The 115,343-nt window shown below is 43.9% G+C and carries 90 protein-coding genes and 1 riboswitch (1 of these 91 only partly in view); of the genes, 46 read left to right on the top strand and 44 right to left on the bottom strand.

All coding sequences use genetic code 11. The features are described 5' to 3' along the window. Positions 1 to 5: 5 nt before the first annotated feature. From FE810_RS02240 to FE810_RS02250, 3 genes are all read left to right on the top strand, one after another. Positions 6 to 521 (top strand): (2Fe-2S)-binding protein, encoded by a 516-nt coding sequence (locus FE810_RS02240; RefSeq protein WP_138318407.1) that lies wholly within the window; start codon positions 6 to 8, stop codon positions 519 to 521. Further along, positions 518 to 2,809, top strand: coding sequence for a xanthine dehydrogenase family protein molybdopterin-binding subunit (locus FE810_RS02245; protein WP_138318408.1), 2,292 nt, complete (start codon positions 518 to 520; stop codon positions 2,807 to 2,809). The genes FE810_RS02240 and FE810_RS02245 overlap by 4 nt, the downstream gene beginning before the upstream one ends. A gap of 64 nt (positions 2,810 to 2,873) precedes the next feature. After that, positions 2,874 to 4,031: a glycosyltransferase family 4 protein gene (locus FE810_RS02250; RefSeq protein ID WP_138318409.1), complete on the top strand. Its 1,158-nt coding sequence runs from the start codon at positions 2,874 to 2,876 to the stop codon at positions 4,029 to 4,031. 23 nt (positions 4,032 to 4,054) lie between these two features. On the opposite strand, the gene FE810_RS02255 is transcribed toward FE810_RS02250, so the two are convergent. Continuing rightward, a complete protein-coding gene (locus FE810_RS02255; RefSeq protein ID WP_138318410.1) occupies positions 4,055 to 4,564 on the bottom strand; it encodes a GNAT family N-acetyltransferase in 510 nt (169 codons plus the stop codon). Positions 4,565 to 4,615: 51 nt separating this feature from the next. Continuing rightward, positions 4,616 to 5,893: a BamA/TamA family outer membrane protein gene (locus FE810_RS02260; protein ID WP_138318411.1), complete on the bottom strand. Its 1,278-nt coding sequence runs from the start codon at positions 5,891 to 5,893 to the stop codon at positions 4,616 to 4,618. Between the two features lie 171 nt (positions 5,894 to 6,064). Here FE810_RS02260 and FE810_RS02265 point away from each other — a divergent pair, with 171 nt between their 5' ends. Further along, positions 6,065 to 7,036, top strand: a complete 972-nt coding sequence (locus FE810_RS02265; RefSeq protein WP_138318412.1) for an aldose epimerase family protein — start codon at positions 6,065 to 6,067, stop codon at positions 7,034 to 7,036. A 93-nt stretch (positions 7,037 to 7,129) separates the two neighbouring features. On the opposite strand, the gene FE810_RS02270 is transcribed toward FE810_RS02265, so the two are convergent. Next, positions 7,130 to 10,408, bottom strand: coding sequence for an efflux RND transporter permease subunit (locus tag FE810_RS02270; protein ID WP_138318413.1), 3,279 nt, complete (start codon positions 10,406 to 10,408; stop codon positions 7,130 to 7,132). A 1-nt stretch (position 10,409) separates the two neighbouring features. Then, positions 10,410 to 11,522 carry an efflux RND transporter periplasmic adaptor subunit gene (locus FE810_RS02275; protein WP_171022212.1) on the bottom strand — a complete coding sequence of 371 codons (1,113 nt, stop codon included), beginning with the start codon at positions 11,520 to 11,522 and terminating at the stop codon, positions 10,410 to 10,412. A 323-nt stretch (positions 11,523 to 11,845) separates the two neighbouring features. Between FE810_RS02275 and hutI the strand changes: the two genes are divergently transcribed. Further along, positions 11,846 to 13,114, top strand: a complete 1,269-nt coding sequence (hutI, locus tag FE810_RS02280; RefSeq protein WP_138318415.1) for an imidazolonepropionase — start codon at positions 11,846 to 11,848, stop codon at positions 13,112 to 13,114. 2 nt (positions 13,115 to 13,116) lie between these two features. Here the strand turns inward: hutI and FE810_RS02285 are convergent, their stop codons facing one another. Beyond that, complete coding sequence (locus FE810_RS02285) at positions 13,117 to 13,512, bottom strand: VOC family protein (protein WP_138318416.1); 396 nt, start codon at positions 13,510 to 13,512, stop codon at positions 13,117 to 13,119. 128 nt (positions 13,513 to 13,640) lie between these two features. Here FE810_RS02285 and FE810_RS02290 point away from each other — a divergent pair, with 128 nt between their 5' ends. Together FE810_RS02290 and FE810_RS02295 are read left to right on the top strand one after the other, a co-directional pair. Further along, complete coding sequence (locus FE810_RS02290) at positions 13,641 to 13,901, top strand: DUF3081 family protein (RefSeq protein ID WP_171022214.1); 261 nt, start codon at positions 13,641 to 13,643, stop codon at positions 13,899 to 13,901. A 512-nt stretch (positions 13,902 to 14,413) separates the two neighbouring features. Further along, positions 14,414 to 15,334, top strand: a complete 921-nt coding sequence (locus FE810_RS02295; protein WP_246036862.1) for an SMP-30/gluconolactonase/LRE family protein — start codon at positions 14,414 to 14,416, stop codon at positions 15,332 to 15,334. 25 nt (positions 15,335 to 15,359) lie between these two features. Here the strand turns inward: FE810_RS02295 and FE810_RS02300 are convergent, their stop codons facing one another. Next, entirely contained in the window at positions 15,360 to 16,886 is a 1,527-nt protein-coding gene (locus FE810_RS02300) for a tryptophan halogenase family protein (RefSeq protein WP_138318418.1), read from the bottom strand. 659 nt (positions 16,887 to 17,545) lie between these two features. Between FE810_RS02300 and FE810_RS02305 the strand changes: the two genes are divergently transcribed. The 3 genes from FE810_RS02305 (at position 17,546) to FE810_RS02315 (ending at position 23,756) form a co-directional block, all read left to right on the top strand. After that, positions 17,546 to 20,572: a TonB-dependent receptor gene (locus FE810_RS02305; RefSeq protein ID WP_246036864.1), complete on the top strand. Its 3,027-nt coding sequence runs from the start codon at positions 17,546 to 17,548 to the stop codon at positions 20,570 to 20,572. A gap of 132 nt (positions 20,573 to 20,704) precedes the next feature. Further along, positions 20,705 to 22,216, top strand: coding sequence for a tryptophan halogenase family protein (locus tag FE810_RS02310; protein WP_138318419.1), 1,512 nt, complete (start codon positions 20,705 to 20,707; stop codon positions 22,214 to 22,216). A 16-nt stretch (positions 22,217 to 22,232) separates the two neighbouring features. Further along, on the top strand, positions 22,233 to 23,756 hold the full coding sequence (locus FE810_RS02315; RefSeq protein WP_138318420.1) for a tryptophan halogenase family protein: 1,524 nt from the start codon (positions 22,233 to 22,235) through the stop codon (positions 23,754 to 23,756). 78 nt (positions 23,757 to 23,834) lie between these two features. Here FE810_RS02315 and FE810_RS02320 read toward each other — a convergent pair whose 3' ends face one another. Then, positions 23,835 to 26,510: a beta-N-acetylhexosaminidase gene (locus FE810_RS02320; RefSeq protein ID WP_171022215.1), complete on the bottom strand. Its 2,676-nt coding sequence runs from the start codon at positions 26,508 to 26,510 to the stop codon at positions 23,835 to 23,837. Between the two features lie 724 nt (positions 26,511 to 27,234). Here FE810_RS02320 and FE810_RS02325 point away from each other — a divergent pair. Continuing rightward, positions 27,235 to 27,954 (top strand): helix-turn-helix transcriptional regulator, encoded by a 720-nt coding sequence (locus FE810_RS02325; protein WP_138318422.1) that lies wholly within the window; start codon positions 27,235 to 27,237, stop codon positions 27,952 to 27,954. Here FE810_RS02325 and FE810_RS02330 read toward each other — a convergent pair. The 3 genes from FE810_RS02330 to FE810_RS02340 form a co-directional block, all read right to left on the bottom strand. Continuing rightward, entirely contained in the window at positions 27,947 to 29,680 is a 1,734-nt protein-coding gene (locus FE810_RS02330; RefSeq protein WP_138318423.1) for a sugar phosphorylase, read from the bottom strand. The two genes, FE810_RS02325 and FE810_RS02330, sit on opposite strands and share 8 nt — an antisense overlap. Before the next feature lie 82 nt (positions 29,681 to 29,762). Continuing rightward, positions 29,763 to 31,007, bottom strand: coding sequence for a glycosyltransferase family protein (locus FE810_RS02335; RefSeq protein ID WP_138318424.1), 1,245 nt, complete (start codon positions 31,005 to 31,007; stop codon positions 29,763 to 29,765). Between the two features lie 30 nt (positions 31,008 to 31,037). Beyond that, the gene (locus FE810_RS02340; RefSeq protein ID WP_171022217.1) at positions 31,038 to 31,868 is read right to left on the bottom strand and encodes an HAD-IIB family hydrolase; all 831 of its coding nucleotides are present in this window, start codon (positions 31,866 to 31,868) and stop codon (positions 31,038 to 31,040) included. Positions 31,869 to 31,965: 97 nt separating this feature from the next. Here FE810_RS02340 and FE810_RS17035 point away from each other — a divergent pair, with 97 nt between their 5' ends. The 4 genes from FE810_RS17035 to FE810_RS02355 all read left to right on the top strand — a co-directional run bounded on the left by FE810_RS17035 (position 31,966) and on the right by FE810_RS02355 (position 35,939). Then, positions 31,966 to 32,226, top strand: a complete 261-nt coding sequence (locus FE810_RS17035) for a hypothetical protein (protein ID WP_171022219.1) — start codon at positions 31,966 to 31,968, stop codon at positions 32,224 to 32,226. A 105-nt stretch (positions 32,227 to 32,331) separates the two neighbouring features. Beyond that, the gene (locus FE810_RS02345; protein ID WP_138318426.1) at positions 32,332 to 34,515 is read left to right on the top strand and encodes an OsmC domain/YcaO domain-containing protein; all 2,184 of its coding nucleotides are present in this window, start codon (positions 32,332 to 32,334) and stop codon (positions 34,513 to 34,515) included. Positions 34,516 to 34,712: 197 nt separating this feature from the next. After that, entirely contained in the window at positions 34,713 to 35,240 is a 528-nt protein-coding gene (locus FE810_RS02350) for a tellurite resistance TerB family protein (RefSeq protein ID WP_138318427.1), read from the top strand. A gap of 42 nt (positions 35,241 to 35,282) precedes the next feature. Continuing rightward, positions 35,283 to 35,939: a Bax inhibitor-1 family protein gene (locus FE810_RS02355; protein ID WP_138318428.1), complete on the top strand. Its 657-nt coding sequence runs from the start codon at positions 35,283 to 35,285 to the stop codon at positions 35,937 to 35,939. A gap of 122 nt (positions 35,940 to 36,061) precedes the next feature. On the opposite strand, the gene FE810_RS02360 is transcribed toward FE810_RS02355, so the two are convergent. The 8 genes from FE810_RS02360 to folE2 form a co-directional block, all read right to left on the bottom strand. After that, positions 36,062 to 37,762, bottom strand: coding sequence for a phytoene desaturase family protein (locus tag FE810_RS02360; protein WP_138318429.1), 1,701 nt, complete (start codon positions 37,760 to 37,762; stop codon positions 36,062 to 36,064). A 229-nt stretch (positions 37,763 to 37,991) separates the two neighbouring features. Beyond that, positions 37,992 to 39,434, bottom strand: coding sequence for a glutamate synthase small subunit GltD family protein (locus FE810_RS02365; protein WP_138318430.1), 1,443 nt, complete (start codon positions 39,432 to 39,434; stop codon positions 37,992 to 37,994). Between the two features lie 8 nt (positions 39,435 to 39,442). Next, positions 39,443 to 43,900 (bottom strand): glutamate synthase large subunit, encoded by a 4,458-nt coding sequence (gene gltB / locus FE810_RS02370; RefSeq protein WP_138318431.1) that lies wholly within the window; start codon positions 43,898 to 43,900, stop codon positions 39,443 to 39,445. Between the two features lie 517 nt (positions 43,901 to 44,417). After that, positions 44,418 to 44,774, bottom strand: coding sequence for an Imm8 family immunity protein (locus tag FE810_RS02375; protein WP_138318432.1), 357 nt, complete (start codon positions 44,772 to 44,774; stop codon positions 44,418 to 44,420). A 124-nt stretch (positions 44,775 to 44,898) separates the two neighbouring features. Next, positions 44,899 to 45,321 carry a hypothetical protein gene (locus tag FE810_RS02380; RefSeq protein WP_138318433.1) on the bottom strand — a complete coding sequence of 141 codons (423 nt, stop codon included), beginning with the start codon at positions 45,319 to 45,321 and terminating at the stop codon, positions 44,899 to 44,901. Positions 45,322 to 45,377: 56 nt separating this feature from the next. Continuing rightward, positions 45,378 to 45,692 carry a hypothetical protein gene (locus tag FE810_RS02385; protein ID WP_138318434.1) on the bottom strand — a complete coding sequence of 105 codons (315 nt, stop codon included), beginning with the start codon at positions 45,690 to 45,692 and terminating at the stop codon, positions 45,378 to 45,380. Between the two features lie 217 nt (positions 45,693 to 45,909). Beyond that, complete coding sequence (locus FE810_RS02390) at positions 45,910 to 47,220, bottom strand: hypothetical protein (RefSeq protein WP_138318435.1); 1,311 nt, start codon at positions 47,218 to 47,220, stop codon at positions 45,910 to 45,912. A gap of 406 nt (positions 47,221 to 47,626) precedes the next feature. Further along, the gene (gene folE2, locus FE810_RS02395) at positions 47,627 to 48,556 is read right to left on the bottom strand and encodes a GTP cyclohydrolase FolE2 (protein ID WP_138318436.1); all 930 of its coding nucleotides are present in this window, start codon (positions 48,554 to 48,556) and stop codon (positions 47,627 to 47,629) included. Positions 48,557 to 48,846: 290 nt separating this feature from the next. Between folE2 and FE810_RS02400 the strand changes: the two genes are divergently transcribed. After that, the gene (locus FE810_RS02400; protein ID WP_138318437.1) at positions 48,847 to 49,194 is read left to right on the top strand and encodes an Hpt domain-containing protein; all 348 of its coding nucleotides are present in this window, start codon (positions 48,847 to 48,849) and stop codon (positions 49,192 to 49,194) included. 62 nt (positions 49,195 to 49,256) lie between these two features. On the opposite strand, the gene arcA is transcribed toward FE810_RS02400, so the two are convergent. Together arcA and FE810_RS02410 are read right to left on the bottom strand one after the other, a co-directional pair. Then, positions 49,257 to 49,976 carry a two-component system response regulator ArcA gene (gene arcA / locus FE810_RS02405; protein WP_138318682.1) on the bottom strand — a complete coding sequence of 240 codons (720 nt, stop codon included), beginning with the start codon at positions 49,974 to 49,976 and terminating at the stop codon, positions 49,257 to 49,259. Between the two features lie 418 nt (positions 49,977 to 50,394). Continuing rightward, positions 50,395 to 51,432 (bottom strand): methyltransferase, encoded by a 1,038-nt coding sequence (locus FE810_RS02410; RefSeq protein WP_138318438.1) that lies wholly within the window; start codon positions 51,430 to 51,432, stop codon positions 50,395 to 50,397. A 292-nt stretch (positions 51,433 to 51,724) separates the two neighbouring features. After that, positions 51,725 to 51,920: riboswitch (Lysine riboswitch) on the top strand. Positions 51,921 to 52,067: 147 nt separating this feature from the next. Between FE810_RS02410 and dapA the strand changes: the two genes are divergently transcribed. Together dapA and FE810_RS02420 are read left to right on the top strand one after the other, a co-directional pair. Continuing rightward, positions 52,068 to 52,985 carry a 4-hydroxy-tetrahydrodipicolinate synthase gene (gene dapA, locus FE810_RS02415; protein ID WP_138318439.1) on the top strand — a complete coding sequence of 306 codons (918 nt, stop codon included), beginning with the start codon at positions 52,068 to 52,070 and terminating at the stop codon, positions 52,983 to 52,985. A gap of 20 nt (positions 52,986 to 53,005) precedes the next feature. After that, on the top strand, positions 53,006 to 54,157 hold the full coding sequence (locus FE810_RS02420) for a succinylglutamate desuccinylase/aspartoacylase family protein (RefSeq protein WP_370738913.1): 1,152 nt from the start codon (positions 53,006 to 53,008) through the stop codon (positions 54,155 to 54,157). Between the two features lie 149 nt (positions 54,158 to 54,306). Here FE810_RS02420 and FE810_RS02425 read toward each other — a convergent pair whose 3' ends face one another. Then, on the bottom strand, positions 54,307 to 54,915 hold the full coding sequence (locus tag FE810_RS02425) for a hypothetical protein (protein WP_138318440.1): 609 nt from the start codon (positions 54,913 to 54,915) through the stop codon (positions 54,307 to 54,309). An 83-nt stretch (positions 54,916 to 54,998) separates the two neighbouring features. Continuing rightward, entirely contained in the window at positions 54,999 to 55,865 is an 867-nt protein-coding gene (locus FE810_RS02430; protein ID WP_138318441.1) for a crotonase/enoyl-CoA hydratase family protein, read from the bottom strand. Between the two features lie 216 nt (positions 55,866 to 56,081). On the opposite strand from FE810_RS02430, the gene FE810_RS02435 reads away from it, so the two are divergent. Both FE810_RS02435 and FE810_RS02440 read left to right on the top strand, forming a co-directional pair. Further along, entirely contained in the window at positions 56,082 to 56,396 is a 315-nt protein-coding gene (locus FE810_RS02435; protein ID WP_138318442.1) for a hypothetical protein, read from the top strand. Positions 56,397 to 56,536: 140 nt separating this feature from the next. Beyond that, positions 56,537 to 59,032: a TonB-dependent receptor gene (locus FE810_RS02440; protein ID WP_138318443.1), complete on the top strand. Its 2,496-nt coding sequence runs from the start codon at positions 56,537 to 56,539 to the stop codon at positions 59,030 to 59,032. Between the two features lie 89 nt (positions 59,033 to 59,121). On the opposite strand, the gene FE810_RS02445 is transcribed toward FE810_RS02440, so the two are convergent. Further along, the gene (locus FE810_RS02445; protein WP_138318444.1) at positions 59,122 to 59,523 is read right to left on the bottom strand and encodes a hypothetical protein; all 402 of its coding nucleotides are present in this window, start codon (positions 59,521 to 59,523) and stop codon (positions 59,122 to 59,124) included. A gap of 15 nt (positions 59,524 to 59,538) precedes the next feature. On the opposite strand from FE810_RS02445, the gene FE810_RS02450 reads away from it, so the two are divergent. Beyond that, positions 59,539 to 59,793, top strand: a complete 255-nt coding sequence (locus tag FE810_RS02450; RefSeq protein ID WP_138318445.1) for a hypothetical protein — start codon at positions 59,539 to 59,541, stop codon at positions 59,791 to 59,793. Positions 59,794 to 59,807: 14 nt separating this feature from the next. Here the strand turns inward: FE810_RS02450 and FE810_RS02455 are convergent, their stop codons facing one another. Both FE810_RS02455 and FE810_RS02460 read right to left on the bottom strand, forming a co-directional pair. Beyond that, the gene (locus FE810_RS02455) at positions 59,808 to 60,653 is read right to left on the bottom strand and encodes a CvfB family protein (RefSeq protein ID WP_138318446.1); all 846 of its coding nucleotides are present in this window, start codon (positions 60,651 to 60,653) and stop codon (positions 59,808 to 59,810) included. A 180-nt stretch (positions 60,654 to 60,833) separates the two neighbouring features. Continuing rightward, positions 60,834 to 61,280, bottom strand: a complete 447-nt coding sequence (locus FE810_RS02460; RefSeq protein ID WP_171022221.1) for a tellurite resistance TerB family protein — start codon at positions 61,278 to 61,280, stop codon at positions 60,834 to 60,836. Positions 61,281 to 61,665: 385 nt separating this feature from the next. On the opposite strand from FE810_RS02460, the gene FE810_RS02465 reads away from it, so the two are divergent. Continuing rightward, complete coding sequence (locus FE810_RS02465) at positions 61,666 to 62,856, top strand: efflux RND transporter periplasmic adaptor subunit (RefSeq protein WP_306416826.1); 1,191 nt, start codon at positions 61,666 to 61,668, stop codon at positions 62,854 to 62,856. After that, positions 62,856 to 66,056 (top strand): efflux RND transporter permease subunit, encoded by a 3,201-nt coding sequence (locus FE810_RS02470; protein WP_138318449.1) that lies wholly within the window; start codon positions 62,856 to 62,858, stop codon positions 66,054 to 66,056. The genes FE810_RS02465 and FE810_RS02470 overlap by 1 nt, the downstream gene beginning before the upstream one ends. Positions 66,057 to 66,141: 85 nt before the next feature. On the opposite strand, the gene FE810_RS02475 is transcribed toward FE810_RS02470, so the two are convergent. Beyond that, positions 66,142 to 66,981, bottom strand: a complete 840-nt coding sequence (locus FE810_RS02475) for an isopenicillin N synthase family dioxygenase (RefSeq protein ID WP_138318450.1) — start codon at positions 66,979 to 66,981, stop codon at positions 66,142 to 66,144. A gap of 226 nt (positions 66,982 to 67,207) precedes the next feature. On the opposite strand from FE810_RS02475, the gene FE810_RS02480 reads away from it, so the two are divergent. From FE810_RS02480 to FE810_RS02490, 3 genes are all read left to right on the top strand, one after another. After that, on the top strand, positions 67,208 to 67,534 hold the full coding sequence (locus FE810_RS02480) for a hypothetical protein (protein ID WP_138318451.1): 327 nt from the start codon (positions 67,208 to 67,210) through the stop codon (positions 67,532 to 67,534). A gap of 58 nt (positions 67,535 to 67,592) precedes the next feature. Beyond that, positions 67,593 to 68,108: a TlpA disulfide reductase family protein gene (locus FE810_RS02485; RefSeq protein ID WP_138318452.1), complete on the top strand. Its 516-nt coding sequence runs from the start codon at positions 67,593 to 67,595 to the stop codon at positions 68,106 to 68,108. Positions 68,109 to 68,341: 233 nt separating this feature from the next. Further along, on the top strand, positions 68,342 to 69,463 hold the full coding sequence (locus tag FE810_RS02490) for a porin (RefSeq protein ID WP_138318453.1): 1,122 nt from the start codon (positions 68,342 to 68,344) through the stop codon (positions 69,461 to 69,463). Positions 69,464 to 69,962: 499 nt separating this feature from the next. Here FE810_RS02490 and putA read toward each other — a convergent pair whose 3' ends face one another. Further along, positions 69,963 to 73,766, bottom strand: coding sequence for a bifunctional proline dehydrogenase/L-glutamate gamma-semialdehyde dehydrogenase PutA (gene putA / locus FE810_RS02495; RefSeq protein WP_138318454.1), 3,804 nt, complete (start codon positions 73,764 to 73,766; stop codon positions 69,963 to 69,965). A 149-nt stretch (positions 73,767 to 73,915) separates the two neighbouring features. Between putA and FE810_RS02500 the strand changes: the two genes are divergently transcribed. Together FE810_RS02500 and FE810_RS02505 are read left to right on the top strand one after the other, a co-directional pair. Then, the gene (locus tag FE810_RS02500) at positions 73,916 to 74,389 is read left to right on the top strand and encodes an Lrp/AsnC ligand binding domain-containing protein (RefSeq protein ID WP_138318455.1); all 474 of its coding nucleotides are present in this window, start codon (positions 73,916 to 73,918) and stop codon (positions 74,387 to 74,389) included. Positions 74,390 to 74,501: 112 nt separating this feature from the next. Next, the gene (locus FE810_RS02505; RefSeq protein ID WP_138318456.1) at positions 74,502 to 75,542 is read left to right on the top strand and encodes an energy transducer TonB; all 1,041 of its coding nucleotides are present in this window, start codon (positions 74,502 to 74,504) and stop codon (positions 75,540 to 75,542) included. A gap of 12 nt (positions 75,543 to 75,554) precedes the next feature. Here FE810_RS02505 and FE810_RS02510 read toward each other — a convergent pair whose 3' ends face one another. Beyond that, complete coding sequence (locus tag FE810_RS02510; RefSeq protein WP_138318457.1) at positions 75,555 to 76,070, bottom strand: O-acetyl-ADP-ribose deacetylase; 516 nt, start codon at positions 76,068 to 76,070, stop codon at positions 75,555 to 75,557. 208 nt (positions 76,071 to 76,278) lie between these two features. On the opposite strand from FE810_RS02510, the gene FE810_RS02515 reads away from it, so the two are divergent. Continuing rightward, complete coding sequence (locus FE810_RS02515) at positions 76,279 to 76,545, top strand: Lpp/OprI family alanine-zipper lipoprotein (protein ID WP_138318458.1); 267 nt, start codon at positions 76,279 to 76,281, stop codon at positions 76,543 to 76,545. 94 nt (positions 76,546 to 76,639) lie between these two features. Here FE810_RS02515 and FE810_RS02520 read toward each other — a convergent pair whose 3' ends face one another. Continuing rightward, a complete protein-coding gene (locus FE810_RS02520) occupies positions 76,640 to 77,596 on the bottom strand; it encodes a L,D-transpeptidase family protein (protein ID WP_138318459.1) in 957 nt (318 codons plus the stop codon). Between the two features lie 140 nt (positions 77,597 to 77,736). Between FE810_RS02520 and FE810_RS02525 the strand changes: the two genes are divergently transcribed. The 6 genes from FE810_RS02525 (at position 77,737) to FE810_RS02545 (ending at position 83,356) form a co-directional block, all read left to right on the top strand. Beyond that, complete coding sequence (locus tag FE810_RS02525) at positions 77,737 to 78,504, top strand: class II aldolase/adducin family protein (protein ID WP_138318460.1); 768 nt, start codon at positions 77,737 to 77,739, stop codon at positions 78,502 to 78,504. Between the two features lie 29 nt (positions 78,505 to 78,533). Then, positions 78,534 to 79,709 carry a mandelate racemase/muconate lactonizing enzyme family protein gene (locus FE810_RS02530; protein ID WP_138318461.1) on the top strand — a complete coding sequence of 392 codons (1,176 nt, stop codon included), beginning with the start codon at positions 78,534 to 78,536 and terminating at the stop codon, positions 79,707 to 79,709. Between the two features lie 10 nt (positions 79,710 to 79,719). Then, complete coding sequence (locus FE810_RS17040; RefSeq protein WP_171022223.1) at positions 79,720 to 79,860, top strand: hypothetical protein; 141 nt, start codon at positions 79,720 to 79,722, stop codon at positions 79,858 to 79,860. A 222-nt stretch (positions 79,861 to 80,082) separates the two neighbouring features. Continuing rightward, positions 80,083 to 82,188 carry a hypothetical protein gene (locus tag FE810_RS02535; protein WP_138318462.1) on the top strand — a complete coding sequence of 702 codons (2,106 nt, stop codon included), beginning with the start codon at positions 80,083 to 80,085 and terminating at the stop codon, positions 82,186 to 82,188. A 262-nt stretch (positions 82,189 to 82,450) separates the two neighbouring features. Next, positions 82,451 to 82,852, top strand: a complete 402-nt coding sequence (locus tag FE810_RS02540; protein WP_138318463.1) for a hypothetical protein — start codon at positions 82,451 to 82,453, stop codon at positions 82,850 to 82,852. A gap of 90 nt (positions 82,853 to 82,942) precedes the next feature. After that, a complete protein-coding gene (locus FE810_RS02545) occupies positions 82,943 to 83,356 on the top strand; it encodes a hypothetical protein (protein WP_138318464.1) in 414 nt (137 codons plus the stop codon). Positions 83,357 to 84,043: 687 nt separating this feature from the next. Here the strand turns inward: FE810_RS02545 and FE810_RS02550 are convergent. The 5 genes from FE810_RS02550 to FE810_RS02570 all read right to left on the bottom strand — a co-directional run bounded on the left by FE810_RS02550 (position 84,044) and on the right by FE810_RS02570 (position 89,711). Continuing rightward, a complete protein-coding gene (locus FE810_RS02550; protein WP_138318465.1) occupies positions 84,044 to 84,919 on the bottom strand; it encodes an amidohydrolase family protein in 876 nt (291 codons plus the stop codon). Positions 84,920 to 84,934: 15 nt separating this feature from the next. Further along, a complete protein-coding gene (locus FE810_RS02555; protein WP_138318466.1) occupies positions 84,935 to 85,696 on the bottom strand; it encodes an SDR family NAD(P)-dependent oxidoreductase in 762 nt (253 codons plus the stop codon). Then, positions 85,689 to 86,519: an NRDE family protein gene (locus FE810_RS02560; protein WP_138318467.1), complete on the bottom strand. Its 831-nt coding sequence runs from the start codon at positions 86,517 to 86,519 to the stop codon at positions 85,689 to 85,691. Before FE810_RS02560 ends, FE810_RS02555 begins: the two co-directional genes overlap by 8 nt. Before the next feature lie 15 nt (positions 86,520 to 86,534). Continuing rightward, the gene (locus FE810_RS02565; protein WP_138318468.1) at positions 86,535 to 87,758 is read right to left on the bottom strand and encodes a threonine/serine exporter family protein; all 1,224 of its coding nucleotides are present in this window, start codon (positions 87,756 to 87,758) and stop codon (positions 86,535 to 86,537) included. Positions 87,759 to 87,896: 138 nt separating this feature from the next. Continuing rightward, on the bottom strand, positions 87,897 to 89,711 hold the full coding sequence (locus tag FE810_RS02570; RefSeq protein WP_138318469.1) for a DUF885 domain-containing protein: 1,815 nt from the start codon (positions 89,709 to 89,711) through the stop codon (positions 87,897 to 87,899). Between the two features lie 171 nt (positions 89,712 to 89,882). On the opposite strand from FE810_RS02570, the gene FE810_RS02575 reads away from it, so the two are divergent. Continuing rightward, positions 89,883 to 90,305, top strand: a complete 423-nt coding sequence (locus tag FE810_RS02575) for a DUF3010 family protein (RefSeq protein ID WP_138318470.1) — start codon at positions 89,883 to 89,885, stop codon at positions 90,303 to 90,305. 99 nt (positions 90,306 to 90,404) lie between these two features. Here FE810_RS02575 and FE810_RS02580 read toward each other — a convergent pair whose 3' ends face one another. The 3 genes from FE810_RS02580 to FE810_RS02590 form a co-directional block, all read right to left on the bottom strand. Further along, positions 90,405 to 92,234, bottom strand: coding sequence for a DUF885 domain-containing protein (locus tag FE810_RS02580; RefSeq protein WP_138318684.1), 1,830 nt, complete (start codon positions 92,232 to 92,234; stop codon positions 90,405 to 90,407). Positions 92,235 to 92,395: 161 nt separating this feature from the next. Beyond that, positions 92,396 to 93,286: a prenyltransferase gene (locus FE810_RS02585; RefSeq protein ID WP_171022225.1), complete on the bottom strand. Its 891-nt coding sequence runs from the start codon at positions 93,284 to 93,286 to the stop codon at positions 92,396 to 92,398. 376 nt (positions 93,287 to 93,662) lie between these two features. After that, on the bottom strand, positions 93,663 to 95,852 hold the full coding sequence (locus tag FE810_RS02590) for a TonB-dependent hemoglobin/transferrin/lactoferrin family receptor (RefSeq protein WP_138318472.1): 2,190 nt from the start codon (positions 95,850 to 95,852) through the stop codon (positions 93,663 to 93,665). Positions 95,853 to 96,037: 185 nt separating this feature from the next. Here FE810_RS02590 and FE810_RS02595 point away from each other — a divergent pair, with 185 nt between their 5' ends. From FE810_RS02595 to cobN, 3 genes are read left to right on the top strand one after another with little or no spacing between them, the layout of a single operon-like run. Further along, positions 96,038 to 96,568, top strand: a complete 531-nt coding sequence (locus FE810_RS02595; RefSeq protein ID WP_138318473.1) for a MotA/TolQ/ExbB proton channel family protein — start codon at positions 96,038 to 96,040, stop codon at positions 96,566 to 96,568. An 11-nt stretch (positions 96,569 to 96,579) separates the two neighbouring features. Next, complete coding sequence (locus FE810_RS02600; protein WP_138318474.1) at positions 96,580 to 96,933, top strand: DUF2149 domain-containing protein; 354 nt, start codon at positions 96,580 to 96,582, stop codon at positions 96,931 to 96,933. Continuing rightward, positions 96,933 to 100,946 carry a cobaltochelatase subunit CobN gene (gene cobN / locus FE810_RS02605; protein WP_138318475.1) on the top strand — a complete coding sequence of 1,338 codons (4,014 nt, stop codon included), beginning with the start codon at positions 96,933 to 96,935 and terminating at the stop codon, positions 100,944 to 100,946. Before FE810_RS02600 ends, cobN begins: the two co-directional genes overlap by 1 nt. A 249-nt stretch (positions 100,947 to 101,195) precedes the next feature. On the opposite strand, the gene FE810_RS02610 is transcribed toward cobN, so the two are convergent. Continuing rightward, positions 101,196 to 102,023 carry a DUF2797 domain-containing protein gene (locus tag FE810_RS02610; protein ID WP_138318476.1) on the bottom strand — a complete coding sequence of 276 codons (828 nt, stop codon included), beginning with the start codon at positions 102,021 to 102,023 and terminating at the stop codon, positions 101,196 to 101,198. Continuing rightward, on the bottom strand, positions 102,023 to 102,445 hold the full coding sequence (arfB, locus tag FE810_RS02615) for an alternative ribosome rescue aminoacyl-tRNA hydrolase ArfB (protein WP_138318685.1): 423 nt from the start codon (positions 102,443 to 102,445) through the stop codon (positions 102,023 to 102,025). Before arfB ends, FE810_RS02610 begins: the two co-directional genes overlap by 1 nt. A 198-nt stretch (positions 102,446 to 102,643) precedes the next feature. Here arfB and FE810_RS02620 point away from each other — a divergent pair, with 198 nt between their 5' ends. Further along, positions 102,644 to 102,922, top strand: coding sequence for a GIY-YIG nuclease family protein (locus tag FE810_RS02620; RefSeq protein WP_138318477.1), 279 nt, complete (start codon positions 102,644 to 102,646; stop codon positions 102,920 to 102,922). Positions 102,923 to 103,318: 396 nt separating this feature from the next. After that, positions 103,319 to 104,050 (top strand): DUF3581 family protein, encoded by a 732-nt coding sequence (locus tag FE810_RS02625; protein WP_138318478.1) that lies wholly within the window; start codon positions 103,319 to 103,321, stop codon positions 104,048 to 104,050. A gap of 172 nt (positions 104,051 to 104,222) precedes the next feature. On the opposite strand, the gene FE810_RS02630 is transcribed toward FE810_RS02625, so the two are convergent. Both FE810_RS02630 and FE810_RS02635 read right to left on the bottom strand, forming a co-directional pair. Then, positions 104,223 to 104,477 (bottom strand): PGPGW domain-containing protein, encoded by a 255-nt coding sequence (locus FE810_RS02630; RefSeq protein ID WP_246036867.1) that lies wholly within the window; start codon positions 104,475 to 104,477, stop codon positions 104,223 to 104,225. Between the two features lie 158 nt (positions 104,478 to 104,635). Continuing rightward, the gene (locus FE810_RS02635) at positions 104,636 to 104,968 is read right to left on the bottom strand and encodes a hypothetical protein (protein ID WP_138318479.1); all 333 of its coding nucleotides are present in this window, start codon (positions 104,966 to 104,968) and stop codon (positions 104,636 to 104,638) included. Positions 104,969 to 105,076: 108 nt separating this feature from the next. Between FE810_RS02635 and FE810_RS02640 the strand changes: the two genes are divergently transcribed. Continuing rightward, entirely contained in the window at positions 105,077 to 105,688 is a 612-nt protein-coding gene (locus FE810_RS02640) for a LysE family translocator (RefSeq protein WP_138318480.1), read from the top strand. A gap of 38 nt (positions 105,689 to 105,726) precedes the next feature. Continuing rightward, on the top strand, positions 105,727 to 106,269 hold the full coding sequence (locus FE810_RS02645) for a manganese efflux pump MntP (protein ID WP_138318481.1): 543 nt from the start codon (positions 105,727 to 105,729) through the stop codon (positions 106,267 to 106,269). Positions 106,270 to 106,272: 3 nt separating this feature from the next. Here the strand turns inward: FE810_RS02645 and FE810_RS02650 are convergent, their stop codons facing one another. After that, positions 106,273 to 107,190, bottom strand: a complete 918-nt coding sequence (locus FE810_RS02650) for a class I SAM-dependent methyltransferase (RefSeq protein WP_138318482.1) — start codon at positions 107,188 to 107,190, stop codon at positions 106,273 to 106,275. A gap of 276 nt (positions 107,191 to 107,466) precedes the next feature. On the opposite strand from FE810_RS02650, the gene FE810_RS02655 reads away from it, so the two are divergent. The 3 genes from FE810_RS02655 to FE810_RS02660 all read left to right on the top strand — a co-directional run bounded on the left by FE810_RS02655 (position 107,467) and on the right by FE810_RS02660 (position 111,111). Next, positions 107,467 to 108,180 carry a hypothetical protein gene (locus FE810_RS02655; RefSeq protein ID WP_138318483.1) on the top strand — a complete coding sequence of 238 codons (714 nt, stop codon included), beginning with the start codon at positions 107,467 to 107,469 and terminating at the stop codon, positions 108,178 to 108,180. 113 nt (positions 108,181 to 108,293) lie between these two features. Continuing rightward, entirely contained in the window at positions 108,294 to 108,428 is a 135-nt protein-coding gene (locus tag FE810_RS17250; protein WP_281278313.1) for a hypothetical protein, read from the top strand. 247 nt (positions 108,429 to 108,675) lie between these two features. Then, on the top strand, positions 108,676 to 111,111 hold the full coding sequence (locus tag FE810_RS02660) for a penicillin acylase family protein (RefSeq protein ID WP_138318484.1): 2,436 nt from the start codon (positions 108,676 to 108,678) through the stop codon (positions 111,109 to 111,111). 507 nt (positions 111,112 to 111,618) lie between these two features. Here FE810_RS02660 and FE810_RS02665 read toward each other — a convergent pair. Both FE810_RS02665 and FE810_RS02670 read right to left on the bottom strand, forming a co-directional pair. Then, on the bottom strand, positions 111,619 to 113,040 hold the full coding sequence (locus FE810_RS02665; protein WP_138318485.1) for a sodium-dependent transporter: 1,422 nt from the start codon (positions 113,038 to 113,040) through the stop codon (positions 111,619 to 111,621). Positions 113,041 to 113,233: 193 nt separating this feature from the next. Continuing rightward, a protein-coding gene (locus tag FE810_RS02670) for a S8 family serine peptidase (protein ID WP_138318486.1) crosses the window boundary here: on the bottom strand, positions 113,234 to 115,343 show its 3' portion. It continues 2,897 nt past the right edge of the window; the window shows 2,110 of its 5,007 coding nt (coding positions 2,898-5,007); the start codon falls outside the window, past its right edge — the gene reads right to left on this strand; the stop codon is at positions 113,234 to 113,236.

The raw sequence follows: 115,343 nt of genomic DNA on the forward strand, positions 1-115,343 counted from the left end.
GGGCCATGATTAAGTTTACGATTAACGATAAAGCAGTCAGTAGTAATGCCGCAGAAGACACCCCTTTGTTATGGGTGATTCGCGATGAATTGAAATTAAAAGGTACGAAATTTGGCTGCGGTATTGCGCAATGTGGGGCATGTACCGTGCATCTCAATGGTGCTGCCGTGCGCTCCTGTTCAATTCCGTTGTCTGCCGCTGAAGGTGGCAACCTGACCACCATAGAAGGATTAAATGGTGAGCACCCCTTGCAACAAGCGTGGCTCGAAGCTCAGGTTCCTCAGTGCGGTTATTGTCAGTCGGGACAAATCATGCAGGCTGCCAGTTTGCTAAAAGAGAACCCAACACCGACAGAACAGGAAGTTATTGATGTAATGAAAGGGAATTTATGTCGCTGTATGTCGTATACCCGAATCACCAAAGCCATAATGTCAGTTTCACAAAAAAATGCCGTGCAGATGTTTGATCCTGCCGAAGAAAATTCAGCACCCAGTGCTGTGGCTCAAGGGAGAGAATCATGAAATCCATTAAAGATGCCAAACAAGGTGCTGATAATTACTCCCGCCGCCGTTTTCTAATCGGCAGTGTGGGCGGTTCTTTGTTAATGGCCTTTGCGCCGCTTTCCTTCGCCAGCGTTACCACCCGAGAATTAGCCGATGGTATCAATGGTGCCGCTTTTTCGCCTACAGTATGGTTTGAAATAGCCAGCAATGGACAAATCAATGTCAATATTCCCCGAGCGGAAATGGGCCAACATGTTGGCACGGCACTGGCGCGTATTATTGCCGATGAACTGGGTGCGGACTGGAATGATGTCAGGATCACCCATGTCGACACCGATCCGAAATGGGGATACATGGTAACCGGAGGTTCTTGGTCTGTGCATCAGTCATTCGCACCATTTTCACAGGCAGGCGCTGCAGGGCGGATGACCTTAATTGAAGCCGGCGCGAAAATATTGCGCTCTGAGCCGGGGGAGTGTCGAGCGGAAAAGTCTCAGATTGTATGCGGCAGTAAAGCCATTTCTTTCGCCGATATTGTCAGTCAATCTAAGCTGGATAAAACCTTTACCGCTGAGGAGTTGGCAGCCTTGCCGATAAAGCCAGCGAAACAACGTAAGCTGATTGGAAAATCGGCGCGGGCTTTGGATATTCCTGCGAAAATCGATGGTAGTGCTACTTATGGTCTGGATGTGGAGTTTGACGATATGGTCTACGCCCGCCCGGTTATGCCACCGACAGCGTTTGGTTCGAAAGTCAAAAGTGTCGATGACAGCGAGGCGAAGAAAATCGAAGGCTATTTAGGCTTCGAAATATTAAAAGACCCGAGTAATTTAATTCAGGGCTGGGTTGTGGTGCTGGCGAAAAATTATGTCAGTGCCATCAAAGCCGGTGATGCGCTAAAAGTCGATGTGAGCCCAGGTGAAAGTGCCGATGTGAGTGAAGCTGACATTCTTGCGCAAGGCCAGAAGTTAGTAAAAGAATTGGATCAAGGCGCCTGGTTTGTTAATGAAGGCGACGTGACTAAGGCTAAAACCAAAAGTCAGACAACCCTTGAAAGTGTTTATCAAACCCATACCGTTATGCACTTTCCATTGGAGCCATTGAATGCCACGGTTTATCAGGAAGAGGGGGTTTGGCATGTCCATGGTGGTAATCAATGGCAATCGCTAACCTTACCGGCAATCGCGAAAGCCTTAGAGGTAGAAGAAGACAAAGTCATTATTCATCAATACTATCTCGGCGGTGGTTTTGGCCGACGCCTATTTGGGGATTACATGATCCCAGCAGCGCTTACCGCCAAACAAAGTGGTAAAAGGGTTAAGTTTATTTTTACCCGGGAAGATGACAGCAAGTTTGATCAGCCGCGCTCAGCATCTGTATCAAAATTACAATCTTATTTTGACAAGGATAATAACTTTTTGGGGATGACCCATGGATTTTGCGCAGGTTGGCCCACCATGGCAATGGCCCCGGACTTTATGCCTGAGGGAGCCAATAAAACCGGCAAGCTAGATCCATTCTCTGCTGCCGGCGCCGATCATTGGTACACCATGGCGAATCACAGAGCGTTAGCCGTGAATAATGATTTAGCACAAAAAACCTTTAAACCCGGCTGGTTACGATCTGTTGGTCAGGGTTGGATCGTGTGGGGGTTAGAGTCCTTTATTGATGAAACCGCCAAGCAAGCAGGGATGAATCCCATCGATTTTCGTCTGTCACTACTTAATGGAGAAGGTAAACAGGCAGGCACATGCCCTAACAGTACCGGGGGGGCGAAACGATTGCACCATGTACTTAGCCGATTAAAAGACAAAATAGCTGATACCGATAAGCTTGGCGCAGATGAGGGTATGGGGGTTGCCGTCTGTTCAGGGCAGGAGCGCAATATGCCCGCATGGCTTGCGGTTGCAGCTCATGTCAAAGTTGATAGAGCATCCGGCCAGGTTGAGGTTAAAAAACTCACATTAGTGATGGACTCTGGCACGGTAGTGCACCCCGATGGCGCCCTTGCTCAATTAGAAGGCGGCGCTTTATGGGGGCTGAGTATGGCGTTATATGAGGGAACAGAATTCAAAAATGGTCAGGTAAAAGATTTAAACCTAGATACCTACACTCCGCTACGCCTGAATCAGGTTCCGGAACTGGATATTGAGTTTATTGAAAGTTCAGAAGTGCCAGTGGGACTCGGTGAACCCGGCGTTATCGGCATCGCTCCAGCGATTGGCAATGCGATCTATCAGGCAGTGGGTGTGCGAGTGAAAAATTTACCGATACGTCCAGAAGACCTATTGGGAGAATTATCCTAACCGCATGTTTTTGCGTTAATTTATTTTTATTCTATAGTCAGGTATTGATGAAAAGGGATTTTCTATGCGCCAAAATAAAGTTGTTGTATCACTCTACAATACGCCCAGTGGCCGGTTTAGTTGGTGGGACTTGATTTCCGTTGGTTTGACAAAGGTACTCGCAAAACAGCAAATCGATCACATTCATTTCTATAGTACATACACTGAAAATTCTGTTTATCGCCAAAAAGAGAGAAATATTGCAACAGCCTCGGATCTCAATTGCCGTCAGTGGTTGACGCAAAATATCGAACCAATCATTCAACAATATGACAAGGTAATAATTCACACGCATTGTTATTATCCACCAACAAAACTGCACATTCTCCTCAACAAATATTCGCATGTACGCTGGTGCTGTACTGAACATCGGATTGGCTCTTCATCGACTTCTTTTTTCAAGCGCAGCATCAAGGGAATGTTAAGAACCTTCAATTATTTACCCAAACATATTATTGCCGTATCAAAAGCTGGCTTTGTACGTAACAACAAACTGTTTGGCAAAAACAACCAACATTTGGTGATTAATGGCATTGATTTAAAACGATTTACGCCACAAATGATGCCAACACTTGAGACGGTAAAAACCGGAATATATGTTGGTAGAATTGACAGTAAAAAGGGCGTTTGGATGCTACTGGACGCGGTTTCGTTATTGGTTCATAAGGTTGGTCGTCAAGACTTTCGCCTTAAGATTGTCGGTGGGAACAATTGTGAAGTCGCATTACTTAAAGATTACATCAAAGTTAAGAGCATCGAATCGTACATCGAGGTTCTAGGTTATCAACCTCGGCCTGAGATCGAGGTGAAAAGATCCCACTTTGTTGTGATCCCGACTCTGATTGAAGAGGCCTTGTCTTTGGCTGCGATTGAAGCGCGTCGTATTGGTCGAGCCGTTGTTTATTCCGAGAAAGGTGGATTGCCAGAGACTATGGTGCCCTTTAAAACCGGGATTAAAATAAAGGAGTTAACCGCGGCGGGAATTTGTGATTCACTTGTGATGATGCTCGATAGCCCATTAAGCTCGCAAGGTATCTCTAAAGGGCTGAGCCATGACTTGGCACAATTTAGCGATCAGCGGATGTTTAACGAGTATCAGGAATTACTTGGGCAGATTTTCGAGACAATCCCATTCGGGGTTGAAGTCGAAGAAGGGGAACGAGAGGGCACGGCGAGTTTTTAAAAATCGATTTTTTGTTATGGCTGTTAGATACGTTTCATCATTAACACATCTCGCTGTTTGTCGCTGCCAAGCCAAAATGTCGTACTGCCGCATTGTTGAAAGCCAAAATCCAGATAAAATCGAATGGCTCTCGGATTGTGTTCCCATACCCCGAGCCAGACACCATCACAAGTTAACGTTCTTGCGATTTTGTGCATTTCATTAAATAAACGTTTACCAACCCCCGTACCTAAGAATGCCTTAGCAACGTATATTCTATCGAGATGTAAGGGGTTACCCAGTGGGCAGTGAGCAAAGGTACTTCCAGGTCGCAGTTGCATAAAACCTGCCAATGAGTCGTTTTTAACCGCCAGTAACGTCATGATATCGGGGTTGGCAATTTCCATCGTTTGTTGGTTTTTGCCGTAATTTTTCGCGCAGTACGTATCCATATCTTTGGCGGTATTAAACTCTGAAAAGGTGTCGCGAAACGATTGCTCCATAAGTTTGGATAAAGCCCATGCATCGGCAGGGGTGGCATTTCTAATTTGCATTGTCAGGTGAAAGTCAGGGTATTTACAACAGTTTAACGGTTGCTGCGATTTTCAGAAAGGCTGATTAATGATCAGGCGTAATTGTCCATCTTCGCTGGACTTAGCATAATCTATGCGAGCGATAACCCCCTCAATGTTCATCCGAATACCACCACCAAAACTAAACTTCATATCTTCATGCAATTCACTTAAGTTAAATTCATCGGATATTTGTCCTGCATCGACAAACAGCACCCATTGCCACCAGGGTAAGCGATAATTTTCAATGATAGGTAACTGGGGAAGTGGATGCCAGGCCGGAATCGCTCGAAACTCCAGACTATAACTCATGGCCGCACGACCATAAAAGCGATTGGTGTCATAACCTCTCAGGCTATCCCAACCACCAAGCGTAACACCATCAAAATTTGGCGGGCGTCGATATTCACCATTGCGCTTGTGATTCCAGCTTGGCGTATCGGCAATTAATGCATTAAATGCGATCGTTTGCTGCTGGAAAAATTTACTTTTACCGAGAGAGAGAAATTGACTATATTCACCTTCGATTTGGCTATATCCAGCGCGCCTGGAATCGCCAAAATCCTCAATGTACCGAGTCCGTACCTGAAATCCTTGCGATGGCATAGTTGTGGAGTTGCGATTATCGTAATTTATCTCTAATTCGATGCCGGCACTGATATCGGTTACCTGGGCATCGGTTGCTCGTTGGTCGTCGTATTTTAAATAGCGCCGAAATGGCATAAATGTCAGGGTGGTAAAACCGCTTTGCCCGGGAAGCCAATCTTCAATATCATGCAGCTCTTCTGGAGATGAAGGTTGGCGTAACGTTGCGACCGAGCCTTTTTTACCGGCGCCAATGGGAAGTACGTAATCGAATGTGATCCGAGAAAAGCCCTGACGAGCACTAAGAAGTTGCCGCTCTGGTTGATTGAAACTGGGGTCATCAATGTCATTCACGAATCGATAAAACCCCTGGGTGTAGTGAGCGCGCATGATATCCGCACTGATCATCCACTGCGTTGATGAAAACGGCTGATAGTTATAAGCACCACCATAGATGGCCCAGGAATCATTCTTACTGTAAAAGCCGCCAGAAAATAAGGTCGCCTGAGGTTGCCAGGCATGTTTTACGACGCCCGCAGCACCAACGGTGGTTTGCAGCATTTCCGTATGAAAGGCAAAGGGAAGTCCCTTGAACTCGGGTTTATCCAAAGGCTTTTCGGATGCGTCTTCGGTAATCGTCGGCTCAATAAATTTCTTGCCCTGGCATGGCATGCTCAGCAATATGGCGAGAAAGAAGACTCTTTTAAGCAATGTCGTGAATGACAATTTATCGTCCTAAAGTCGTAACAACAATTTTATGGTAATGACTAAACTATAGGGCAAATGCTTTAGTTCATTATGCAACTATCGATAATTATTGAATATTTACCAAATCGATAAAACGTTATATCCTCCACAACTCTTTGACAAAATCTGATAATTCATGGGAGTGAATCAATGAGCGACATTTTAAAAGCAATCAGGTTAACCAATGGTAATGGTATGGAAGTTACCTTGCTTAATTACGGCGCTCGTATTGCATCGATTCAATTTAACGGCCAGGAAATGCTGGTGACCTATGACGATATCAATGGCTTTTTAGACGATGATTTATACCTTGGAGCGACGTGTGGGCGAGTCTGCAATCGCATCAGTGACGGGCGCTTCTGTGTTGATGGCAAATCTTATCAGTTGGCACAGAATAATGGCGGCAATTGCCTGCATGGTGGCATCGACAATTTTTCCTACCGATATTGGACCGTAGAAGAAGATAGTGTCACCGAGCAGAGCGTTACCATGACATTGCACTCTGCAGATGGTGATCAAGGTTTTCCGGGGGATCTTAGGGTGACGGTGACGTATCGATTAACCGGTGATAATCAGTTGCATATTGATTTTAACGGGCAAAGCGACCAAGCAACACCGATTAACCTGACCAACCATGCCTATTTCAATCTTGGGGCCACAAGTGGTCAATCTTTGCAATTGCAACTGATGTCCAGCATGCGTTTAAATCGCAACGATAAAGAAATGCCCGATGGCAGTTTTCATAATATATCGGGCACCGATTATAACTTCCGTGAATTGACCTTAGTGGGGCAACGACAACAGCAAACCCAGGATCCAGAATTGCTGGCGATGGGAGGCTTTGATCATTGTTTTATTCTCGATAATTCGCCATTTAATGAAGCCAAAGCACGGTTGGTTGCAAAGCAGCAAGGCATAGAAATGCGCCTGTATACAGACCAGAGTGCCATTCAATTTTATACCGGAAAATATCTCGATGGACAGTTTCAGTCGTATGAGGGACTCTGTTTGGAAGCACAAAACTACACCGATGCAGTAAATCAACCGCATTTCCCAAACAGCATCCTACGCCCCGGCCAAACCTACCAACACACGACGGTATACGAGTTTAGGACGCTTTAATCGCGCGAGCTGTGGTAATTACCAATATGCACCGGCGAATCGACTATAAACTTGGAATCGGCTCAGAAACAGCATTTCGCCCCACATAGATGATTATGGGGTAATTTGGTGCGATTGGCGTTTGTTGTGCCAGTTCTGTTGAACATGAAATACTAATGACAGCAGTGCAGGCAGTACCAGAAGCGTGACCAGGCTTGAAAAAAGCAAGCCAAACAATACGATAACCCCCAGCCCGCGATAAAGCTCAGTACCTTCGCCTGGAATAAATACCAGAGGAGACAGACCAAAAATTGTTGTCACGGTCGACATCATCACCGGACGCAAGCGCACTTTCAAAGCCTCTAAGATGGCCTCTTTTATGGTCAGCGAATGTTGTTTGATATTGGCGATGGATCGCTCAACAATTAAAATTGGGTTATTCACCACGGTTCCGATTAAGACCAAAAACCCTAACATGGTGATGACATCAAAAGGTTGATGATAGGCGCTTAAGCCAAAGGTCGGCAGCAGTGCCCCTAAGCCATTAAACAATCCCAGACCAATAATACCACCACTGATCCCAATCGGTACGGTTGTCATGATCAGTAACGGATATCCCCAATTGGAAAATACCGCCACCATCAACAGATAGGCAATAACGATGGCGAGTAAAAAATTGCCGGTCATGGCTTCTCGGGTTTTTGCCAATTCGCTGGCCGCACCGCTAATGGTATGCGTAATATTCTCCTGCGCCAGAGTCTCAGACATCGGTGCTAATAATTCATTTTCAACAACGTTGAGTGCTTGTTCTAAAGCCATATTGCGTGGTGGAATAATTTGTAATGTTACCGTGCGCATGCCGTCTACCCGACTGATGGTGGCGGTATCTACGGTTTCTCGAAGACTAATTAATGCCGATAACGGAACTTGCTGGCCATTTGGGCCATAAAACATTAAGTGCTCCAGTTCTTTTGGGCTATTAACCGTACCTTTTTTGGCAAATAACAGCATATCGATTTTTTCATCGTCGATATAAAACTCATCCACAAAAGCGCCGTCAGAATAGGCCCAGATGCTATACCCCAAATCCGTCTGGGAAATACCAAGCTCGGCGGCACGTTGCCAATCGGGAACGACTTCCACCATCGGCTGGGACATGCTCAGGGTAGGAGGGGAAGGATCCGCGTTGAGTTGTGCACCAACGATTAAGGTTTCAGCGCTGGCCATTAATTGCAAGGCTCGGTTATATAGAATTACAAGATTTCGCCCTTTTAATTCCACATTCAAACTTCGTGTTCCCCCTTGGTTACCACTAAAAATTGAGCCTCGGGTGGCAAATGAACGCATTCCGGGAATGGCGTCAAACCGTTCACTGACCGCTTCAATTAATTGCGGGGTATCGTGGCGACTAATGGGTTCTGTAACAAAGCGCATACTGCCCGGCGACATTGTGGCGATATGCATCGCAAGTGGCGGGACCGGGGTTTTAAATGCGTTACTGCTTTCAAGGTTAGCCTCTTGATTTTCGTCTGTCATAGCTCCTGGCTTAACCAAAGCCTGACGTTGTTCATCGTTGAGCCAGGCAACCTTAGAGCGATCTACTTTTTCGGTAAAGTCACCGTCTAATTGTCGCCACAGCTCTTTCATGGTTTCCATGTTGTAGCCGGGCGGTGCCAACAATCGGGCAAACACTTTTGCCTCTTCCCCTTCCGGAAGGTATTCCGCATCGGGGACGAGTGTAAACAGCGTAAATAGAGTGATGAACAGGGTCAAAAGCACGGCACTCACTTGTCGACTGGTACGCTCGAGTATCCACTGACCAAAGCTAAGGATACGATTGGCCATCGCTTCACCCCAGTGAGTGGTGATATGCAATGCTTTATCTAGCTTACCTTTATGTTCTGCGATTTCCCGGACATTCAAAATACGTTGGCTGGCAACTGGGATTAACGTAATCGCCACCAGCATCGACATCAAAATCGATGCAGAGATGGCAATGGCAATATCGGAGTACAGTTGTCCTGCTTCCTGTTTTAAAAACACAATCGGGAGGAATACCATCACAGTGGTCAGGGTTGAGGCCAATATCGCTGGCCAAACTTCTCGAATGCCATCAACCGCTGCATCCATTCGCGATTTACCCATGGCCACGTGCCGGGTAATGTTTTCCAGTGCCACGATGGCATTATCCAGCGTCATGCCAATAGCAAAGGCTACGCCGGCAAGGGATACTACATTGATACTGCGACCGGAAAAAGACAGCCCTAAAAATGCCGCAAGAATACATATCGGAATACCCAATGCGCCAATTAAGGTCGCACTCAGTGAACGTAAAAATAACAACAGAACCAAGGTGGCTAGCACAGTGCCAATTAACAGGTTTTGGATGACGGTTTTAGCGGAATTTTCGACATATCGCACATCTTCGGAATTTAGCGACATGACCAGGCCTTGATCGGCAAGTAAGGTTTTATTTAACTGCGCAACCTGATCAAGTACTCGTTGTTTCAAAGAGATAACATTGGCATCTACCTGACGAGAAATGGATATGCCCATGGTTTGCTGACCAATGGTGGTTCGGAATGTACGCATTTCTTCATGGCTCATTTGTGCCAGACCAATATCTTTTAAGCGTACATAGTGACCGTTCTGCTCACTGATGATTAGATTGTTGAGATCGTCTAAATCGGTAAACTTTCCCAGAGTCCGGATCAGGTAGCGACGCTTACCAAAATCCATATCTCCGCCGGAAACATCGCGATTTCGGGTGCGAATGGCATTGCGCACATCGGCTACCGTTAAACCCCGGGCCGAGAGCTCGGCGGGCGTTAAACGGATATGAATTTGTTTTTGCGCGCCACCGGATACATTGGCTCTGGCGATCCCAGGGATCCGCTCTAATCGGGTTTTGACATTGTCTTCAATCCAATCTTGTTGGTGGGTGATATTGCGCTCGTCTTTACCGCGAAACTGTATCGAAAAATACATAAAGGAGTTACCGGAAAATGAGCTGGCGATGACCGCCGGTTCGTCGACATTTTCTGGGTAAGAGGGTACCTGCGATAACGCATTATTGACGAGGATCAGTGCTTCATTGATAGCCATGCCAAAAGGAAACTCCAGTTCCACGCTGGCTCTGCCAAAAGACGCTGCGCTGACCATCCGCTCCAGGCCATTAATGTTTTTTAAATATTCCTCTTGTTCAAGTAGGATTTCGGTTTCAATATCTTGTGGTGTGGCGCCAGGCCAGCGGGTTTCTACTGTAATAATGCGCGGGTCAAGATCTGGGATCATTTGAATGGGAACACGAAACGCCGCTGCGAGGCCAAAAAGGCAAATAATGAGAATGGCGACCAGTAAAACGATTGGCTTTTTAAGGACAGTATCGATCATGTTATTGATCCTGGTCTTTACTTGATTGCCTCACCTGAGGAATGACCGTATCGCCATCACGCAGCGATTCATTTCCATAAATCACAATTTGATCACCGGCTTTTAGCTGCGGACTGTTCACCGATATGCCTTGTCCTTGTTGAACACCGGTGACGACAGCGACGGATTGCGCGGCATGGCTTTGGCCGTTTTTCACAATTTTATAGACTAAGATTCGACCGTCAGGTTTGCGTACCAGGGCATCTTTAGGCAGAAACAATGTATGCTCACCCTGATTGGAGTCAATAAGAAATCGGCTTCTTACATTCATACCTGGTAACCACTGCCCAGATGCGTTTTCCAGACGCAGTCGCACTAAAAAGCTGCGCAACGCCTGATCCGCTTGTGGCACAATTCTATCGATTCCGGTGGTCATTGGCGCAAGGGAATGATTATTGCTATCGACGAGTACTTGGGTTTGTTTATTGATAGTTGCGTAATAACGACTAGGTACCTGGATTTGCACATAGATTGGGTCAAGTTGGGTTAAAGTGAACACCTGCGTGTCGGAACCGACAGCTTCACCAACCTCGGTAAGTTTGGCGGTAATTATGCCATTAAAAGGCGCTTTTAATGTATGTCGGGAAAGCGTTTCTTCAGCTAGGTTTAACTGGGCTTCAATTTGTTTCAGCTGCGAACCGCTGGCTTGTTGCTCAGCGATGCGGGTTAAATATTCGGAGTTTGAAATATTGTGATCTTTTCTTAATTGTTCTCCTTCGGTAGCGAGTCGGTTTGCTTCATTGAGCCGAACGTTGGCTTCATTTTGTAGCGCCTTTATCTGCCGCACATTGGTTTGCGCCACGATTGAATCCAGGGTCAACAGCGGCTGGCCTTTTTTTACTTGATCACCAATATCGACATGCATTTTCTCAACGTAACCGGAAACTTTCACCGATAATCGCGATTCTTTGAAAGGCACAAGGTTACCAAATATTGGTACTTGGGCCTGGAAGGACTTTTCTTCAACTTCCGCCACTAATACTTTCTTTCCCTGCTCTTCAGCTTGGATGTAAGTACAGGTCAGTATCAAGGACGTCAATATAATAAGTGTTTTTGGTGCTTTGAAAGTTAGCATGCTGTTGGTTTTATTAAACTTTGTTAATCCTATAGGTAACGATAACCCAAAAATCCTGACGAAACCAAAACTCTTGATGAAATCAAAAAACTCCATTAAATGATGGTAGAGTTTTAAAATCGCGCAACTGAAATTCACAACTAATTCAAACGAGAAGCGTGATTCCAAACCACACGGGGCTTTGTAATTTTGGTTCTGCATCTCAAAAACATCATGTCGCGCCATTTTTAACAGCAGATCACAATTTTTTACGACCTCAGGTATAATTAGCGGCAATTGTTTATTCGGCTCCACGTAGAGCGTTACCCATTGGAAATGTATTTATGTCCGCATCCACTAATTCTCTTTCTTCGCATTCTCCCCAATCTTGGCAGTCCGTTTTTATCAACGCCAATATCGCCACCATGAATGATGGGGCTAAATCTTACGGTGCGATGGAAAATGCTGCTCTTGCCGTCAGTGATGGTAAAATCGCCTGGATTGGTGCAATGCAAGATCTCGTTGAGTTAAATCTGGCTGATTTTCCCAAGCTCTCGGTAATTGATGTCTCTGGGCAATGGTTGCTACCAGGTTTGGTGGATTGTCATACGCATATTGTTTATGGCGGTCATCGAGCCAATGAATTTGAATTGCGTTTACAAGGTGCGAGCTATGAAGAAGTGGCGAAAGCCGGCGGTGGTATTGTGTCAACCGTAAAGGCAACCCGAGCCGCTAGTGAGGAGCAACTATTTAACTCTGCATTACCGCGACTTAACGCGCTGCAATCGGAAGGCGTAACGACCATTGAAATAAAATCCGGTTATGGATTGGACACCGAAACTGAACTCAAAATGTTAACCGTTGCCAAACGCCTTGGTGAGCAACCCGGTATAGAGGTTCGTAAAACGTTTTTAGGGGCCCATGCGCTACCCGTGGAATACGCCGATAACGCCGATGGTTATATCGATTTGGTGTGTAATGAGATGCTACCTGCCGTTGCCGCTGATAATCTGGCCGATGCCGTTGATGTATTCTGTGAAGGTATCGGATTTGATATTAAACAGACTGAACGGGTATTTCAGGCCGCAAAACAGCACAAAATCGCCATTAAAGTTCACGCTGAACAGTTATCGGATCTCGGTGGTACAGCGTTAGCGGCAAAATATCAGGCATTGTCGAGTGATCATCTTGAATACTTGTCAGAAGAGAGTATTAAAGCGATGCAACAAGCGGATATGGCGGCGGTATTATTGCCCGGTGCTTTCTATTTCTTACGAGAAACCAAGTTACCGCCAATCGACAGGTTGCGAGAACATGGTGTGGCCATCGCGCTGGCAACCGATGCGAATCCTGGTTCTTCCCCGATCCACTCGATTCAACTGATGCTGAATATGGCTTGTACGTTATTCCGGTTAACACCGACAGAAGCGATAGCCGGCGTAACCTGCCATGGTGCCAAAGCATTGGGGCTTGCAGATAACGTGGGTTCGTTAGAAGTTGGCAAGCAGGCAGACATTGCCGTGTTTAATGTCGAGCAGGTTGCCCAGCTTTGTTATCAGTATGGTGTCAATCCATTGGCCTCGGTATACAAAGCCGGTGTGAAAATCGTTTAATGTTACTGCGCTGTCGGTTCCAGCAAGTCCCATAAATTTCCATATAAATCAGAAAAAATTGCCACCGTGCCATACACCTCGTGGCGCGGTGCTTCGTTAAACGCAACTCCCGCAGCCTGCATTTCCTGATAGTCTCGGTTGAAATTATCGGTCTGTAAGATCATTAGCACACCATCCCCGGCTTGTTTCCCCACCGCTTGTTGCTGGGCTGGGGTCTCTGCGAAGGTTAATGCCAGCGCGAACTCTTTAGCACCCTTGGGTTGTAATTGTACCCAACGTTTACCATCGCCTAAGTCAAAGTCACTAATTAACGTAAACCCCAGTCGGTTGGTAAAAAAAACGATGGTCTCGTCATAATCATGAACCAGATAAGACAGGTTGCGGATAGTTTGTGTCATTGATGTTCCTAAATTTTGGCTATCGCGGGGATGGTTTTCATAAAGCTTAACCGATAGAGCAATCCTTTACCTTGGTAATCACGTATGTTTATCGATAGGATGGTTGAAACTGACAGTGGAGAATGGCTGTGCAAGAAGCGATTGATATTAAACAGGCCCTTCGGGTATGCAATAAAATTATGAGTCATGGGCAGCGATTGGAGCGAGGCCACAAACTTGGCGATTTAACCGTGGAAAGTGACTACGATGGATACACGTTAACCTTGTCGGATCATGCGGTAACATTGCAGATTTTCTTTCACAATAAACACCAGCTTGATTGTAAGCGCGTAATCGAATTGGATGCGTTTTTGCAGAAAGTGGAAAAACTCGATAAAAAATCCCTTTAGCGAAAAACCATTGCACTTGAGAACTTACCGGTCAAGGTATAAGACCACAACAGGTATTCAGGGCATGATGTCTAGGTATGATTGTCTTCAGAATGATTTATCAAGCCTTACTTTAATCGCGTTGTAGTCAGAATAGAAAAATAGTTAAGTTCATTTCCACCTTTAAGAAACATGATAAAGTCTCGGTGATATATGCGGTATTCATTTCGCTGGAGGCTATTGGTTGCCGGTAGCATCGTTACTTTGACGATACTTTGCGTCTCAATATAATGTTTATTGATCGCCGCATCAGATTAGCTACGGATTCGGTCGATTTTAAAATATAGTTGTTTTGTTTCGCAAACTTTCCGCTAATATGAGTTCGAAAGCCTGGTTTAACATCAGGGTTTGATTCAACAATCTTAGCGCTTAAACCTGCTTTGATGAGTATATCGTTTGGTTTACTTGTCTTTTCATCTGAATGGTGGGCATTTTAGGTGGCAGGTTAATATGGATTCACGTAGGAGTGATTTATGGCAATAAATTCTGCGCGCAAGGCAGCAAATATCAGAAATATGTTCTCAATTAAGGTTGTTTGTTTAGCTTTAGTCTCTTTTACGGCTGTCTCTTTTGAAGTGGTTGTAACCGAATCGACAGATTGGACCGAGGCGGGTGAATTTACCACGGGTATAGAAGGTCCAGCCGTTAACAAGGCCGGTGAACTATTTGCGGTAAACTATCAATCTCAAGGTACCATTGGTCGAGTAACTGGTAAGAATGAAATTGAAAAATACCTCGACTTACCTGACGGGTCTGTTGGCAATGGCATACGTTTTGACCAAGCGGGAAACATGTACATCGCAGACTATGTTAACCACAATATTCTCAAAGTAGCCCAAGGTTCCAAAGAGATTGACGTCTACGCACACTCATCGGAAATGAATCAACCCAATGACATTGCCATCATGGAAAATGGTATATTATTTGCCAGCGATCCGAACTGGGCTGAGAATACCGGAAACCTATGGCGTATCGATCTAAACGGAGATGTCGTATTGCTTGAGTCTGGCATGGGGACAACCAATGGTATTGAAGTGAGTCCCGATAACGAACGGCTTTATGTTAATGAAAGCATACAAAGAAAAATTTGGGTTTACGATTTATCGCCTGAAGGAGAGATAAGCAACAAAAGGTTATTCGTATCGTTTGATGACTTTGGCCTTGATGGTATGCGCACAGACAATAAAGGAAATCTATACATTGCTCGCTATGGCGCTGGGTTCGTTTTAGCTTTCGATCCTTCAGGAAAGTTGATTCACAAAATTCAACTAAAAGGTGATTTTCCTACAAATGTCGCTTTTGGTGGGAAAGACGGTAAACAGGTATTTGTTACCATGCAAAAGCGTGGCTCTATTGAAACGTTCCAAAATAATATTCCGGGCAGAAATTATTGATTTTTTAAATTGAGATGTCTTGTCTTTAAGGCATCTCAGATTTGCAATGTTTATCGATGAAGGATTGATGCGACAGTACCTGTAATGCTGCATTGTCCAAAGAGTCTTTCATTTTTTGTAAATTCGTTGTGATCATATCCAATGCCGGTAAATTGGCTCTTGGATCGTAGCGCTTGGGCACGATACCAAATGCGTCATACATAGTTAACCAGCTTGCCGGCTCAAACGACTCATTCTCGTGACTGATGATATGCCCTCGACTCTTAAAAAGGTCGATTTTATGAGACAGGGTCTCAGGGATTTCCATCGATTGACAGTCTCGCCAAAATTCAGAATCCGTTCTTTTGGACAGCTTATAGTGAAGAATCAAAAAGTCGCGAACATGCTCGACTTCGCTATTATGTAAACGGTTAACTTCAGCGATATCAGCCGGATCGAATGACATATCAGGAAAGAACGTCAGTAACTTGGCGATGGCGCTTTGGATAAGGGAGATACTGGTAGATTCAAGTGGCTCTAAAAAGCCACTCGATAACCCGATGGCTATACAGTTCTTATTCCATATTTGCTTTCTGCGTCCTGGATGAAAGCTAAAGTGCCGTGGTCGGTTGATTGTTTCACCTTCAATACTGGTTAGCAGTCTAGACTCGGCACTACTGTCACTTTCATATTTACTGCTATAGATATAGCCGTTTCCGACTCGGTGTTGTAAAGGTATACGCCATTGCCAACCATTCTCATGAGCAATAGAACGTGTAAATGGTGTAGGTTCGTCGGTTGAGCGGGTTTGAATTGCTACGGCCCGGTCGCAGAATAACCATTGTTGCCAGCTCTCGTAACCTGTTTGCAACGCTTCTTCTATCAATAATCCTTTAAAGCCCGAACAATCGACAAATAAGTCACCAGCAATGGTTTCGCCATTCTCTAATTCGAGCGATTCAATAAAACCATCAGAAGTTCTTAAGTTAACCTTTGATACTTTGGCATCGATATGTTGAACACCTAATTTTAGCGAGAACGTTTTTAAGTAGTTCGCATATAAACCTGCGTCAAAATGATAGGCATAAGAATAATTGGCGATTGGGGTTGAAGGATTTGGATGAGGCTGAGCAAATTTGCCATGCTTTGCTAAGACATTGGCAAAACAATAATTCTGTAGTTTAAGATTAAAACCTTCCGTATTTGCCCGATTGATATAGTGATGAAAATCAACATTATCAATTTTCATCCCATAATCAGCAAAAGGATGGAAAAACTCAGATCCTGGTGTGCTCCAGTTCTCAAATTGAATCCCCAGCTTGAATGAAGCCTGAGTAGACTTGATAAAATCAATCTCATTAATCCCTAATCGATTATTGAAATCGATAATATTCGGGATTGTTGCCTCGCCGACACCCACGGTACCGATTTCAGACGATTCAATAACCAAGATTTTTGCTGAACGACCTTGGAAGTATTTCGCCAGGCTTGCAGCTGTCATCCAGCCGGCGGTACCGCCGCCAACGATTACAACCTGTTTAACTTCCTGTGAAGAGCTTTTAATTTGAGACATTTAGTTGTTATTTTATGTGCTTTTAGCACAGGATAAGCGGATAAAAACGAATGTCAATTCAAAACCATTAGCACCGAAAATAAACGTTAGTTCTATACCTTATTTTTTTGTCTGGTCGTATTAAATTGATTTAAAAGTCATGTTGACAGAACGTTAATTAGGCAATAGCATGGACGTTCAAGGTTGTGAATTGCTATTGTTGAAAGCGCCCGTTTAGTCTTGTCAGCGACTGATTGGTGAGAGAGGTACAACTAGCTTGTGAGCATCTGAGTAATGGTTGAGCTGAGTGAATGCATAATTTCAATCAAGTCATAATCATACGGATAACGATGATAAAGTTTTAACCTGAAGCGAAAAAGGCTTATATATGGCCTCTAGCGAGACGTGTTTTGCAGAGATTTTTCAAGACGGTTTCTTGATTCATGTTGACAATGGATTGAACAAGGTTAGTCATGTTTTTCTGTAGATGTGATTTATCACTCAATTAACTAAACAGTGTGGAAGTAATCCGAGTTTTAAATCGGTTGTTAAAGAACACTATTTTTTAGGGGGGGAGTACTATGATTTTCCTTATTTTAGTACTCAAATTGACAGCGCTGTCAATTTTCAGCGTGTTTATTGAACGTAACTCATCGATATGGAGATGAGGGAGACATAAAATGAAACATAATAATATGAATAAATGTTCATTAGCAGTAAAGTTAGCACTGGTTGCAAGTTTAGGCGGGGGATATTCCACCGTTGCGCTCGCACAGGACGCTAATGTTACTGATGAGAGCGAAATAGAAGTTATTGAAGTAAGCGGTATTCGCGGTAGTACTAAAGCAAGTATTAACCAGAAGCGTTTTGCAGACTCCCAGGTTGACGGCATCGCAGCTGAAGACATTGGTAAGCTACCAGATGTTACCATTACCGATTCATTACAACGTATCACTGGTGTTCAGATCGAACGTGTCGCTGGTGAAGGTGGTGTGATTCAAATTCGCGGTCTTCCTCAGGTTGATACCACACTAAATGGTGAAAGTTTTCTAAGTGCGACCACCATTGATACCTCAGGTGCCGATTTAGGTGACTTACCAGCACAATTATTCTCAGGTGTTGATGTATACAAATCAGCAACCGCAAGCAATACCGCTCAAGGTATTGCAGGTTCCATCGATTTGAAAACCCGTCGTCCGTTTGATCTGGACGAAGGCTTTACCTTTGCTGGCGGCGCGGAAGTTACTTACGGCTCTATCAGTGAAGAAGCCGATCCTACGATTCACGGCTTAGTGAACTACAATTCCGGAAATTACGGTTTTTTACTTCAGGCAGTAGCGACTGATGTTACCCTGGCAACTGACTATAACGGTTATAACGATACGTCGGAAAATGGTGGTCTAGGTTGGACCAACAATAACCATACATGGGGCGGTACGCCTTTGGATGGTTCCGAAGATTATCATGTTATCCCGCACGGTTTTACGGCGTTTAATAAAACTGAAGAACGCGAGCGTAATGCTTTGCATTTAAGCTTCCAGGCAGAATTAGGTGAAGGTTTCACATTAACTGCGGAACACATGTATACCGAGCAAGAGCGTTTCAATGCCCGTCGTGGTTTTAACCACAACAGTCGCTGGCAGACGTTTGCGGGTTACGCCTATGCAGACGGTTTTACTGGTGATGAGTTTACCGATGGTGCTGGCAATAACTGGGTTGGTGTAGATGGTTATCAAGCGCTTCCATATCGTTTACAGTCTTTTACTCAGGTAAACGTGAATGAAGAAGTATCCAACAACTTTAACCTTGAGCTTGATTACGATAACGGCGGTGCATTAACCGGTGGTATTCGTTTTACATCTGCACATGCAACAGCCTCAATGCGTCATGCATACGGTGAAGGCGATATCTTAAGCATTGATGAAGGTACGCTAGTCACTGGTCCTGGTGGCTTCTTGCCGGCACAGTATTGTAACAATGGTGAAGAAATCGTTGGTGATAACGGTGGATGTTACGGTCAGTACTCTCAGGGTATCCAGGATTCCGAATTTTTAATTGGTTGGGACGCATCTGGTGAGCACCCTCACTTTAGCGGTTTTGATCAAATGGTTGATGGCGGTAAAGGCGTAAGATCTGTTGGCGATTACATGGCAGATCTGGATTCTTATCATATTGGTGCTTTTTCTTCGGAAGGTAACACCGATGACAAAGGTAAGATACAGACGTTTAGTACTGCCTGGAACTACGCCTTTGACGATGGCATTTTAACCAGTGTTGATTTTGGTGTACGTTACAGCAAGCGCACCGTGGATCATGATCAGTTTACTTACACGTCAGAATTTGGCGACGGTTGTGATATTGCTCAATGGAAAGCGGTTGACCAAACGTATATCGGTGCTGCAGAAGGTGACCCTTGTTATCAAGTATCTGGTACCGGTGAAAATATCGGCGGTGTTTGGACGCCATATACCTTGTTACCACCAACGCGTTTAGATCAACACACCACAGTGTCTTATCAAACTGACTTTGGTGGCGTAACGGGTATTCCGGGTGTTTGGTCTATCGACCCATCTAACTTCCGTGATCCGCGTCAATGGCATTTAGATACCTTTGGTAATGTTCAGCGTACCGAAAATGGTGGCCGTACTTATGATGTAGGTTTAGATGAGCTTAGCTACTATCTACAAGCGAACTTCGAGTGGGAAGCATTGTCCGGTAACGTTGGCGTAAAAGTGATTGAAACTGACTTGTACGTTAAACAAAACCTGGTAGGCCCTAACTTACCTCATTCTGGCTTAGGCCCGGATATCGGCGATAGCGTTACGGAAAGAGATTATTCTGACGTATTACCATCTGTGAATTTAGCGTACGGTGTTACTGACGACATTATTGTTCGTGCCGCGTATTCTGAAAACATGCAGCCACTTAACCTTGCCCAGTGGGGTGACGGTAAGTCGGTAGGTTTAGTATTCGATGATGAATGTAACTGTATGCGTGTGGTTAACGGTACATTAAACGGTAACCCTGAGCTTGATCCATGGCGTTCAACTAACTGGTCATTATCCGGTGAGTGGTACATTGGCGAAGCGTCAATGGCGTTCCTTTCAACCTATAAAATTGAAATTGAAAGCTTTACACAAGCCGATACTATTATGGTTGATGAGCCAGATTCTGATGGTGTAAGACGTGGTCCTTGGCCTTTCACTGCTAATGTTCAAGGTGAAGGTGGCGATGTTTCCGGTTATGAAGTTGGTGCTCGCTTAGCGTTAAGTGACTTCTTAGGTGATAGCGGCTTCTTCTCGTCGTTCGGTTTTGATGCAAACTACACGTATAGTGATAGTTCTCAACAGGCCAAAGATGTATTTGGTAAAGATTTACCATTCGTTGGTATGTCAAAAGATACTTACAACCTTGTCGGTTGGTATGAAAACGATAGCTTTTCAGCGCGTATTGCCTGGAACTCTCGTAGTCCTCGTTTGATTACTCCAGGTAACGCTGGAACGGGCGGTCAGTCATTGTATCAGGATGACTACTCACAGGTAGATGTAAGCGTTAACTATGACTTTAACGAAAACATCAGCGTTTACGTGAATGGCTCGAACATTACCGAAGAATACCAACAAACTTACGTAGAATTCCCAGGCCAGAAAGCCTTCCAGAATGTTTACGAAGCGCGTTGGAGCGTAGGTACTCGCGTTCAGTTTTAATCAAACCTAGTGTTTTGAAATGTAAAACCGTTACCTGATTTTTAGGTAGCGGTTTTTTTACCGTAACTTTTTCATTCACATTTTGAACGTAAGAAGTTAGGGTAAAAATATAGTTTCAGATTGCGGTATGTTATGGTTTCTATAACAAAAAAAATAAACTCAATTCTTATTGTTGGTGGCGGTACTTCTGGCTGGATGACGGCGGCGGCACTTAGTCATCATTTTCAAAAATCTAATGTTTCCATTACCTTGGTTGAATCCAGCCAACTTGGCACCATAGGAGTAGGCGAAGCCACGATCCCGACATTGCGCCGTTTTTATCAAAAACTAGGCCTGACGGATTTGGATGTATTAAAGGCGACCAGTGCTACCTGTAAACTCGGTATTGAGTTTAAAGACTGGTACAAGCCAGGTTCCTCGTTTATCCATCCATTTGGCTTGTTCGGACAAGGCACTCAACAGGTTGATTTTCATCATTATTGGCTGCGCGCTAAACAACATGGTGATAGCTCCGAATTAGCCGACTATTCTCTGGGTGTTAGTCTAGCCCAGCAAAATAAATTTAAGCTTCCCGCTCAAAAACCGAAAAGTCAGTTGGAAGTCTTTGATTGGGCGCTACATTTTGATGCCGCCAAATTTGCCGAGTTAATGCGAGATTATGCCCAAAATCATGGCGTTAAATTAATTGACGATAAAATCATTGACGTTGATTTAAATTCTGTAGGCGAAATAGACTCGGTTACTTTGGAAAGCAAGGGCCATATTTCCGCCGATCTCTTTATTGATTGCTCTGGTTTTAAAGGGTTACTTATCAATCAAACGCTGAAAACTGAGTATATTGACTGGAGTCAGTGGCTCGTTTGTGATCGCGCCGTTGCCGTACAATCCAAATCGGTATCGGAACCATTAGCACGAACTGTAGCGCAGGCTCATGGCGCCGGTTGGCAATGGAAAATACCCTTGCAGCACCGAACCGGAAATGGTCATGTCTATTCGAGTCAATACATTTCTGAGGATGAAGCAACCACAATACTACTCGAAAATGTTGAAGGAGAGTTGCTACAGGATCCTAGGCATTTTTCATTTGTTCCGGGAAGAAGGGAGAAAGCCTGGAATAAAAATTGTATCGCCGTAGGGCTATCTTCCGGCTTTCTAGAGCCATTAGAAAGTACCAGTATCGCCCTGGTAGAAACGGCTATCGAAAAAATAATTCTGTCATTGCCAAAACCGGAATACTCCAATAAAGAAGTCGCACGCTTTAATGAGGTGACTGCGTTAGAATATGAACGAGTAAGGGATTTCATCATTCTGCACTACAAAGCCACCCAGCGAGATGATTCTCCAATGTGGCGTTATTGTCAAAACATGGCGATTCCAAAGACTCTGGAAGAAAAATACTCTCGATATAAAGAGTGTGGTGACATTCTTCGTTACCCATGGGATATCTTTGGCAAAGATAGTTGGCTAGCCATTTTTTCAGGTTTTCATATATTCCCTAATACGTACAATTCGCAAGCGGAAAATATGCCGTTAGAATATTTGCAGCAAAACCTTAGCTATATGAAAAAACGGGTAGCTGAGCAAATGGAATCGGCTGAAAGTCACACCGAATTTCTTCGGGTTAATTGCAAAATAGATATTTAAAGTCAGGTAGTTATAAATGAACGTTACCGAAAACCCAATAAAAAAATTTGTGATTGTCGGCGGAGGCACGGCGGGTTGGATTGCTGCCGCTACCTTGAGTAAATCGTTACAAGGGTCTGATACTGAAATTGAATTGGTTGAATCCGATGAAATCGGCATTATTGGTGTTGGTGAAGCGACGATTCCCCCACTTCTAGCCATCCTGGAAAGCTTAAACATTGATTTGGCTGAATTTATCAAAGCAACACAATCAACATTTAAATGGGGCATAAAGTTTGAAGACTGGAACCGGCTAGGGGAGTCGTACTTCCACCCATTTGGAACGCTAGGACGACCTATTGATGGTAATGATTTTTATCAGTGTTGGCTTAAGTCGCGAGCGCAGGGAGATAATACACCGCTTATGGCGCATTCGCCAGAAGCGGTATTGTCAGAACATGGCAAATTTTTCCTGCCGTTTGAAGCTCGCAACACACCATTGCAGGCCGCTCAATATGCGCTGCATTTAGATTCAGGCCTGGTTGGTAAGTATTTACGCACCTATGCCGAATCGCTCGGTGTTAAACGCACCGAAGGGATGATTGAGTGTGTGCAGCAACACCCGGATGGCGCGATAAAAAGTGTTGAACTGAAAAATGGCAAACAAATTGGTGGTGACTTTTTTATAGACTGCTCAGGTTTCAGAGGGTTATTGATAGGGCAAACCTTAGGCAATGGGTATGAAGATTGGTCCGAGTACTTACCGTGTGACAGAGCCGTTACCCTGCAAACCAAAGGCGCTGATGAGATCACCCCGTATACCATCGCCAAGGCGCAAAAAGCAGGGTGGACGTGGCGCATTCCGTTGCAACATCGAACAGGTAATGGTTATGTGTATTGCAGTAAACACATCAGTGATGAGGAAGCGACAGAAACACTGTTAAACCATGTTGAAGGCGAGATATTAACAGAACCTAAGGTGATACCTTTCACCACCGGCATTCGTGATAAAGCCTGGGACAAAAACTGTCTTGCACTAGGTTTAGCGCAAGGCTTTCTCGAACCATTAGAGTCAACTGCAATCCACTTGGTGTCGAAAACCATGGCATTTTTTCTGAGAATGTTACCGGACAATATGCCTAATCAAGTATTAATCAATGAATTCAATCGTCGTGTTAAAGCCGATTATGAAGAAATCCGCGATTTTCTGGTGCTCCATTATTGCCTGACAGAGCGCGATGATTCTCCATTCTGGCAATATTGCAAAGATATGCCGATCCCGGCATCGCTGCAACAGAAAATCGATTTCTTTAACGTCGCAGGTGGTCTGATCCCGGGAACTGAAGTTTTATTCCAGGCAACCAGTTGGTATGCCGTTTTTGATGGTATGGGGGTTGTGCCATCACGTTACAATCCGGTGCTTGATGCCATTGATTATCCGAAATTAAAAATGAGTATGGATAAGGGCAAGCAGGCGATTGTGAACATAGTGCAAAAACAACCGACTCACCGCGCGTTTATCGAACAATACTGTCCGGCCAAGGATATGCCACCTGGATAGCAGTCGTTAGTTTTTATATACAATAACAAAGCCCATTATTATGGGCTTTGTTCGTTAAAGTCTCTGGGGCGATTGATATTAATTGGCGTTAATGGTTCGACCTTTTCGTTTGCCAATTGGTGCACGCGTTCGTACGGCGATTTCGGCGTTATCCAAAACCTTGATGGCATCGGTATATTCCTGCCATGAGCCCTGATTGACCTTGTATTCAATTATCAGGCCGGGGAAAATGACATTCGTTTTTAACATACCGTTTTCAATAACAGCGCCAGGTGTCGGCAACCGGTATGCGATGTTGGCATGTTCAAGTTTCTTTAACTCTTTTTGGCCAACGATATTGGCAAATCGATTCCAGTCCTGTTCCTGTTGTTTTTGCAAATCAGGCGTAAAAACGCCACTGTTTTCATCGTATAAAGCGCCTTCATGATTGTATGGAATTTCCCAATCCGGCTTGTGCCATGCACGCTCTGCTAGCGCCAGCAATCGTGGAAAAACCTGATATTCAGCCTGATCATCGGAACGAATGGTTTCACTCCAGATTTGCCCTTGAATGCCGACAAATCCTTTGCCTTTAGCAAGGGGTTTATGGATGACCTTTCCGTCTTCATCTTTTTGCAATCTATCATCAATGGCAAATCGTTTACCGTCAGGTCCTACCCAGAGTTCAGCAAGAACAGGCAGATTATCTGGCATAAACTGAAATAGCTTTTTGGTGCTGATATGCCTTGATGCCCAGCTATACCCAGCTTCTTTGGGATCTGCTTCATGGGGAAAGTCGAAATACAATGCATCTGGCGTTGAAAGTACAACATCCCAGCCTTGATTAACCTGTTTAATGGTCTCAGGAAGTTCTCCCCAACTTAATACGCCCCATGAGTTTGATTGAACATTTTCTGGCATCTTATCGGCATGAGTGTGGCCCATACCATCACTCCAACCCGCCGGTTTTATCCCTTTGTCTGCCAGGTAATGTGAAACTCGTTCAATAAAGTACGCGCCAAGTTGGTCAATGCTGGTTACGCCATAAGGATTATCATCCACAAAACTTAAGCAGGCAGGAGAGTCTTTCCAGGCTCCTGCGGTTTCGTCAGCGCCAATATGATAAATTTCAAGCGGATGATCAGCCTGCTGATGCAACGACTGTACTTCATCGATGACTTTTTCAAAAAAGGCATAGGACGATTCTATACAAGCATTAATGGTATTGTCGTTGTAAAATTGAATACTTTCATAAACGGTGTCGTCATTTGGGTCTATTAGTCGGTAGCGTTCAGCTTCTTCCTTGTTCCCTTTTTTCATATAGTTATGATACCGGGCTTCCATCGATTTAATGACGGCACGTGAATGCCCTGGCATGTCAAATGAAGGTATCACTTCTATGTGGCGCGCACTTGCAGCTTTTAGGATCTCAATATAATCATCAATGGTGTAGTAACCATCAAGATCGGTATTGCCGCTTGGGCCACTGCCTAATTGTGGAATCAGACAAGTTTGCTCTGTCAGGTCATGACAGCGCTTTGAACCTATGTCTGTTAATTCTGGAAGGTCTTTTATTTCGAGACGCCATCCCTCATCATCCCCTAAATGCAGGTGTAGCTTGTTGAGTTTGTATGCGGCCATTTGATCAAGCAAATCCAGAATAAAGTCTTTGCTATGGAAGTTGCGTGCAACATCAACATGCATACCTCTAAACTCGTACCTTGGCTCATCTTTAATGCTCAGCACAGGAATATGGGTATCACCCAATTGCAATAACGCGGAAATTGAATAGAGTGCGTATGCAGCACCTGCGGCATCATAACTGAAAATTTCAATGCCGTTGTTTTTGATATTAAGCTGATATGTTCCTGCGGGCTTATTTTCTCGTGGTTGTTTTTTGAATATAGTGACAGGAACGCCTTGAGTCGTTTCTGTTATACCGAAACTTGCTAATCGCTCTAACGCCGCAGAAATATGTGTTTTTTCAATATTCTCGAGAGAAATATTGATGCCACTGACTAAATCTAAGGTGTCCTCTGAGTTACGGCTTACGTGTAATGGATTTGGAATTATGCCAGTTGCGACCGGAGTGCTGTCTAATGCGCTGGATTGATATTTAACATAAAGGTGACTACTCGTTGCTAATACGGTCTCGTCTTCAGACCCACGCCCGAAAGTTGCACTATAGTCTGTCAACTCGCCGGTAAATGGTCTGGTTTCAAGTCCCGTTTCTGGATCCGTTGTGGTTTTGGTACTCGCAATCACTCGCGCTTGCAGGTTATCCGCGGCGAGGTACATATTTGGCATGTATTCGGCTTCAGTGATATGAAAGTTTCGTGAAATAAATTCGATAGAATATTTAGTGTCTGCACTTAACCCTTTATAGTCTTTACCGGGAAGGATTCTGTGTAAATCGCCATTAACATGCTCGACGATAAACTCACCATCAATTGGATATTTTAATGGGTCAACCTGACTAAAGTACAATTGCCAATTGTCACTCTCAATATCAATTGGACTTACTAATTCCACTCTAACTTCGTAGCACCCACCCTCTCCAGAAGGTTTTACATTTACGACCTGACAATCGTTAGATTTATTGGCAAGTATCGACATCTTAACGTCGAGTTCACTCGCGAAACGATTTAACGTTGATTGAGTTAACTTCGCAGGCGATGCGGGTAATTCATTGCGAGGTTTTTCGGATGTGTCATTTGGACTACACCCGGATAAAGCAAGAATAATTACAAATACAAAAATGCCATGTTGGCTCATAATTCGTCCTATATCACATTCAATCATCACATTACCTTTTGCTTAATCAAAGCTGTGGCAAAACGTATGATTGATGTGTTGGTTTTGGTATATCTATTGGCTTAATCGCGTCAAAATTATTTCATCACTCTAAACAATGCACTGACTAAGCAGAAACGTTTGCCATGATATTGCCGTCTATGAAGATACGCTTTCATTCAATGCTGATATTAACGTATTTGATTATGATATTTATAGAGATTTTCATCATAATAAATTTGGATTAGTTTAATCGCGAAAGCAATCAAAAGCGAATTGTGTGAGTGAACCCTTGTGGCAAAAAATTATCCCCGGTAAAACCTCATCTTGGCGCTATAGGCTCTACCGAGCTTAAATCTTGAGTCGTTATCGCCGCTATCAGGCGGGGGATGAAAGATGTTATTGCGTAAGGCTCGGCTGCCAGAGATGGAATGACTCTTATTTCCTGCCGGTACCCATATTTTTATCAACTCGAAAGTGAGTTGGTTGAATGTTGGTGATGGTAAACCTTAGTTCGGGGAAGATTATCAACGCAGTGAATATTGGTCAGAAAACTTGATAGTTGCTGATAAACAGATACTGAACCGTTGTTTTTCACTGTTTGTCAGGAGACTGTCGGGCTTTTGTCGGGAAAATATCGTGGCCTTGTCCTCTGGCAAACGGTATATTTATTTCTTCTTTCTGTCACAGTTAAATCTGGTCGCGTATGAATAACAATAAAATCAGTGAACTGCGCCGCCAACGTGGTTGGTCTCAGGAAAAGCTGGCGACAATATCGGGCTTAAGTGAGCGAACCATTCAAAGGGTTGAAAAAGAGGGGCGCTTTTCCCTGTCTACTAAAGCGGCATTAGCCAATGCTTTTGGGGTTGAAGTCAATGAACTGGAAAGCTCTGTTGAAGCTGAATCCATTCAATCATCTCAAGCTTCGAAGTCGTCTAAATGCAGTGAGTCAATCAGCTACAGCTATGACTGGGGTGGAGCATTCGGCTTATTGATACTTGGGTTATGTATCCCGGCGATCATTTTATTGACCGGTACCCATGGTAAGTGGGAGCTTGCAAGTTTTGGCCTGGTAATAGGCCTAACGCTTACCATGGCAGTAATGAATCATGGCATCAAAGCCATCTATCGATTGTTCGATAACACTTCGTGGATTGTCCGTTATCCAAGTTATGTCAAAGACATTGATACTTTGATAGCACAGGGAAAGATGGTTAATCGCACCGCGTATGGCATCGGCGCAATTGTATCGCTGGTGAGCGCCATTACACTGGCGATTCACAACCCACAAGTTTTCTCCCAAATGAGTCAAGGACTGGCACTATCCTTAAAACCTTTGATTTATGCAATCCTGTTTGTTGAATTCTGGTTTCGCCCCTATGTACGTAAGATGGAAAAAATTCAGAAGCTTCAAGAGGCTAGTTAGAAATCCAAACCGTTTGATAGGGGGCTAAACTGATGCAGTCCCTTACATTGGTAAAGTCTTGTGCGGTAATCAAATCGCGCCATTCGTCCAGATCAATCAAATTAAGATCCGCCAGTGACAGTTCCTGAGGCTCGCAGGTGACGTTGGAAATACAAAATATACTTTGCTGTCGATCCAGACTTTGGCGCCAGAAACCAAATAGCTGAACCCCTAAATGCAGGGTAAACTGAGTGGCATTAGGGTGGAATGCTTTTTGCTGTTTACGCAGCTTGATTAATGCGGTCATTTCGTCAAATACCTGAGCATGGTGGCTAAAGGAATTGCCTAAATGGCTCTGCAGATTCGGATAATCCCATTTATGACGATTGATGCAGCGGTTTTGATTGCTTAAATTAACCCGTTCAATATCATTTTGCGTGCCAACAAAGCTATGAATGTATATCGCTGGGATCCCTTCAATACCAAGCATTATCGTGTGAGCACAAATAAAGCGTTGTTTTTGTAGGCCATCTAAGCCATCAACGGTGCCTGACATGGCATCAAACAGGCTGATATTGATTTCATAGGGTTGGTTGCGTCCACCTTTAAGGGCGCGCCAGGAAACACGCCCACCAAAACTAACCATAGTATTGATGAGCAGGTCAGTTTCTTCTTCACTTAACATACCTTCGACCGGACGCAGACCAATGCCATCGTGGGAGGCAATAAAGTTAAAATAGGCAGTGCCATTTTGTGCCGGCGGTAACGACATCAGCCAGGTTTTTAAATGGGTGCAATCACCATTAACTAACGTATTGATTAACAATGGTGGTAACGAAAAGTTGTAGATGGCGTGGGCTTCATTGGCATTGCCAAAATACATTAAATTTTGTCGGTTGGGGATATTGGTTTCGGTAATAATGACCGCTTGCGGATTTTTATGTTCTACCAACAATCGCATTAAGCGCACAACTTCGTGGGTTTGTGGCAGGTTGATACACGTTGTTCCCGCTTCTTTCCATAAAAATGCGACGGCATCAAAACGGAAAATCGTTATCCCTTGTTCAAGATAAAAACTAAGAATACTGATGAATTCATTCAGAACGACAGGGTTACGAAAATCAAAATCCACCTGATCATGACTGAATGTACACCAGATATATTTGTTGCCATCACTGGTGACCACTTCTTTGAGCAAATCATGGGTTCGCGGGCGCACGACCATGGATGTATCTTCTGCCGGAGAGGCTTCAAAGAAAAAATCCTTGCCCGGGTGCTTACCCTGTTTGAAGTTCTCAAACCAACCACTTCGTGCAGAGCAATGGTTAATCACGACATCAGCCATCACTTTGACATCTTGGCTGATTTCCCGAATATCGCGCCAATCTCCCAATCCTTCGTTGACCTGGTAATAATCAATCACCGCAAAACCATCGTCAGAGCTATAAGGATAAAAAGGTAAGATATGAACCGCGCTGACGACGTCATTGAGATAGTTTTTTACAAAGTGGTTGAGGTTTTTCAGTGGTTTGTAATCAGGGCCTTTGCTTTCATCGAGTAAGGTGTCGCCATAGGTAATGAGATATATGTCACTTTCGTCCCACAAGTTTGTAAATGGCGCAGGAGAATGAGTATCGTCTGGGATCCCCATGGTGCGGATCAATTGTTGTGCCAGAAAGTTACTATCTTCTTTAGGATAAATTACGCTTAAATGCGCTTCGACCCGTTGTAAGAGTTCTGAGGACATTGTTGGTGAGACTCCTGATGCTGTACATTTGTCGATAATATGTCAGGTTTGCGGACAGCCTTTAGCCCGCAAACCTTTCTGATTAAGCGGATTTTTTCTGTATATGCGCTGCAAATTCCTGATTGTCCGCTTCAACGGCAGCTTTTAGACGTTCGAAAATATCCGGCACGGCATTGATTACTCGGTTCCAGCTTGGAATGAATGGGGTTTCCATGGGATCTTCTAAAAACTTATTGCCTGCTTTGATGATGTTCTCGGCAAACAGCTCAACGGCTTGTTCTTCTTTGTGTACATCCAGTTTAAGACCATTGATCATGGCGTCATTGCGGTAGGTTTCGATGAAATCCAGGGCAATACGGTAGTAGGTTGCTTTTAAAGTTCTGAAGGTACCGTTGTTAAATACCGTGCCTTGGATCGCTAATTTTCTGAACAAAGCTTTGGCAATATCAATCGACATTTTCGACAGACCACCACAGTCATCATGTTGAGACAGATCCTGATGTTTATGATCATAGACATCGGCAATATCGACCTGGCACAAGCGATTCGTGGCATAATTTCGTTTCATCTCTGCCAGTACACCGATTTCCAGACCCCAGTCGCTGGGAATACGTAAATCATTGAGCACGTCGATTCTAAACGAAAATTCGCCTGCCAGGGCATAGCGATAGCTGTCGAGGTAATCCAGATATTCGGTATCATCGACCAACTTTTTTAATGCGCGAATGAGCGGGGTGACAAGCAAGCGACTGACTCGACCATTCAGGGTGCCATTGGCAATTCGTGAATAAAACCCCTTGCAGAATTCGTAGTTAAATTTCGGATTTGCAACCGGATATATCAGGCGAGCCAGTAAGTTGCGATCGTAGGTTAAAATGTCACAATCGTGAAGGGCAATGGATTCCACCTGGTTACAGGCCAGCGTATAGCCAAAACAGTACCAGACATTGCGCCCTTTACCCATCTGCTCTGGGGCAAGTCCTAACGCCTGCAATTCTTTATCCAGGGCTTTTAATCTTGGGCCGTCATTCCACAATACCTGATGCGGTTGCGGCAGCTTTGAGAAAAACTCTAACGCATGTCGGTATTGCTGCTCGTCGGCCCGATCCAAACCAATAACGATTTGCGATAAATAGGGGACTTTAGTGAGCTCTTCAATGATATTCGGTAGCGCTTTGGTTTCCAGCTCAGAATATAAGGATGGCAGCACTAACCCCATCGGCCGAACCTTACTAAACTCTTTTAGCTCTTCTTCCATATCTTCGACCGGACGGCGGGACAAATTGTGTAACGTCGTAATGATTCCGTTTTGATAAAAGTCACCCATAAAAGATCTCCTTAGTATCTGTTTAGTGGATTAAGCATTGTCCTGCAATAGGGTTAAAATTGCGTCGTTCCAGCCGTCAGGCCCTTGGTAGCGCGAACGGATTAAATGCGGATGTTTGTCGATAACTGGGTTTTCGTGGACCGGGGAGGCAATCACGATTGCGATATCGGCGCAATGGAGCATGTCTTTGTCATTGTCGCTATCGCCAAGGGCGATCACGGTTTGTTGGTTGTCGCTATTTAGCTCGTATAATTCTTTGAGGTAGGTTAGTGGTTTTGCTTTATTACTTTGTCCCAGTACGTGGACAAACCGTCCGCCTTTGATCACATTTAAGCCAAATAGCTGTAAATGTTTGACAAAGTTTTGCAGGTTCTCGTCGCTATCCTGCCAATAAAGCGGTTCTGAAAATTGTCGTTCCTGAGCACTGGCAGCCTGATCTAAGCTCAAGCCGGTAACTTTGCAAAGCTCTCGTCCAGACATTGCATTAAACCCTCGAAATTTATAGGGGTGCTGGGCGTTAAATGTGGTGAGGCGAGATAAAATTTCAGAGCGGTTAAGGCCAAATTTATACAGCCAGTAAGCACCGGCATCATAACGAGGAATTTTACTATCCAGTTCTTTAGTAAAATAATTCTTGGGGATATAAAGTGCCGAGCCATTTTCGATAATAAACGGGTGGTTATTGTTCAGGGTTTTGCAAAGTCGTTCGGTTTCAATAAAGGTTTTACTGGTATTGAACACAATTGGGACCTGAGCATTGTCACAATACTCCAATGCCGGCATGGCTTTATTGAATCGATAAGTGTGGTGATCGAGTAGTGTACCGTCGAGATCCGTTGAAATGATGTATTCGTTTTGCAAAATGCCAACCTTATTTGTTATCCGGGACTGATCTGGGCTATTAAATATTGAGCAACAAGCGTACCAAGATGAAATTGCCTTAAAACGGGGCGTTGTGGTGATTTCAAAAAACGTCGCTGTTGGTTTTCTGACCAAAGTTGTGCGGGTGCACTATGTTGGTGCACATCTTGATGGGCAATTTAGGGCGCAATTTAGTACGCAAGTCCGTGTTGAATTGGCTGTGAGCTGGGTGATGGAGTTGGCTGTGACCCTGGCAATTCTACTGTGGCAAACTGCTCATTATTGGCAACAATGTCGCCCAGACCGTATCACGCCTTTACCAAAATACCTGCATGACACTTTAGGTGCTAAACGCTGATAACTAAGTTATTCCCATTAAATTAATGTGTAACCGGGCACATTAATTTATAATTGCCCCCATATTAAGTCCCTCCTGAACACGCATGATTGCGGAGACCAGTTAATGGAAATTAAAGTAAATTTTCTAGAAAATCTTAGGCTTGAAGCTAAGTTTGATGATTTCACCGTTGTTACCGACCAACCGATTCGCTATAAAGGCGATGGCTCAGCACCAAGTCCATTCGACTATTTTCTCGCATCATCGGCACTTTGTGCGGGATATTTTGTTCGGGTTTATTGTAACGCTCGCAATATTCCAACCGATAACATTCGTCTTTCACAAAATAATATTGTCGACCCGGAAGATCGTTACAACCAGATTTTTCAGATCCAGGTAGAGTTACCGGAAAGCATTTCTGAAAAAGACCGACAAGGCATTTTACGTTCGATTGATCGTTGTACGGTGAAGAAAGTCGTGCAAACGGAGCCTGAGTTTAAGGTGGACTTGGTTGACAGTATTGATGAAGACGCCAATGCCATGCTTACCGAATTTCCAGAAGATGATACGACCTACATTCTTGGTAAGGATTTACCCCTGGAGCAAACGATCGCCAATATGACCAAGATGCTGGCGGACCTTGGGATGAAAATAGAAGTGTCGTCTTGGCGGAACATTGTGCCAAACGTTTGGTCTTTACACATACGTGATGCCGCATCGCCGATGTGTTTTACCAATGGTAAAGGGGCGACCAAAGAAAGCGCATTATGCTCCGCATTAGGCGAATTTATCGAACGTCTAAATTGTAACTTCTTCTACAATGACCAGTTCTTTGGTGAAGAGATTGCCAATGCGCAATTTGTTCATTACCCCAATGAAAAGTGGTTCAAGCTCGAGGATGACGATTCATTGCCACAGGGTATCTTGGATGAATATACCCGCGACATATATGACCCGAGTGGCGAACTGTGCGGTTCAAATTTGATTGATACCAACTCTGGGAATGTTAATCGCGGCATTTGCACCATTCCATATGTTCGCCAATCCGATGGCGAAACCGTGTATTTTCCCTCGAACCTGATTGAAAACCTATTTCTCAGCAACGGTATGAGTGCGGGGAATAATAATCAGGAAGCGCACGTTCAATGTCTATCGGAAATCTTTGAGCGCGCGGTGAAACGGCAAATCATCGAGCAGGAAATCGTCCTTCCGGATGTACCCGAAGAGGTTCTGGGCAATTATCCGGCGATCGTTGCGGGCATTCAAGGTCTTGAAGCTCAGGGCTTTCCTGTCGTGGTTAAAGACGCTTCATTGGGCGGCCAGTTTCCGGTGATGTGTGTGACGCTAATGAATCCGAAAACCGGTGGCGTGTTTGCGTCATTTGGCGCCCACCCAAGTTTTGAAGTGGCGCTGGAGCGAAGTTTAACGGAACTACTTCAGGGACGCAGCTTTGAAGGCCTAAACGATGTCCCAAAACCTACGTTCAACAGTATGGCGGTAAGTGAGCCAGAAAATTTTGTTGAACATTTTATTGATTCAACCGGAGTTATTTCCTGGCGCTTTTTTAGTGCGAAGCAAGATTATGATTTTGTGGAGTGGGATTTTACCGGTAGCAATGAAGAAGAAAGTGCCTATCTGTTCGGTATTCTTGAGAATATGGGCAAGGAAGTTTATGTCGCCGAATTTGATCAACTAGGTGCTTCTGCCTGTCGTATTCTGGTGCCAGATTACTCGGAAATCTATCCGGTGGAAGATTTAATTTGGGACAACACCAACAAAGCATTAGATTATCGTGAAGATATCTTAAATATTCACAAGCTTGATGAAGAGCAGTTAAGTGCATTAGTGGCGCGTTTAGAAGAGAGTCAGCAGGATAATTACATTGATATCATCACCTTGATAGGCATTGAATTCGATGAAAATACGGTTTGGGGACAGTTGACGATTCTTGAGCTTAAGATCCTGATTTACCTTGCCATTGGTGAAGCCGAAACGGCTCAGGAACTGGTAGAGGAATTCCTTCAGTACAACGACAATACGGTAGAGCGAGGCCTGTTTTATCAGGCAGTGCATGCGGTACTGGAAATTGCTCTGGAAGAAGATTTAGAGCTGGACGATTATATTCATAATCTAAGCCGTATGTTTGGTGAAGAGGTGATGGAAACCGTGATTGGTACCGTTTACGGCGAAATCCGTTTCCCAGGTCTGACACCAACCAGCATGAAGCTGGAAGGCTTAGATAAGCACCTGCGCTTGATTGACAGCTACAAGAAGCTGCACCAGGCACGCGCTGCCGCCGCTAAAGCCTAATTTCATGGGGTCAGAGTCAATTTGTTGATTATGTTTTTGTTAGCTATCAATGGGTTAGACGGCATATCTTAATGACTCTGTCCCCATCTGCTATCCCTGTTCGACCTATCAAATTAAATGTGATTTAATGGTGCGGTTAAATTTGCAGCAGCCCACAAAACAATTACAACAACGGGCGAATACAGGGAGCAGTACATATGCATATTATCCTCGGAGTCATTGGCTCCATTATCACCATTCTTATTCTGATTAATCGTCTGAGTGAAGCAGGTTTAGATATTGGCTGGCTCAACCCATTTAGCTGGCACAGACGCCGCAAATATCGTAATAATCATGATTTAAATCCGGTATTTAAGCTGGACTCTCCAATGGACGTCGCCGCCTTGTATGTGGTCGGTGCCGCCAAAGCCGATGGCGATATTACCGCAACGCAAAAGCAGGCGATTGTCGATATGTTTGAAAGTGAATTTCACCTGTCTAATTCGCAGGCCAAAGAATTATTGTCTTCGAGTGTGCATTTGATTGGCAATGGTCAGGAGTTTTACGATAACCCCGATCGTTGTATAGAGCGCACCTATGACGATTTTTCGCCAGAACAGGTTGATTCAGTTAACGCGTTACTGAATCGAATTATTGAAGTTGACGGCAATGCGACAGCCGAACAGACATCTTTCGTAAGTAAAGTGGCGAAGGCGTTTCCAGTGCAAAGCCAGTCGAAATGGTAGATTTTTAATTAATATTTTTTAATGGAATAAAAGGAAGTAAATATGGAAGTCAGTGTTTTTGAAAGAACGTCCACTACGGACAAAATTATTAGCCCAATGACCTACAACCTAGTGCTAGGTTTAACCTTGCTGTGGGGATTTTGGGTCAACTGGATGATGGTGGAATATATCCCCGTAGAATCCATCAGCGGCATAAATCCATGGATTTTCTTTGGTGGTTATTTCGCCTCCTGTTTTTTCGGAATTTACTTATTTAATAATTCTGAAAAACCCATTGTCAGCTTTATTGGCTACAACTTTGTCGTGCTACCGTTTGGATTGATTATTAACCTTGTTGTCAGTGGTTATAATCCGGAGATCGTTTCAGAGGCAATTCGCACCACCGGGCTGGTTACTTTCGTGATGATGTTATTAGGCTCCATGTATCCGGCATTTTTCCAACGAATTGTTGGTGGCCTAACCATTGCGCTTATCTGTGTGATCATTGTTGAGCTTATCCAGATCTTTATTTTTAATACCCATCACGGGATCATAGACTGGATAGTGGTGGCGATTTTCTGTGGCTATATTGGCTATGACTGGGCTCGTGCCAATGCGATTCCAAAAACTTATGACAATGCTATCGATAGTGCTGCAGCGCTTTATATCGATATCATCAATCTGTTTCTGCGAATCTTGCGAATTTTGGGGAGAAGATAAATCTTCAACGAAATTATAATGGGGTCAGAGTCATCAATGAATGGAGATTAACTTACTGAATTTATTGATTTTAGAATAAATGTAATTGACTCTGACCCCATGCGAAGGCCCTATGTGCGGGGCTATTTGCCCCGCAATAGGGTTTGAATGCTGTTGGCTTTTTTCATACCCATCATCCGCATGGTGGTGATCACCCCGCCCATGGTTGCACCTCCTACACCTGCGGTGATCACATCCGCACCGGTTAAATAGAAGTTTCTAATCGGCGTTTCGGTATGAACCGATGAGTTTTTAAAACGTTCCAGGCTATGCTCTAAGCCGTAAATTTCACCATTGTCATTAAGCTGATAAAACTCGGTGGATAATGGCGTGGAAAGCTCATAATAATCCAGAGCATCTTTGAGTTGTGGACGATGTTTAAATAGCACCGCTAACAATCGCTGAGATAGTTTCTCTTTCAGGGCTTCATAATCCTCGCCGCGTTTATTCCACTCACTGCCTTGCCATTGCTTAAACCATTCCATATTCGACAAGGTGACGATCTCTACCGTTGACTTGCCTGGGAAACGTTCATCCCACTTAGGATCTTTACTGGACGGAAAACTGATATAGACGATAGGGAAGTTGTCTTCGCCACAGGACTTTTCATACTCGCTAACGGTAAAATCATGGTCAGCGGTTGGGTAAATCCAAAGGTTAGTTGTATCTAATCCCAGTTCCTTAGCGGAACCTTTAAAGCCCGCGTAAAGGCACAGGGAGCCACCGGAAGACTTCAGCTTGTCAGCTTGTGTTGTTAACTTGAACTGGCTTTGTACCGATTCAGGAAGTAGCTTGCGGACGGTATTTTGGTAGCCGATATTACTGACAACCTGTTGGGCTTTTATGTCCATGCCATTGGCTAATCTAACACCTGTGGCTCGATTATTTTCAATGAGCAATTGTTCGACTTTAGCGTCGGTAAATACATCACCACCGTTTTGGGTGATGGTCGGGATAATCTCCCGGGCAATAGAGGAAGCACCACCAACAGGATAAGCCGCGCCGTTTAGGTAGTGTTTTACTAACAGTGCATGCATCATGAAGCTGGACTGTTTAGGCGGTAACCCATAATCACCCCATTGACCAGTCAATACGCCAATTAACTGCTCGTTATCGGTCAGGCTTCTGAGCACCTCATAGGTGGTTTGAAAGTATTCTCTGCGCAAGAGTTTGGGACGCACTTTGTTGTACACTTTCGCTAACCATTTTGGCATTGCCTGGGACGCAAAGTACTTATTTGAACGATAGCTGACATCTCTAACCAGATGCACATAATCAATGATGGCTTGTTTTTCTTCCGGGAATTTTGCCACCAGAGACTCAATAAAATTTTCGGTACCAGCGGTTAGGTCATAGGATTCATCACCAATGAAAATACGATCATATACCGCATCCATGGCTTGCCATTTCAGGCGATTTTCACTGACTACGTCGAAGATACGCCTAAGTGGCGCATGCTCGCGGTGTACTTCACCAATGTAATGCACGCCAACATCCCACTCATATCCCTTACGTTGATATGCATGGGTAAAGCCACCCGCCGTATAGTGCTGTTCCAGTACACAGACTTTCTGTCCGGACAAGGATAGCAGCGCGGCGTTTACCAGGCCGCCAATGCCAGAACCAATAACAATGACATCATAATCACTTTTTACGTTCTTTTTCTGTAATCGACGACCGGTGCGCACGGATACTTTTTTACTGCGGTGTTCATTTTGCTCTTCATCTAACTCTGCAGCTGATTGTTGTTGGGTATTTTCTGTTGTTTGGCTTTCGGCGGTCATGACGACTGACTCTTATGGTTAAATGTAAGAGAAATCAGACTAACAAAACTGTGGTGAATATAAAGAACTAATTCGCGCGGGATACCGAAGGCAGCAACTAGCAGGGATTCGCGAAAAAGCGGGGGATGGGGCGCATCACCCATAAAAAAACAGCACTGGCTTTCGCCTCGTGCTGCTCTTTTTTGGTATCAGCTCATATATTGAGCCGTTAAGGTTTAGGTTTAGCCGATTATGCTGACTGGATTTGAATTAACTGATCTGAGAAAACAAAATCCAGGATACCTAATGCCGCTTTGCGACCTTCATCAACGGCGGTTACAACCAAATCGGAACCCCGTACCATATCACCACCAGCAAAAATATTTTGCTTACTGGTTTGCAAGGCAAAAGACGACTTTTCGGTAGCGATAACGCGGCCCTTAGCATCAACCTCAACACCTGCATCTTTCATCCACTGCGGCGGGCTTGGTAAGAAACCAAAGGCAATCACTACGGCATCCGCTTCCATGGTGAATTCGCTGCCGGCAATTGGCTCTGGCGAACGTCGACCATTGGCATCCGGCTGGCCTAATTGGGTGCGAATAAACGTCACACCGTTAGCGACACCGTTTTGATCTACGCTGATATCAATGGGCTGCAGGTTAAACTGGAAATCTACACCTTCTTCTTTGGCGTTCTGAACTTCACGAGGAGAGCCAGGCATATTCGCTTCGTCGCGGCGGTATGCACAAGTCACTTCCGTCGCGCCTTGTCGAATCGCTGTACGAACACAATCCATCGCCGTATCACCACCACCAAGAACCACGACTTTCTTATCGGCAAAGTTCGTATAAGGTTTGGCGTTTTCGGTGATCCCCATGACGTGCTGCGTATTACCGATCAAGTAATCCAGTGCGTTATAAACGCCTGACGCACCTTCGTTGGTAAAACCACCCGTCATATCTGTGTATGTACCCAGGCCAAGGAAAACCGCATCGTATTGTTCGCACAGGGTAGAAAATTCAATGTCGGTACCGACATTGGTATTTAAGACAAACTCGATCCCCATGCCTTCAAAGATTTCACGTCGTTTTTGAATGACATCTTTTTCGAGCTTAAATGATGGGATCCCGAACGTTAACAAACCGCCAATTTGTGCTTGTTTGTCGTAAACCACGGCTTTAACGCCATGCCGCGTTAACACGTCTGCACAGGCTAGTCCTGCAGGGCCTGCGCCAATCACCGCAACTTTCTTATCGGTTTGTACAACGTGAGATAAATCTGGTTTCCAGCCTTGCGCAAATGCCGTATCGGTAATGTATTTTTCAATATTCCCTATGGTAACGGCACCAAATTCATCGTTTAACGTACAGGCCGACTCGCACAATCTATCCTGAGGACAGACGCGACCACACATTTCCGGCAAACTGTTGGTTTGATGGCACAAATCCGCGGCTTCAAAAATCTTGCCTTCAGTCACGAGCTCTAACCATTGTGGAATGTAGTTATGTACCGGACATTTCCATTCACAATAGGGATTACCGCAATCAAGACAACGATCTGCCTGACCACTGCTTTGCTCAGAGCTTAACGGGTTATAGATTTCAACAAAAGCCTGTTTACGCTCGTCGATGGCTTTTTTCGGTGGATCGATTCTTTTTACATCCACAAATTGATAAACATTTTTACTCATAACTGCCTCTATTGCGCCTGTATTCGTAATTCAGCGGAAGAACGGCTGCGATGTCCTAACAGAGTTTGTACATCTACGGCTTTAGGTTTGATCAACTTGAATTGCTGGCTAAATTCAGCAAAGTTATCGAGAATATACTGAGCACGCTCACTACCGGTAAGCTCCAAATGGTGATTTACGATGCCACGCAGATGCTCTTGATGGATCACTAGGTCATCCAAAGAAACAATCTCAATAGACTCACCATTGATGCGTTTTTCTAAGTCACCAGCTTGGTCGAGTACATATGCAAAACCACCGGTCATACCGGCACCGAAGTTTAAGCCTGTTTCACCCAGGATTGTCACAATACCGCCGGTCATGTATTCACAAGCGTGATCGCCTGTGCCTTCAATGACCGCATTCACACCTGAGTTACGAACGGCAAAGCGCTCACCGGCGCGACCTGCGGCATATAAACGACCGCCGGTTGCACCATAAAGACAGGTATTACCCATAATTGGAGTTAAATGAGTTTTATAGGTAACGCCTTTAGGTGGGTGAATAACGAGTTCACCACCGGCCATACCTTTACCGACGTAATCGTTGGCATCACCTACTAAGGTAATGTTCAGACCACCGGCATTCCAGCAGGCAAAACTTTGACCTACAGTACCGGTTAATTTGATATGAATTGGGTTGGCACTCAATCCTTGGTCGCCATGTTGGCGAGCGATTTCACCGGAAATTAGCGCACCAACACTACGATCGGTATTTTGCGCAGTGAAGTTAAATTCGCCACCGGTCTGGTTGGTGATAGCCTCTTCAACTTGAGCAAGAATCGCTTGGTTTAGTGCACCTTTATCAAATGGTGTATTGGCTTCTGTTTGATGCAAAGCGGTATGTTTGCTAGCAACAACCGGCGCCATAATTGGGCTAAGATCCAGTTTTTGCTGCTTGGCAGTAATCCCTTGCAAAGGTACCAGTAAATCGGTGCGACCAATCAATTCTGTCAAGGTTGCTACACCCAATTGAGCAAGAATTTCACGGACTTCCTGAGCCACGAATCTAAAGTAGTTCATAACCTGATCAGGCAAGCCTTTGAAGTACTCATCACGCAGCAATTGATCTTGGGTAGCAACACCGGTTGCACAGTTGTTTAAGTGGCAAATACGTAGGAACTTACAGCCAAGAGCGATCATAGGAGCCGTTCCGAAACCGAAACTTTCTGCCCCTAAGATTGCCGCCTTAACAATATCTAAACCTGTTTTTAGGCCGCCATCCACTTGTAAGCGAACCTTATGGCGTAAACCATTTTCCACCAAAGACTGATGGGCTTCAGCAAGTCCAAGTTCCCATGGGCAACCGGCATATTTCACCGATGTTAAAGGACTGGCACCAGTACCGCCGTCGTAGCCAGAAATGGTGATGAAATCGGCATAGGCTTTGGCTACACCGGAAGCAATCGTGCCAACGCCAGGTCCGGAAACCAGCTTCACTGAAACGATGCACTTAGGGTTCACTTGTTTTAGATCGAAAATCAGCTGAGCCAAATCTTCAATCGAATAAATATCGTGATGTGGTGGTGGTGAAATCAAGGTGACACCGGGTACCGAAAAACGCAGTTTGGCAATTAATGGCGTGACTTTATCACCCGGTAATTGTCCACCTTCACCGGGTTTTGCCCCTTGTGCGACTTTAATTTGCAGCACGTCTGCATTGACCAAATAGTGTGGTGTAACGCCAAAACGGCCAGAAGCAATTTGCTTGATTCGTGAGTTTTTTACGGTTCCAAAACGCGCCGCGTCTTCGCCACCTTCACCGGAATTTGAGAAACCTCCGAGTCGGTTCATGGCAATTGCCAGCGATTCATGGGCTTCGGGTGAAAGGGCACCAATCGACATTGCTGCACTATCGAAGCGCTTATACATTTCAGTATCCGGTTCAACATCATTGATGTCGATCGATTCAGTATCGTCTTTTAAGCCAATTAAATCCCGTAATGTCGCGGCCGGGCGGGTATTGACCGCATCGGCGAACACCTTGTAATCCGCATAGTTACCGCTTTGTACGGAATCTTGTAATGACTTCACTACATCTGGATTGAAGCAGTGATATTCACCGTCATGCACGTACTTTAATAAGCCGCCATGGGATACTTTTTGATGCGGTAACCAAGCTCTGCGAGCGAGGTTAATGTTATCTTGTTGAATATCGCTAAAATCAGCACCCTGCAAACGACTTGGAATACCAGGGAAACACAAATCCATAATGGATTTATCTAAACCGATCACTTCATAGAGGCCTGAGCAACGATAGCTGGCGATGGTCGAAATTCCCATTTTTGAAAGGATTTTCAACAAGCCTTTGTTGATTGCATTGCGATAATTTTGTAATGCGGTACGAGCGGGCAAATCAATTTTGCCTTGCTCTACCATTTGCTCAATGGTTTCAAATGCCAGGAATGGATATACCGCTGTCGCACCTAATCCAAACAATACTGCAAAATGATGCGGATCACGCACTGAGGCAGTCTCTACAACGATATTCGATTCACAACGCAGTTGCTCATTGACCAGGCGCTGTTGAACCGCACCAACCGCCATCGCCGCTGGAATGGGTAACTTGTCTTTGCTCACCTGACGGTCACTCAAGATCAAAATTACCGTATCATTACGAACTAACTCAACGGCTTCATCACAAACGCGCTGTATGGCGTTCTCTAAGCCTTCTTCAGGAGCGTAATTCAAACAGATAGTACTAGAGCGATAATGCTCAGGATCGAATTCTCGAAGCTGTTTAATGCCGGTATACATCAATACCGGAGTTTCAAAACTCACCCGGTCTGCATGACCTGTAGTTTCATTAAAAACATTGTGCTCACGACCAATACAGGTGGCCAGCGACATTACATAACGCTCACGCAATGGATCGATAGGTGGATTGGTAACTTGGGCAAATTGCTGGCGGAAGTAATCAAATAAGGTTCTGGGACGGCTGGAAAGTACAGCCATTGGCGTATCGTCACCCATGGAACCTGTTGCTTCCTGGCCGTTTTCAGCCATCACTTTAATGACTTGCTGAATCTCTTCATAGGAGTAATTAAACAGCTTATGCATCTCTGCCATTTGTGGATCAGAGAATACCCGTTTACCGACTAACTCTGCCGCCAATTGATCGAACGGAATCAATTTACGTATATTGTTACTCAGCCATTCGCGATACGGATGACGAGCTTTGAGGTCGTTATCGATATCCGAAGACTTTAACACCTTACCCGTGTAGGTATCGACCGACAGCATTTCACCAGGACCGACACGACCCTTTTCGACGACTTCATCTTCACCATAATCCCAAATACCAACTTCAGAAGCCAGAGTGATGAAACCATTGCGAGTAATCACATAACGGGCAGGGCGCAAACCATTGCGGTCAAGGTTACACGCAACATGGCGACCGTTGGTCATTACGATACCTGCCGGACCATCCCATGGTTCCATGTGCATAGAGTTAAATTCATAGAAGGCTTTTAACTCATCGTCCATGGATGGGTTGTTCTGCCATGCCGGTGGCATTAACAGACGCATTGCACGGTATAAATCCATACCGCCAGACATAAATAATTCCAGCATATTGTCCAATGACGAGGAATCAGAGCCACTTTCATTCACAAATGGCGCTGCATCAATCATATCTGGGATCAGTGGCGTTTTAAATTTGTAGGTACGAGCTTTACTCCACTGGCGATTACCTTGAATCGTATTAATCTCACCATTGTGGGCAAGATAACGGAAAGGTTGTGCAAGGTGCCATTGTGGCGACGTATTGGTCGAGAATCGCTGGTGGAATACACAAATAGCCGATTGTAATCGAATGTCGGCAAGGTCGAGATAAAAGTGCGGCAAATCTGCCGGCATCACTAAGCCTTTATAGATGTTTACCAGACATGACATGCTGGCAACATAAAACACCGAATCCTGGATGCGTTTTTCTGCACGACGACGTGCCATATATAAACGGCGTTCTAAATCTTTACTGCGCCATCCGCGCGGTCCATTAATAAATATCTGTTCGATTACCGGTAAATTGTTTCTGGCGATCGGACCCAGTACATTTGGGTTGGTAGGCACCACGCGCCAGCCAACAACTTCCAGAGTTTCCTGGCTTAGTTCTTGTTCGAGAATTTTTTTAGTTTCGGCAGCGATAACCGGATCTTGGTTTAAGAAAATGGTTCCAACGGCATATTTGCTACTTAGGTACCAGCCATTTTCCTGGGCGATTTCGCGAAAAAAGCTATCAGGTTTTTGCATTAACAAGCCACAGCCGTCTCCGGTCTTACCGTCGGCCGCAATACCACCGCGATGCTGCATCCTATCTAATGCAGAAATGGCAGTTTTGATCAACTTATGACTGGTTTCACCTTCTTGATGAGCGATTAACCCGAAACCACAGTTGTCTTTTTGTTGACTGTGATCATAAAGTTGCATGGCGATATCTCCTTCTAATACTTGCTGGCGGTAGCTTTGTTATAGCGAATAAACATCGTGATTTTTTGAATAAGTACCGAAAACCCAGCCGGGGAACCTATCACCATATAACCAGTATCAGGTTAGGTCAACAAAAAATAGAGTTATTACTCTTGATAGGATGAGTCCAATGATTGCACCGATATATCAGCGAATAAGATTAAAAATCCGACGAAGTCATATAAAACAGGGGTGACAGCAAATTATGAAACAAGATGTGAAAACTTTACGGGTGAATTAAATTGACGTTAAAAAAAATTAAATATCTATGCAACGGGAACGGAAATTCGCTTCAAGTGAGCAGGTGGTAGGTTTCAGGATTCAAAAAAAGCAACTCAGTCTCGCGTCATTCCCAGACACTACAGGGAATCTATCGTCACCGGTTGAACGGCGGCAATGTGCCAAACTCGGTCCGATAGCAATTGCTAATATACGTAGATATTGAGGTATTAACGCTATTGTCTCTTGTTAGAAATACCTAGAACGGAAAACAGCTCAAACTTGTAGGCCTAATTTGACCTGACAGTCTCATTGCAACTTCAGTCCAAGGTTTACTGCCATTAGCATGTAAAAGCAACTTTGAAATATGTCGGCGAATTACACTCCAATCAAATTCTTCAAGTACCAATGTCGGTGGCATAAATGAATTAATGCCTCGCTTTTCAATTGCCTTTGGAGAAGCCACGTAGAATTCAAAGAACACGCTATCGGCTTGATGATTTTCAAAGCACAAGTCTAACTCCATGAGAACGTCAAACTTTTCCCAATCACTTGGGTAGCCAGAAGTTGAAGGTTCTAATTGATCACTTGATATTCCGAGTAACTCGATATTCATGGTATCTCTAACGCCCGCGTAACGGGCAATAACACGTAGGCTAAAATTGGAGCGAAGCGACTGAGTCTGCGTGTTATTATCCCAGCGAGCTTGCGCGCGAGTTTATACGTTTGTTATACCATTACTAGTTGTCAAGATATTCCGACACAGCACTCTCACCATCTATAATTGCGTGATGTATTTTTATACCTACTTCAGATGAATAAAAGTCTGCTGCAATTGATAACTCTTCTGCCGTTAATAGTCCCATTAACACGGTGCGAAAGACTTCCTTTGCTTCTTCTTTATTAACGGGGTCGTTTAGTACTGTTTTTTGGCTAATTGCTGTAGCCATAGCTTTTTGTATTTCTTCAGGCAGATGAGTAAAGCTTCTTAGAACAATTTCACTATTGTCTATTTCTACTACATCGAATGAAGCGATAATCTCCTCCATTCCTAACGCACTATAAAGCCTTTCAAATTGCTCACTACTATCTAATCTTTTTGAAGAAATAGAAGCACACGATAATAGTGACAGAGAAAGCAGAGCAATTAGTATATTTTTCATTTGAATACATCCATTTAATGAGTGTGTTGCGTCCATCGATTGAACTCACAGCTCTTTTAAGCCGTTGCTCGGTGCTTTGCCACCTTACGTTTTGCGATAGAAAATAGTACCAATAAAACAGCGAAAGATGCGAGCATTTGATTTGAGTTTGATTGAATCTCGTGGATTGTGCGCCTCCAGTCGAACCCTTTAATTAAGTCACAGGCGCTGCCGCACTGTTCAGCTGGCAAGGATTCCAATTCAGTAAGTAAGGTAAATAGGCCATCACAATAACTTGATATGGAGCTTGAAAGGTAAAAAAGAAAAGCACCCATTACGCCAAGTACAACCATATCCAGATTATCTTTTAATGCTTTTTTTAAGTTTTCCATCACTCTTAACCCACTTCTCGAAAAAGAAAAATTTTATTTCGACAACTTCAGCACTTTCGATTGAATGACTGCAGAACGCTCACAGCCGCCGCTCATGACTGCTAATTATTCAATAACTTACGTTATTGATGGGGACATCGCAAATGTACCATTAGGAGACGGAAACAAGCGGCTCCAACAAAATAAAAGCAATTTTCTGCCGAAACGATAATTGCTATCATAATGACTCTAGATTATTAATAAATTCCATTGGATTCGTTAATTTCTCCCTCGTTAACTTTTTCAGTAAATTAACGGACTCTACAGGTACGTATTTTTGAGTAGCCTTCCAGAAACTAACGGCTCCTAATTCTTTCGATGTGCTAGCTTGGTTCTCAAATTCTTTCAAAACATCAAAAATACTCTTTCTTCCATTGGTCGATTTTTGTACGGCATTATCTATGACAGAATGCACGACCATGCCACAGTTATAGTACGCACGATAATCACCATTATTTGCAGCATCTTTCAACGTGTATTTTTTCAAACTGCTCGCGCAATTTGTTTTTGCATCTTGCAGTTTGCTATTGATGAATGTGTTATTCGCATCCGATTCGCCCAACGCCAATGACGCAAGAAATTCAGCATTGCCCTCGTGAATCCAACTTTCGGAATTGTCTTCAATGAGAGAGCTAGTATTCTGATAAAAATGAGCTGCTTCATGACCAAACATCCATAAGGTACGCTTTATAAAGTTTTCATCTGACACTTTTTCTTCTAGATTATTCATATCCCAGTGAATGAAAATTTGATTCGGTAGTGTTCCGCCTTGAATATCACCTCCCTTGCTATTCGAATATGAGGCGTACAGCATAGGTTTAATCTTGCTATTGTTTTTACCCAGCCTAGATTCAAAGAAATCCATTGATTCAGGCAGAGAAGTATCTAATTTGGTTTTTAAAGTTTTAGGAAGGTTGTTATCAATTACCGCAATATAATTGCTTTTTTCTGTGGGTATTTGATTACCAATATATACATATTGACCATCATTATGGCCAACCCAAATTGCCGTTTTGTTATGTACTATTCCATTGGCAATAAAGTGCTTTCCTTTATCCGCTTTAATTTGAATTTTCCATCCGTTTGCATCTTCAGAGCAGTCGTTGGCGCAAGCAAATAGTCGTCCAGTATGAATCAAGACTCCTCCATCAGAAAATGGAGCGACAGGAGCATAAGATTTCGGTAAATGTGTATACGTCGGAGTTAGGTCCAGTTTAACCTGCTTAAATGGCTTGCCATCTTTGCGAATAATGTATTCATTCTCACCATCTTTCACTACCTGAAAATCTTGGTCAGTTGGAGTCCATCTTTTTGTGCGAGAATCATCTGGCGAACCCACAAAAGACATTCTTGAAGTAGGTTGTTTTGCTTTATAAGTGACCGAATAGCTTTTATTGTGTTGTGTGAGCAAAATATCAACATTAGAGTCTGCGAAAGCATTGATGTGCAGTGCGAGAGTAAAAAGTAAAAAGAAGTGAATTATTTTCAAAGTGATAAGTCCGTTTATGAAATTTTAAATTGGCAATGCTTTAGCCAATTAACATTCGCTAATAACAAGCAAATAAGGGCTGCTGTTCGCTCAACTCGACTGTTTACTGCTTAGCTAAATTACCGGATAAGGCTGATCGGCGCAAACTCGCTTTTGGCGACGGCGCATAATGAAAAGACCATGATAAGAAAGTGAAAAACTCAATGACGGTGCTTTTTTCACTATCATCATAGCGGCAATACTTAATTAAATGGTTCTGCTACGTGAAATGTCGGTAAGTGGCACGTGAATGCCAGAGTTAATGCCAGAGTTAATGTCAGGGCGGGGCCAATAGATTGGCGTACAACAGGCATAAAAAAAGGTCGCGTAATCGCAACCTTTTTTTAAGTATCATTAACGATAGGTTTTATTCTGGCGTATAGCCGCCATCAATGCCTTTGGTTGTTACCGCTACGGCATCATGGGCATGTAGAGACTCGAGGTGATTGATCTTCACCCAGTAATCATCATAGCCAGTAACTTGATTCATGACATGCTGAACACGACGGGCAGCATCTTCACAGAACATTAGGTTTTGACCATTAAGACGGGCAAATTCCTGCTCGTCTTCACGCTTTACTGCTGCTTGAACGGGTGTCTGCAGTGCATTTTCGATGGTATCGACAATGTCTGTAATCGGGAAATCATTCACCTGACTATTCAGCTTTACTTTAATTTCAGCAATCGAACGCTGACTGTGTGGTGTGGCGACAATGCCTTGCGTTGTCCCTAACCATTGGTGTACATCTTCAGACGCAACCTGATCTTTATCTGCAAAAGCTTCGGTGAACGACTGTTGAATCAATTGACGGGCTAAAGCCGCAGAACACGGACACGTGGAAGAGTACGCAATATCAATACCTAACTCGATTTCGAACCGGCCCTGTTCAAGCTTGCCAGTAATGGTTACCGGATATACGCGCCAGCCTAACTTACCGCTGATCAACGCTTCACGGCGCATTGGATAATCAAACTGAAATTTAACTAAGGCTGTATCACTTAGGTCGTGATGCGAGCTGATAAACTCATCCAGCAAGGTAACCAGTGACTGATAATTTAGGGTGTTACTGCTCGCCAGCTCATCTAAAAGCAAATAAAGGCGAGACATGTGAATGCCTTTCGCTTTTGGCTCTTTCAGGTTCACAAACGCGTCGATATGTGCCGATACCATGCGTTCAGCTTCATCTTTCGCTGCTAGCATGATTGGCATTTCAATATTCCCCATACCAACACGATCCAGAGTCCCCTCAGTTTGGGCCTTAGTGTGGTTAGCGATATCAGGCATTGATGTTGGCATTACTTCTCCGCGTTTTTTCATCTGTAATTTTGCCTTATCCCCGGTTATAACAACCTGGCAATCATAGGCTTGTCTGTCGTTAAAGGCATTTAAAATGCAATCGCATGCTATGCCCTACTAAAAAGGTCGGGTATTCTGGATCAAATGTCGATTAAAATCAATATATACGGGTGTTTCACTCATCTAATTTAAGTAAAACTGACCATACACCGCCAACAAAATCGATTAAGTACTCGCCACTTTCAATATAACTGCTAGATTTTTATTAATAGCATTCAATTTTCGAAATTATGGACATATTAGATAAAACCTTAATTAGCCAGTATCGTGATGTCCTTGGGCATGAAGTGTTCATGCAAAATGTCGACTTATACAAAGAGCAAGCGGTTAAGTACTTTCTAAAGCTGGAACAGGCGATTGAGCTGCAAAGCTATCCTCAGTGGCAGGAGAACTGCCATATCCTAAAATCTGCTTCGGGTAATACCGGGTTGAAAGAAGTCTATCAACTCGCTAGTGACTTAGAGTACTCGCAGGCAGATTTTTCTGAATTGTCGGAACAACTGATGAATTTGATCGTTAAAAATGACCAGGCCATTAAGGCACTGGAGCAATGGTTAAATTATCCATCGCTCCAGTAAGTCTCCCCAGACCCTTTCTTATTTCATCACGCTTTTGTAATTCTTATGCAAATAGCGTGAGTCTAGCTATCTAAATTACCGACGAATCGATAGCCTTCGCCATGAATCGTATTGATAAATTCAGGGCTTTGATCATCGCTCTCAAAGTGCTTGCGCAAGCGACGAATGGTGACATCGACAGTACGATCGTTTTCGCGTAATTCTCGTCCAGTCATGCGACGAATCAGTTCCTGACGAGATACGATTTTACCGCGGTTTTCCATTAACAAACGTAAGGCACGGTATTCGCCACGAGGAATTGCAATTTTGCTACCGTTCGGTGCGATCATCTGACGAGAGTTCGGATCCAGTTGCCAGTTATCAAATTGAATAACCTCGGTATCCTGTTCTGTTGTCACAACACTGTTTTCAGTGCGACTTAAACGGTTTAACAAATTGCGAACACGGATCGTCAGTTCACGTGGGTTAAATGGCTTAGTGATGTAGTCATCGGCACCAATTTCCAGGCCAAGAACCTTATCGACTTCGCTATCGCGGCCGGTCACAAACATCAGACCGATATTGTGTCGTTGCAATACTTCACGAGCGAGGATTAATCCGTTTTTACCCGGTAAATTAATGTCCATTAACACCAAATCAATATTCTTTGATTCGATTTCCGCGAATATTGCTTCACCATTAGCGGCCAGATGGGTGCGATACCCCTCACCTTCAAATAAGTTTTGTAGACTCAATCGAGTTACGTCTTCATCTTCAATAATTAAAATATTGGCTTCTTTAATCATGTCCACCTCTAACAATGTTTAATAGGATTCAGCCACGCCTGCCCAGATGTTTATCCCTTTCATAAATCGTCCTATTATTAGCGCATGTTCCCACTGAGCCTTTGGTTTTGGCGTGGCTGTAAATTCGATGGGGTAATGATAAAGGATTGAGGATGGGAAACAATGGTGAAATTGTTGTAAAAATGTACAGCAAATATTCAACAAATTTGTCACCTATGTAGTGATAACTCACTGATTGAGTTAATGATATGTTGAATACTTGGGAAATTAATTGTTAATTGTGAGTTAATCAAATTGCAACTAAGTGTAATTAAGACCCTTTACGGGCCTTTTTCAACACCTTCGTTGGCGGTTTTCGGGGTGTTTTTCGAGAGTTTTGTGCACAGATTTCGTATCGCTTTGTTTTTCGCATTCATTAATCACAGTGATGAATACTAAATCCCTGGCCTGTAGCTTTCAGCTCATAGTGCTTAAAGTGTTGCTTTAAGATTGGAGGGTATTTGAGAAAACTGTTGGCAACAATGCTGAGTTGACCTTTGGCTGACATAAACTTGCGAATATCTTTTAAAAAGATTTCAGTCGTCGCGTAATGGGTCTTGATGCCCTGATGAAAAGGCGGGTTGGAAACCACGTATTGGTATTTCTCAGATACCTGCGACAAACCATCTGACGCGAATACTTTGCCGGTAACACCATTCGCCTCAAGCGTCAGCCGCGCGCTAGCGATAGCCATTGCGTTGACATCAAGCAGATGCGCTTGGGTTTTTGGATACACTCGGGCAATAAAGGCACCGATTACACCTGCACCGCAACCAAAATCCAAAACGTTACCCTCCATGGATGTTGGCAGGTTCGCAAGTAACAAGGCTGTGCCCTTATCCAGTTCTCCACGACTAAATACACCGGGTAAATGTTTCACGTGTAGCGATTGCCCGGCAATTTTAACGTCAAAACTTTCAATCCAGCTATCCAGGATAAACTCAGGAATATTTGTTGCAAAGGTGCAGGAGAACAAACTGCAATGGCGAGCCGAGTCAAGCTTCTGATAATGTTGAGTGAGGTCACTGGCAAGTTTTTGTGACGATTTCACGCCACCTTTATTATCACCAACAACTAACACAAGGCCATCTTTATGTAACACTGAGGCGAGCATGCTCAGTAAATACAAGAATTCATGTTTTGATTTTGGAAAGTAAATAATGATCAAATCGTGTGATTTGTCGGTTTGGTATTGCTCTGAAAATCTCGCGTCAATATTTGCGACACTTGCGATTTTCTGGTGTTCGGCAAAATTGACATTAAACGCACTGATTGCGGCGTCAGGATTTAAGGTTTGTAGTTGCCGACAAAATTCAGGATCGGGGCAATTGACTAATAAAGGAGTTGCCGCCTGCAACAGGTCGTCATTTCTCATGAGTAATTGCGACGGATTGGAGAGTGTGGATAGTGCCATACTGTGGGTCCTGAAATAATTTGCGGGTATTTTCTTTAGTTTCCGATAAAGAGTAAAGGATAAAGAGCAACAAATAGAGTTTATACCAAACCCGGTTGCTCAGTATCCATTACCGCAATACTAAAAATTTGAATAATTTTCACTTTCCTTGAAATAGGGCAGTATTTTCTGGCTGTGAAAACAAATGCGGGTTGAATTAACACCTATCTAGTGCTTTAATAGCGCTTATATGTCGCTGTAACTTGTTCGTTCGAGATTCGAACGTTATTACAGTGCATCAGCCCTTCTTAAGAGGGCCAGAAGAGGAGCGTTAACCAGGTAGTTATCCTGAGGAGATCAAACTCCGCAGAAGGATAATGAGGGGGATTATCGCCGAGGTGGCAATGCTTTCAACGAGCGTTGAAGTGATTTTTGATGATCATGCTACCGGCTGACCAGGCTGAATCCTGGCAGCTGTCACCAGTTTACGGTGGAGAACTTCTGGTCTTTGCGTGACTTCTTAGTCAGGCAAACACCTAAACTTCCCCGATATTTTTTGATATTTAAATGGCTGCATCGACGTCAATTGTTTGCAGTCTGAGTTTGGTCAAATACACGACAGTATTTGACGTCGAAAGCATGACAAAGAGTTTAACATGACAAACACGAATACATTGGCTGACTATTCAACATGGACCGCATTAGTTACGCCATTTGATGAATTGGGCGCTATCGACTTTGATTGCCTGACGGATTTAGTCCGCCAGCAAAGCGATGCTGGCAATGCCATTTTATTGTTAGGAAGTACAGGCGAAGGACTGGCGATTCAACTAGAAGATCAATTGGAAATCGTCGACCACGTCTGTAAGTTAAAGCCCGGTGTACCCATTATGGTTGCCGTTGGCGGTGCCGATCTTCCGGCGCAATTAAATTGGATTAAGCATTGTAATCGCTTGGATGTGGACGCTTACTTACTTGGTACGCCTTTCTATGCCAAACCAGGCGTCGCGGGTCAAACCCATTGGTTTAAAAATTTACTCGATGCGGCCAATCACCCTTGCATGATTTATAACGTGCCTTCCCGTAGCGGTATTAATATTCCGGCGCAGACGGTCGCGAACCTGGCTGAACACCCAAACCTTTGGGCGATGAAAGAAGCCAGTGGTGATATTCATCAATTTCTCGCTTATCGTCAGGTCGCGCCCAAGCTTGCGATTTTCAGTGGTGAAGATGCACTGATGCCATACCTTGCTTCAGCAGGCGCTGTGGGTTTGGTGTCTGTTTGTTCGAACGTATGGCCAGAGCAGACCAACCTGTATGTAAAAAAAGCCATTGCTGGCGAAACTCAATCCTTGTTTCCGATTTGGTACAATGCGACCAATGCCTTGTTTAGTGAAGCCAATCCGATTCCTGTCAAAGTATTGATGCATTTGAAAAATATGATTGCGTCACCGATTTTACGGGCGCCGTTGACCCATCTGGAACTTAGTGATCATCAAGCTATTCTTGACGCCGACAAAGCCGTTGCCAAGTGGCATGCTTCCCAACTAAAACTACACGCCTTAGCTGATTAAGCTCAGTTAAGGCATTTTCCCTGAGTCATAAAACGAATAAGACAGACTGCAACGTGGTAGAAAAACAAATCTTAAATGTTGGCGAGATGGCCAGCGGTGTCGAATTAACCGTACCTGTGTATCGCTTAAAAGGCTCAGGGCATGGTCCAAGTGTGTATATTCAAGCAAATATCCATGGTGCAGAAGTGCAGGGTAATGCGGTTATTTATCAACTGTTAGAAGTGTTGCAGCGTCAGGAACTCTATGGCGATATAACCTTAGTCCCCTACGCGAACCCGGTGGGCTGTAACCATAAAAATGGTGAATATACATTAGGGCGCTTTGATCCGATTACTGGTGTTAACTGGAATCGGATGTACCATTTCAATCAGGCATTGCCGGGTAAATTTGTTGAAACATTTCCTGATGCCGACACATCCACGATCCTGGAAACCTTCCAGCAGTGGATGCTCGATGATATTGACGATCAGCTTGATCATAATATTTTCGGATTAACCACCGGACGCAGAATCGCCTATCAGTTGCAACGCATGGCATTACAGGCGGATTTGGTTTTGGATTTGCACACTGGGCCAATTTCTTCCAAGCATTTATATTGCCCGGAATATGCCAGACAAAGCGCCAGCTTCTTTGATATTCCCCACACCATATTGATCCCTAATGATTTTGCCGGAGCATTGGACGAATCGACGTTTTGTCCATGGTGGGATTTACAACAAGCCTATAAAAATATTGGTCGCGATCTGAGCTTTAACAAAGAAAGCTTTACGGTGGAATTAGGCTCTCAGGAATTGATTGATCTTGATGAAGCCCTGGTGGATGCCCAAAGCATTCTGAGTTATTTACAAGCCAAAGGCAGTATTGCGGATAATGGCTTTGAACCTCAGGAAATGACGCGGTATGGCTGCTACCTTAAGGACTATAAAGTGTTCTATTCACCCATGGGGGGAATGGTAGACTACCTTGGCGAATTCGGGCAGCCATTGGCTGCAGGGCAACCGCTGGCAAGAATTCTGCGGATGGATAATTATGGTGATCCTGACGCAAACCCTTTGCATTATCTAACATTAGATCAAACCGTGATCCCTATCCTGCACTTTGCATCGGCGAGTGTGAATCAGGGGACAGAGCTGTATAAGCTGTTCAGTAACTATTTTGAACTGAAAAAGTAATGATGATTTAGGCGCCTGATTGGGTGTCTGACTGGGTGCCTGAACAGCGAAATTTAGGGGGCTGTGTCCCCCTGGAATATTTTCTAACTTCTTGATACTGAACGCTTTAAAGTCTTAGTAATTACCCCTGACCTGTATGGAATTGAATTTTAGCCTTGTGGCATTTGAATATCGAGAGAGTTCAGCAGTTGATAATAGGCAAAAACGGTTAATATCCCTAAACCCAAAACCAGCAAGATACGATACTTCAAACCATGTTGGTGATGCTTTTCTCGTTGCTGATGATGGGTGACATCCATCATTTCATCACCAAAGTATATCGACAAAAACGTTCCCATCGCACTAATTAGCAATATGCTCCAATACGGATAGGGTTGAGTCAGGATCTGTTCCAGCAAGCCGGTGAGCAGGGTGAGTTGATACGTTTGTGGGCTGGCAAATACATAGTAAAGGTTGATGGCAATGGCCACAAACCAGATAACCACCTGGGTTATTGCCATCTTAACACCAAACAATAAGCGAATTGGAAATGCCAGTATAAATCCTCCGTCGGCCACTGGCGTGCACAGCACAAAGAAACTCCAGCTCAATATTGCCAGGCCAAAGCCCGTAGCGGCGTCATATTTGATACTCATATAAATAAAATACGCCAAGAGAATGGCTACTAAGGCCAGAAACTTCAGGACAGTTTCTTTATGAGTGGGATTTTTATGACTAAATTTTGCCTGCGTATCTTGTGTCTTTTGTGCCGCGGTCATGTGTACCATCCAAGCGTAATACGAGTATTAACAATAGTTGAATCTATGTATTTACGAGATATTGCAAGTATCAATAACGCGCGTTACCAGCGTTTTCTTGGCTGATATGGCTTGGCATTGTCTGGTTCTAATTGTTTTTTCACCGCAAGGCTTTGGTTTTTCCCGGTGATAATTTTGAGCTGATACCAGGTTTCCATCATTAGCATTTTCCAATCAGGGCTTTGCCAGTTGCGAGTATACAAACGTTTAATTGCAGCCAATGCATCGGGGGATTTGGTCGTTAAGGTTGCCAAAAGGTTTTCGGCATCGTGTAATGGGCGATCACTGACCTGAGTTACCAGGTGCATTTGCAGCGCCTGTTTTGCATCGATGGGCTCTGCGGTCATTGCAAGACGAAGTGCCTGGTCTTTTGGTAATATCTCACGCAACACCATATTGCCGGCCATATCCGGGATCAACCCCCATTTGCTTTCCATCACCGCCAGTGTTGCATCGGCACTAACATAACGAAAGTCTGCCCCCAGTGCGATTTGCAGGCCACCGCCCCAACAACGACCTTGAATCACGGCGATTACAGGGACAGGCACCTTCCGCCAGTTACTGCTCACCTGTTGCGCCAGATTCGCCGAGCAGGGTAGCCACTTCTTAAGAAGACGTACCATGGCACTTTTATCTTTCATCATGGATTTAATATCCAAGCCACTGCAGAAGTCGGTACCCGCACCTTGCAGAATTACCCCACGAATGGTTTTGTTTTTTCTCAACGTGCGAGAGATATTTGCCAGGGATTGAAATGTCGGCAAATCCAGCGCATTAAGCTTTTCAGGTCGATTCAGGGTGACATAAGCAATGCCCTGTCTAATGGTAAGATCTACTGGGTGGCGCAAGGAAGGTTGTGCCTGCTTTTGTTGTTCTGCAACACCTGCCGGTTCATTTATGGATTTGCTCATGATGACTTAGCCAACTCACTCATTTTCATTGATAAAATAAACCTAGCACGACTGGACGGATGAGTATAGGTGAGAAAAATGCTGCATTGACTATGATTAGACTTGTTATTAACCGTAAGTAAGTGTGATAATATAACAAATAAATGTATGAGGCTGTTTTCAATACACCTCGTTATCTATGTGTTTTAGTTAACAAGCAATGGTAAAACAAAGAGCATGACTGCGATAATAACGCAAAATTCCAATCAATTAACCGCCACTCAAAAGAGTAAAGGCTGGTTGCTTATTGGTTTGTTTTTGCTTGCTCTTGTTTATGTGAGTCATCATCAGGCAAGCCACGATGGTTCATCAAACCACATGCATTGTCAGGTGTGCTGGCAGTTTGCTGCGGATTTTGATAATCCCGGTAAAGCGGGTTTTGAACAGCCACAACAAATCATTGCTGAATTTGTTTTATCACAATTACAACCTATCTATCTTTCGGCCCTTTGCGGTACCCAACCCTGCCGAGGCCCGCCCAGCCAATCTTGAACTCAGCGTAACTGGGCTCGTAGTCAAGACAATCTCAATCTTAAAAAAGTCATACTGCGTTAATCAAATCAGGGATCGTCCCTGAATTTGACGATTGCTATCGATGCCCATATTTTCATTTTTGTATTTCAGGATTTTTTATGCGTTTTAATCGCTTATATACGGCCACCGCATTGGCCCTTGCAATTGCAACTCCAGCATGGGCTGCAACCGTTTCCGGTAAAGTCGTTGATAATAAAGGCAAAGGCATTGCCAATGCCGAAGTCAGTATTTTACAAACTCGGGTTGTTACCGACAAAAACGGAGAATTTGCCTTAACTGACATTTCCGATGGTGCAGCAGAGTTGCACGTGGAAGCCAGATATTTTACTCATCAGAATCGTAATCTGACATTGGCAGGTAACGACGTGGATAATGTTATTGTGACACTGACACCATCGGTTATGGATGTGGTTGATGTCTATGCGACTCCGCTACATACATCGACAATGGAATCAGCGTTACCAGTAAATGTTTTAGGCGCCGATGAATTGCGTTTAAAGCAAGCCTCTACTTTGGGCGAAACATTGAAAAATGAAGTCGGTGTGCATTCATCGTATTTTGGTCCGGTTTCCAGTAGCCCAATTATTCGAGGCTTAGACGGTCCGCGTGTATTAATTACCCAGAACGGATTAGATGCAGGCGATGCCTCTCGTGTTGGTCCTGATCATATTGTATCAACCGAGACGACTACCGCGACACAAATTGAAGTACTGCGTGGTCCGGCAACGTTATTCTATGGTAGTGGTGCGATTGGTGGGGTCGTCAACGTTGTTGATAACCGTGTACCTACCGAACTGGAGCAAAGTGTTGGTTTTTCGTTGCAGCACAACAGCGTTGCCGACGAAGATTTAGCAACCATTGATATTAATACCGGTACCGATTCTTTTGCGATTCACTTCGATGGATTCTGGCGTGAAGCGAACGATTATAAAATCCCTGGTGTTGCCGAGCTTGAACATGATGAAGAGCATGAGGAACACGAGGAAGAAGAGCATGAAGAACATGAAGACAACCACTCTCGATTAGCCAATACATCCAATGATGCAAAAGGTTTTACCTTAGGGACGAGTTACTTGCTTGATAACGGCTTCGTGGGCTTCTCGTATGGCCGAACCGATCGTACCTATGGCATTCCTGGACACTCGCATGCCGGTCACGATGAGCATGAAGAACACGATGAAGAGCTGGAAATGGAAGAAGGGCATGATGAGGCCCATGATGAAGAATCCGTCTTTGGCGATCTCACTCAAGATCGCTTACAAATGCTAAGTGATTTGCGATTCGATGAAAGCTTTTTTAATCGTGTTGCGTCGAAAGTAGCATATACCGATTACCAGCATCAGGAAATAGAAAACGGCGAAGTCGGAACCACGTTTAAAAATGAATTGTGGGAAGCCAAGTTTGATATTTATCATCGCGAATACAATGGCTTTAAAGGTGCCTGGACGGTGCATTACAAACTGTCAGACTTTGAAGCGCTTGGCGAGGAAGCGTTTACGCCACCATCGAGCACGGAAACTCTGGCATTTGCCTGGTTGGAAGAAAAGCACTTTGGCGATGTACTTTTGCAGCTTGGTGCCCGTATTGAGCATGTAACTCTTGAACCGGTTCACGGTCATGATGAACACGAAGCACATGATGAACATGAACTGGATGAGCACGAAGAACACGAAGAGCTGGAGTTAGCGCAGCAAGACTTTACCCCGATCAGTGCATCGCTTGGCTTGGTTTGGGACTATCAACCAGGCTATAACTTAGGTATGTCTGCGGCGTTTTCACAGCGCGCACCTTCCGCGGCAGAACTGTTCTCGAATGGTCCGCATATTGGAACCAATAGCTTTGAATTAGGCGCGCTGTTTGAGTTGCATGAAGAAGACGATGGTTATCATGTCGAACTATCTGATCAGGACGTTGATGTAGAAACCTCTTATAACCTGGATTTAACCTGGCGTAAGTTCTCTGGCGATTTAGGATTTGTTGCCAGTGTTTTCTATAACCACACCGACGATTTCTATTATCAGCAGGATACCGGCTTTGTTTTCGAAGATAGCGGTATTCACGACCACGGTGATGAGCACGATGAAGGTCATGGTGATGAGCATGACGAAGAACTGACAGAAGACCATGCTCATGATGAAGAAGGTTTACCAATCTTTGTCTATCGTCAGGACGATGTCGATATGTATGGTTTTGAAGCCGAACTGGTGTATCAATTGAGTGCACCACTAAAAGCCAATATCTTTACCGATTACATTCGTGCGAAATTGTCTGATGGTGGCAACCTACCGCGTATTCCACCATTGCGCCTTGGTGCCGGATTACAATATCAGGCTAATAACTTTGCAGCGGGTCTGGATGTTACTCACTACTTTGAGCAAGATCAGCTTGCTCAGTTAGAGACGGAAACAGACAGCTATACCATGGTTGACTTACACGCCAATTACTATCTCGATGGCATTGGCGATGACACGGTATTGTTTTTAAAAGTGGATAACGTATTTGATACCGAAGCTCGAGTGCATTCATCGTTCTTAAAGAACATTGCACCACTTCCTGGTCGCGGTATCACCTTAGGGGTAAGAGCGAGCTTTTAACCTGACCGATATATAAACAAGGCACCTTTCACGGTGCCTTTTTCTATTGGGGTTGAAATACCCGTTTATCGGCTGCTGTGAAACTAAGCTTACTTTTTCTCGAGGCTTTTCAGCTCACTGGTATCGACGTTTTCCAGCCCTTTTAGAGCTTCATGTTCAATATTGTCTTTGTGGCTGTCTTCCATATTTTGCCATTCAATCGCCATCCGTTGTTGACGCAATTCAGCTTCTTCTTTTAATTCACATTGGCGAAACGCGTCAGACCAACCTTGCGCATATTCCTGCTCTGAATTGAATCGATTAATGTCTTTTTGAAATTCGTCGAAATAGCTGCCACCTGCTTGCTTGCCGCTTTCACAACCGTCGGCAAAACCATCGGCGTAGCTATTGCTGTAGCCCTTTGAACGCATTTCTTCACGGGTCTGGTCAGCCGTTGACTGACAACCGGCACTGAGCAGTAACACACTGAAAGCAAGGATAAGTTTTTTCATGTCTGAACCTGATGAATGTTATTAGGTCTTTTTAGTATAGAAGAGCGATTTGTGTATGCCTATCTGGGGACAAACTCTGTTGATGGCGACAAATATCGGGTGATGTGCTCTGAATGGCAAAGGTATGCGAACGTCATTGTTGGCGCTAGTATTGGCGCTGCTATTGGCGCTAATATTCGCACTAGTGTAGGCGCTAATGTTCGCACCAGTGTTGGAGTTAATGTCGGAATTAATGTCGGAGTTAAGGCCTTGAAGATAGCAAGACCTTAATGACGATTGAGCGGTTATTTATTGCCTTTATCGGTTAGGCGAAAACCTTTATCGAGTAACTCAACCTTGCCATGTTTTAGCAAGTTACCCAAGGTTGATTTAAACGTTTTTTTACTGACGCCAAATGCCCGTTTAATGTCTTCAGGGCTACTTTTGTCATGCAGATCACAATAGCCTTTGTGCGCCTTTAGATATGCAATCAATGCCGGCGCAAAATCATTCACCTTACCGATACCACCTCGAGTTAATATCAAATCAACACGGCCATCGCCTCTGATGTTTTTGATATAGCCTTTAATGTTTTGACCGGTACGTAGATGCTGAAACACTTCGTTATCGTACAATAATCCCCAATGCTGGTTATTCACAATGGCGTTGAAACCCAAATCGGTTTTGGTGGCAATGATCAAGTCAACCTGTTCGCCAATTTCATAACGGGCGGGCCAGATATCAAGGTACTTATCCAGCTTGCTTGACGCGGCAATTCTATCGCTGTGATGATCGCGATAGACTTTTACCAGATACGAACTGCCTACCACCATGCGGGTTTTTTGTTGGTTATAAGGAACCAATAAATCTTTAGGTAAACCCCAGTCTAAAAAGGCACCCATTTTATTCACTTGCACAACCTTTAAATACGCAAATTCTTCCAGTTGCGCTTTCGGTGTTTCGGTTGTGGCGACTAGGCGGTCTTTAGAGTCGAAGTAGATGAATGCATCAACGGAATTTCCTTCTTCGCTTCCTTCTGGCACGTATTTCGCTGGCAAGAGAATTTCACCGAGATCGCCACCGTCGAGGTAGGCGCCGATGTCAGTCATCTTAACGATATTCAGGGTATTTATTTTGCCAACTTCAGCCATTAGGGGTACTCAGGTAAGGAATGTTACTTTGGCGCGCATTTTAGCAGGCCAATCGATTTATGCCTACGAAAAGGTGTCAATGATTCGATTTGTCACAAGAGATACCTGGACAGCTAACACCTCACTGTTATCATCACGTAATTAACACAATGCACCGTTACTACACAGCTAACTCAACGATTAGCCGGCATTTTGTACGGCAATCTTAGTTTGAATATATTCCTGGTGGTTTAAATGCAGCAAATCAGCAATTTTTCGTATGGTATGTTCTTCAATGGTATCCAGTTTGCCGTCACTGAGCGCCAGTTGCCATAGACGTTCTACGATTTCGATGCGCTGACCTAAGGTAAAATGCTTATTTACCAAACTGGTATAGCGATAATAATCGGTAGCGTGGAAAGATTCATCCTCTGCAGCGGCGAGAATCGCATCGACTTCGTCGCGCTCAAGCGAAAATTGCTCGATCAGCATTTTCTGGCAATAGCGCTTTTCTTCTTCCGTGTATTCTTCGTCAGCGCGAATAACTTCAAACAATAACACTGCCGTCGCCACCTCCAATGAAAGCACCTGATTCACGACGGTATCGTGATTTAAGCTTTTAAGAAAGACACGCACCCGAGTAAGCATAGCCATCCAGATTTAGGAAAATGAAACGAATAACTTAAATCTAGCATTGTTTGTAGGGTTCGGGAAATCAAATTGCCAGTTACAATCAGATTTCATGTTTCAATCACAAAGATTCAATATTGGCGGTTTACTCCAAATAATGTAAAAACTGAGCCTGTCAGGTTTTATCTCACCATAAATGCGAAATTCCCGCTGATTTCGTTGTTTATAATCGAACGTTAGCAAAAAATAAGCGTCCTTTTATTTTCCTTTATATTCAGGTGGTTAGTGCATTCCCACACAAGTTGTAATGACTTGTTACAAGTGTTTACACATTTGTCGGTTACATTTGACTACAAATAGGTAACATGTAGCTCAGAAAATTGCCCGAATACCGAGGTTTATCGTGAAAATCAAAAGAATTATGCTTCCAATTGTGATCTTAGTCATGGGGGTGGGAGCTTTCGTCGTCCTATCCAGCATGCGTACGCCACCGGAGGAAAAACCACAGGAAGACGTAGTTCCTATCGTTGCCGTTAAAGGTGTCACCCTTGGCTCATTATCCTTGGATGTTTCCTCTTATGGAGTGATACAGCCGAAATATGAGACACAGCTAATCGCTCAGGTGAGTGGCCAAATCGTTAAACTATCAGACACTTTTGTTCGTGGTGGCTTTGTCGAAAAAGGTCAGTTGCTGGCGCAAATTGACCCTAGTGATTATGAAGCGGCTCTTGTCGATGCCGAAGCAAACCTTGCGTCCGCAACTTCAGCTCTCGAGCTGGAAAAGGCACAAGGTAAAGTGGCCGAGCGTGAATGGCAACGAATTAAAGATACCTCACCAACCGAGTTAAGTTTGCGTAAGCCACAGCTTGCTCAGGAAATGGCTCGTGTTAAAGCGGCAGAGGCAGCAGTGAAACGCGCTCGTCGTAACCTTGAACGTACCAATATCGTCGCTCCTTATCATGCATTAATTGCCGAGCGTAATGTTGGTTTGGGTGCGGTCGTGGGGATGGGCAATCCAATGGGGGCCGTGATGTCTGTTGATACCGGTGAAATTCGATTGCCGGTGGCGAACAACCAACTTCGCTTTCTCAAAGATCAAGGCGTGGGAAGTTCGGTCAATTTAGTCTCTGATCAGATAGGCAAATCACAAAACTGGCAAGGCGAAATCGTGCGCTCTGAAGGCGTAATTGATAGTCAATCACGAATGTCATATCTGGTCGTGGAAATTAAAGACCCATATGGTCTGCTCGAAGAAAAGACACCGCTGAAATTCGGAACCTATGTAAATGCCACAATTGACGGCTTAAAGGTAAGTGAAGCGGCAGTCGTTCCACGTCATTTGGTACAGGATAAGAAAGTCGCCATTATGAATAGTAATGACGAACTGGAATATCGTTCAATCAATATCCTACGCCAACAAGGCAAATCAGTTGTGGTGAATCAAGGACTGCAAAATGGTGATCGTATTATCACTTCTGCCTTGGACTACCCGCTATCTGGAATGAAGCTGGCGTTACTTTTGGATGAACCGGCGGAGTCCATTGATGTTGAGAGTGATGAGACTGCAACTCAGGTCGCTTTGGGAGATAACTAATGGATGATACCAATAAAGGTTTGATTGCCTGGTTTGCCCGCAACCCGGTTGCGGCGAATCTATTAATGGCGGTGATCATCATTGGTGGTCTGCTTACCATGGGCACCATTCGTAAACAAATATTCCCGCAAATTGAAATTAACTGGTTACGTTATCAAGCTGCGTATCCGGGCGCGGCGCCACAGGAAGTGGAAGAAGGTATCACGATTAAAGTCGAAGAAGCGCTTGAATCCGTACCTGGGCTGGAAAGAACCATTACTTATTCGGGTCGTAACTTATCCAACGGTTGGTTCCGTGTCGACGATAACTACGATGCTCAAGTCGTACTCGAAGAAGTTAAATCACAAATAGACTCTATTTCCACCTTTCCTGCCGGCATGGAACGGCCAACGGTTGAACGTATAAAAATGGAACAGGAAGTTCTGAATATTAGTTTATATGGCGATTTAACCCAGATTCAATTGAAGGAGTTAGGCCGGAAAATTCATGATGAAATTCGGCAGTTACCCTTGGTCAACATTACCGAATTCAATAGTGGTTTAAATTATGAAATCGCCATTGAAGTTTCCAAAGACAAGCTGCGTGCCTACAACTTAAGCTTCACCGATGTTGCTAATGCGGTGCGCAACTGGTCGCGAAATATGTCTGCAGGGCAAATTCGTGCTGAAAACGGCTATATCAATCTGCGCGTCGAAAACCAGGCTTATGTGGGGCAGGAATTTGAAAACTTACCGCTGATCACGCGTGAAGATGGCTCAAAGATCTTATTGGGTGATCTTGCTACTGTCACCGATGGTTTTGAACAAGGTATCCAGTATTCAAGGTTTAACGGTAAAAACGCGGTGTCGTTTGAAGTGAAAGCCGCGCATGACCAATCGATTACCGATATCGCTGATGTCGTTAATAATTACATTGCCGCGAAGCAAAATACCTTGCCCGCAGGCGTTAATCTGGAAAGTTGGGTGGATCTAACGGAATATCTGGAAGAGCGCCTGGATATGATGATCTCCAACCTGGCCAGTGGTGCCATATTAGTGTTTTTAATGCTGGCGTTGTTTCTACGCATTCGCTTGGCATTTTGGGTGATGATGGGCTTACCGGTTTGCTTTTTGGGCACACTGTTGTTTATGCCAATGTCATTTATCAATGTCACCATCAGTTTAACCAGCTTATTTGCCTTTATTATGGTGTTGGGGATTGTCGTTGATGATGCCATTGTGATGGGTGAAAGTGCTCACAGTGAAGTTGAACAAAGTGGCAACAGCATCGAAAGCGTGATTCGTGGCGTTAAACGAGTGGCAATGCCGGCAACCTTTGGTGTCTTAACGACGATTGCCGCCTTTATGCCTTTTGTTATTGCCGATGGTCCGCAAGCGGCCTGGGGACAAGCCATTGGTATGGTCGTGGTGCTGTGTTTGATCTTCTCATTAATCGAATCGAAACTAATTTTGCCGTCGCATTTAGCAACGATGAAAACCAAAGTCCATAATCCACGCAATCCGTTTGATGTATTACGGTTGAAAATTGATACAGGGTTGAAAAACTTTATTGCCAAAGTTTACCGACCTATGTTGGTAAAAACCGTGGAATATAGATACGCCTTGGTCTGTTTGTTTATCGCCTTAATTATGGTGTGTGTCGGGTTATTTAGTGGTGGTCTTGTACGCTCGACGGGGATGCCGAAAGTTCCTCATGATTTTCCAAGAGTAAATCTTGAGATGAATCTGGATTCATCAGAGCAAGCCACATTGGATGCCGCGCGGGCGATTGAAAAATCTTTGCATGAGGTTGATCGTCAGCTTGAGTTGGAACATGGCTCTAAAATGATTGACGTGATGCTGGTTTATTTAAGAGACCGAACTCGGGCGGGTATCACGGTTAAATTAGTCAGACCTGAAGATCGACCGTTGACGACGTTTGAAGTTGCTGAACGCTGGCGCGCTAATTTGCCGGTGATCCCCGGGGTCAAAAAGCTGGAGATTCAAGATACCTTGTTTGGCTCGGATATGGATGACGGTGATATTAGCTTTAGACTTGAATCTCAGGACGATCAGCAATTGCTTGGAGCCTCCAAAGCGCTTAAAGATAAGTTAAACACTTTAGTGGGGGTCAGTGATGTCAATGATTCACGGATGGACAGCGCGAAAGAAGTGCAGTTTGACTTAAAACCATTAGCCTATTCTTTAGGGTTGACGCTCGCCGATGTGGCGCAGCAGGTTGGCTACAGTTTCTATGGCCTGGAAGCGCAACGCATTTTGCGTAACGGTGAAGAAATTAAAGTCATGGTGCGTTACCCGTTAGAGCAGCGTAGCTCGATTGGTCATGTCGATGATGTAATGGTTAAAGCGCCTAATGGAGCGGAAGTGCCATTGTCGGAAATCGCCGATATTCGTATTGTCGATGGGGTCAACCAAATTCGTCGTGAAAATGGCAACCGTACCATCAATGTTTGGGCGAAAGTCGATTCATTTCAGGCCGAGCCATTTGAAATCGCTAAGGATATTCGTGAAAACTTTATTCCTGAATTACGTAAAATATACCCGGGGTTAAAAAGCGAGCTAGGTGGTCAAATTCAAGAGGAAATTGACAGTCAAAGATCCTTGATGCGAGATGCCGGCATTACCCTGTTGATTATTTTTAGCTTACTGGCCATACCTTTGCGCTCATATAGTCAGCCAATTATCATCATGTCGGTCATTCCGTTTGGTTTTATTGGTGCTGTGATTGGCCATATGATCCATGGTCTGGATTTGAGTAGCTTCTCTTTCTTTGGCTTGATTGCCGCTGCTGGGGTCGTCGTCAACGATTCTTTGGTGATGATTGATTATGTCAATAAAGCTCGACAAACGGGTATCACTGCCGCCAAAGCGGTGGTTGAGGCCGGTTGTAAACGCTTTAGGGCGATATTGTTAACCTCGTTAACGACGTTTATTGGTTTGGTGCCGATTATGCTGGAAACCAGCATGCAGGCGAAGATGGTTGTGCCGATGGCAATTTCCCTTGCCTATGGTGTACTGTTTGCCACCGTGGTGACATTAATCTTAATTCCATGTCTGTATATCGTTTTTGAAGATATCGGCCGTGCGTTTAAGCGTATGATTGCCTGGTTCAAGGGCGAAGATGAAAAATCTGTTTTAGCAACTCAAGTGTTGAATGAGACAAAAATAGATGATTACAGTCCAAGCTCCAAAGATTGGTAATACGAAAATGGACGGTGTTATAGTGCGCACCGCCCATTATAAGTGAATAAACGAAGATCAGAGTTCCATTGTGACTCTGATTTTTTTAATCTTTGACACCAAGCTCTCGCAATCTTTCCAGTAAATAACTGGCTTGAGTATGACGCTCAGATAACACCACTTCCGATCTCGGGTGTAAAAACAGCGGTAATGAAATCCGCGATTTCTTCATATCCGTACCCTGTGGGTTGATTACCCGATGACTGGTCGACGGGAAGTATCCGCCACTGGCTTCCTGAAGCATATCACCAATATTGATAATCAAATTACCAAAATCTGACGGTACGTCGAGCCACTCACCGTTTTGCAACTGTACCTGTAATCCGGGTTCATTGGCGGCCGGTAAAATCGTTAACAAATTGATGTCTTCGTGAGCCGCGGCGCGAATTGCACCGGGATCCTCATCGCCCTGCAATGGTGGATAATGCAATACCCGAAGCAGTGTATTCGGCGTGTTTTTGATCATATTGGATAGAGGTTCATGGTAGAGCTTTGATACTTCGCTGGGGCTATATGATTCGACCCAGTCCAGTAGCTCTTCAGCCAGCGATGACGCTTTTTGGTAGTAATCAAGTATCTCATCTTTGAGTTGCGCCGGAATGCGCCCCCAAGGATATACATGGTAATACTCTTTGATATCTTTTTCTTTGTGACCTTTGGCCGTTTCGGATATCTGCGGACTGAAATAGCCGTCCTGCTTTGCCGGGTCGAATGCGAATTTATGCTTTTCTTCGGAGTCGAAAAACTCCTGCCAGTTTTTATAAATAGACTCAACTAGCTGCTGTTGTATTGGATGGTTTTTTAATACCCCAAATCCAGTTTCTCTTAATGAGGCGACAAATTGCTGCGCAGCCTCAGGATGTTTGTAGTCAACGACCTGCATCATTACTTCTCCTTTGTTGCGGTATATTTTAGCTGAACATTGCAGCGATGAATATTGCCTGTATTAAATCTTACTGCTATGTTGGTTATATTCAAACCGCCCAATTGAGAGTTTTTTATTCGAGCGCCTTGTATAAGCCTATAAAAATTCGTTGTGTGTTCGCTTATAAAGGGAAGTTGATCTAAAGCACTTTGAGTGACGGAAAATACTTATAACAAAGGGGACTTTCATGAGGCAATTCCTGTTATCTATCTCTGTAACGTTGTTTTTAGTCGCTTGCTCTTCATCGGATGGCGATAATTGTGATGATATTCGCATAAGCTCAGAGCAACAAAACGAATGTCTTAGCTTGAAAAAACAGATAGATAATGCCCGGGGGCAGCCGATTCTGAGAACCGAATTGGAACGCCGCTATGAGCAGGATTGTTTGAATCTTCGTTACTATCGTGACGATCAAGTCGTTGAGCGCTGTCAGAATCAACAGGAAGTGGAAGAGGTGCGCAAAGAAGCAGAGCAGGAAACGGTGGAGCAGAATAAACAATTATCTTCATGGTAGCCTGTGCACTTGCGCAGAGTAGTTTTGCTTAGTATTAAACAAATGAGTTGTAACGTGTATGTCTAAAACGATTTCTATGATGTTATTTAGTGTTGTACTACTCAGTGGTATCGGTCTATATAGTATCTTCGGTCAAGCTCAGGAAGAGAGCGCAGAATCTACAAATATTGCTCAGCAACAATTGAATCAAATGTTGGCAAAGTATAAGGGCGATGTCATCTATCTGGATTTTTGGGCATCTTGGTGTATCCCCTGTCGTAAATCATTCCCCTGGATGAGCACCATGCAGGATAAATATCAGGAACGCGGATTTCGAGTGATCACCGTGAACCTGGATGTGGACAAAACCTTTGCCGAAGACTTCCTCAAGGATCACCCCGCAAAATTCCCGATCATTTATGATCCCAGTGGCAAGGTTGGTGAGCAATATCAGTTAAAAGGGATGCCAAGCAGCTTTGTGCTTGGGCGCGACGGTTCCGTCGTAGCGAATCAGGTTGGATTCTTTGAAGATAAAGTTGAAGAGTATGAGGCTAAAATCGTCGAAATTCTCTCTCTGGAAACCATAGAACCGTAAGTTTGAGACAAACTAACGGATAGTTTGTCATCAAATCTTCTTTAAATCGTCAAATTTGTAAATCTGCAAATTATTCTTATTAAATACAGCATGTAATCATCAATCGGTATCACTTTGAAAGCGAAAAATCGTTAAAATCCGGCATAGTTAGTTCTGAATATTTGTCGATTATCAGGATTTAAACTACCTTTCTTATTTCATAGTTCGTTGTCATAAAATCAGAGGCTGTAGCCATGTCTCCCCCTGCCAGTTTAAATTCCGCTTTAGGACCATGTATTTTTACCTTGCTTGCTTTCGGGTCTTCTTGTTGTTTTGCCGAAGAAGAAAAAAGTGCCTTTCAATCGGCATGGGATGTCGCCGAGCTATGGAAAAATGACGACGGAGATTACGTTAATTTATCTGGCCGCTTGCATCAAGATGCCGCCTGGTTTGATGCCGACCAAGGGGAGTTTGACGATTTACTCTGGCGTCGTTTTCGTTTTGGCTTTAAAAGTGAATTTAACGGCGCAATCGTGTCGTTTGAAGGGGACTTTAACCTGAATGAATCGCTGTCTGAAAGCTATAACCGACTTACGGATGCAAACATTGCCTGGACGTTCGATAACGGCGCAACCTTGAAAATATTAAAGCAATCTGCGGGATTTACCCTGGACGGAAAAACATCCTCGAAAAAGCTACTGACGCCACAGCGCAATAACCTGACCAATAACCTTTGGTTCACTGCCGAGTATTTTACCGGAATCAGCATAACTAATGAATTTGCTGACGACTGGACGTACTACGCAGGTATATTTTCCAGTGACCCTGAAGAAGAAATTGGCGTTAGCGATGCAGCATATTTTAGTTTGTTGGCCCTCAGTAAGACATTCACCGCAAACGACTGGTTTGATGAAGGAGAGGTGCGTCTGGATTATGTTTACAATAAAGAAGATGAAAATGCCGGTACTCGAGATTTTGGTCATGTCAGCAGTTTGTCAGGACAATTTCAAAAAGGTCAGTGGGGGCTTCGAACCGATTTGGCCTATGGCAGTGGCTATTTTGAACAACCGGACGTTTATGGATTGGTAGTCATGCCGTTTTATGATCACAATGAAATTGTCCAAACGGTAATGCGCTATACCTATCTGGATAGTGATAACAATAATGGTGTACGGCTGGGTCGCTATGAAAATAGAATTGAAGGCGGGCGCGGTGATGAATACCATGAACTATTCGCGGGCGTAAACTTCTTTCTCAATGAGCATAAGTTCAAAATCCATGTTGGCGCCCAATATGCCATGATGGATGATGACGCCAATGATGGTGGTGAATACGAAGGTTGGGGGGTAACCGGGGCGCTACGGATTTATTGGTAAGGCAAAAAACTGCAGTTTTTTGCCTTATAAGGTGACAGACAGACGTCGCTGGATAAATGCTCCCGCTGTCGCATTTTTGTTGTCAGCAGTCCGGTATTTTTCACCGGACTGTCACCTTATCGCATGGATTCCAATGCGATTGTCACCCTATCGCATGCATTCCAATGTGATTGTCACCCTATCACATGCATTTCAATGCGATTGTCATCTTATCGCATGCATTTCAATGCGATTGTCACCCTATCACATGCATTCCAATGCGATTGTCACCCTATCACATGCATTCCAAGTGTGATTATCACCTTATCGCATGGATTTCAATGCGATTGTCACCCTATCACATGCATTCCAATGTGATTGTCACCCTATCACATGCATTCCAATGCGATTGTCACCTTATCGCATGTATTTCAATGCGATTGTCACCCTATCACATGCATTTCAATGTGATTGTCACCCTATCGCATGATTCCAATGCGATTGTCACCTGTCCGTTAACTTACGCGTCTTCCATCGTCATCAACGATGCATTACCACCCGCGGCGGTGGTATCGATAGTGACGGTTTTCTCGGTAACTAGACGATGCAGCAACACGCCATAACTGGCTGGGCTGATAACCGGCAAAATCGCACCTTTGCGAGCCGCTAAATGCTCCGCCAAGTAGGCTACTAACGAGCTTTGTGGGCCACAAATGGCTCCCGCAAGGGTTGGATGAGCTAGGGCTTCTGGGAGTTGATTTAAACCAATCACCTGGAAGATACCACTGACTAACCCGAGCTTTTGCAGCACACTTTCTACCGCGGTGGCTTCATTTAAGAATTCATCCGTTACAGCGCAAACGACGGTGTTGCCAGCAACGAGGGCTGACACTACACTCACTAACCAGTACTCAAACGATGTATTTGTATCGCGAACCGCGAGTACCGTGCCTCGAGATTCCAGATATAACTTATTGGATTCGCCTGTCGGTCCTGGCAGCTCAATCGGCTTGCTTAACGTGTTTTCAAAGGTATTCAATTGTACTCTGGCTGCCTGCAACGCTTGTTCAAGATCTGCTTCCTGAGCCTGAACAATGGCATTGCTCGCCAACGTTGCCAGTAATTGCCGAACAATCGATGAACGCAATTGTACCTCTGTCATCGACCAGTTTGTTTCATCGCTCTTGGCGCGATTCATGATGGTATCTATTGGCGCGTTGTTGCCTGGTGTGCTGCTGGCTATTGCTTGCAGGGCTTGCACATTGTTTTGTGTATCTTTTTGTGGATTTTCCCCACTCACGGACTCTTTAACCAGACGCGTTAAGTACATAGGCCCGCCCGCTTTTGGACCGGTACCGGACAGACCCCGGCCACCAAAAGGCTGTACCCCAACCACGGCGCCAATCATATTGCGATTCACGTAGATATTTCCGGCGCGCGAACGCTTGGCCAGATATTCACTTTTATCTTCGATGCGGGTGTGGATCCCCATGGTAAGGCCGAACCCTGTACCGTTGACCTGATCAATGACTTTATCCAACTCCTTTCCTTTAAAGCGGACCACATGCACACAAGGTCCAAACACCTCTTTAGTAAGCACCGATAAATCGGCGATTTCATATAAGCGTGGCGCGAAGAAGTAATTCCCCGTATCGCCCAAATCCGGAACCTCACACTGATAGTGCAATGTCGCTTTGTCTTTGAGGTATTCAACGTGATTGTTCAGTGCGGTGAACGCTTTGTTATCGATCACCGGACCGATGTCGGTCGCCAGCATTGCTGGATCGCCAACATGTAATTCTTTCATCGCCCCTTTGATCATCGTGATCACTTTATCGGCGATGTCTTCTTGCAAGAAGAGTACCCGCAGTGCAGAACAGCGTTGACCTGCACTTTGAAAGCCAGAGGCGATGACATCATCAACCACTTGCTCAGGCAGTGCAGTAGAGTCAACTATCATGCAGTTTTGGCCACCGGTTTCGGCAATTAATGGCACCTGATGCCCCTGACGTTCCGCCAGTTTCTGTGAAATCCAGGTACCGGTTTCGGTCGAGCCAGTAAACATTACTGCCTGAACACGTTCATCTGGAACAACATGAGCACCGACTTGGGAACCCCGGGCAATAATTGGCACCACAACATTGTCAGGCATACCGACTTCTTTCATCAATTCAATGGTACGTAATGCGATTAAGCTGGTTTGTTCGGCGGGTTTGGCAACCACGGTATTACCAGTGACAACCGCTGCGGCAACCTGACCTAAGAATATCGCCAATGGGAAGTTCCATGGGCTAATACACAGAACGACGCCGCGTGATTGCAACTCATTCGATGGTAACATTTCCTCGGCACGAGCCGCATAATAACGACAAAAGTCGACCGCTTCACGAACTTCGGAAACACCATCGACTGGGATTTTCCCAGCTTCTTTGATACACAATGCAATCAACTCGTCGCGATTGGCTTCTAGTGCATCGGCGGTTTTGCGTAGCAAGTTCGCTCTTTCATCAACCGGCGTTTCAGACCAGCTGGAAAATGCCGCCTGGGCATTATCAACTGCCGCGGTCATTTGTTGTGGCTCAAGATGACGCAAATAACCGATAACTTCATTATGATTTGCTGGGTTTACAACGGGCTCAGCGCCTTCGACGTCACTCTCTGCATTAGCTGTGGCGTGATTAAACCAGTTATTGAGGTTTTCACGCATCACACTAACCTGGTCAACATTGGTTAAATCAATGCCCTTTGAGTTTGCTCGCTCAGTGCCATACATATCCAAAGATTGAGGGATTTGTGGATTGTACTTGTTAACCCAGGATTGAACTTGTTCAACCGGATCCTGAAGGAGACTTTCGACAGGGATATCTTCATCAACAATATTATTGACGAAGGAGCTGTTCGCACCATTTTCTAATAAACGACGAACCAGATAGGCAAGTAAATCAGCGTGCTCACCAACCGGTGCATAGACACGACAGGATACGTTGTCATTGCTGACAACCTGATCGTAGAGCGATTCACCCATGCCGTGCAGGCGCTGGAATTCAAAACCTGATACATCGTCGGTCATTTCTAAAATGGTGGCGACGGTATAGGCATTATGGGTCGCAAATTGTGGATAAATACTATCGCGATAGCTTAGCAGGCGTTTCGCACAGGCTTGATAAGAGACATCGGTTGAAGGCTTACGTGAAAACACCGGAAAATCTTCATATCCTTCAACTTGAGATATTTTAATTTCAGAATCCCAATACGCGCCTTTGACTAAGCGAACCATCATTTGACGTTTGGCATTTTGGGTTTGTTGACGCACCCATTCGATCACATATAAGGCTCGTTTTTGATAAGCCTGTACTGCAATACCAAAGCCGTCCCAACCGTCTAGATCAGAATCTGAAAATACCGCACCGATGACATCTAACGAGATATCGAGACGATCCGCTTCTTCGGCATCCACGGTAAAACCTATGTCATAGGATTTAGCCGCCAGGGCTAATTGTTTCAGGCGTGGAATCAACTCTTCCAAAACTCGATCCTGATGGGTAAATTCATAGCGAGGGTGTATGGCTGATAGTTTGATTGAAATGCCGGGGCTTTGTTGCGGCCCTTTACCATTTGCCGCTTTACCGATAGCATGAATTGCATTCATGTAGCTTTCAAAGTAACGGTCAGCATCATTCATGGTGCGGGCACCTTCACCAAGCATATCGTAGGAATAGGTGTAACCTTTGGCTTCGGTCTTTTTCGCCCGCTCGACGGCAGCATCAATTTGCCGGCCCATCACAAACTGAGTCCCCATAACCTGCATGGCATAGCGCACCGCTTTACGAATGACGGGTTCACCTAAGCGACCGATGGTTTTTTTCAATAATCCGAATTGTTGTTTCTTCTTTTTATCGGTGTAATTGACCATTTTTCCGGTCAGTAACAACCCCCAGGAAGAGGCATTAACAAAGATGGAGTCGGAGTTACCGATATGGGAGCTCCAGTCGCCTTCGGCCAATTTATCGCGAATCAGACTGTCGGCGGTTTTCTTATCCGGAACACGCAGCAGAGCTTCGGCAAGACACATGAGTACCACGCCTTCATCGGTAGAAAGGGCGAATTCATTTAACAGCGCGTCAACGCCACCCTTACCAATTTGATCCTTGCGAATTTCCACGACTAACTGACGAGCCCGTTCCCAGGCTCGAGACTTAGCTGCAGGACTAATTTCTGCAATCGGTAATAAATCGGCAAGCACCTGGTTTTCGTCGGCGCGATAAAGATCTCGGATTTGCTGGCGGATCGGATCTGAGGTAATTAGGTTTCCATTAAAAAGCATGGCAAAGGCCCATCGGTTATTCTGATACAATTGTGCAGATTGTAGACAAATAAAGCCCAAATATGCTGGTGATATTTGGAATAATTCAGTGTAATATTTGGCTAAAATTTAATATAACCAAATAAAATAGTGTTTATTGGGGTGGCGTCATGAGCAGCAAACAACGTACTTTAGATCGTATTGATCTTACTATTTTAGACACTTTGCAAAAAGACGGCAGAATTTCCAACGTAGAACTGGCAAAAAAGGTAAATTTAAGCCCCAGCCCTTGTCTTGATAGGGTAAAACGCCTTGAGTCCGAAGGATATGTGCTGCGTTATGGCGCGGTATTAAATGCTGAAAAACTCAATATTCCGATGTCGGCATTTATTCAGGTGACACTGGATAGAACCAAGGCGGAAGTGTTCAATGATTTTCGTGATGAAGTGGTTAATATCAAAGAGGTCGCAGAGTGCCATATGGTTGCCGGTGGCTTTGACTATTTGCTCAAACTCAGAGTTACGGATATGAACAATTATCGTGATGTATTAGGAAAAGTTGTTGAGTTGCCGGGAGTTAGTCAGACTCATACCTACATGGTAATTGAGAATGTGAAAGAAGATTTAGGACTGCCAATTATTTAATACCTGTATTGGGTACTTCAGAGTTTTTTATTGCAAATCAAAATGTTATTTGTAAAGCTGAATCATCATTTGAAGGAAGTATACCTTAGCAAGCAGATACAGGACGTACGCAATGTTCAAATACTTATCCATTAGTTTTTTTGTTTTGGGAATTCTGTCGCAATTTTCAGTTAATGCAGAAGTGAAATCCAAACATATTTCTACCACAGTTAATCCTACACCCAAAGAAAGGGTGGAACCTAAGTACCCTATAGATGCGGCCAGAGAAGCTCGTGAAGGCTGGGTGGAATTAAGCTTTATTATCGAAGAGGATGGTAGTGTTTCTAACATATTGGTTGGAGACTCTTCAGGTAGTGCGGATTTTGTCAGAGAGTCTTTGCGAGCTGTTAAAAAATGGCAATATCACCCTGCAATGGAAGGTGGGGAACCTATACAGCGTTGTGTTAATACAGTGCGGATCGGTTTTTCCATGAAGACCAACGGTATTCACGCTGTACGTAGTAAGTTTAAGAAAAATTACGCGTTAGCGGAAAAGGCTTTACAAGAGAAGGATTTCGCTGAAGTTGAGAAACGTCTGGAGAAAATGACAAGCTACAAATATCGTCACTTAACTGAAAATGACTATTTACATGTCTTGGCTTATGAATACGCAAAAGCGAAAAACGATCCACAACTGCAGCTATATCATTTAGAACAGGTTACGATGAAAAATGCGCCTGAAAATAACAAGCTTTATGTTTACAGCAACAAGTTTAATTTGCAGGTTGCGTTGAATAAATTAGTAAGTGCAATAGAAACCTATGAAGAGATCAAAGAATTGCAGGTTGCGGATGATCTTATGTCTTCATTTGATAGGGTTGTTGAAGACATAGATGTATTGCTTGATTCTGACGACATTTTTGTCGTTGACGGCGACATTGGTGATAAAAGCCATTGGTTTCATAGATTGGCTCGTAACGACTTCTCAATATCCGATATTAACGGTTCACTGAATAAAGTTGATATTCGTTGTGCCAACAAGCGCCATGAGTTTACCGTCAGTGAGAATGCAGGATGGAGTATTCCCGAGGGATGGAAACATTGTGCGATATTCGTTTATGGGGCCGATAATACAAGCTTTAAATTGGTTGAGCAGCCGCGTAAGAATACTTAAAAAATTCTATTACTACAGCCGTTGAAACTGCTGTTGCCAGGTGTGATAACTTCTGTCATCGAAAAGATAACAATGGATAGAAATGTTCTGATATCTTGGATTTTGACAAATTTCTATCGCGATGTTGGCCGCTTCTTCTAAGGGGTAACCATAAGCACCGCAGGATATTGCCGGAAAGGCGATAGACTGGCATTGGTGCTCCAAGGCTAATTCAAGGCAGTTCTGGTAACAGGAAGCCAATAGCAACTCGGGGTGCAGCTCATTGCGGTAGATTGGTCCTGCAGTATGAATAACATATTTGGCGTTTAGATTGCCGGCGGATGTTATTCTCGCTTCGCCGAATGGACAACGAATACCGTTTGTCGCTTTCAACTTGCGACATTCCTCTAACAGCTTAGGGCCTGCGGCACGGTGAATCGCGCCATCGACTCCACCACCACCTAGCATTTTCGGATTTGCGGCATTAACGATGGCATCGACTTTCGCTTGGGTAATGTCACCCTGAACTATTGCAATATTCCCGGACATTCTACGTTCTCCGAATCAAGGGGTCAGAGTTGTTGAACACCTTCTTCAACAACTCTGACCCCTTGATTGTAGTTAGCAAATTCTTCAAAAAAAACAAAGCGTTTTTGAATAATTGTGCTATATTGCGAGATGATATCGATTGCTTTTTAATCACTTGTGGTGATTGAGCGATTGTAATTGTTAGCTGTTAATTTATTGGAGTAGCTAGATGAAAAACAAGATGATGACACTTGCAGGGATGGTATTTGCTCTCGGTCTTGCAGGTTGTTCAAGTAACGAGATGTTGGAAAAAAATGTTGCCGATCTGACCATGAAAGTGGATAACCTTTCATCTCAGGTTGATAGCCTAAGTAGCGAAGTCGCGGATCTTAAAGTCCAGCAGCAGCAAGCTACCGCGGATTCGATGGCGGCCAAAGAAATGGCGGCAGAAGCCAACGAACGCGTTGATAATGTAGTGGAATCCTATAAAAAATAGGCACTAAGATAGACACTATGGATTGATAACAAAAACCGGCTAAATAGCCGGTTTTTTTAATGCCTGTGTATTCTGGCTTGCTTTTTACGTTGTGCTACAGGGTTTCGGCTTGTTCAACCTTAGGTGCGTCTTCTTCATTCGCGTAGCTACCCGGAGAAACCTGCATGGGTATGCCTTTAGGCGCTTTAATGTAGTTTTCTAGCAGTTCCAGTAAATGCGGGTCATTACCCAGGAAATTCCTGACGCCTTCTGAAAAAGGCAACAGACTTGGCTGTTGATGATTTTCCAGTGATAACGGTGAATGCACTTCAATGAGTCGCATATCCGGGGCTTGGTAAGTCATCTTAATTGGCTGGTCGATAATTTTTACCTGGGTTCCCAGATCGACCTCATTAAAGAGCCATTCAATATCTTTGGGATACATACGAATACAGCCTGAACTTACCCGCATGCCAATACCAAACCTTTGGTTGGTACCATGGATTAAGTAGACACTTTGACCAAGGCGCAGGGCATGATCACCGAGTGGATTATCCGGCCCTGCAGGAATGACTTTTGCCATCGGCTTACCATGTTCTCGTTCATATTCTTCGCGCTTATCTTGGGTTGGATACCAATCCGGTTTATGGCGTTTTTCACTCACCGAAGAAATCAGGGTAGGTGTTGAATCACCAATCTTGCCGATGCCAACAGGAAATACATGAACTTTATTGCTGTCTTCAGGGAAGTAATACAAGCGCAGCTCAGACAGATTTATGACAATGCCTTTTCGTTCAGCATAGGGCAAAATCATCTGTGAAGGGATGGTTAAAATCATGCCGGGCTTTAATCGAGTAGGATCAATGCCAGGATTTGATTCCATCAAAGCCAAAAATCCAATATCATATTGCTCGGCAATCTTTTGAAAATAATCACCTTTTTTCACTGTGTGGTAGGTCACGCTACCGATTAACCGGCTCTTCTGATCATCCAGAGTATATTCTTTGGCGAAGAGAGAAAATGTGGGGGAGGTTATTAACAGCGAAACAAGAAAAAGTACTGCATTTTTCAATAGTTGCTATCCATAGTACGACAAAATCTGAAATGCTAGTGTACTCTGAGTGATTTTTAATTTCCAGTCAGTGTAAGTACAGATAAAAATGTCGATACAATTATATATACTTAACGCACATTGGCCATTGAGGATACGTGGTGTTTGATTTACCAGTAAGAAGTTTAAAAGGGCAGGTTAGCGACGTTGAGTGGCAAACTCGTGTTGATTTGGCCGCCTGTTATCAGTTAGTCGCGCACTTTGGTTGGGACGATTTAATCTATACCCACATCTCAGCGCGGATCCCGGATACGGATCATTATCTGCTTAACGCATTTGGTGTCGCCTTTGATGAGGTCTGTGCTTCGAACCTGGTAAAAATTGATATCGACGGCAAGATTCTCGATGACGGCCCATTTCAAATTAATCCCGCGGGTTTTACTATCCATAGCGCAATTCATGAAGTTCGCCATGATGCCGGCTGTGTGCTGCACTTACACACTATTCCAACCATTGCGGTGGCGAGTCAGCCCCAAGGATTATTGCCGTTAAGTCAATATTCAATGTTTTCCATAGCGTCAATGAGCTATCACGAATATGAAGGCCTGGCGGTAAACCCAGCTGAGAAAAAGCGGCTTCAGGATAATCTTGGCGCCAATAACCATTTATTGCTAAGAAACCACGGGGCGTTAACGCTTGGGACAACCATAGGCGATGCGTTTATGCGCATGTATGACTTAAACCGAGCCTGTGAAATCCAACTGTCCATGCAGGCGAGTGGCGTTGATAACCTCACGGTCGGAAAACCCATTATCGATAATATTACTGCCCAGGCGAAGATCGTACATACCGGCACCACCGGCGGCCAGAAGGCTTGGCCAGCGATGCTGAGAAAAGCCTACAGAATCAACCCTGACTTTGTGAAATAAGCTCTCCAATCTTTGAAACAGGAATAAAAATGAAAATTACCCGCGTTGAAATTTTTGATATTCATTGCCCAAAACGCGATGTCTGGAATCCGGTGTTTGTTCGTATTCATACCGATGAAGGCATCAGTGGCGTTGGTGAAGCCGGTCTGGCTTACGATCTTGGACATAGCGCAGCAGCGCATATGATCAAAGAAATCGCCGAAGCCATGTTGATTGGCTTAGACCCGTTTCAAACCGAATTATTATGGTCGCGGATGCTTAGGGAAAGTTTCTGGGCCTTAGGCGGTGGACCTGTGATCTATGCGGCAATGAGCGCCATCGATACCGCCCTTTGGGATATCAAGGGTAAAGCCTTAAATGTTCCGGTATATCAATTACTCGGTGGTAAGGTAAATGACAAGCTGCGCACCTATGCCAGTCAGTTACAGTTTGACTGGGACAAAGACATAAATCGGTTGAATGATCCGGCCGATTACGCCCGTGCAGCTGAGAAAGCCTTAAAAGATGGTTATGATGCCGTCAAGGTAGATCCAATCATGTACGACATGCATGGCGTGACCCATTTCGATCGCACCAAGATTTTTACCAACCCAGAGCTTAAATTGTTTCGTGCCCGTCTTGGGGCAATTCGCGATGCCATGGGGGATGATGGCGATATCATCTTTGAATGTCATAGTCTGCTTGGCGCGACCACCGCGATCCAATTGGGCGATATGGTGGAAGAGTTCCGCTGTATGTATTACGAAGAGCCGGTGAATTATTTGAATTCCGACCTTCATAAGAAAGTCGCAGATAAGGTCAATGTGCCAATTGCTGGCGGCGAGCGTTTGTATAATCGCTGGGGCATTAAACCTTATATGCAAGATCAGTCCATCGATGTTTTACAACCCGATATTGGCTTATGTGGTGGATTTACCGAAACCAAGAAAGTGTGTGACTATGCGGATACGTTTGATGTACGAATTCAGGCCCATGTTTGTGGCGGCCCGGTTGCAACCGCCGCATCGTTGCATTTAGAAACCGCATTGCCGAATTTCCTGATCCACGAGCATCATACTTATGCGATTAAAGACTGGAACCGTGAACTTTGTATACAGGACCCACAACCTGTTAACGGTTATTTCCAGGTTAGCGAAGCGCCGGGTCTAGGCATCGAGCTAAACGACAGTGTGGTTTACCGTTCACCGCATATGGAAGTGAAATAGGTGTAACTCAATGAAAGAATTATCAATATGGTGGAAGGGAGTTCCATCTCAGCAAAAGTCTGGCTTGATAGTTCTCGCTGCATTTTGTGCGGGAGCACTGATTATGATGTTTGCAATCGAAATCGGTCAGGCTATCGCTAAATTGCTTTAAATCGATGGCGGCTTTGCTTCCATCGGTTGAGCTCACAACGAGCAAGAAACACTCACTTCACAAGAATATCATAGGGTTGCTTACTCAAAGCAGGCATTTAATCTAAAGCTACGAGTAAGCTAAACTTATATTGTGTTCGCTTCAGATAAAAGGTAGTTTAAACAGTGGGTTAGCCCCACACGTTAAGGGCTAGATGTTGGGTTTTCATGGAAAGATATAAAAATGAAGAAGTTAACATTACTGTTAGTACTAATTATTACCTTAGTAATTTACATATCCCTAAATAAAAGCACAGAATCAACCAATTATGATGTTGATGTCAAAGATATTCACCCTGCTTTGAGTGACAAAGATTCCATCGAGGTTTTTCCATTTAGTAACAAAAAATTCGCATCACAAAAGCTCAAAGAATTAACAATTGCAAATGCTCAATGTAAAGAGCGGAAATTGGATTTCAACACCCAAGTTAACAATATACATCAGATATTAATACAAGCGCTGGAACATGAGTTGAGAAATGGAAAAACAAGGCGTGATCTACTTGCATATTCCAATCAATATAAACCTTTTTATGACAGCTATGATGATTTACTTCTTCAAGCAAAGATAAATCTAGAAAAAGAAAAATACGACTTCACCACTTCCGTTGATATTTTAAATGAATGGAATGGCCTATCAGTAATCAATAATTTTTCCGTTATAAACATTCCTATTATTGTCCTAGGGTTACAAGCTTTTGAAGGCGACTCTAATGGATTAAGTATGGGCTTAGTGTTAGACAATGAAGTTAGTAAATCAGACGTTTTCGCCTTGCTTGAGAACGATGAAAACTTCAATACATACTTAGAATCACCTCTTGAAATAAATGGTAGTCGCGTTTTATCACCATCTATATTGTTCGCTCTAACTGGCGGCAGCCTCAATGTTGAAGAGTTCAAACAAGCAGTATCATTGAGAAATTTTAACGTAAACGATGTTGCTATCGCAGTTATGAATGATTTGCCATATGAATATTTAGAGGTTCTTATCGCGCAAGCGGTGTCAATTGAGGACATGCCTATAATCGCACAAGGTCGCTATGATTCAAATGCTAATTTAGCTGACTTTGCAGCCTCAGCTCACAACGTAAAGCTTCTTCAACTATTGGAAACATATGGTGTTCATCCTACAAATGAATTGGGAATAATTACAGGCTTAGATATAGCCATAATGAACTTGCCTGATGACGTTGATGTTTATGCTAATGCAGAGAGTTTTCCTGACAAATATTTGGAGACTATTAATTACCTCATTGAAAAGGGCTATAAAGCTCATGGTTCACGGTATCAAATGGATAATGAAGCCTTTACTTTTTTTAAAGCTCCTGCGAATAAAAGAAACTTTCAAAGTTCGAAAGCATTAATTCCTGAACTCAAAAAAGCTTTGCATCGAATAGACCTAGCAGATAGCAGTAATCGGGTTATTCAGATTTTGCCCGATGATTCGTTGGTATCTAAGGCGATCGAATCTATGGAACTCAAAAAGGCGGTTTTGAGTAATAAATCAAAGTCTTGTGAATCAATTCAAAAGGAGTTATTGGCTGAAGAAGGGTTTCTTGATCATCGTGAAACTTATGATCTGATAACACGTATTGCACAAGATGACGACAATACTGCTCAAAGGTTGCATGATATTGATCCTACTCTTGTTAATCTATGGCGGGATACTCGGCAATTTAGCCCTAATGGAAGCCGAGAAACGCGTAGTGATTTCATTACTATGCTAGGAGAAGATAAGCTTCAAGAAGCGTTTGATTACAGTTCTTCGACCCCACTAACTGAATTCGAAACAGATCGTTTGTTGCTTTCATTATTACGGAGTACTGAAAATATTATACCTATTTGGAACGCCAGATCAGTTCCTACACCGCCATCGGGCTTGCTGGCATTTAAACACATACCTTTTGAAAAATGGGAATCTTTAGAAGTTGAAAAGTTCGACTTCTCTATCAAAGATAAGTTTGGAAATGATCTTTTTGTGCCTGCGGCTTTAAATTCTCAAGAGGCGGTACAGCTATTGTTAGATTTGGGTTTAAAACCAGAAATGGATAAATTGGGCCTAGATGTATTAGATCTTTTATTAGAAGACAGTTATGAGAATGGCAGCCTTAATAAGAGCTTGAGGCTGATTGTTCCTGAAGTGGAGGAGCTCGAACCAAGTCATTATTCAAGAATTGCCAGATTAAAAAAACACTTTCCTGAGGAATATGAGAAGCTAATACAAATAAGCAACCAAATGCTAGTTTCAGATGAATACGATATGAACAAATTTAGATCAAGGCTTTATTAGTTAGATTAACCTGCGGATATATCTTTAAGTCGTTTCTAGCGAAATTACTAGACTTGGTTTTTAACAAGAGCTTGAACGTCCGCAAATGATTTGACAAAGCAAAGAAAATGCTTGGCCATGGGATGAAAAGCGGTCAGATTTTTATCGATGGGTACAACCTATTTTGAACGAAAATGGCTTGCTAAAACCAGAGAATAAAGGGCCAAAGATTTGAATCATATGGGCGATAAACAGCGTCACGTCAATTTATGAGTAAAGGGTTATGAAACATCTATCTATAGCGGTTATCTTGACTATTTTGTTCGTCTTTATTCTGACCTTTGCGGTAACTTTTATAGATTCTAGAGGCACTGACTTTTCTTTTATTAGCTACTCATTTTTTGTTGCGGGATTATCAACTACTGTCTGTGCAATTGTTATCGTTGTTTGGGCGTTTCCAGTACATTTTCTACTAAATAAATATAAAAAATTCAATTTAGGTTGGTACTGTCTAGCAGCAATCATTCCTGCTTTTGTTTTTATTTATGCCTTCAAGCCATTTGGAAATGATTCTAGTTTTTATCTTTTATTTCAGGCGTTATATTGCAGTTTTATCGGGGCTCTTGCAGCTTGTGTATTTTGGTGTTTTTCGGTCTACCGTGTACGGATGATTGCTCGGTCTTGAGTCAAACTTGTTACCCTCTGTTGACGTCACTGGTGGAAAAGCCTAATGTCGGGTAAGAGCGAAAAGCAGAAGCAAAAATCCGAGATTTAAATGGATATAATAAGATTAATTTCCAAACTTCCCATACTTAAACAAGCATACCAGATAAAACTTTCACCCTATGAATTAACGGGCGAAAACCTTATCACTCGAAAGGTGTTAACTATCAAACGTAGCTCCACGCACCCTAGAAGCTTAGCTGGCGACTTCTTTGACCTTGAAAAAGATATTAAACAGGTTATGCAAGGCTTAGCTTTTAGAAGCTGGGTTAAACCATCGGTATTGATTTGTCTCGAAGGCCTTGATGAAGGTGGGTACACTAACATCGAAAAGACAGGTATTAAGGAAGCCACTATGGGGGCTGGAGCCATGGATGTTTATTTAGCTGAGCAGCCAATCGATTATTCCACTGCTTACGAGGTTCTTGTAAAAGGAAATGACATTAACCCAAAAAGCAAAGATTAAACGCCCGCAGAATTACAGGTATTGAGCTAGTAATCATACTTTCAATTCTAGGCATAGTAGTAAGTTATCTCAAAGGATTTGGAATCATTTGAAGCTTATATTAGCCTGTTGCTAACAGGCTGTTCCTGGCTGTGAGTTCAATCGATGGACGCAACACACTCATTAAATCGTTCAGTCTTATGGTGATAGATTCCCTGTAGTGTCAGGGAATGACGCGAGGCGGGGTTGCTTTTCACTCGAAACAGCGTGTACTCGGAGCTGATGACATCAGCGTACTCGAAGTGACGATTTCCGTCACGTTCTCGAAGTATCGCTTGCGATACGTACTGCTCTTATTGGCACTTTTGAGACATTCGGCTTAGGCTAAGATTCCCTGTAGTGTCAGGGAATGACTCAGATTTTTGTGGCTTTTACCAACGTTTCATAAAATGAAACGTTATCCACCCAATGCGTTTTCGCGTTATCCCGCCATTACGATTTTTCGGAATCTCCACCCAAAGAAACGTGTTTGTTTCTCCGCCTTGAGGGAATTTCAATTCCCACCAATGGCACTTCAGATATACCGGCTGTTGTCTAAGATACCGTGTAGTATCACGGCATGACGCTTTTTAATTGCTTTTTCTGAGACCTGAAACCTGCCACCTGTTCACTTGAGGGGATTTCAATTCCCGCCTGAAATAACTGCTCTTAAAGCCTATAAATCCGTTTGGCGTTGTCATGGCCCAATGCTTGAAAACTCTCAGGAGACAGACCTAATTCATCACGATAACCCAACCAGAGCGTGTCATAGGGCATCGCCAGTAAATTAATTGGAAAGTTGCTGGCCAGCATTAATCTCTCTTCAGCATATAAGTTTCTTAATTTGTGTACGAGCCAGCGAGCATGTCCCCAACTCCAGCGCGGGTTTTGCATTTCCATCCCAGAAATTTTTAACGCGATGTTTTCCTGATCAGAAAAATAGTGCATGGCGGCACGCCATTTGGCGTATTCAGAAAGTGCAGGCCACTGACTAAAATCGCGCAGAATTCCTGAGTGATTGATACAGATTTGGAGATTGGGATAGTTGCTGGCAAGTTCCGCCAGTCGTATTGCACTATCCAAATCACAACAATCTAATTGTGCTTCGAAAATGAGTTTATGCTCGGCAAGTAAAGCGAGATTGTCTGCAAAATTTGGGTCATGAAGCAGCGTATCACCTTGCGCATCAATAATATGTCTGACACCGACAAAGCTCTTGTATGTGCGTAGCGTTTCTAAAGATTGATTAAATTCAACTTTGGTTAAATCAGCGCAAGCGATGGCTTTAAATGGAGGCAATTGCAATTGCTCTAAAAAATCCAATTCTTTTTCCGGGTGTTGATTATCAAACCCAGCCTCAATATGCACCAACCCTTGTAATTCCATGGCATCTGAGAGCGTTAAATCCGCGGCGGAAAAGCTTTTTTGTAGCGCGTCTTTATTGGGCCAAATCGGTGGGTTTTCTGGCTTTAACCAGTGATAGTGACCATTTTCATAATCGAAAAAATGAAGGTGCGGGTCGATGATTTTAGTTGTTTCATTCATGCGGATACTATTCGCTTAACGGCTGGTGTAGCCACCATCTATGACTTGTAATGAACCTGTGATAAAACTGCCTTGCTCGCTTGCTAAAAACAACGCGTAACTTGCGACTTCCTCGGGTTGTCCGAGGCGGCCAAGAGGCTGCAGAGCTTCTTCTTCTCGATGTACGCTTTGTTTGTCAGCACCAGAACGCGCGCAATAGGCATCAATGGCTTTATGGTACAAAGGCGTTTCAATGGTCCCAGGGCATATAGCATTGGTGCGAATATTAAATTGAGCATAATCCAAGGCGGTGGTTTTTGCCATGGAGGCTAATGCATGTTTGCTCAGGTTATAAGCAAAGGAGTTGTTTTTGGCGATCAATGCCTGTTCCGATGCAATATAAAGCACGACACCATCATTTTGTTTTTTCATTGCAGGTATGACCGCCTGAGTTGCCGCAAATGCGCCTTTGACATTAAGGGCGATGATTTGGTCGAAAACCGCCTCGCTGGTGTTTTCAATATTGGCGGAGAGGTGACGGCCCGCATTTGAAATAAGCACATCGACACGGGATGTTTGAGCAATGATATTGGCGATAGATTTTTGAACCTGGGCAAAATCACTGACATCACAGTTGACGTATTCTCCGCGCTCCGTACCTGTCTTATTACTGTGAATAGGAGGTTGAATATCGAGATTAAAGACTCGATAACCCGCCTGGCTAAAGCCGACAACAATTGCAGCACCGATACCGGATGAGCCGCCGGTTATGATACAAACTTTGTCTTGGTTACTCATGGTGATTTGCCTTGTCGGTTAAATGGAATTCCTGGACGTTTTGTGCGTTTCCCTGCTCATCATACGATAACTCATACAGGCTTGCACCGCCTGCCCTATGAGTGAAGAACAAGGTAGTTGAGCGAGTGCCATAGCTTTCAGACTGAATAAAAATGCTTGAGAGCAAGCGCTCCCATTCAATGCCAACACCGGTATCGGGCAATAACTCATCCGGTGCCTGTGTCTGATCCTGCATGATCTTGAACAACTCGTATGGATCTAACGCCTGATGTTGATTGACGATGGCTTCTAAGGCTTTTTCGCCCTTGGTCATTTTTGGCCATTTATCATTTAAATTACCATTACAGATTGCATGAAAACCATCTTCCAGGCGTTGTTGACGTAATTCCGTCGCATTAAAGCAGAATATCGCAGGTTCGGAAATATCTTTGCGCTGATAAATTAAGTTAAAGGGGTTGTATGCGCTGCTATTGACTAACAGCCAATCGAGATCAATATCATTGTCGGGCGCAAGAGCCATAGAAACCAATTCTCCGCGAGAACGCATCGATTTATCTTTATTTTGTTCAACCGCTCGGCGATTACGAATATTGGTCAGGGCACTAAAGTGAATGCCTTTCTCGGTATCACCTGATTGTTGGGCGACGCCAAACCAGGTACCACCAGCTTGCATGTCTTTGCCTGCGGTAATTTGCCAATCGTCTACGGTTTTTGACCAATGATGCATTGTCTTCGTTGCACGTTGATAAAATTCATCACGATTTGCACAGACAATCAATGGATGGTCTGGATGTTGATTGATCGCGATAAATAAAATGCACATAATTGGTCAGCCTTTTTACAACGAGGAGCGCGGGCGGATTGCTACATTCGCAAAGATTAATCCCGCGACCAACGCCATAAAAATTAAAAAGGTTTGCGAGCCGATTTGATTCATCTGCACAATAACACTGCCGGATATAATTGAATTGAGGCCAATATAAACTTTTGAACCGGGCACCAATACCACCAGCCCCTGCAACATTACAATACTTGCCGGCGCTTTCATAAATCGAGCAAACAGGTTTGAATAAATGCCGATGGCAAAGGCGCCGAAAAAGGCACCCAAGGCAACACCGACATATGCACCACTCCATACGCTGGCACTATAGGCAATAAAGCCCGCTAAAACGCCCCAAAACGCATGTCGGGGACGAGCTTTAAATATCACCACCAGTGAAAGCGATAGGATCAATACGGCTATCCAGGCGGTCCATGTCGGCACTTGTTCGCTTAACATAAACTCGCCTTTTCCCCATAATAACGTGCCTAAAGCCATCCCTAGTACGCCGCCAAAATACAGCTTAAACAAGGTCATCATGGCATCCATGACTTTCGCAGTACCGGACATTAAATCCCGTTCAGCAAGCTCTGCCAGCCCCGTGGTCAGGGATAAACCGGGAATAAATACGATAATCGATGACAGGATCACTAAAGGTATATTGATTGCCGGGTCAATCAGGCTTATGGCGCTGGCGGCCATCGCCACCAGAATCGCGGTTAAGGGTTCCAAAGCATTGGCAATACTGTTTGAACGCTCGGACCAAAGCACCATCAGGTAAACCAGAAAGCCCAAAAGGGTGGACCAAAACACATCATGCCAACTGGTATGCATGAGTAAAGCAAAGGCGCCGGATGAAGCACCAAAGGCGAGAAAGGTCCAGAATTTATTGTATGGGGAAGGGCGCGCTGCGATATCTTGTAAACGCTCGATAGCCTCTGCGAGTGTGCGTTGACCAGAGGCGAGCTCTTCCACCAAATCATTGGTGCGAGCCAGTGCACTTAAATCGATATCTCCCGGGTTTACCCGAACCACATAATTGTATTCCTGTTGATCTTCGCTGTTGTACAACACGAATGTCAGTGCCGTAGGAGTAATGATAAAAGAACCTGGAACATCGAGAAATTTAGAGACATTTTTTAGATGATTTTCAAGGCGATACGAAGACGTACCGAATTTATGCAGTGATTTGCCTAGGGCAACAATGAAATGACGCTTTTGGGTGAATGAATCGGGTTTCACGTATCTTCCTGAACAACACAAAGTTAACCGCTTAGTAACGATAATTTTACCTTGGATTTCAGTAATAAGCGACAAACAAAAAAGCCTGACTTGTGTCAGGCTTTTAAACAATAGATTGGCTAACCTAAGGTTATTTCACTATTTATCTAACTCTCCAAGCATCATCTCACGGATGATAGGCACCGGAGAGCTGCCAAAGCTTAGGAACTTATTATGAAATTCAGTCAGGTCGAAATCATCGCCCATTTTCTCTTTCAGTTCTTCGCGTAAATCATAGATTTCCGAATAGCCAGTAAAATAGCTGGTTAGCTGTACCTGGGATAACGTCGCACGACGCCATTTACCACGGGCTTCCGCTTCTTCCTGGAATGCTTCATTCATCATCATATCCAGCGCTTCTTGTTCACCGATACCGTTCACCTGGATGGCATAGTCGATAATGGAATTCATAATCACTCGTAAGTTCCACTTGTAGTACATCAACCAAAGTTCCGGCTCGTTATCTCCATAGCCTTCTTCCAGCATCATGCGCTCGGTGTAAACCGCCCAGCCTTCAATCATGGCACCATTGCCAAAAATAGATTTCACTAGGGATTTTGACTTATTGCTGTGTACCAATTGAGTGTAATGCCCAGGAACGGCTTCATGAATATTGAGAATTTGCAGGATCCAGTGATTGTACTCACGTAAATAACTTTCTGCTTGCTCATCATTAAAATTATCTAATGGTGTGACATTGTAGTAAGTGTTTGCTTCCGCGTCATAAGGGCCAGGTGCATTGATCGAAGCCCCGGCAAAGCCACGCTGATATTCTGGCGTTTCACGAACCACTAATGGCTTGTCTTTATCCATTTCTATCAGGTTTTTCTCCATCACGAATTTTTCCAGCTCAGGGATCTGGGCTCGAATGGCATCGACAAATTCATCGCGTTTTACGTGTTTAACCGATAAATGATCGATAAGCTGTTTGGTGGCAACTAACATATCCTCTGGCATGTCGGTATCGGCAAAATATGTTGGCCAAAGCTGTTTGGTAATTTTCGCCATTTCAGCGTGTACGCGTTGCTTTTCGCGAACCGCTTTATCAAATAGCTGTTCGGCGGTCAGGCTGGAATAGATATCCAAAGCAAACTTCTGTTCGTATAGTTCACCGCCAATGCGAAAATCTTTGCCGGAATCGTTTTCCTTAAGCTCGCTTGCTTTATCCTGAAGCCAGCCAATATACCCTTCAATCGCTGCAGTGGATTGTTCAATGCGTGCGGTGAAGTCGGTTTTTTCCTGTTCGTTTAACCCGGATTCAGCAGCCGCAGCGGCAATTGCGCCAGAAAACAGACCCGCAGCGCCTTGGTTTTGCTGAATTGCAAGCTCAGTGTGGGTGAGTGTCGGGGTGGTGATATTGGCTTTTGCTGCATCATAATACGCTGGAATATTTTCCATGCGGCGATATATGGTACGCAAACGCTCGTCTTTGGCTTTGTAATCGGTGTTTAATATGACACCGAAAACACCGGCAACGTTATAACTTGCAGGGTTCCATTGGTAGGATTTTAATTTTTCCATGCTGAAAATTTGTGATTCCAGCTGGTTTTTCAAAATGAAAAAGTCACTAGCATTGCCCGCATCTAATTGCTTCGGATCAAAACCTTGTAAGGCAGCCAATTTCTCTTTGACCAATGCCAAATCACTTGCCATGGTTTGCGCATCCGGGACAGGCATCTGATCGTCATATTTGTAATAACCCACATATACGGCATAACCTGGGTTTAATTTCCAAAATTCATTGATCAGGTTTTCACTAAATTGAGCAAACTGCTGATTAACATCGGCTTGCTGAGGCTGCGCAGCGGCGGATTCTGACTTTTGAGTTTGTTGGGGCTTGTTGTTATCGCCACAGGCGGTCAATGTCGATCCAAGGGCGACAGATACTGTGAGTGCAAGTAAGTGCTTTTTCATTATTTTCTCTAATTTTGTTTTAAGCGGTTCTACGTTAATACGTTAGCTTAGCTCGATGCAAGTTGAAATACGACGAAAGTCGGATAATTTAAGGTCAGTTTATTCTATTTTTTTGATATACTTGCGCCAATGATGCCAATCTTAATTGGTATAAAAATTTAAGGAGCTTCCATGAAAGTTTGTGGTGTAGAGATCAAAGGGGATGATGCAATTATCTGTGTCATGAACTTTGAAAACCAACTATTTGACTTACCCCATATTCGCGTACCCAAAGTGGCTTTAGAGCGCGGCACGGACACCGAAAACATTCGCAAATTCCAATTTACCTTTGCTAAATTGATGGCGGATTATGCGGTTGAAACGGTAGTCATAAAAGAACGTATGACCAAGGGCAAGTTTGCTGGTGGATCACAAGGCTTTAAAATTGAAGCGGCGATCCAGTTGATTGAAGCACTAAAAGTTGAATTAGTGCGCCCAGCGGATATCAAAGAAAAACTGAAAAAAAGTCAGGTCGAAATTGATTATCGCGATACTGGATTAAAACAATTTCAACAGGGTGCGTTTGAAACGGTATTTACTTACTTTAATCCTTAAAAATAAGATGTTAGGTTTCAGGTTTCAGGTTTCAGGCTTAAGTTAATGCGGTAATAAGAGAAGGGCAAGATTCATTCTTGCCCTTTTTTGTGGTCGAAATTATTTTTGGGTCGCAACCCAAGCCATAATTTTCTTTTCTAAAATTGGCATCGGCAGAGCTCCATCAATTAATACTTGCGTATGGAATTTACGGACATCAAATTTCTCTCCAAGTTCGGCTTGCGCCTGATTGCGTAAATCTCGGATCGCTCGCTGGCCGGTTTTGTAGGCTAGCGCCTGACCTGGAATGGAGATATAACGTTCAACCTCAGCTTCAATATCTGACATGGCTAACGAGGAGTTTTGCGCCATAAAGTCGATTGCCTGTTCACGGGTCCAGCCAAACGCATGTAAGCCAGTATCCACGACTAAGCGCATGGCTCGTAATTGCTCATCCGACAGACGACCATACCATTGATAGGGGTCAGAAAATAAACCTAGCTCCTTTCCTAAACTTTCAGCATATAAAGCCCAGCCTTCTGAAAATACTGTGTAGCCGCCAAATTTACGGAACATCGGCAAGTCTTTGACTTCCTGTTGAATGGTGATTTGGAAGTGATGTCCTGGAGAGGCTTCATGAATGCTCAGTGTTTCTAAAATAAAATTAGGCTGTGCTTTTAAATTATGGGTATTAATGTAAAAAATACCCGGGCGAGAACCATCTGGTGCCGGAGATTGATAACTGGCACCGGCGCTAGAGGCAGCTCGGAATGCTTCTACAGCACGAACCTCATAATCTGCTTTTGGAAAAACCTCGAACAGTTTCGGTAAACGCTGATTAATATCGTCTTTGATATCCATATACGCGGCGACCACTTCTTCTTCCGAATCCCAGTAAAACTGTTCATCTTCTTGTAAAAACTTAAAGAAGGCTTTCAAATCGCCATCAAATTCAACCTGGGCTTTGACCTTATTCATCTCTGCCAGAATGCGAGCAACTTCCTGCTGACCAAATTCATGTAATTCTTCAGCGGTTAGTGGCAATGTCGTATTGGTTTCAATTTGATACTCATACCAGGCTTTACCATCGGGCAATTCAGATAAGCCAACGCTTGCACGGGCCTTTGGTAAATACTCGGTTTCGATGAATTGATAAAACTTATCATAGGTAGGCACCAAGGTATTGAGGATCATGTCTTGGTATTGCTCTGTGACTTGTTGCTTTTGTTCATCACTTAGTTCCGAGTTATCGCTAAGCATGGTCACTGGGCCATAAAATACGCTGTCTTTGGCGTCCTTTACAACATGCACAGATAACTGCGGAAGAATTTTCTCAACGATAGGCGTAGGCAGTACCACACCTTTTTCCATACCTTCACGCATCGCAACAATCACGCTGTCCATATAAGCGGAAAATCCATCGGTACGAGAGATAAAGTTTTGGTAATCCAGATAGGTGTTAAATGGTTGTGCGCTTTGACCAGAGCCTAACGTGGCATACATATTGTGAATACCATACATCTGATTTAGCGGGATCAGGTAAGATGGGAAATCATAGCCTTTGATCTCTAATTCACGATCTCGCTTAAAAATTTGATAACTCAACAAATCCTGACCGGTTAGTGCAGACTCATCAATGGCATTGATTTTATCTAAATATTTCTGCTCTAACGCCAGGCTTTGCGCCAGGCTTTCTTCGCTGATAGGTGCACTGAATTTATCATTGTATTCATTCATACCAACAAACGTCGCGTAAACCGGCGACAAGGCCATAGATTCTTCAAAGTAGGATTGGAAGAGTGCCTGAGCCTGCTGCTGTGGGCTCGCGACTGCGCTTACCTGTGCGTCTTTGCTTGCCTGAGCTTCTTTGTTTGCGTGGGTATCCTGTGTTGCATTATTGCAACCGGCTAACGCTGTAACTAGTGCCAATGCTAAAAATGTCTTTTTCATCATAACCTTGTCTTTATTAGATGTTGAACCAGGAACCCTGGTATAAATTATCAATGAGATACGGGCATTGTAACGCAACCACAGAATTTTGTTAGGGGCGAATCTGTTTTAGCGATTTGGGCTGTAAAGTATTGTTTAACGATATCCGCCGGAAGGAATTTCTAACTGAGCAGCAAACTTGTCGCGATGATCACGGGAACTAATAGGGTGATTATGGTGTTTACCGCTAAATAAAGTGGCTTGTCTCCCAGGCTTTTGCCATATTTTTTACAGCCATAAAAGCAATAAATACCAGCCGAAAGCGGAAGCAGGGCAATTGCTGTCAGAGGTGGCAGCGACTTGCTGATAATTGCAATCAGCAACGTCAATGCGGCTAGTATGGCGAACAAAGAATAAACCTTAGTGGCAGTGACAACGCCATAGCGGATTGCCATATGATTACGACCTACTTGTTGGTCAGCATCGATATCGGGAAACTGATTTAAAAGAAGTAGGTTGTTGGTCAGAAAAAACACCACGAAACCTGCAAATAACGACCCTGAGGTATGCATCCCCGACAGGGCGAAATGACAACCTGTTACCATGATAGTACCAAAGCCTAAGCCCGGCGCAATTAAACAGGCCAGTGCTGATTTATTTAACCAACGGGTGTAGGCGAGGATCAAAAAAATCCCCAAAATACCATAAACAAAAATGATGGGGCCACGAACGTAATAAAAAAACACACCGATTGTGATGGTCACCAATAGTGATAATAGCGCGACATATAACACCCAGTTTTTCATTTCTGGCGCTTCAATCAAGGCACCGCTGCCACCACTGAATGCTGTGCGTTTTGTCATGGCGTCCAGACCGCTGGTAAAATCTAAGTACTCGTTTAATGCATTGACGCTGATCTGGGCGAACAAGCCACCAAGTAAAGCCAATATCAACACCACATAATTCAGGTTTGTTTGTTCATAGATCACTAAGCTGGATGCAAGGAACACGCAAACCGGCGCCAGAACCAGAAAGGGCAAACGAATGGATTTTAGCAGCGTGGATATCATCATATTCAACCTTAACGTGGTTCCCTTTGTCATGGCCGCTTTAAGCGTTAGACAGTACGATTTTTATCAGAGTCATAATCTAAAGGTAGCAAAGAATAGGATTTTCAATGGCTTAAATTGGAAAGGGAAGGTTTCATGCTTTGGCTTAAGCCTAAGCATGAGGATGCAGCAAAAGGTGTTACGGATAGTTAAGTGTGATCTTGAATCTCTTGGGTGAGCAATATAAGCGAAAGGCGATTTTTTCCTTTGGGTAAATTCCGCCAAAAGCTGAAATTTACAAGGATTGCCTTCGCACCGTATCGCACAGTGTCGCACTATGGAAGTGGTGAAACGCTTTTGTTTCACCACATTTTTAGCACTTAGTCCGTTTTAATTTCGGTTAAAACTGATACATAACATTTGCCGCAAATCCACGGCCTGGCTCCGTAAAACCTTGTAAGTCAGAATCCGACGCGTGCCCGGCAACATTCACAAAACGGATATACTCTTTATCAAGCAAGTTGCTGGCGAGAACATTTAATGTCATTGCATCATTAACCTGATAATTTAGCGACCAGTCCAGTGAGCCATAACCTGCGATTTCGGATTCGCCGTCATCAACTTTGGTCATGCGATCTGCCCAATTTAAGGTCAGCTGACTGGAAAGGTCGTGGTAATCAAAATTAACACCGACAACACCGGATAACGGACTAATAGTATTGATATATTCATCCGTCGTATCGTCTTTCCCATCCTGATAAGAGGCATTAGCAAAAATACTAAAGCGATTGTTTATTGCGTAATCTAAGGCAAGTTCAGCCCCTTTAATCGTTACCGAATCAATGTTCTGATACTGGAAGGTATCGTGCTGATAAGCGAAACTGCCATCCTCATTAAACACGGTTTGAGAATCGATTAACTGAGTCGCTAAGAACTGATCGTATTCGGTATAGTAAATCGCTGCATTGATGATCAGGTCGCCAACATGGCCACGAACACCAACCTCAAAACTATCACTCTCTTCCGGTGATAAATCATCACTTGGGACAATTTCGTAAATGTAAGTAGACGCCGCCTGGTTGTAGTGCTCGATGTAAGCCAGATCATAGGCCGGAACTTTAAATCCCTGGCCATATTGCGCAAAGGCTGAAAGCAGGTCATTTACTTTGTATAGCGCACCTAAATTGAATGATGTTTGGCTTTCATCAATTTTGGCAAATTCTTCACCATTGGTTTTCAATGCACCATTGGGGTCCATATTGTATTGGTCAAAACGAACACCCGGAGTAATAAGAAAATCACCGCTCAATAGGCTGATTTCATCATTAAAAAAGACACCTAAACGATTGATATCATTGGTTGGAAACTTATTGGTTACATCATCTTTAGTGCTTACTCCGGCAACCTCGCGGTATTCGTGTTGAGTACGCATGCTTTTAGTTGTTTCATAGTCCAGGCCGTAGCCGAGAGTATGCGTCTTATTCAGTGCCAGCGTTGCGTTTGACAAGAAGCCGGTGGTTTCTTGTTTATAAAAACCAGTTTTCCACATATCTCGAAGTTCAACGGTGCCAAAAATCGGTGCGTTAATATCGAGTTGCCCGTATTCTTCATCGCTTTGCTCGGCAGAATTGTCATAAAACGAGATATTCAGAGAGTCAAAAAATGGCGTTTTACTGGTGCTGGTGTACTGCAATTTATAAGCTGTGGATTGTTTTTCGGTGGTGGTGTTTTCCGTGACGATGTTATAGCCATAATCCGCAAGACCACGAAAATAGAATAATAAGCCATCGGCGCTATCACCTTTCACGTCCTGTTTGTAATAGTCGACAATCAGGTTTAATGCATTACTACGATTGATGTTCCATTTTGCTTTGTATAAGCCACTGGTCGATTCAATTGTGAAAGGCGCATTGGAACCTTCGAAATTCTGTTGTTCCTCACCATCACGAACGCTTGCATTGAGTAAGTGTTCAACACTGCCCGTTTGCAACGCTAAAGTACCGGCAATGCCTGTTTGCGCACTGTGATCTGAGTATTCTAATTTTACTCGGCCGCCAACGCGCTCACCATCACTAAGGTAGTCACTAGCATCTTTGGTGGTGAAAACCACGATGCCTCCAAGAGCGTCAGATCCATAAAGCGACGATGCCGCCCCTTTTGCCACTTCTACTTGTTTTAATGTGTCGGTATCAATAAAGCCGCGACCTACGATGTCATTTTGACCATTGGCGCCGTAACCTTCGTTCATGCGCATGCCATCTTTGATCATTAATATACGGTCTGAACCCATGCCCCGCACCAGAATATTCTGCGCACCTCCAACGCCACCAGTTACCTGAATGGATGGGTCGTATTTGAAGATTTCATTGAGATCGGTAACGACTTGATTGTCGATGGTTTGTGAATCGATTACTGAGATACTACCGGCAACATCCTGCAACGCCTTTGGCGTTTTACTTCCACTTACCACAATGGTTTCGATGAGGTCCGTTACGGGACCCGGTTGTTGTTCGTCTGCCAATGCTGCAGGCGATAGCAAAAATTGTCCGGCAATAGCCGTGCTTAACAGTGTTTTTTTACAGCGATACATAGCATTTCCTTGTTATTGGAATGAGCGAGCTTAGCCAACGTACTTATTAGCTTGGAAAAATTGCTTTTTATTATTATCGGGGTAAATGCAATTGTAAAGCTAAATGATAATAATTATTATTTGCATTGAGATCGTGTTTGAGGTTCGCTATAGTTCGCTCATAAATTTAATAAGGAAACAAACTTGTGTTTATTCAATCTATCGAACAATTAATGGCCCAGATGTCAGAACTGCTGATGACGCCGGTTATCATTGCCATTGTCCTGCTGCTTTTTTATGCGTTATATGCTCTGGGGCGATTTTTCAGCCAGCTGATTCAGCGTCGCAACAATGTGTTGATATTTACCCGTCAATTAAATAGCGAACAGCCACAGGGTGTTGCTGGTTTCCCGATATACAACTATTTCGTAGAAAATCCAGACGCAAGCCAGGATGAATTGGAAGTGTTTGCCTTGAAAAAGCTGGAAACTCTACGAATTGTGACCCGCATTGCACCAATGCTGGGTTTGATTGCCACGATGATCCCGATGGGACCCGCATTACAAGCGTTAGCTGACGGCAATATTCAAGGGATCAGTGAGAATTTGATCATTGCCTTTGCTGCGGTTATCTGGGGATTGGTTATTTCTTCGATTACGTTTTGGCCGGCTTCGGTAAAAAAACGCTGGTGTGCGAATGAGTTGATTGCCATCACCAAACTTAAAAAGCAAAGCTAAGTAGGTATCCCATGCGATTTCTCGATGAAGATGAAGAATTAAACCCAATTGTGAGTGCAGTTAACCTGGTAGATGTATTTTTGGTGATTATTGCGGCGCTATTGATTGCTCTGGCGCAAAATCCCATCAGTGTTTTCAGTGCCGAAAACGTCACGGTAATTAAAAATGCCGGTGAGCCGAACATGGAAGTGATTGTTAAAGAAGGTAAGGAAATCAAACAGTATAAATCTACCGGTGACATTGGTTCTGGTGAAGGGTTGCGAGCTGGTGTCGCGTACAAAATGGCGGATGGTAGCTTTGTATATGTTCCAGAGGGAGAAGCCGTTGAACAAGGCAATGCCACTACTGGCGGAGGACAACCATAATGTTTAAGCGCCTAGCGACAGCACTGTTTTCGGTGCTAATGGTGTTAAGTGCACCGCTGAATGCAGCCGAACAAAAAGCCAAAGACGTATTGTTAATCATGTCGTCTCACGCATCGAAGCCTAAAGGTGAACTATTAGCTTTACTGGCAAAAGATCAGGCTTTTAATCTTGATATTTATTCCACCAAAGGCAAAAGCGAAGAAGACGTAAAAGCGCGCTGGCAATCCGCTGATTTGATTATGCTCGATGGTATTAATCCGGCATTATCGGCGTTTATGTTTGGCAAATACCAAGCGTATTTGCAGGAATTTGCTAACGTTCCGGTTATCTCGTTAGGGGATTTGGATAACGACAAACAAAATCAGGGGCTATCGACAGAGCAAAAGCAAACCCTGGGCAGCTACTATAAAAATGCTGGACGTGACAACTATGCCAATATGATGGATTACCTGAGTGTTGACGTTTTTAGCCTAAGCGATAAAACCGTTGCCGCACCACGAGTTACTCCCAATGTAGGCCTGTACCATTATGACTTTCCAGGCGCTGTCACTGCCGATGAAAATGCATTTTTTCAATTTTTAGCTGCTGCTGATAAACAACCCATTGTTGCTATTGGTATGCATCGCTCTGTGGTTGACTACGAGCAAACGCAAATCGTTGATGCCATCATCAAAGGGTTAGAAGCAAAAGGTGCAAAAGCATTAGGTTATTTTTTCGAAGGTAACGACGAAGCACTTAACTACACCGATTTATTGCAAGACGAACAACAGCAAACCCGTGTTGATTTGTTGATTAACTACCGTTCGTTACATTATGTCGATAAACGTCGAGGAGAATTTGAAAAACTTGGCGTTCCGATTATTCACGCATTGAATTATAACGATGGTGATGAGCAATCATTCAATGAAAATCACACCGGAGTTTCGCCTTCTTTAACGCCATTCTTTTTGGTGATGCCAGAAGATACCGGAAGTACCGATCCTACGATTATTGCGGCGAATGCCAACGGCGAGAAAGTGATTATGCAGGATCAGCTAAACGCATTAGTCGAGCGCGCGTATAACCACGCCAATCTTGCTCATATTGCCGAGGCGGATAAGAAAGTAGCCACCTTTATCTGGAACTACCCTCCGGGTGAGAAAAATATTGGCGCGGCATTCTTAGACGTGCCGTCATCGATTGAACAAATTGCTATGGCGATGAAAGCCGGTGGTTATCAGGTCAATGTGAAAGATAATGAAACCTTGATTGCACAAGCAGGATTGTTACTGCGCCCTTACTATCGCAATGAAGATTCTTCGGCTCTAATCGATAAAGGCTTAGCAGATTACCTACCACTTAACACCTATTTGGCATGGTTCAATTCCTTACCTGAAAACGTCCAACAACCCATTGTAGAGCGTTGGGGTAACCCTGGCGATTCAAATATGGTAACCGAGGTTAACGGTGAAAAGATGTTTGTGATCCCGCGCATGGAACTGGGTAACATGATAGTGCTGCCTCAGGGCGTTCGTGGTGAAAACCCCGATGAGCATGCCAGCTTATATCACTCAACCAAAACCCCAGTAACTCACGGCTATCTGGCCATTTATCTATATGTTCGCGAAGTGTTTGATGCCGATGCCTATATCCACCTGGGTACTCATGGTTCACAGGAATGGCTAACCGGTAAAGAACGCGGTTTATCGGTTTGGGATGCGCCCAATTTAGCCATTGGTAATTTGCCGGTATTCTACCCGTACATTATCGACAATGTTGGTGAAGCCATGCAGGCGAAACGTCGCGGTCGTGCGACGATGATTTCTCATTTAACCCCAGGTTTTGCCAAAGCTGGCCTTTACGCTGATGTCGCTAAATTAAATGAGTTGATCACCAACTATATGATGCTAGAGCAGGGGCAGACCCGCGCTAACACCGAACAATCAATTAAAGACTTAGCGACTGAGCTATCCCTGTTTAAGGATCTCGGCGTAGATCCAAATGCTGAAGGCTTTGTGCTTGATGATGCGATTGCTAAGATGCAGGATCACTTAAACGATATGGCTCAGCAAAGCCAGCCGCTTGGGGTTCATACCTTTGGTTTATTGCCAAAAGAAGCGCATCTATTCAGCACCATCATTCAAATGCTGGGTGATGATTTTGCTGAGCGCGCCGCCGCCTATGAAAAAGCTAATTCCCTGGCAGTCGCTGAAGAAAATCGTCTTGATGAACGTCAGGTCGTTAACCTTGAAGCGCTGGATGGTTTCCAGTTGTTAAAGCGGCATTTGCTGGACAATAAAGCCGACGTAAGTTTATTGCCTGCAGCGCCAGATACAGCTCTCGCTGCCGATCTGGAACTGGCAGAAAACTACTGGCATAACTTTGACAATATCGCCGAAATCAGCAATCTATTGTTGGCGCTTGATGCCGGTTATATCGGCGTAAGCCACGGTGGCGATCCCATTCGAAATCCGGATGCTGCGCCAACTGGCCGTAACCTGATTGGCTTTAACCCGGCGAAAGTGCCTTCCAAAGAAGCCTATCAAGCCGGTGTTAAATTGATGGATCAAACTATCGAAGATTACTATGGCAAACATGGCAAATACCCGGACAAACTGGCGTTTTCTTTGTGGTCACTGGAAACCATGCGCCACCAGGGAGCATTGGAAGCACAAATTCTTCATGCCATGGGGGTAAAACCCGTGTGGAATCGCGCCGGTAATGTCTCTGGCATCGAAGTGATCCCATACTCTGAGTTGGGCCGACCGCGTGTTGATGTGGTGATTTCTGCAACGGGTTTATATCGTGATGCATTCCCGAATGTGATGATTTTTCTGGCCAAAGCTATTGATGAAATCGGTAAGCTAAAGGAAGAGAATAACTTCGTTTATCGTCATGCTAACGCTTTGAAAAAAGAACTTTTAGATTCAGGTAAATCAATTGAAGACGCGGAATATTTATCGACCTTGCGTATCTTTTCTAATGAGACCGGAAACTATGGTACCGGCCTTGCAGGCGCATCACTGGATTCCGATAGCTGGGAAGACGATAGCAAACTGGCGAATTTGTATTTAGACCGAATGGGCTATGCCTTTGGTAAAGACGAATCTCGCTGGAGCGAAAATGTCACCAGCGACAATCTTTACGCCAAAGTTCTGTCTGGCACAGATGGCGTGGTTTTCTCCCGTTCCACCAACCTGTATGCCTTAATGACCAACGATGACCCGTTCCAGTACTTTGGCGGTATCGGTCTTGCGGTACGTCATCTCGATGGCGAAACGCCTGAAATGTACGTGTCTAATTTGCGTCGTAAAGACAATGTGAAAGCGCAAACCATGGAAGCCTTCCTGAATCAGGAAATGCGTAGCCGTTATTTTCACCCGCGCTGGATCCAGGCCATGCAGGGATCAGGTTATGCTGGCGCCACTGCCATTCTTGATCGGATGAATAATATGTGGGGTTGGGAAGTAATGACACCGGATGCTGTTCGTGATGACCATTGGCAGGAATTCTTTGAAGTTTATGTCAATGATAAGTATGAACTGGATATGCGGGAATTCTTTGAACAGCACAATGCAGAAACCCTGGCGCAAATGCTGGAGCGCATGCTCGAAGCGGTTCGCAAAGGCTATTGGGACGCAGATAAGCAGACGCTGCAAACTATGGTAGAAACCTATACCGAACTGGCGACGGAATTTGACGTGGCCACCGATAATGAAAAATTCAAAGAGTTTATGGATAACACCGCTGCAGGCTTTGGTTTAACGCCACTGACGCAGGCACTCGCTGAAGCGTTAGCGCAGGTTCCACCCATTGCCGCTGCAGAGCCGCAAATGGAGCAGGTCACAGGTCAAAAACTTGAACAAACGGAAGTGGTTGAACACGAGACCGATTACCGTGGTTTGTACTTGTTACTCTTGGTTATTCTCTTAGGATTTATCAGTAACTACCTGCAACGCCCGCCGAGTGCGCCTGCTCGCTTACCAAAGGAAGGCAATAAAGTAGCGCAGACGAAAGAAAAACTCGCTGCCTGATGACAACATTGAATCATCAGGGTTTCAATGCCGGCTTTTGCCGGCATTTTTTATCATCAAGTGGCTACATACCCTGACAGATTCGCAGATGCTGGCCGATGAAAAGTTTAGTGACCCTTTTGTTGGATAAGCAGGGGGAGATTTTATGGGGACAGAGTCATGTATGTATCGCAGTTAACGAATTGAATTATATCAAGATCGTTTTTCGCTAATTGACTCTGACCCCACTTAAACAAATGCCGGCATTTTTTAAGCGGAGACGGTTACTTCATAAGAGGTGAATTTGCGCAGGTTAATAACGCCAGAATCGAAAATTAAATACTGGCCCTTGATACCTTGTAATACGCCGGATACTTCTGGTGTTTTATCGAAGTTAAATGAGCTAATCTTGGTCGGATATAGATCTACTGGGTAATCAATATCGACTACATCTGCATCCAGTTGTTCGATGGCGTCGCCGCCAAAGCGCAGCCTTAATTCATCCAGGCGTAGATTGATCTCAGGAATAAGTTCCTGCGCTCGTTGTTTTAAATCAATGGCATCGGCTTTGCCTTTGAGCATATTACGCCAGTTGGTTTTATCGCTGATTAATTCTGCCAATGCTGTTTCTACTAGTCCGGATTGTAAGCGCGAATCGACTTTAAAAATTGGCAATGCCTGATTTGCCCCCTGATCCATCCAGCGCGTCGGAATTTGCGTGTGACGGGTAATGCCCACTTTGATGGCAGTAGTATTGGCAAGGTAGACGTAGTGAGGCACAAAACAATTGGCTTCTCCCCACTGAGGTTCACGACAGGTACCTTGTTCAAAATGACATTTTTCAGGTTTTAATATACACATGTCACATTGCGCCAGCTTCATCATGCACGGATAGCAAAAACCCTGGGAGTAACTCTTTTTGGTTTTTTTACCACAGCTTTGGCAATGGATTTGTCCGGTGTGAGTCAGGGTTAATTTCTGGCCTATGAGTGGGTTTAGCGCTAAGCGATGCTCGCCGGCTTTGAGTGTGTAATGGACCACGCCATCGATAAGTTCTGTGGCCATTTTGCTTAAATGGCCGGTAAAATTATTTGTCATTAGAGTTTAACCTTGGATCTCGTTGCTTTTAGGTTACCGCGCTGGCTCTTTTTATCCATTCGCTTTGCTTTCGCCGAACGACTGGGTTTCGTAGGTCGACGTTTTTTAACGGCTTTTGATGCGGGCATTAGCACTTCGATTAATCGTTCAATCGCTGCGGCTTTGTTCATTTCCTGGGTGCGATGTTCCTGAGACTTTAAAATCACAACACCATCTTTGGTAATGCGATGATCCGTTAACGCCAGTATTCGCTCACGGTATTTCTCGGGTAAAATCGCGCTTTTGATGTCGTATCGCAAATGGATAGCGGTGGCGACTTTATTGACATTTTGGCCGCCGGCTCCCTGGGAGCGAATGGCTGTGAATTCTATGTCATTTTCATCGATAACAAAGTCTGGAGTCTGTTTGTTGACGGGGATCATGTTATTGCCTTTTACACGTATCTCTATATAGTGAGGGATTCTTAACAAAGGTTCAAGGGCATCGCGGTTATCAGAGCTTGTGGATAATTGACAAAATTCACTAAGATGATTGTAACCTTGTAATTTTGACCTAAAAGCCGGCATTGATAATGCCATTTTCAATTCATAGATTCATATTCAACAACGTAAAATACTATTATGTCACCTCCCTGGTTCGTTTATATTCTTCGCTGTGCCGACAAAAGCTTGTATACCGGCATTACTATCGATATTGAGAAACGCATACTAGAGCATAATCAAGATAACGCGAAAGGCGCGAAATATACTCGCGCCAGGCGTCCGGTGGAATTGGTGTATCGAGAGTCCTTGCCAGATCGCAGTGGCGCGACAAAGCGAGAAGCGGCAATTAAGAAACTTACCCGTAAACAAAAAATTCAATTGATTGAAACCTGTGATGGCACATTAGAGCGGACGTAACCGAATACCAATTGTGCGACCTGACGTTCCCGCAAGGTGGGAAAGAAACGAGTCTCTTTATCAGAGGGCAACGTCGGTGACGAATATAAACATTTGGTCCAAAGTATCAAAAGCGAACCGTTCGTTAAAGCACCTTTGCCTCGTGTTTTCAGGCCTTCGAGCTAAGACTTGCTTTGGTGTTATTGAGGGGTGTTACCTTATTTCAATGATAACTGCGAAGGCTGAACCACACCATTTCTTACGTATTGATAATTAGCACTTACTTACTTGGTGGTACATTGAAATCAGTTCAGTGTACAGGTGTACAGAGGTCTGATTAGTATAAATTACATCGACTTGCCGTTTTTTGCTGGTTACACTAGCGCCAATTTCCTTTTACCATTGATTAGGCAGACCATGTTCATTCGCCAGTTTTATCAAAATAAAGATGCCAAAGTATGCTTTAGCCGTCAGCAGGCGAGTGACTTCGCTAAAAATGTAGCCGATGACTTTAACCCTTTGCATGATATCGAGGCGAAGCGCTTCTGCGTTCCAGGCGATTTATTATTTGCAGTGATTTTGGATAAGTCCGGTTTGAACCAGGAAATGTCATTTACCTTTTCAGGTATGGTAACCGATGCCAATGAACTGTATTTTCCCAACGCGGTATCAGGCTCAGCCCGGGTAACCGATGACAAAGATAAAACCTATTTATCAATTGATGTTGGCGGTAAAAATAGCCGTTGTGAAACCTTAACCGAATCTTTAGTGCGCTCCTATGTTGCCTTTTCTGGGGATACATTCCCGCATATTTTGGGTGATTTGATGCGTGAAAATTCGGTGATGATTAATCCGGCTCGCCCGATGGTGATGTATGAAAGCATGAAGATCCACTTAAGCACCGTCGATGTAACAGAAGTGTCATTGAAGTTTAATAAAAAAGAAACTGAATTAACGGTAGATGGCAAACGTGGTAAAGCGCGTTTGGTGTTTGATTTTATTTCAAACGGCGAGACCATTGGTTATGGTGAGAAGCACATGGTACTGAGCGGGTTACGCGAGTACGACCAAGAAGTCATGGATGCGGTTAACCAAGAATATATGGCGATGAAAGATACCTATCGTCAGCAACAAGCGGTTAACGGTTAACCTAAAAAATTCGATTATCTCGAAACAGTTGTTTGGGGAGCAAAGAACGCAGTTGGGCAGCGTATTTCCTACTGCGTTTTTTCATTTTAGATGCCTGATACTAAAATACATCATTGATATATTTAGACTCTGTATCTTAATATGGGATGATTATAAGATAACACCACAGCGTTTAGGGGCGTTTGAAAAGTTTCTTAAATCGCTGACGGGTAAACCAGTCGTCCATTTTTCTCGCGGCTTCACCGGAATATCTTTGATATTTGCGCAGCCAACGTTTTGCAAATGTATACTCTAGGCTCAATATTCCCAACCCTAATGGGATAAATAGAATTGCCGGTCCTGGCAATAGAATAAAAATCACGCCGATGGCCAGTAAAAACCAGCCCAGAATCATCAATAATTGAGTTTTAATTCTCGTCAGTAACATTTTTGTCCCTTTGATATCAAACGATGTTTGGATTTAATATCAATGCAGCAATAATTGAACCATGATTGTAACTCATTGTTACTGTTGGGTTTCGTTGTATTTGAAAACCTTGTTTATTGACTCTTTTCGTTTAATTTACGAATAATTGGCGGATAAAACTAATTGTGATGTTTGATTCTACGGCACGCGTTCATAATTTTATTTAAATCATTACGCCGCTGTTGATATTGTTGTTGCTCTTGTTGGTGGCGTAGACGTGCCATTTCCTGTTGCTGCCTTTCGGCTTCACTTTGCGGCATGTTGCGCTGTGAATTACTTTGGCGTTGCATATTGTTGTAGCGATTATTGGCCTGGCGAATATCATTTTCTAATTGCCGTAATTCATTGGACGCGAGTTGGCAATCTTGCCTTGCCTGAGCTTGTTGAGCAGTGGCCAGACAAACGAGGCTGATGACAACGGCGAGAGCCTGAGTAATTTTCGTTAAAAGCATTGCTTTGACTCCTGACAATCAAGGGAATAATTCTATCGATGTTAAGTGTAGTTTATGGTTCGCTCTTGCTATGATAAGCGCTTTGTTTTTGATGGATAATAATTAAAGATGGCGTTAGAACTGTGGTTGTCTCTATTGGTGGTTTGTGTACTTGGTGCTTTATCACCGGGACCTAGCCTGGCGTTAGTGGTTCGCAATACTATGTTAGGCGGAAAAAATGCAGGGCTTGCCACGGCGATTAGCCATGGCCTTGGCGTTACGCTGTATGCGGCCATTGCGGTCACAGGCATTGGTTTGATGATCGTCCAGTCGCCAATGATTTTTTCGATTATCCAGTATTCCGGCGCCGCATTTTTGGTGTATCTCGCTATCAACGCATTGCGAAGCACAGGCACCACGATTGAATTTGAGCAAAGACAGACCGGTAACATAAAGTCTGTGAACGGCTGGCGCGATGGCTTTCTTATCGCTTTTTTAAATCCAAAACTCGCGCTGTTTTTTCTCGCGTTATTTAGTCAGTTTGTCGACGTGGATGCGACCGTGCAGCAAAAGCTGATTATGATTGCCACCGTTGGTGGGATAGATACGCTATGGTACTGCCTGGTGGCTTATGGTTTATCTCGCGGGCCGGTATTGGAGCGACTAAAACGAAACAGCGCCATTGTGGATAAGATCACTGGCGTGGTACTTATTGCTCTGGCAGTAAGAGTTGTGATCTAAGCTTTAATAAACCTTGTGCGAAAACCTCTATTGTCTCTATGAGTGAAGTCATATTTCTTGCGATTGCCCTAAGTATGGACGCCTTTGCCGTTGCTATCGGTTTGGGCTCTAAACCCTATAAGACGAAATTTACACTGGCTGTATCGGCAGCAATCATGTTTGGTTTTTTTCAGGGCGCGATGCCACTGATTGGCTATCTTGGTGGTAAAGGCATGCTCGGCTGGATCGATAGTTTTGCCCCTTGGGTTGCTTTTGCTTTGTTAGCTTTGGTTGGGATCAAAATGATCTATGAAGGGTTTGCGGAAGGCATTGAGGAAGACATCTCACAAATAACATTTAAAGTTATGTTGATCCTGTCACTAGCCACCAGCATTGATGCTTTGGCAGCTGGCTTTAGTTTAACCTTGTTATCGGTGCAGCCGTTATTAGCGTGTAGCATTATCGCGGTGATTACAGCGGCGTTTAGCGCTATCGGTATCTATGTTGGTCATCGCAGCGGTACCTGGCTGGAGGGCAAGGCGGAAGTCTTTGGCGGTGTGATACTGATTCTTATTGGTATAAAGATACTGGCAGTGAGTTGAGGGCTACAGTTTTCGGTAGCGGTAAATCAATACTTTCAAACCTTTACCAGGCTCGGCATCGATAAATACGTCTGGCGGCAATAGCTCTTCAATAAATTCACACTCAGGGCATTCTTTTTCGACGGTATCTTTAAGGAATTGCTGGTCTAAATCCGGTGAGTTTAGACACAGCATGATTAAACCATTATCGGCCATTAATTGTGGTAAACGACGAATGATTTTACCGTAATCGCGCTGAATATTTACACTGCCTTTTTGAAAGGACGGTGGATCGCAAATCAGTAATTCATAAGGACCATATTTGCGCAGGCGTGCATAGGATTTGAAGATATCGACGCCTTCAAACTTTACCTTTTCAAGTGGGTGCTTATTCAGACGATGGTTGTCTCTGCCACGGGCCAAAGGTGCCTTGGCTATATCAATATTAACGACTTGTCTGGCCCCTCCGGCAATGGCGGCAAGGGAAAAACCACAGGTATAGGCAAACAGATTCAGAACATTCTTATCTTGGGCGTTTTGTTCGACCCATTTACGACCATTACGCATATCAAAAAACAAGCCATGGTTTTGCGATTTACCTAAGGTTAGGCCGTATTTAATACCCGCTTCAGTCGCTTCTAGTGTCTGTATTTGCTCGCCCAGCAATAGCCGATAAGGTGCTTTAGCCAAGAATCGTTCCTGCACCTGCACCGATTTGCATTCAGGTATGCTGCGTTGTAAATATTGTGCCAGTGCAAGTAAAAAGTTCTCGTCTTCTTCTCTAAATAGGGAAATCACCACGACCGGCTCTATCCAGTCGATACAAATGTGTTCAAAACCGGCATATTGATGGCCACGACCATGAAACAAACGCTGGGCATCCGTTGCTGGGATATGTTCGTTATTGCCTGGCAGTCGGATCAGGGGGAAAAAGTCGTCCATAAAATTGGCGTAAGAATTCAGAGGAATATTAGGCGCTAGTTTAGCGAAAAAGCCCTATAGAGTGAAATGACATGCGAAAAATAAGTGACTCAGGCGACGCCTTTACTTTCCGTGCTCATGAGTGGGTAAAGCAACGGGGCGTAAATCATAACAAGATTTACATCATAAATAGCTTGAACAGAGGTTTTCAATTGCGTAGTTTAATCTGTCAAATCAGTAGATTAGATATCTGTTTAGATTCTTTCATTGAAAATAAGACGTATCAAGGATGTATGAATGACAAAAATTACTGCACTATTATTAATGCTAACTTTCTCTGCAGCACCTGCGTATGCAGAGTCCGCCAAGGAAGAAACTCACACAAAAGCTGTCGCCGAAAATAATTACAGTGTTAGTTTGGAAGGCAATTGGAATGACGTTGATTTTTATACGCTTCAAGCTGACGGTACATTCGGTATCGGAGAACATTTTGGTAGTTCCATTGGCGCGAACACGATTTTTATTAATGGCGATTCCGATAGTAGCGATTTTCAGAATTTGCGAGCATCGATTTTTACCAGAAATCCAGAGGTTGGTCGATTAGAGCTCGCTTACCAAACGGTATTTGGTCCATCTAATACAAGTGACTATTTTTCAGTGACGGGAGAATATTACTTTTCTAATTGGACCATTGGAGCCTATTTTTTGAGTGATGATCTCACGGATTTAAACGACCTTAATATATACACCAATATCTATTTCACGCAAACCGTTCGGTTGGAAATCGACCTTCTAGATTCAAGTGATGATTCGCTCGTTAAAGGGACCATTAAATTTCAATTGCCGGAGATTACGGGCAATGAATGGATTTTTAATGTGAGTTATGGTGCAGCGCTTTGGGACAATAATCAGGTCGGATTCGGTGTCACTTATGTTCCTAAATTTAATGGTAGCTTGAAACAATATTACCGTCGTTATAGCACCAATATCAAAGCTGCCTTATTCCATTAGTCATTAGCAAGAACGACTAAAATTAAGATGTCAGAATCGTTGAGATTCAACAACTCTGGCCTCTTGATATAGCCACCTTGATATCGCCCCTTTGATATCGAAAGCCTTTATCGATGAAGCTAGTTTCATTAGTCCATCCTGTACGTTATCCCAGCCTGTTGTTATTGGTGCTGGAACTGGAACTGGAACTGGAGCTGGTGCCGGTGTTGGTGTTAGTGTTGGTGTCGAAACCTACCTTCGTTTACTGAGGCTTGTTTACGTATTTGTCTTGGGGGAGCCGCACTATCTGGCTCACTTGTGCACTGTTAACAACCTAAAGATAACGCTAAGATAAACTCTGACTGTCTTTCTTTATACCGTTTAAGTTACACTCATTACATCAGTCCAATATGCAGAACAGTTCCAACCTCTTTTCATCTAAAAGGTTTTTGGGTTTGTGCTTATTTGGATAACACTACGGCTCATTATAAAAACAATAAATGTAAGGGTAGCTTTATGGCTAATCTGTTGGTTAAATCCACAAAAATTATATTCGTTATTCTCATTCTGGTGGTTGTCACCATCTATTTTTATCTACGTCAAAGTTTGCCAATACTCGAGGGTCAAGTGCAAGCAGATGTGGAGCAAACCGTAATCGTATCCAGAGATGAGCAGGGCATTGCTCAAATCAATGGCAGTAATCGTCGGGACGTGAGTGTTGCGTTAGGTTATTTGCACGCGCAGGAGCGTTTTTTCCAAATGGATTTATTACGCCGAAACTCTGCAGGGGAACTGTCGGAATTATTTGGTGAATTAGCCCTTAAACACGATAAAAAAATCCGTGTGCACCAGTTCAGAAAACGTGTCACTCAATTTGTTTCCTTGCTCACTGAAGAGCAACAATCGATTTTGCAAAGTTATACGGCGGGCGTGAATCAAGGTTTAGAAGATCTTGCGGCTAACCCTTTTGAATATGCCTTACTTAGTGCAACACCAAAGCCTTGGTTGCCGGAAGATAGCATGTTGGTGCTTTATTCCATGTATATGGACTTGCAATATGAATATGGCGACAGGGAATTATTATTAGGGGCAATGTCGGATCTGCTCTCCGAAGAGGGATTTCAGTTTTTAATTCCGGAAGGTTCTAACTGGGATGCCGCGGTAGATGGTACGCAATTACCCAAAGGCGAAATGCCTGCCGGGAAAGTCTTTGCGGATGATCTGAGCGCAGCAAACGCTCTAAATCTGGCAAACGCAGAAACCATCAATCACGCTCAGCAATTTGAGTTATTTCCGGATAATCAGGAAGGCTTCAAAGGGAGTAATAACTGGGCAGTATCCGGAAACGTCTCAAAAACGGGCAGCGCCATTGTTGCCGATGATATGCATTTAGGCATTGCTGTTCCCAATATCTGGTATCGAACCAGTTTGCGCTATACCGCAAATGACCAGCCGCTATTAATTGATGGTGTTTCCTTACCGGGCACTCCGGCTATTGTTGTCGGTAGTAACCACAATATTGCCTGGGGATTTACCAACAGTTACGGAGACTGGAACGATCTGATTAAATTGGTGGTATCGGAAGATGGAACTCAGTATTTAACGCCGGAAGGTTATAAATCTTTTATCCTTGAACAGGAAGCCATAGATATAAAAGGGCAGCAAGCCAAAAGTGTTACCATCAAATTAACCCAATGGGGCCCGGTCATTGGTGAAGATCATCAAGGCAACCTGCTCGCCATGCGCTGGGTGGCTCATGATGCTGAAGGTGTTAACTTTAATCTGTTTGGTTTGGAATACGCACAAAATGTAGAACAAGCTATCGAAGCTGCCCACAGTGCGGGGATCCCGGCACAAAACTTAATGGTGGGTGATAGGTATGGCAGCATCGCCTGGACAATTGCCGGCGCGATACCTCGAAAGTTTGGTCTGGATAATACCGGCAGTCAGGGCTGGGCTGTGCCTCAGGACTGGAGTACCGGCGATATTGGCTGGTCGGGTTACCTTAACTCCGATGAATACCCTGTAGTGCTAAACCCTGAGAAAAATCGTTTATGGACAGGGAACAGTCGTGTTGTTGGCGATGATATGTATCAAAAGCTTGGTAATGGTGGCTATGCACTAGGCGCTCGCAGTCAGCAGATTCGCGATGGCTTAATGGCAATTGAAGAGTTTACAGAACAAGACTTATTAGATATTCAAAATGACGACAAAGCGGTATTTCTAACGCCTTGGCATCGCTATTTATTAGACACGGTGCTGACCGATGAGTTTGTTAAAGAGCATGACTATGCGCAACTTGTAGAACAGCTAAATCAGTGGCAGGCGCGCGCGTCTGTCGACTCAGTTGGTTATCTTTTTGTGCGCCAGTTCAGACTTAATTTAAGAGATGAGCTTTTTTCGCCTCTGACCAAAATGATGCAGGAAGCCAGTAAAGACAATGCGCTAGACCTGTCCTTTCGACCAATTCGCAGTCAGGTGGAAATACCTATGTGGCAGCTATTGACGCAGCAGCCACAACATTTACTCCCCGAAGGACATGCAAGCTGGAACGAGTTTAGTCAGTCTGTTGCCAGCGCTACTTATCAGGAGCTGGTTGAAAAATACGGTAGCATTGATAAGGCAACCTGGGGTGCTCACAATACCACGAATATTCAGCATCCCCTGTCAAAAGCGATTCCGGCTTTAGGCTGGTTGTTGGATATGCCTCAGGAGCCAGTCCGGGGTGATACGTTTATGCCCAGAGTACAAGGTGTTGCCTTTGGTTCATCACAACGAATGGTCGTGTCCCCAGGGCATGAACATCAGGCGATTTTCCATATGCCTTCATCCCAGTCTGGGCATCCACTTTCGCCATTTTATGGTAAAGGTCATGATGACTGGGTTAAGGGAGTGGCGTCACCTCTGTTACCGGGCGTGACCAAGTACACCTTGGAATTCACCCCTAAGTAGATTTTCTCTTTAAGGTCAGGTTTGACTTGAAAAGCCTTCCTAACGGAAGGCTTTTTTGATCAGATAAGAAACCTAAACGGTAAATCTTTTGTGCTGGGTCTAATCTTATTCATGCTACATCGACGATTTCAACGTTATGATACCAATCACATTAAATTATTACTCACTCAGTGAGAATTTAAAGGCTTTTAGACAAGGCTTTGATTGCAGAGAATGGTTATTCCGCTCTCAAAATCAGCCAAAATCAGTAACGTAGTCCAAACGCCTTTAAAACTCACCCGTAGGGAGTTTACCTTAAGGCCCATTTACGGCCCTAAATTTCATTAATATAGAGCGACTATATCAATGAAATCTATGTTGTAAGTGAACCTCTGCCCTAACTCTGAATTGTGCACAAACTTAATGTGATTGGTATGATTGGCGCAAGTTCTAGAACAACGTCGAAATTTTGGCATAAAAAAACGGGACCTTAGGGTCCCGCTTTATCACAATAGATGAGTTGGCGGTTTAACCAATAAAGTCGTGTCCAAAGAATATCTTAGCCACGGTATTGATAAAGATGACCGCTAAAATAAACGGGATAAACGTACCTAACGAGAAGTCCACGTATTTGGCAATAAAGGATTGTGCAAAACCTGGGTTGCCTTCGCTTAACTCTGCATTGAGGTTATGCTTCTTCCAGCGATAACTTACAAACAAACAAATCAATAAACCATTTAATGGCAATATGGTGTCGTAGAAAATATCGTAGATGACATCAAACAGAGACTTACTCTTACCGCCGTAGTTCGTCAGGCTGGTAAGGAAATCGACCATACCAAAAGACAATGTAGCCAATACCGCTAAAACGCCACCGACGATAAATATGGTACGAAGCGCTTTTTTACGGGACTGTTTGCGTTCATCAATTAAATAAGAAACCGGTACTTCAATAATGGAGACCAGAGAGGTTAGCGCTGCGAAAAACACTAATAAAAAGAATATTGATGCAATAACACTTGCGGCGAAATACCCTACGGTAGCTTGTAATGCCAGGAAAATTTTCGGCAGGAAGACGAAAATCATTGAAACCGAACTGTCGCTTAATTTATCGGTATTTACATCCGGATTAAACGAGAAGATCGCCGGCAAGATCATTAGACCTGCGATAAAGGCGACAGACGTATCCATAATGGCAACCAATTTTGCCGAACCGGCGATATCAGTTTTTCTGGAGATGTATGAACCATAGGTGATTAAAATACCCATACCCAGACTCAGTGAGAAGAAAGCCTGTGACATGGCGCCATTGATAACGGATGGTGTTAATTTGCTAAAGTCCGGTATCAGATAAAATTTAATACCAGCCATGGCGTTATCTAAGGTGAGAACAAAGATGACCAGACAAACCAGCATAATAAACAAGGCAGGCATCATCACTTTAGCGGCTCTTTCGATACCGTCTTTCACGCCCATAGATAATATTGAACCGACCAAGCCGCCAACAGCAAGCATGGAAACGAATAAATACGGGCTGTTAATAATAGTGCCGAAGCCTTCGCCACTGGCGAGGTAGTCGAGGTTGCCAGTAACGGTCATCACCAGATAAATAAAGATCCAAATGGTTAAAACCGTGTAGAAAACGGCAATCATAAATGGCGTGATAATGCCAAGCAGACCGGCAATATGCCAAGGACCGGATTTACCACCAAGGGCGTGATACGCACCCACTGGGTTTTTCGCGGTTTTGCGGCCCACCGCCATTTCCGCCATCATTACCGGCAGACATATCGTAAAGACGAAAATTGCATACATGACTAAAAATGCGCCACCGCCATTTTTAGCCGCATTGACCGGAAAGCCAACAATATTTCCAATACCTACGGCCGAACCTGCTGCCGCTAAAATAAAGCCCAATTTCGAGCTAAAATGTTCACGAGAAACGCTCATAAATGATCCCGATTATAGTTGTTATATTTTTATTCAATGCCCGATGCTAACAAGGATTGAGTAAGATGTCATGGCTAGTTTTTACAATTTGTTCTGAATGGGAAAAATCGCTAACAAAAACATTTAGAATAAAAAAAGCCAGTGAAGATTCACTGGCTTTTTGAAAAGGCTTTCGCCTTATTTGGGGCGTTTTTTAGCGTACGCGACGACGTACTAAAGCACCCGCAAGAATCAGTAGCATCCAGTACATGGCACCACCAGACTTCTTCTTCTCTTGTCCCGGAGGTTCAGGGTACTCACAGCTTCCATCATCTTCGTTAGCATTGCTATCGAAGTTGTTGGCATTGCTATCCGTACAACCTTTCTCGATACCATCGGAAATTACCGTCAGCATAAAGGAAGTAGAAGCGGCATCACCGGCATGCTCGATATCTCGAACCGTAACCGTAACTAACGTTTCACCGTGGAAATCCGCATTCGGGATCAGGTTAAACATGTCGCCATCAACTTCGGCGCTAATGCCTTCACCGGTTACTTCAATGGTGTTAGGCACTTTGTTGCCATCGATGTAGAACACTTCAATACCGTCAATACGAGCGTTTTCATCAACCATCATATCGTTGATTTCAGCAATCTTGATATTCGTGCTTACAGCAACGTTATGGGTATGAGCAACGCTATCCTGACCTTGCAGGTCATAATCAAAGTTGATTACCAGATCTTGACCAGTCGCTTCAGGTTGTACCGCAACTTTAAATGAAACTTCAATTTCACTTTGCTCAGGGCCAACATAATCAAAACAAACAACCAGATCGTCTACAAGTACTTCGTCAAGGTTATCAAAACCTAAAACTTCGTACAGATAGCCATTTTTCGGACCCGCATTACTAGAGAATGTCGAATCAAAGCCTTCAACCATTACCACACCTTTAGCAAGGTCAGCACCCAGGTTGTCGTAGGCATAGATAATCTCATGCTTGCCTTCGCGGTCATCAAAACCACTACGCAAAATCATTTGAAAATCAAATTCATCGGCTGTGTACTTATCCGTAACGTTATCAAACTCAAGGTATAATAAGTCACCTAGATCAGGACGTTCTTCGGCATACTGAGATGCAATGGTTAATCCACGAGGACTATCTGGATTGCGAAGATAATCCATAGTGAAACTACCTCGCCAGAATGGTGCTAAAGATTCAAATAAGAATCCTGGACCACGATGCAGGTTCATAATCCAGTAGCTTTGGTTAAACTGCATGGCACCAACCGGGTGCATACGCATAAAGCCACCATTGTTCTGGTTGTACACCTTGAAACTTGCATCTTGATTCCAGAATAACCAGTCAATTGGTACATCGTAGTAACTATTGCTGTCACCAACCATCCAGTCAGCATTTGGCTGGATACCAAACTCACCATGAAGATCGGTATAACCACCATCTGAGTACTCATCAATTAACGGTGTATGACACATTTCATCGGTCAGATTTGTCGTCATGATGTAATCGCGCATTACATCGCGTGTTGACAGTTGTGTACCAGATAATACGAATCCAGTTTCTGTTGCCTCTATCGCTTCTGTAATCGCTGGGTTATTGGCATTGATTGTATCAGTAGCGAGTCGCATACCTTCCGGTAGAGTAATCGCAAAGTTATAATCGCGATCATCGCTTTCCAGGTTTGGTTTTACCTTCATGGTAATGTCCAGAACATCCATAGATTTGGCTTTGTCCTGACTGACTTCCCAAGAAACAGCATCACCGATACGGTTAATATTCAGTGATGTAAAACCTAATGTGCCTTCAGCACCTGGAATGTTACCTAAATCGAAACCGCCATAGTACTTATCACCTTCCATTGCTTCTGGAATATCCCAGTTGATGGTTAGAGGATAATTACCATTACCGTCATGAGACTCTGGCGCGGTGATAGTCAGGTGACCGTTATCAGATGTCTCACTGAGCATGGCAATACCCGTTTCAACAGCGATTTCTTCGCCCCAAGGACCTGTCGCAGCAATCGTTGCTACCCAATACGTGCCAGGCTTAGGATTTACCAGATTACAGTAGTTGGTTTCAGCTTCAGAACTGGATAAACAGATGATTTCATCGTGATATTCCATACGCATATCTGCGCCTTCAGCCATCTGTTCTTCAGTTGGGACAAAGGATTGGTTATCGTTATTGTCATAGCCCAGAGCGATAAATGGCGTCGCTTTTGCGTAGCGAGGGTTATTTTTAACAAATTCATCGTCCACCGTTGCCGATTGAACTTCTACCATTAAACGCTTAGTGCCTTCAGGT

Origin of the sequence: Thalassotalea litorea (assembly GCF_005843925.1) — a bacterium.
GTDB classification, from domain to species: Bacteria; Pseudomonadota; Gammaproteobacteria; order Enterobacterales; family Alteromonadaceae; genus Thalassotalea_A; species Thalassotalea_A litorea_A.

Coding starts and splice junctions, on each gene's coding strand:
- FE810_RS02380 (WP_138318433.1), bottom strand. CDS start 45,321: ATGAAAAATATACTAATTGCTCTGCTTTCTCTGTCACTATTATCGTGT.
- FE810_RS02435 (WP_138318442.1), top strand. CDS start 56,082: ATGACTGCGATAATAACGCAAAATTCCAATCAATTAACCGCCACTCAA.
- FE810_RS02660 (WP_138318484.1), top strand. CDS start 108,676: ATGGCTAATCTGTTGGTTAAATCCACAAAAATTATATTCGTTATTCTC.
- FE810_RS02625 (WP_138318478.1), top strand. CDS start 103,319: ATGTTCATTCGCCAGTTTTATCAAAATAAAGATGCCAAAGTATGCTTT.
- FE810_RS02620 (WP_138318477.1), top strand. CDS start 102,644: ATGTCACCTCCCTGGTTCGTTTATATTCTTCGCTGTGCCGACAAAAGC.
- FE810_RS02335 (WP_138318424.1), bottom strand. CDS start 31,007: ATGGGTGACTTTTATCAAAACGGAATCATTACGACGTTACACAATTTG.
- FE810_RS02240 (WP_138318407.1), top strand. CDS start 6: ATGATTAAGTTTACGATTAACGATAAAGCAGTCAGTAGTAATGCCGCA.
- dapA (WP_138318439.1), top strand. CDS start 52,068: ATGACAAACACGAATACATTGGCTGACTATTCAACATGGACCGCATTA.
- FE810_RS02490 (WP_138318453.1), top strand. CDS start 68,342: ATGTCTCCCCCTGCCAGTTTAAATTCCGCTTTAGGACCATGTATTTTT.
- FE810_RS02445 (WP_138318444.1), bottom strand. CDS start 59,523: ATGAAAAAACTTATCCTTGCTTTCAGTGTGTTACTGCTCAGTGCCGGT.
- FE810_RS02645 (WP_138318481.1), top strand. CDS start 105,727: ATGAGTGAAGTCATATTTCTTGCGATTGCCCTAAGTATGGACGCCTTT.
- putA (WP_138318454.1), bottom strand. CDS start 73,766: ATGCTTTTTAATGGAAACCTAATTACCTCAGATCCGATCCGCCAGCAA.
- FE810_RS02300 (WP_138318418.1), bottom strand. CDS start 16,886: ATGTCTCAAATTAAAAGCTCTTCACAGGAAGTTAAACAGGTTGTAATC.
- FE810_RS02315 (WP_138318420.1), top strand. CDS start 22,233: ATGAACGTTACCGAAAACCCAATAAAAAAATTTGTGATTGTCGGCGGA.
- FE810_RS02560 (WP_138318467.1), bottom strand. CDS start 86,519: ATGTGCATTTTATTTATCGCGATCAATCAACATCCAGACCATCCATTG.
- FE810_RS02540 (WP_138318463.1), top strand. CDS start 82,451: ATGAAACATCTATCTATAGCGGTTATCTTGACTATTTTGTTCGTCTTT.
- FE810_RS02555 (WP_138318466.1), bottom strand. CDS start 85,696: ATGAGTAACCAAGACAAAGTTTGTATCATAACCGGCGGCTCATCCGGT.
- FE810_RS02250 (WP_138318409.1), top strand. CDS start 2,874: ATGCGCCAAAATAAAGTTGTTGTATCACTCTACAATACGCCCAGTGGC.
- FE810_RS02530 (WP_138318461.1), top strand. CDS start 78,534: ATGAAAATTACCCGCGTTGAAATTTTTGATATTCATTGCCCAAAACGC.
- FE810_RS02515 (WP_138318458.1), top strand. CDS start 76,279: ATGAAAAACAAGATGATGACACTTGCAGGGATGGTATTTGCTCTCGGT.
- FE810_RS02600 (WP_138318474.1), top strand. CDS start 96,580: ATGCGATTTCTCGATGAAGATGAAGAATTAAACCCAATTGTGAGTGCA.
- FE810_RS02575 (WP_138318470.1), top strand. CDS start 89,883: ATGAAAGTTTGTGGTGTAGAGATCAAAGGGGATGATGCAATTATCTGT.
- FE810_RS02385 (WP_138318434.1), bottom strand. CDS start 45,692: ATGGAAAACTTAAAAAAAGCATTAAAAGATAATCTGGATATGGTTGTA.
- FE810_RS02470 (WP_138318449.1), top strand. CDS start 62,856: ATGGATGATACCAATAAAGGTTTGATTGCCTGGTTTGCCCGCAACCCG.
- arfB (WP_138318685.1), bottom strand. CDS start 102,445: ATGATCCCCGTCAACAAACAGACTCCAGACTTTGTTATCGATGAAAAT.
- FE810_RS02485 (WP_138318452.1), top strand. CDS start 67,593: ATGTCTAAAACGATTTCTATGATGTTATTTAGTGTTGTACTACTCAGT.
- FE810_RS02510 (WP_138318457.1), bottom strand. CDS start 76,070: ATGTCCGGGAATATTGCAATAGTTCAGGGTGACATTACCCAAGCGAAA.
- FE810_RS02455 (WP_138318446.1), bottom strand. CDS start 60,653: ATGGCTGAAGTTGGCAAAATAAATACCCTGAATATCGTTAAGATGACT.
- FE810_RS02440 (WP_138318443.1), top strand. CDS start 56,537: ATGCGTTTTAATCGCTTATATACGGCCACCGCATTGGCCCTTGCAATT.
- FE810_RS02305 (WP_246036864.1), top strand. CDS start 17,546: ATGAAACATAATAATATGAATAAATGTTCATTAGCAGTAAAGTTAGCA.
- gltB (WP_138318431.1), bottom strand. CDS start 43,900: ATGCAACTTTATGATCACAGTCAACAAAAAGACAACTGTGGTTTCGGG.
- FE810_RS02570 (WP_138318469.1), bottom strand. CDS start 89,711: ATGAAAAAGCACTTACTTGCACTCACAGTATCTGTCGCCCTTGGATCG.
- FE810_RS02345 (WP_138318426.1), top strand. CDS start 32,332: ATGGAAATTAAAGTAAATTTTCTAGAAAATCTTAGGCTTGAAGCTAAG.
- FE810_RS02295 (WP_246036862.1), top strand. CDS start 14,414: ATGGCAATAAATTCTGCGCGCAAGGCAGCAAATATCAGAAATATGTTC.
- FE810_RS02545 (WP_138318464.1), top strand. CDS start 82,943: ATGGATATAATAAGATTAATTTCCAAACTTCCCATACTTAAACAAGCA.
- FE810_RS02425 (WP_138318440.1), bottom strand. CDS start 54,915: ATGACCGCGGCACAAAAGACACAAGATACGCAGGCAAAATTTAGTCAT.
- FE810_RS02430 (WP_138318441.1), bottom strand. CDS start 55,865: ATGAGCAAATCCATAAATGAACCGGCAGGTGTTGCAGAACAACAAAAG.
- FE810_RS02655 (WP_138318483.1), top strand. CDS start 107,467: ATGACAAAAATTACTGCACTATTATTAATGCTAACTTTCTCTGCAGCA.
- FE810_RS02450 (WP_138318445.1), top strand. CDS start 59,539: ATGTTATTAGGTCTTTTTAGTATAGAAGAGCGATTTGTGTATGCCTAT.
- hutI (WP_138318415.1), top strand. CDS start 11,846: ATGTCCGCATCCACTAATTCTCTTTCTTCGCATTCTCCCCAATCTTGG.
- FE810_RS02360 (WP_138318429.1), bottom strand. CDS start 37,762: ATGACCGCCGAAAGCCAAACAACAGAAAATACCCAACAACAATCAGCT.
- FE810_RS02635 (WP_138318479.1), bottom strand. CDS start 104,968: ATGCTTTTAACGAAAATTACTCAGGCTCTCGCCGTTGTCATCAGCCTC.
- FE810_RS02355 (WP_138318428.1), top strand. CDS start 35,283: ATGGAAGTCAGTGTTTTTGAAAGAACGTCCACTACGGACAAAATTATT.
- folE2 (WP_138318436.1), bottom strand. CDS start 48,556: ATGCCAACATCAATGCCTGATATCGCTAACCACACTAAGGCCCAAACT.
- FE810_RS02400 (WP_138318437.1), top strand. CDS start 48,847: ATGGACATATTAGATAAAACCTTAATTAGCCAGTATCGTGATGTCCTT.
- FE810_RS02585 (WP_171022225.1), bottom strand. CDS start 93,286: ATGATGATATCCACGCTGCTAAAATCCATTCGTTTGCCCTTTCTGGTT.
- FE810_RS02330 (WP_138318423.1), bottom strand. CDS start 29,680: ATGTCCTCAGAACTCTTACAACGGGTCGAAGCGCATTTAAGCGTAATT.
- FE810_RS02410 (WP_138318438.1), bottom strand. CDS start 51,432: ATGGCACTATCCACACTCTCCAATCCGTCGCAATTACTCATGAGAAAT.
- FE810_RS17250 (WP_281278313.1), top strand. CDS start 108,294: ATGAAGCTAGTTTCATTAGTCCATCCTGTACGTTATCCCAGCCTGTTG.
- FE810_RS02350 (WP_138318427.1), top strand. CDS start 34,713: ATGCATATTATCCTCGGAGTCATTGGCTCCATTATCACCATTCTTATT.
- FE810_RS02310 (WP_138318419.1), top strand. CDS start 20,705: ATGGTTTCTATAACAAAAAAAATAAACTCAATTCTTATTGTTGGTGGC.
- FE810_RS02460 (WP_171022221.1), bottom strand. CDS start 61,280: ATGCTTACTCGGGTGCGTGTCTTTCTTAAAAGCTTAAATCACGATACC.
- FE810_RS02325 (WP_138318422.1), top strand. CDS start 27,235: ATGAATAACAATAAAATCAGTGAACTGCGCCGCCAACGTGGTTGGTCT.
- FE810_RS02255 (WP_138318410.1), bottom strand. CDS start 4,564: ATGCAAATTAGAAATGCCACCCCTGCCGATGCATGGGCTTTATCCAAA.
- FE810_RS02500 (WP_138318455.1), top strand. CDS start 73,916: ATGAGCAGCAAACAACGTACTTTAGATCGTATTGATCTTACTATTTTA.
- FE810_RS02590 (WP_138318472.1), bottom strand. CDS start 95,852: ATGTATCGCTGTAAAAAAACACTGTTAAGCACGGCTATTGCCGGACAA.
- FE810_RS02665 (WP_138318485.1), bottom strand. CDS start 113,040: ATGAGCGTTTCTCGTGAACATTTTAGCTCGAAATTGGGCTTTATTTTA.
- cobN (WP_138318475.1), top strand. CDS start 96,933: ATGTTTAAGCGCCTAGCGACAGCACTGTTTTCGGTGCTAATGGTGTTA.
- FE810_RS02275 (WP_171022212.1), bottom strand. CDS start 11,522: ATGCTAACTTTCAAAGCACCAAAAACACTTATTATATTGACGTCCTTG.
- FE810_RS02475 (WP_138318450.1), bottom strand. CDS start 66,981: ATGATGCAGGTCGTTGACTACAAACATCCTGAGGCTGCGCAGCAATTT.
- FE810_RS02285 (WP_138318416.1), bottom strand. CDS start 13,512: ATGACACAAACTATCCGCAACCTGTCTTATCTGGTTCATGATTATGAC.
- FE810_RS02270 (WP_138318413.1), bottom strand. CDS start 10,408: ATGATCGATACTGTCCTTAAAAAGCCAATCGTTTTACTGGTCGCCATT.
- FE810_RS02375 (WP_138318432.1), bottom strand. CDS start 44,774: ATGAATATCGAGTTACTCGGAATATCAAGTGATCAATTAGAACCTTCA.
- FE810_RS02640 (WP_138318480.1), top strand. CDS start 105,077: ATGGCGTTAGAACTGTGGTTGTCTCTATTGGTGGTTTGTGTACTTGGT.
- FE810_RS02365 (WP_138318430.1), bottom strand. CDS start 39,434: ATGAGTAAAAATGTTTATCAATTTGTGGATGTAAAAAGAATCGATCCA.
- FE810_RS02480 (WP_138318451.1), top strand. CDS start 67,208: ATGAGGCAATTCCTGTTATCTATCTCTGTAACGTTGTTTTTAGTCGCT.
- FE810_RS17040 (WP_171022223.1), top strand. CDS start 79,720: ATGAAAGAATTATCAATATGGTGGAAGGGAGTTCCATCTCAGCAAAAG.
- FE810_RS02610 (WP_138318476.1), bottom strand. CDS start 102,023: ATGACAAATAATTTTACCGGCCATTTAAGCAAAATGGCCACAGAACTT.
- FE810_RS02535 (WP_138318462.1), top strand. CDS start 80,083: ATGAAGAAGTTAACATTACTGTTAGTACTAATTATTACCTTAGTAATT.
- FE810_RS02245 (WP_138318408.1), top strand. CDS start 518: ATGAAATCCATTAAAGATGCCAAACAAGGTGCTGATAATTACTCCCGC.
- FE810_RS02580 (WP_138318684.1), bottom strand. CDS start 92,234: ATGAAAAAGACATTTTTAGCATTGGCACTAGTTACAGCGTTAGCCGGT.
- FE810_RS02505 (WP_138318456.1), top strand. CDS start 74,502: ATGTTCAAATACTTATCCATTAGTTTTTTTGTTTTGGGAATTCTGTCG.
- FE810_RS02550 (WP_138318465.1), bottom strand. CDS start 84,919: ATGAATGAAACAACTAAAATCATCGACCCGCACCTTCATTTTTTCGAT.
- FE810_RS02320 (WP_171022215.1), bottom strand. CDS start 26,510: ATGAGCCAACATGGCATTTTTGTATTTGTAATTATTCTTGCTTTATCC.
- FE810_RS02650 (WP_138318482.1), bottom strand. CDS start 107,190: ATGGACGACTTTTTCCCCCTGATCCGACTGCCAGGCAATAACGAACAT.
- FE810_RS02265 (WP_138318412.1), top strand. CDS start 6,065: ATGAGCGACATTTTAAAAGCAATCAGGTTAACCAATGGTAATGGTATG.
- FE810_RS02630 (WP_246036867.1), bottom strand. CDS start 104,477: ATGTTACTGACGAGAATTAAAACTCAATTATTGATGATTCTGGGCTGG.